Below are 115,343 nucleotides of genomic sequence, written 5' to 3'. Positions count from 1 at the left end.
GCCCGACGCGGCATCAAATCGTCGCGCCTCGCGATGCGGCGCGTGCACATGAAAGGGAGAGTGTAATGATCAATAGACGGAGTTTCATAACGACGGCCGCCGCTGGCGCGCTACTGGCGGCGCGACCAGGATTTGCCCAAACGAAACAGCTTACCATCCTGTCGCACCGGGTACATGAAAATGTAAGCCGGGGCCGCGGCAGTGGTACAACCGGCGGCGACATCGCCGGAGAATGGGCCCAGGCCAACGGTGTCGAGTTAAACTGGATCACAGCAGACATCGACCCTCTGCATGACCGATTGCAGCGCGAAATGTCGCTCAGAAGCTCGGCCATCGACGTGGCGTTCATCATCAACAAGTACGCAACGCCGAGAATTAGCCGCCTGCTGGCATCGCTCAACGACTATAGGGAATCCGCGCCGATCGAGGATGCAAGCGGTATCCCTGACAAGCTGATCTCCGGCCTGACTATCGAATCCAAGACATTCGCGATACCGTTCCGCCACGCCACCACCGGCATGCATTACGACCTGGTGAATCTGCGCGGCGCCGGCTATGAGGATGCGCCCAAAACGATTGAAGGCGTTCTTGAAGCGGCCCGCAAGGTCACCGGCAAGAACAAGGAAGGCCACGATGTCTACGGCATGTTAATGCCTGCGGGATCGGGTCCCTTCGCCATCCTTTGCTTCTTCGCAGCTTTCGGCGCGCAACTCATTGACGACGACCTGAACGTGAAGGCCAATTCGCCGGAAATGGTGCTCGCGCTTTCGACCGTTCGTGATCTCTACAAGGAAGGTGTCCTGCCGCCGAATGTGACGACGCTCAGCATCGACGAGATCATCACGCTGGTCCAACAGGGCCGGGCGGGCTTCATCTTCGATCCGTTCGCGCGCTACAGCACCTTCAACGATTCCGCCGCCGCGCGGCACGCCGGCGAAGTGAAAGTTGTGCCAATCCCCGCGTCGGAAAATATCAACGCAGACGTGGTCGCCATGACCGAGATCTGGGCGATGGGCATCCCCGGCAATAGCGAGAACAAAGACCTGGCTTGGGATTTCATCCGGCACATGTCCTCTCCGGACGCAGCACGTCGCGCAGCGCTCAACGGCAATGGCCCGATCCGGCCCGCCACTTACGACGATCCAGGTGTGCAGAAGCTTCTTCCGTACTGGGAGGCGGAGGCATCGGCCATCGCGCACGCGACCATGCTACCCTCGTCCTACGATCAGGCCGCACAGGTAGGTGACCTGTTCCTTGAAGAGTTCCAGGCCGCTGTTCTGGGCTTCAAGTCGCCCGAAGAAGCCGCTGTAGCAATGCAGGAGCGAATCGAGGCCGCTATAACACGTTAAGTAGAGAGAGTTCTCCGGGACCCTCGGTGATGAACTCGTAGCGCCCCGGCTCTCGTCTACTGGAGCATAGAATCTTGCCTGAGTTTGACTATATCGTGGCCGGGGCGGGGTCAGCCGGCTGCGTGCTGGCTGCCCGTCTGGCCGCGCGACCCGGAACGCGCGTGGCGCTGATCGAAGCAGGCAAGCGTCTGCGCTCCCCGTGGCTTCGCATTCCGCTCGGCTTCGGCAGGCTCGTGCGCAACGAAAGGGTGCTCTGGCCCTATCGAACAGCGCCAGAACCGGCACTGGGCGGCAGGCAGGTCGCTTTTCCGCGCGGAAAGCTTCTCGGCGGCTCGGGCAGTATTAACGGCCTGGTTTTTCTCCGGGGTGCTCCAAGCGACTATGACGCCTGGGAAGTGGCTGGAGCGACGGGGTGGTCCTACAGAGATGTGCTGCCTTGGTTCCGCAAGCTAGAGCACCATCTTGTCGCCGGCGCAGACCCTGAATTTCACGGAGAAGACGGGCCGGTTTCCGTCTCGCAGATCACGCCTTCGCCGGCGGCGCGGGCTTTCGTGGCGGCCGCGATGGAGGCTGGCTATCCGCGCAATGACGATTTCAACGGGGCCTCGCCCTATGGCGTCGGTTTTGCCCCGGCGAACGTGAAAGGCGGGCAACGCATTTCACCAGCCGACGCTTATCTGCTGCCCACCTTGAAATCCGGTGCGGACATAACGCTGTTCCTCTCGACAACGGTCGAACGGCTGGAGATCGCAGATAAACGCGTCACCGGTGTCCTTGTGCGCCGACCGGATGGCTCGACGATGGAGCTTTCGGCGCGGAGAGAGACGATCCTCGCCACAGGCGTGGTCAATACGCCGCAAATTCTCATGCTTTCCGGCATCGGCCCAGCCGCGCATCTCAGCGATTTCGGGATACCGGTGGTGCAGCATCTTCCTGTTGGCGAAGGGCTGCAGGACCATGCTCTTGCGCGGCTCTCGTTCCGCAGCCGGAATGTCGTGACGCTCAATCGCGTGGTCGCCAATCCGCTCCGCGGAAGCATGGCCGGGCTTCAATATCTGCTTCGCCGCAGCGGACCTCTTTCCGTCGCCGCGTCGGAGGCCGTCCTGATGGCCGATCTTCCGGGTTCGGTGAAGAAGCACGCTGGACCAGACGTCCTGATCCAGTTCGCCAATTTCCTTATTGAGAATTATCAGCGCGGTCTCGGCCCTGAAGACGGTTTCGTCTACAGCGTATGTCTCTGCCGTCCCGAAAGCCGGGGCAGAGTGCTGCTGGGAGGCCACTCGATAGCAGATGCGCCGATCATAGAAGCCAACTATTTCGGCGTGGAAGAAGATATGGAACGCACCGTCGCGGGTCTGCGGCTTCTAGAGAATCTGGCGCATCAGCCCTCGCTGGCCCGGATCATCGAGCGCAGGGTTCTGCCTGTCCAGATGGAAAGCGACGACGATCTTCGCGCCCATATCCGCGAAACCGCAACCACCGTCTTCCATCCCTGCGGGACCTGCCCGATAGGAACCGATTCCAAAGCGGTTGTCACGCCCGACTTGCGCCTGCGCGGCTTTGAAGGGTTGCGCATCGCGGATGCCTCGGTCATGCCCTCGGTTCCGTCGACCAACATCCATGCCGCGACAATAATGATAGCAGAACGCGCCGCCAACATGATACAGGCCGGCTCGGCCCTAGCCAGTTCTGGTCTTGTCATAGGGGCAGCATAATGGCAACCGGCAGCTTCCCTACCCTATTGAGTGCTGTCTATTGGGGCACTTCGAGGTTCCGGCTGTAGCAGATAATACGTCCAGGATCCGAAACTCTCATGTGCGGCTAACCGCGACGAAGCTGATCGCCGACAGCAATGCGGCCGCGTTGCGAAGGGCGGCGCCGGTTGCGACGGCCATCTGAGGCAACAGCATCCATTCGAGCGTCCACGCGGAGCCCGAACGCTCGTTTTCGTGCACCAGCGCTTGATGCATGCCGGCGAGCAGCGTCGCGTTGAAACGGGCCAGAGACACCAACACTTCCGCGCCGACGGGATTGACCTTGTGTGGCATGGCTGAGGAGCCGCCCCCGGAGGCAAGGCGGATTTCGCCCACCTCGTTCTGCGCCATCAAGGCGATGTCCTGACCGATCTTGCCGAGGCTTCCCGTGAGCAGCGACAGGAAGGAAGCCAGCTCCGCGAAACCGTCGCGTTCGGAATGGCGGGCGCGCGGCAGCGTGCGCAGGCCGAGCCATACCGACGCTTCCTCGGCGACATCGCTGCCCTTGTCGTCGAGCTTTTCCAGCGTACCGGCGGCGCCGCCGAAATGGAGGACGGCGACCTGGTCCCGGATGGCGGTCAGCCGGCTGCGATGGCGGACAAGCGGATCGCGCCAGCTTGCGATCTTGCGCGACGCCGTGACGGGGATCGCCGCCTGCATGCGCGTATGAGCCATGACGGACAGCTGGCCTTGCCTGTCGTCGAGGTCGGTCAGCATGTCGACCAGGGCATCCAGCCGATCGGCGAAGATGTCCAGCACCGGTACGAGCCGCAACACGAGGCCGGTATCTATGACATCCTGGCTGGTCGCGCCGAAATGAACATATCGGCCGTGCGGCTCGCCCACCGCCACGCGCATCTGCCGCACCAGTTCCGGCACGACCACGCCGTCGCGCGCCGTTTCCGCTCTCAGACGTGCGACATCCGGTCTGAAGGCGCCCAGCGCCTGGGCGATGGCCTGGCCGGCCTCGGCGGGGATGACGCCTTCCGCTGCCTCGGCTTCGGCGAGAGCACTCTCGAAACGGATGAAGGCGGCGATCTCCGCCTCGGTCGAGAAATGCGCCGCGACCTCCCCGTCACCGAGGAGGCCCGACAGGATCGGATGGTCGAAGGGCGAGACCGTCATAACTGGCTACACGTCGAAGAACACCGTTTCCTTTTCACCCTGCAGATGGACGTCGAAGATATAGGCGCCATCCCGGAACGGCGCGATGAGCGTCGGCACCCTAACCTTGTGCTCGATGCGCTGGAGCACCGGATCCTCGGCATTGGCCTTCTCCTCGTCGCCGAAATACATGCGCGTGTGGAGGCCGAGATTGATGCCGCGGGCGACGATCCAGAAGGTGATGTGCGGCGCCATCAGACGTCCATCACGGAACGGCACCCTGCCCGGCTTGATCGTCTGGAAGACGAACTCGCCGGTCTCCATGTCGGAAGCGCAACGTCCCCAGCCCGTGAAATTCGGATCCGCCGTGCCGCGCATTTCCGAAGGGCTGTTGTAGAGCCCGTTGGCATCGGCCTGCCAGATCTCCACGAGCGCGTCCTTGAGCGGCGTACCCGTACCGTCGAGCACGCGCGACTTCACGGTGATCCGTTCGCCCTTGGTCTTGTCGTTCACAAGGCTGCTGCCGAGGTCGGTCTCGTAGACGCCCCCGATGCCGCAGAAATTCGGCGTGAGGCCGATATGGACGTAAGGGCCGGCGGTCTGCGAGGCGGTTTCCTTGAGCCTTCCCAGCGATTGCACCATGACCTAGTTCCCCTCCAGCCTGTTCTCGAACATGGTCGAGCGGCGCCCGCGCAGCACAATGTCGAACTTGTAGGCGCGCGCGTCCATCGGAATCGTCGCCTCCATGTCGAGCGGGGCGATCAGCGCCTCGATCGCCTCGCGGCTCGGGACGGTGCGAAGGATCGGACACTTCCAGATCAGCGGGTCGCCCTCGAAATACATCTGCGTGATCAGCCGTTGCGCGAAGCCGTGGCCGAAGATCGAAAAATGGATATGCGCCGGGCGCCAATCGTTGACCCCGTTCGGCCAGGGATAGGGGCCGGGCTTGATCGTACGGAAGCAGTAGGACCCATCCTCGCCGGTGATGGTTCGGCCGCAGCCGCCGAAATTGGGATCGAGCGGTGCGAAATACTGATCCTTCTTGTGGCGATAGCGGCCGCCGGCATTGGCCTGCCAGAATTCGAGCAGCGCACCGGGCACGCCCTTGCCGCGCTCGTCGAGCACCCGTCCGTAAACGATGATGCGTTCGCCGATCGCGCTTTCGCCCGGCTTGGCGAAATTGTGGATCAGGTCGTCGTCGAGCTCGCCGAGCATGTTGTGGCCGAAAACGGGCCCGGTGATCTCGCTGATCGTGTTGTCGAGCGACAGCAGGGCCTTCTGCGGAGAGCGCAGGACTGACGTCTTGTACCACGGCGTGAAAGCCGGCGGATGCCAGTCTCTGTCACGTTGAAAGAACGAGCCCGTTTCGGGCCTTTGGTTCGACATGCTCTCTTCTCCCTCAGACCTTGCCGGCCTCGATGTCGGCAAGCGCCTGCTTCGCGATCTTGATCGCGTGGTTGGCGGCCGGAACGCCGGCGTAGATTGCCACATGCAGCAGCGCTTCGCGAATGTCGTCCGGTGTCGCACCGGTGTTGGCGGTCGCCCGCACATGCATGGCCACCTCTTCGTCATGGCCGAGCGCTGCAAGAAGAGCGATCGTCACCATCGAACGCTCGCGTTTGGTCCAGTTCGGCCGCGACCAGACATGACCCCACGCCGCCTCCGTGATGAGCTCCTGGAAGGGCTCGTCAAATGCGCTGCTGTTGGCCTGGGCGCGGTCGACATGGGCCTCGCCGAGAACCGCACGGCGGGTCTTCATGCCCTGCCGGTATCGTTCGGATTCTTGTGGCTCGTCCATGATGCTGCTCCCTGCGATCCGTCGGAGTCAAACACATCGCGTCCGTTAAGAAAAATGCTATTTCTCGCGTATTTCATAACTTTTCTGATATGAAACATTGATGCAGATCAAACTCCGGCACCTCTCCACTTTCATCGAAGTCGCGCGCAACGTCAGCATCGGAAAAGCTGCCAATATCCTCAACGTATCGCAGCCGGCGATCACGCGCACCATCCGGGAACTGGAGGAGGCCTTGGGTATCCCGCTCCTGGAGAAGGACGGGCGCGGGATCAGGCTGACAAGCGCCGGCGAAGAATTCAAGCGCCATGCCGGCGCGAGCATCGCGGCACTCCGCCAGGGCATCGATTCGGTGAGGCTGGGCCAATCGCAGACCGCCGCTCCCCTGCGCATTGGAGCGCTGCCAACTGTCTCGGCGCGGATCATGCCCGCGGCTGTGCGCTCCTTCCTTGCGGAGTCGCAAGGCGGCAGGCTCAAGATCGTGACCGGCGAGAACGCCGTGCTTCTCGAGCAGCTGGCTGCGGGCGAACTGGACCTCGTCGTCGGCCGGCTTGCCGCGCCCGAGAGAATGCTCGGCCTGACCTTCGAACACCTTTACTCCGAGCAGGTGCTGTTCGTCGTCCGCTCCGGCCATCCCTTGCTTTCCGAGAGGCCCTTCGACCTTTCCCGTATTGCCGGTTTCACCGTGTTGATGCCGACGGGGACGGCGATCATTCGCCCCTTCGTGGATCGCTTCCTGATCGCGCACGGCCTGCCGGACACCGGTGCCCGGATCGAAAGCGTATCGGATTCCTTCGGCCGCGCCTTCGTTCGCGACAGCGACGCTATCTGGATCATCAGCGAGGGCGTGGTCGCCAACGACGTGGCGGCCAGGCATCTGGCGATCCTGCCGGTCGACACGTCGGAAACACGTGGCGCGGTCGGCCTCACCATGCGCGCCGACGCCGAACGGTCACCGCCACTCACAATTCTGATGAATGCGATCCGCTCGGCCGCCGCCGCTGTCAGAAGCGGTCAATAGGGAAGACCGACATAATTCTCGGCAAGAGCGACCGAAGCCGCATGCGAATGGAAGAGGTAGTCGAGCTCGGCTTCCTGGATCTTCTGGCCGAATGCGCCAGTCTCCGGGAACTTGTGCAGCGTACTCGTCATCCACCAGGAAAAGCGTTCGGCCTTCCAGACGCGGGAAAGCGCCTTCTGCGAATAGGCATCGATGCCGGCCGTCGAACGCTCCGCATAATATTCACGCAGGCCATCGAAGAGGTAGCGTACGTCGCTCGCGGCGAGGTTCAGGCCCTTGGCGCCGGTCGGCGGCACGATATGTCCGGCATCGCCGACGAGGAAGAGCCGGCCGAAACGTAAAGGTTCGGCCACGAAGGAACGCAGCGGCGCGATGGACTTTTCGATCGAGGGGCCGGTGATCATCTGCTCTGCCGTGGCAGCCGGCAGCCTGGCGCGGATCTCGTCCCAGAAGCGCTCGTCCGACCAGTCTTCGATCTTGTCATCGAGGGGGCACTGGACGTAGTAGCGGCTGCGCGTGTGCGAGCGCATGGAGCAGAGCGCGAAGCCGCGCGGATGATTGGCATAGATCAGTTCTTCGCCGACCGGCGGCACCTCGGCGATGATTCCGAGCCAGCCGAACGGATAGGCCTTTTCGTAGAGGGTGATCGCGGCTTCCGGCACCGACTTGCGGGAAACGCCGTGATAGCCGTCGCAGCCGGCGATGAAATCGCAATCGATGCGATGGGTTACGCCATCTTTGCGATATGTCGCATAAGGCTTGTCGCCGTCGAAACCGGCCGGTGTGACATCGGCGGCTTCGTAGACGGATGCGCCACCGGTCGAGGCGCGTTTGTCCATGAGATCATGCGTCACTTCGGTCTGCCCATAGATCATCACGCGCTTGCCACCGCTGAGGCCGAAGAGGTCGACGCGGTGCCGGCGGCCGTCGAAGGCGATGTCGACGCCGTCATGCGGCAGCCCTTCGCGGCGCATGCGCTCGCCCGCGCCGGCCTCGTCGAGCATACCGGTCATGCCTTCTTCGAGGACACCGGCCCGGATGCGAGAGAGCACATGCTCCTTGGTAGAGCGCTCCAGAATGATGTTCTCGATGCCGGCATTGGTCAGCAATTGACCGAGCAGCAGCCCCGACGGGCCCGAACCGATGATGACGACTTGTGTCCGCATGCCTTCCTCCTGCGCCTCGAACCGCGCAACATTGGCCCGAACATGGCCGCGCAGGATAAGGCCAGCAATAGACATTCCCGGCACATTCTTGCACAAATCGATCACCGCAGCGGAAGAGAGCAATGAGCATACAGATCCCGACTTTTCGTCTCTATGGCGAAAAACGCGACGATCCTACGGGTTTCTGGCTTCATTGCGAGACAATTCCCGAACGCAGCCGTGTCCACGACTGGGAGATCGGACCGCACCGCCATGAGAGTTTCTTCCAGGTTTTGCACATTTCGAACGGCTCCGGCGAGGCCCTGATAGACGGCCGCTATCAGCCCTTCGATGGCCCCACGGCGATCTTCGTTGCACCGCAAGAGGCGCACGGCTTCCGTTTTTCCAGGGACGTGGAGGGTTTGGTGCTCACCGCCCTGGCCGACCGGCTGACGGCGCCAGCACGCTCCAATGCGGCAATCGCCTTCTTCGCGGGCAGTTCACGCCTGGTGAATCTGTCGCCTCAGGCGGGGCCCGCCCGGGAGTTGACCCAGACGATGAATAGCATCCACGCCGAGCTTTCCGGGCACGAAGCGGGCCGCATGGTGCTGCTCGAGGCACTGGTTGCCACGATGATCGTTCATCTCGCCCGCGCCGGCGAGCTGGCCGGCGGGCGCGAGCAAGCGACGGGCCGCGACGCGCAACGCATCGCCATGCTGTTCGACCTGATCGGCGCGCATTTCCGCGAACATCGGCCCGTAACTTTCTACGCCGAGATGCTCGGCCTATCGGAAGCCCATCTCAACCGCGTGTGCCGTGCCGGCACCGGGCGAAGCGTGCAGGCATTGCTCAATGCCCGTCTCGTCGAGGCGGCCACGCGGGATCTGATCTTCACGCCGTCTTCGGTGCAGGCGATCGCGTATGCGCTCGGCTTTTCCGATCCTGCCTATTTCAACCGCTTCTTCCGCAAACAGACAGGCAAGACGCCCGGAATGTTCCGGGCGTCGCAACGAGATCACATGGCCTTTTCGACCTGACCTCGGATCTCGCCGTCCTTATGTGCGGCAGTATGCAGGTTGATGTAATACCTGCCGCCGAGGAGGTCCGCTGCCTGCGCCTCCGTCAAGGTCGCCGATCCCTTGATCGGGCTTGCAAGTTCGCCCTCGAATGGAACCGCCACCCCAGCACTTTTGCCCTTTTCGGCCGGGCCGTGGAAATGCCCCGCAACCGCCGGTCCGCTCAGCCCGGAATACTCCACCGTCCAGTCGAGTTCCCTGCTCTCGGTGTCGAAGGTGAGCTGAGCCGTACCCTTGCCGTCGGTTTCGACGGGCGGCGATTGCTGTGCGCCGTCGAGCGTGGCTGCAAGTTTCACCGTTTCGGCGAGGAGCGGCGACGTAAAGGCCAGTGCCGCCGCTGCCGCGAAGCCGACCAACGCCGGTATACGTGTGAAGGAGTGCATGAGATAACCTCCAAGTTGCCGCCGGAGACCCGCCTCCGGCGTAGCCCGGCCGCGACCGGAACCCGACATCGTCAACGATGCCGCACCCGAAATGTTTCCCGCGCCTTATGCCATGGCCTGAAAAAGGGGCGATCGCTCGCCCCTTCTCTCAAGTTCCGCTCGTCGCGCTTCTACTTCAGCGCCTTGTCCGTGATCTCATGCGTGAAGGCGCCCTCCGGCTCCTTGCTGATGACCGGGTCAGAACCGCCCTTGAGGAGCGTGGCGACGGTGCGCTTGTAGTCCGCCTCGTCGAGCTTTCCGTTCGAGCCGGCCGTGAGCTTGGCGATTTCCGACATCATGCGCTTCTGGTGCTTTTCGGTCTGGGCGCCGGTGGCGTCATTGTCGAGCACGATCATCGCGGCCTCGTCGCTGTTCTCCTCGGCGTATTTCCAACCCTTCATGGACGCACGCACGAAGCGCACCATCTTGTCCGCGAATGCGGGGTCCTTGAGCTTGTCCTCGAGCACATAGATGCCGTCTTCCAGCGTTGCGACGCCCTGGTCTTCATATTTGAAGTTGATGAGTTCCTCCGGCTTGATGCCAGCGTCGATCACCTGCCAATACTCGTTGTAGGTCATCGTCGAGATGCAGTCGGCCTGCTTCTGCAGGAGCGGATCGACATTGAAGCCCTGCTTCAGCACTGTAACACCATCAGGACCGCCTTCGGTCTTGATGCCGAGCGTGCTCATCCAGGACAGGAACGGATATTCGTTGCCGAAGAACCAGACGCCGAGGGTTCTGCCCTTGAAGTCGTCGGGCTTCGTGATGCCGGTATCCTTGCGGCAGGTCAGCATCATTCCGGATGATTTGAACGGCTGGGCGATGTTGACGAGCGGCACGCCCTTCTCGCGCGTCGCCAGGGCCGACGGCATCCAGTCGATGATCACGTCGGCGCCGCCGCCGGCCAGCACCTGCGCCGGGGCAATATCGGGGCCGCCCGGCTTGATTTCGACGTCGAGGTTCTCCTCCTCGTAAAACCCCTTGTCCTTGGCCACGTAGTAGCCCCCGAATTGGGCCTGGGTAACCCATTTGAGCTGCAGCGTGACCTTGTCGGCGGCCATCGCCTGGAAAGCCGCCAGCGACATCGCGCCGGCCAGCAGTGAAACCATCAATGCCTTCATTTTTGTTTCCCTCTGAAGTTAGCCTGTCCCTCCACGGACAGACGGGTGCCAGAACGTGGCCGCTCTTTCGACAAGCGCGACGACGCCGTAGAAGACGGAACCCGCAAGTGCCGCCACCGCGATTTCCGCCCAGACCATGTCGACATTCATCCGGCCCACCTCCGTCGAGATCCGGAAGCCCATGCCGACAATAGGAGTGCCGAAGAACTCCGCCACGATGGCGCCGATGAGGGCCAGCGTCGAGTTGATCTTCAGCGCATTGAAGATGAAGGGCGCCGCTGCCGGCAGCCTGAGCTTGAACAGCGTCTGCCAATAGCCGGCGGCATAGGTGTGCATCAGGTCGCGCTCCATGGCGCTCGCCGAGGCGAGCCCCTGTACCGTGTTCACCAGCATCGGGAAAAAGGTCATCACCACGACCACCGCTGCCTTGGACGGCCAGTCGAAGCCGAACCACATCACGAGGATGGGGGCGATGCCGATCACCGGCAGGGCCGAGATGAAGTTGCCGAGCGGCAGCAGACCGCGCTGGAGGAAAGGCGAGCGGTCGATGAGGATCGCAACGCCGAAACCGGCGCCGCAGCCGATCGCGTAGCCGATCAGCACCGCCTTCAAGAAGGTCTGCTTGAAGTCTGCAACCAGGGTCGGCACGGAGGTGACGATCCGGAACCAGATCAGCGACGGTGGCGGCAGCAGCACGCTGGGTATGTTGAAACCTCGCACGATGCCTTCCCAGAGCACCAGTATGGTGACGCCGAACAGCGCCGGCACCATGAGACCGACAAGTCTCGCCGCCAGCCAGCCTGCGGGCTTCTGGCGCACGAGCCATTCATTGGCCGCCCAGGCAACGATCCAGAACGCCAGCGCGCCGATCAGGATGCCCGCATTCATGGCTTCGCCCCCATGCGCTTCAGCACCAGGCGGTGGAAGATGCCGACGATCATGACGAGCACCGCGGCAATCGCCGCGGCAGCGAAAAGCGCCGCCCAGATCTGCACGGTCTGGCCATAATAGGACCCAGCGAGCAGCCTTGCGCCGAGCCCGGCCACGGCGCCCGTCGGCAGTTCGCCGACGATCGCGCCGACGAGGCTGATCGCAACCGCCACCTTCATCGACGTGAACAGATAGGGCATGGAGCTTGGCCAGCGCAGCTTCCAAAAGATCTGGCTACGGCTCGCATTATAAGTGTGCATGAGGTCGAGTTGGATCGGCTCGGGGCTCCGCAACCCTGTCACCATGCCGACCACGATCGGGAAGAAGGACAGGTAAGTCGAGATCAGCGCCTTCGGGACGAGGCCGGAAAGTCCGACCGCGTTGAGCACGACGATGATCATCGGCGCAATCGCCAGGATCGGGATGGTCTGGCTCGCCACGATCCACGGCATGACCGAGCGGTCCATGGCGCGGTTGTGGACGATGAACACGGCGAGCAGGATGCCGAGCAGCGTCCCCATGGCGAAGCCGAGCAGCGTCGACGACAGCGTCACCCAGCCATGGAAGACAAGGCTGCGCTTGGACGTCGGCGCAACCTGCACCGTCGTCTTCCACAGTTCCTCGACGACTTGTAGCGGCGACGGCAGCACCGGCCGCTCCTGGTGCAGCGTATCGCGCACGAGGTCGCCATAGGTCCAGGCCGCGCCTGCCTTCTGATAAACGTCGAGCTGCCAGGGCGTGTTGAGGTAGATCGCGAAACCATACCAGACCGCCACAATGGCCGCGACCACGATCAGGACAGGAATGGCATTGCCGGCCATGAGGCGTGAAAAGACGCCTAGCTGGCGGACTGCAAGCGCTTCCATGGAGAGGGCTGTCATCCGAAAACACCCCCCTCTGGCCTGCCGGCCATCTCCCCCTCAAGGGGGGAGATTGGCAGCTTAGCCGTGAGCGATTTTCCTACAACATCGGTGGTTGGCGAAAGCGGTCGTGACAGCCAATCTCCCCCCTTGAGGGGGAGATGGCCGGCAGGCCAGAGGGGGGTGCCTCCCGTAGAGCGTCCCCACGGCTCCAATGCCCTACACCTCATAACTATGCCCTGCCCTCAGCCCGTCGCGGACCCGTGCGGCGATGGCCAGGAATTCCGGCGACTCCCGGATGTCGAGCGGCCGTTCCTGAGGCAAGGTCGACTCGATCACGCCGGTCACCCGCCCCGGCCGCGGCGACATCACCACGATGCGCGTCGACAGGTAGACGGCCTCGGGGATCGAGTGGGTGACGAAACAGATGGTTTTGTTGGTTCTCGCCCACAATTGCAGGAGTTGCTCGTTCAGGTGATCGCGCACGATCTCGTCGAGCGCCCCGAACGGCTCGTCCATGAGCAGAAGATCGGCGTCGAAGGCCAGCGCCCGGGCGATCGAGGCGCGCTGTTGCATCCCGCCGGACAATTGCCAGGGATATTTCTTCTCGAAACCGCCGAGATTGACGAGTTCCAGTGTTCTCCTGATGCGCTCCTTCCGCTCGTCCGGCGCGACCCCCATGATCTCGAGCGGCAGCGCGACGTTGCGTTCGATCGTTCGCCAGGGATAGAGGGCCGGGGCTTGGAACACGTAACCGTAGGCACGCGCCTTGCGCGCCTGTTCCGGCGTTTGGCCGTTGACCGAGATGGTGCCGGCGGTCGGCTTCTCCAGATCCGCGATCACCCGCAGGAACGTCGTCTTGCCGCATCCCGAAGGACCGATAAAGGACACGAACTCGCCCTTGCCTATTGCCAGGTCGACATCCGATAGAGCCTGGACCGGACCGTCATTGGTCTGGAAGGCGAGACCGAGCTTTCTGGCTTCGACGACGGTGGCCTTGGCGCCGGTCGTGGCTTGATTGACGGTCATGAGCAAGGCTCGACCTCTTTTCCCGGCGTCCCCTCGCCGTCGAATATGGCAAACACCGACAGCTCGGCGCAATGCCCGGCCGCGACATACGACTTCACACTTATCATCCCGCCCTCGTGTTACGCTGGGAACATCCATAAGCCGCGCCGCCGAGGCGCGGCGACCGCCCGCGTCAGACGCCGCTGGCAGGGATGCCGGTGCGCTCCACCTTGCGCGGCGCCACGACCTCCTTCCAGGTCGACAGCGCCCGGTTCACAGCGCCATGTGGCTCGCGCGCGACGAACTCGCCATGGCCGGGCTTGGTCTTGACGTCGCTTTCCTGGATCGCGAGCTCGCCGCGTGTGAAGACGAAGCGCGGCAGGCCCGTCACCTCGAAGCCCTCGAAGACGTTGTAGTCGATGACCGACTGCTGCTTGGCGGCGCTGATCGTCTTCTTGCGCTTGGGATCCCAGACGATGATGTCGGCATCGGCGCCTTCGACGATCGCGCCCTTCCTCGGATACATGTTGAGGATCTTGGCGATGTTGGTCGAGGTCACCGCGACGAACTCGTTCATCGTCAGCCGGCCCGTATTGACGCCCGCGGTCCACAGCACCGGCAGCCGGTCTTCCAGGCCGCCCGTGCCATTGGGGATCTTGGTGAAGTCGCCGACCCCGAAGCGCTTCTGCTCGGTCGTGAAGGCGCAATGATCGGTGGCCACGACCTGCAATGAACCCGCCTGAAGGCCTGCCCACAGAGAATCCTGATGCAGCTTGTTGCGGAACGGAGGGCTCATGACGCGTCGCGCCGCATGATCCCAGTCCTTGTCGAAATATTCGGTCTCGTCGAGCGTCAGGTGCTGTATGAGGGGTTCGCCATACACCCGCATGCCCTTATGGCGGGCGCGGCGGATGGCCTCGTGCGACTGCTCGCAGGAGACATGAACGACATAAAGCGGCGTGCCCGCCATGTCGGCGATCATGATCGCGCGGTTCGTCGCCTCGCCCTCGACCTCGGGCGGCCGCGAATAGGCATGCGCCTCCGGCCCGTCATTGCCCTCCGCCAGCAGCTTCTGCTGGAGCTGGGCGACGACGTCGCCATTCTCGGCATGGACGAGCGGCAGCGCACCCAGCGCCGCGCAGCGCTGGAACGACGAGTACATCTCGTCGTCATTGACCATCAGCGCGCCCTTATAGGCCATGAAATGCTTGAAGGACGTGATGCCCTTGTCGACGACCTCGGCCATCTCGTTGAAGACCTGCTCGCTCCACCAGGTGATGGCCATGTGGAAGGAGTAGTCGCAGGACGCCTTCGATGTCTTGTTGTCCCACATCTGCAGCGCTTCGAGCAGCGACTGGCCGGGCGACGGAAGGCAGAAATCGACGACGGTCGTGGTGCCGCCGGCCAGCGAGGCGCGCGTGCCGCTCTCGAAATCGTCGGCCGAGTAGGTGCCCATGAAGGGCATCTCGAGATGTGTGTGCGGGTCGATACCGCCCGGCATGACGTAGCAGCCGGTGGCGTCGAACTCGTGGTCGCCATGAAGACCCGGCCCGATGGCGACGATCTTCCCATGGCTGAACAGCACGTCGGCCTTCCACGTACGGTCGGCGGTGACGATCGTGCCGTTCCTGATAACTCTCGTCATTTCTGGTTCCCCTTGTTTTCCCGCGTTTTTTGCATCGCGTTGAAAGTGTGAGCGGATATTACCTCATTCGACGATCTCCGCCGTCTCGACCACGGCATGGAACAGCACGTCGGCGCCCGCCGCCGCCCATTCCTTGGAGATGTCCTCGGCCTCGTTGTGCGACAGGCCGTCGACGCATGGGCAGAAGACCATGGCGGTCGGCGTGACGCGGTTGATCCAGCAGGCGTCGTGACCGGCGCCGGCAATGATGTTGCGATGCGTGTAGCCGAGCCGCTCGGCCGCATCACGAACGGCCTTCACGCAGTTCTTGTCGAAAGCAACGGGATCGAAATGGCCGACCTGCTCGATCTCGTAGCCGATGTCGAGCGCCTCGCAGATCGTGTGGATGCCCTCCCGGATGCGCGCATCCATGGTATCGAGCACTTCCTTCTCGGGGGAGCGGATGTCGATGGTGAAGACGGTCTTGCCCGCGATGATGTTGCGCGAGTTCGGATAGACCTCCACGTGGCCGACCGCGCCGACGGCATCGGGCTGGTAGTCCATCGCGATCTCATGCACGAGTTCGGTGACGCGGGCCATGCCGAGGCCTGCATTCCGCCGCTTCGGCATCGGCGTCGAACCGGTATGGCTCTCCTTGCCGATAAGCGTGACCTGCAGCCATTTCAGCCCTTGGCCATGGGTGACCACGCCGATGTCGATGCCTTCATCCTCGAGGATCGGCCCTTGCTCGATATGGAGCTCGAAGAAGGCCTTCATCTTGCGCGAGCCCACGGGCTCGTCGCCCTTCCAGCCGATGCGCTCCAGCTCGTCGCCGAAGCGCTTGCCCTTCGCATCCCTACGGTCATAGGCCCATTCGAGCTCGTGAACCCCGGCGAAGACGCCGGACGCGATCATGGGCGGGGCGAAACGAGTGCCCTCCTCGTTGGTCCAGTTGGTGACAACGATCGGGTGCTTGGTCTTGATGCCGAGATCGTTGAGCGTGCGCACGACTTCCAGGCCGCCCAGCACTCCGAGCACGCCGTCGAACTTGCCGCCGGTCGGCTGCGTGTCGAGATGGCTGCCGACATAGACGGGCAAGGCCTCGGGGTCGGTGCCCTCCCGGCGGGCGAACATGGAGCCCATCTGGTCGACGGCCATCTCCAGGCCGGCCTCGTCGCACCACTTCTTGAAAAGCCGCCGCCCCTCGCCGTCCTCGTCGGTCAGCGTCTGGCGGTTATTGCCGCCCGCGACGCCCGGGCCGATCTTCGCCATTTCCATCAGCGAATCCCACAAACGGTCTGAATTGATTCGCAGATTTTCGCCGGGGGCGGCCATTCCTGTAGTCCTTGTCCTTCAAGCGGTTGAAGAGGTCGGCGGCTGCCCGCCGACCTCCGACAGGCCGAAGCCTCAGTCGATCAGTCTCAGCACTTCCCGTACATGGTCGATCAGTTCGTTGATCTGTCCCTTGCTGATGATCAGCGGAGGCGACAAGGCGATGATATCGCCGGTCGTGCGGATCAGCGCTCCTCGCTCGAATGCCTTCACGAAGGCGGAGAAGGCGCGTTTCGACGGCTGACCGGCAATCGGCTCCAGCTCGATTGCGCCGATCAGGCCGATGTTGCGGATGTCGATGACATGCGGCTCGCCCTTCAGCGAATGCAGCGCGTCGGCCCAATAGTCTTCCAGCTCGGCGCCCCGCGTGAGCAGGCCTTCCTCCTTGTAGGTGTCGAGCGCACCGAGAGCCGCCGCGCAGGCGATCGGATTGCCCGAATAGGTGTAGCCATGGAAGAACTCGATGAGATGCTCAGGCCCGGTCATGAAGACGTCGTGGATCTCCTTCTTCACGAACACCGCGCCCATCGGGATGACGCCGTTGGACACGCCTTTCGCCGTGGTGATGATATCAGGCGTCACGCCGAAATAGTCGGCGGCGAACGGAGTGCCCAGACGACCGAAACCGGTGATCACCTCGTCGAAAATGAGAAGGATGCCGTGTTTGTCGCAGATCTCGCGCAGGCGCTTGAGATAGCCTTTCGGCGGGATCAGCACGCCGGTGGAGCCTGCCACCGGCTCGACGATGACGGCGGCGATAGTCGAGGCGTCGTGGAGCGCGACGATGCGCTCAAGCTCGTTGGCGAGTTCTACGCCGTGTTCCGGCTCGCCGCGGGTGAAGGCGTTCTTCTCCGGCAGATGGGTGTGCGGCAGATGATCGACCCCTGTGAGCAGCGAGCCGAACATCTTGCGATTGCTGACGATGCCGCCGACCGAAATACCGCCGAAATTCACGCCGTGATAGCCGCGCTCGCGGCCGATCAGCCTGGTCCGCGATCCGTCGCCCTTAGCCCGATGATATGCGATCGCCATCTTGAGTGCGGTATCGACCGATTCCGAGCCGGAATTGGTGAAGAACACATGGTTCATTCCGGCGGGCGCGATGTCGACCAACCGGTTGGCCAGTTCGAAAACGATCGGATGGCCCATCTGGAAAGCCGGCGCATAGTCGAGCTCGCCTGCCTGAGCACGGATCGCCTCGGTGATCTTCGGCCGGCAATGGCCGGCATTGACGCACCACAGACCAGCAGTACCGTCCAGGATCTGACGACCGTCGCTGGCGGTATAGTGCATGTCTTTCGCGGCAACCAGCATCCGCGGCGCCTGCTTGAACTGCCGGTTTGCCGTAAAAGGCATCCAGAATGCGCTGAGATCGTTCGGCGTGACTTTCAGCCGGTTCGACATGACCAAGCTTTCCTTTCAGTCTCTCGTTTCGCTACGGCCAACGCTTGGTCTTCGTCATAATTTCGTGCTACGCAAATTTTTGACCGATTGGACAAACGTTAGCACCGCTGCTTTGGCGGTCAAGGAAATAGTACCGGAAATGTCCGACCGAAGGCGCGTTCCACAGTCCGGGATAAACTGGTCCAGTCTATTGGGCCACAGCACCCGTCTTTCGGCGGCGGGAAGGACATGACGGTGGACACAGTCACGCCGCGGCGGCGCACGCGCATCCAGCAGGAAAAGCGCGAAGTCATTCTGGAGGCGGCGCTGGAAGTCTTTTCCGCGCATGGGTTCCGCGGCTCCACCATCGACCAGATCGCCGAAGCCGCCGGCATGTCGAAACCCAACCTTCTCTATTACTTCCGCAGCAAGGAAGACATCCACCGGACCTTGCTCCAGCGCCTGCTCGACACCTGGCTGGCGCCGCTTCGCGAGCTCGACGACATCGGCGACCCCATGACGGAGCTGCGCAGCTACATCCGCCGCAAGCTCGAGATGGCCCGCGACTATCCAAGGGAGAGCAGGCTGTTCGCCAATGAGATCATCCAGGGCGCGCCGCGCATCATGCCGATGCTGGAAGGCGAGCTGAAGACGTTGGTCGATGAAAAGGCGGAGGTGATGAAGGGCTGGATGCACGCCGGCAAGATCGCCCCCACCGATCCCTGGCATCTCATCTTCTCGATCTGGGCGACCACGCAGCACTACGCCGATTTCGACGTCCAGGTCCGCGCAGTGCTCGGGCCGGACCGCGGCGGCGAAGGCCGCTTCGAGGACGCGGCCCGTTTCCTCGAGCAGCTTTATCTGGAAGGTTTGAGGCCGAAGGGGTGATGCCGGGAGTCGGTGATCGACCGTCGTGTCCGTCGCGCCCCCCTCTGTCCTGCCGGACATCTCCCCCACAAGGGGGGAGATTGGCTTTCATGCATGGTTTCGCTAATCGTGGACGTGACAGAAGAGGCGCCGACATCAAAGCTGCCAATCTCCCCCCTTGTGGGGGAGATGTCCGGCAGGACAGAGGGGGGTGCGCCAGCCGCGACCGACGCGATCACGGGTTCAGCTCCGGAAGCGCGGGAAGGCGCACCGCTCGGGTCGGCTTCCTTGCCAGCCAGGCGGCGCGCGCCCGGGCGATGGCTGCGTTGAGCGCGCGCAGGTCCGCAGCGCCGCCTTGCCCGGCACCGAACGTCGCTTTCTCGAAGCGCTTGAACTCCTGCTGCACAGCGGCGTCGCCTGTCCCCTGCAGCCAGCTTCCCACCGGAGCGATACCGGCGCGCCGGGCCCAGGCGTCTAGCGCCGCGTAAGCCGAAAGGGGGTCGCCGGCCCGGCAAGCTTTTTCGAACCGGGCGAAATAGGCCGTTTCGGTATGTTCCTCTTCGCCGCGGCGCCTGGCCCGCCATGCCAGAAAATGCGGCCACAACCACCGGGCAAGCCAGCCGATCAGCACGAGCGCCACCAGCACCCCCGTACCCCACAACGCATAACTCGGCCAGTCCCGCGGGACGGCATCGGTCGGCTCGGCCTGTGAGGGCGGCGCGATGGCAGGATGGAACGCGGGGCTTGCGGCGACGGTCGCAGTGAAGCCCGGCGCGGTCGCGACGTCGTTCTTGTTCGCCGCCGGGTCGAACCACGAGATCTCCACGGCGGGCAAGGCGTAGGTTCCAGCCTTTTCGAAACCGTAGGTGACCTTGTCGACCCGCCTGCCGATCGAGAGGCCGCCGGAGGAATCGTCGGTGAGGACGGGGTCGTGCGGATAGATGCGCACTCCCTCCGGCGCCGTGAACTCCGGCGTGGGGATCATCATTGCCGGCATTCCCGTGGCCGTGACCGTCACCGTGCGGACAAGCGTGTCGCCGGCCCTGAGGCTTGCCGGATCGGGGTCGAGCGCCTGCTCGACGGTCAGCCCGCTCGCCGCGACCGCATCGGGCGCGGCACCCGCGGGAGCTGTCACGGTGAATACCGTGGGAGGGAGCGTAACCGAGCCGGGGGTCGATTGGCCGGGGACCGCGGCATAATTGAAGGTGATGCGGGCCGGCGGCAGCGTAAATGTTCCCGCCAGCTGTGGCGTGACGAGATAGATGCGGCGAATACCGGCATAGGTTTCGCCGTCGACGGTTTCGGTCATGTTCTGCGCTCGCGCGTCCGAGAGCGTGACCACGGCGTTTGGCAGATCGAAGAGCGGGAACTGCGGCGGCGACAAGAAGAAATTCGGGGCGAGGACATCCACCTGGATCTGGATCTGCTGTCCGGCGACGATCGGCTGCTGCGTGACGACCTGCGCCCGGATGATGGGATCGGCCGCCCAGAGCGCAGTCGGCACCACAAGCAGAATAGTGAGGGCCAGCACGCGAAGAAGGCCGGACATCATCGGCTCCCCTGCGCTTCGATGGCAAATTTCCTGGCAAGCAGGTCGGTCGGTGTGACTTGGATATTCTTCATCCACATCTCCGCCGTCTGTTGGCCAAGCTCGATCTGCGCCTCCTTGCCTTTCTCGCCCTTTTTGTCGAATTGCACCGCGTCGGGCTTGAGGTTAGGCGCCTCCTCCTGCTCATCGTCGTCCTTCTTGCGGTCGGCGATGAGCTTCTCGACTATCGCGAGGTTTTCTTCGGCTTCCCCCCAGCCTGATCTCAGCTTCAGGGCCTCCTTGTAGCTCGCGGCAGCCTCGTCGAGCTTGCCGAGCCGCGCCAGTGCGTCGCCTTGGTTAAAGTAACTTTCGGCGCTCCTCACCTGGGCGAAGGCATCGACCGCCTCGCCGAACTTGCCGGCCCGATAGAGCGCCACGCCGCGCCACATCGGATCGGAAAACAGCGTCGCCGCGCGCTCATAATCCCGATTCTCGAAGGCACGCCGCCCTTGCTGATCAGGCGTCAGCCACATGCTCGCGAAATCGAACTCCAACGCCTCGGCGCGGACGGGCGCGGCGAGCACGGCGGCGGCCAGCATTATGCCGGCCCAATGGACCGACCAGCCGCGGCGGAACCAGAAGGCGCAGAGCAGGGCGACCGGAATGGTGAGCCACCAGCCGAAATCGCGCCAATGCGTGGCGCCCTCCGCAAGCCGTGCCTCCAGATGGGTGCGCGTGCGCGCCGCGATCCATTTCACGTCGCTGTCGTCGAGGGTGACCGTGGCGACCCGGACGCCCGCTTCGCGCTCCAGGGCCTGCAACTGGCCGACATCGAGCTTGACCGTCATCCGTCCGCCGGTCGCATCGGTCAGAAACGTTCCCTCCCCCGTCTTGATCGGTCCGCCCTCCGCGGTCCCGACGCCAAGCACCATGATCTCCTTGTCGCCGGCATGCTTTTTGAAAGCATCGAAAGCCGCCGGTTCGATGCCGTCGGTCAGGAAGAGGATCGTGCCGGGCACGTCTTCCCCGGCAAGGCTCGCGTCGACCAGTTGCAGCGCCTTGGCCGTGTCCTTGCCTGGGACCGGCATGATGCGTGTTTCCAGCGAGGCGACATACGTCTGCACCAGCTTGGCGTCCTCGGTCAGCGGCAGGACCATATGCGCCGATCCGGCATAGGCGAAGACGGCGGTGCGGGCTCCTGGGCGCAGCTTCAGGAGATCCTGCACCTTGAGCTTGACCCGCTCCAGTCGGGTCGGGGTGATGTCGATGGCATCCATGCCTTGCGACAGGTCGATGACCAAAGCGAGCGGCGCCTTGTCCTCCACGAACGGCGGCTGCTCGCGCTGCCATGTCGGCCCGGCCGCAGCGATGGCTCCGAGTGCGATGCACAGGGCTATGTAATGCGGCGGCCGTATCCTCCTGCTTGCATGCCTGTCGATCAGCAGGTGGTCGAGCAGGTGCGGGACAATGATGTCGCGCCAGCGGGACCGAACGTCGCTGCGACGCGCGACAAGCCAGACCAAGGCGAATGCGGCGACAAGGGCGAGAAGCCACCACGGCCGAAGGAAATGGAAATCGCCGATCATGCCCCGCCCTCGCCCGGCTGCGCCGGCCTGCGCCTCCAACCGGTCCAAAGCCAGGTGATCAGGTGATAGGCGATGAGCAACAGCAGCGCCGCGCCGAGCGGATAATGGAAAAGCTCGATCCTCGGCCGCCATGAAAGGGTGGTCTGTTTCGTGGGCGTGATCCTGTCGAGCGTCGCATAGACCTCGGCAAGCTGGTTCTGGTCCTCGCCGAAGAAGTAGCGCCCGCCGGTTGCAGCGGCGATCCCTTGCAGCGCCGCCACGTCGAGCTTGTCCTCACCCGTGGCATCGGGATCGCCGATGCCGACGGTGTGGACCACGATTCCGTTCTGCTTGGCGATATCGGCAGCGCGGTCCGGCGGCATCTTGCTCGCCGTGTCGTTGCCGTCGGTCAGCACGACCAGCACTTTTTCGGGCGCCTTGCTCTCGGCGAACATCTTGATGGCGAGGCCGATCGAGTCGCCGAGCGCCGTCCGAGGTCCCGCCATTTCCGGCAGGGTCCCCTCGATCATGGTCTCGACAGTGGCATGATCCAAGGTGAAAGGCACGAGCGGATAGGGTGCGTCTCCAAAGGCGATCAGTCCGATCCGGTCACCCCGCCGGCGCTTGACGAAGTCGGCGACCACCTGCCGCACAGCCGCGACGCGGGTTTCCATCTGCCCGTCGGGAGAACGGAAGTCCCTGGTGTCCATCGATTGGGAGAGGTCGAGCGAAAGCATGAGATCGCGCTGCGGCTCGGTCTTTTCGATCGGCGGCTCGACATATTGCGGCCTCGCCAGCGCCAGCACGACAAGCACCCAGCAGATCGGCGCGAGGAGTATCTGGGCCCAGGTCTTGCGCGGCACGACCGAACCTTGCGTGGGCACAAGGCCCGCGGCCTCAGCCACCTCGTCGAAGAACGGGATGCGCACCGAGGCGGTTTCCTCGCGATAGGCCGGCACCAGCCACCAGACGAGCAGCGGCAAGGGCAGGACGGCGAGCAGCCATGGATAGTCAAGCTGGTACAACGTGTCCCTCGATCCATTGGCGGACGGAACGGGCGAACATTCTGGCTTCGTCGTCGCTGACGGCCACCAACGTCGCCGGCGGCCGGTATTCCAAATCGTCGAGCAGGCGAGCGGCCTTCCCTGCAAAGAACTCTTGTCCTCCATGTCCGCGCATGAACTCGATCCATGCAACGCCGCTGAGCGAGGCGACAGCCTCGCGTGGCCATGCCGCCAGCGCGACGCGCTTGAGCAGTTCCGGCATCGCCGCCAGCGCACTCCCGCGCGTCGCGGTATTGTGGAGATCGGCTTCGATCGCAGCGAGATCGGCGAGCGCCTCGCGGCGGTAGCGGTTCGCCTCGTAACGGCGCCGCCATCTTATGAAGCCCATCGCTGCCGCGCCGAGAAGGATAAGCGCCAGGACGACCCAACCCCATGTCTGAGGCCACCACGAGACGGGCGGCGGCATGACGATGTCGGCCAGTTGCTCCAGCGCCAGACGCGTTGTCGGGTCAAGTTGCTGGCTGGCCGGTTCCACCGCTACCGCCTTCTCTGCCGCCATGCGAGCTGCGCAAGCAGGCGCCGCAGTTGCGGCGCCGTCTCTTCGGCCGCCGAGAGCAGCAGCATGGGCAGGCCGAGCTCCTGTTGCCAGGCGTTGAACTCCTCGCCGCGGCGGCGCGCGAATTCGGCTATGCCGCTGCGTGTCGGCCCATGGCCGAGCGGCAGCTCGACCTGGAGACCACCGCCGCTGACGACGACATTGGCGTTGCCGGGCAGCTCGAGCAGGAATGGATCATACACCAGGATCGCCACCACATCGTTGCTGATCGTCAGCCGCAGCAGAAGATCACGCGTGCGCGCGCCGTGGCCTTCGAAGTCGCTGATGACGATGACCAGATGATCGTGCACGGCAACGTTGGCTACCTTCTCCAGCGCGAGGTCGAGCTGGCCGGAGCCTCGCGGCGCGGTCGAATCCGCGCGCAGCTCAGCATTCTGCCGCGCGATCGCGCCTGCCAGTTCGATCACCGCCTCGCGGCTGCGATGCGGACGAAGCTCGTCAATCCGGCTGTCGTTGAAGACGAAACCGCCGACCCGGTCCCCTAGGTCCATAATCCGCCAAGCCGAAAGCGCGGCGGCCTCCGCGGCCGTGACCGACTTCATCCGCTGGCGAGTGCCGAAGAACATGTTCATGCGCTGGTCGACGACGATCAGGGCCGGCCGGTCCTTCTCTTCGTCGAACACGCGGACGAAGGGTTTTCCCGCGCGGGCGGTTACGCGCCAGTCGATGGTGCGGATGTCGTCGCCCGGCAGATATTCACGCAATTCCTCGAAGGCGAGCCCCCTGCCGCGCACCTGCGAGGCATGCCGGCCGGCCAGGATGCGATGGACAGCCTGTTTGCGCGCGAAGTTGAAGTCGCGCGCGGAGGCTTCGAGAGCGACGAGGTTCTCGACGGAGGCATAGACGCCGGCCGTAGGAGCGTCCGGAGAGAGCTGCGGCCGAGCGATGCCTGTGGACCTTCCCAATGCTGCGAAGGACAGGCCCATCGCCACCTCCTCACGCCACCGCCACGAGCTCGACGACGCGGTCGATCACCTTGTTGGCCGTCACCCCCGCGGCATGGGCCTCGTAGGACAGGATCAGACGGTGACGGAACACGTCGTGGACGATGGCCTTGACGTCGTCCGGCGTGACGTAGTCGCGCCCGTGCATCCAGGCATGGGAACGCGAAACCTTGTCGAGCGCAAGCGACCCGCGCGGGCTGGCCCCGACTTGCAGCCAGGTGCCGAGATCCTTGTCCAGCTTGCCGGGTTCGCGTGTCGCATAGACCAAGGCAACGATATATTTTTCGACCGGCTCGGAAACGGCGATGCCCGTGATCTCCTTCCGGGCTTCGAAGATTGCCTTCGGATCGAGCTTCTGCTCGGCTTTGCCGGCGGCCTTGTTCTGCGTCTCCTCGCTGCGGTTGAGGCGCATGATCTCGGCCTCGGCCGAGCGGTCCGGGTAATCCACCTGAACATGCATGAGGAAACGGTCGAGCTGTGCCTCGGGCAGCGGATAGGTCCCTTCCTGCTCGATGGGATTCTGCGTGGCCATCACCAGGAAAAGCTCGGGCAAGACGTGGCTTTTGCCGCCGATCGTCACCTGCCGCTCCTCCATCGCTTCGAGCAGCGCCGACTGCACCTTGGCCGGTGCACGGTTGATCTCGTCGGCCAGGATGAGATTGGCGAAGACCGGTCCTTGCTGGAACTGGAATGTACCCTTGCCGCCTTCGGAGAAATAGACCTCGGAGCCAGTGATGTCGGACGGCAGGAGGTCGGGCGTGAACTGGATGCGTGACAGCTCGGCATCGAGGTTCTTCGCAAGGCTCTTGATGGCCCGTGTCTTGGCCAACCCTGGCAGACCTTCCACCAACAGATGGCCGTTGCTCAGCAGGCCAAGCAGCAGCCGCTCGATCATCGCCTCCTGGCCGATGATCGACTGGCCGATACGCTTCCCCAACGCGTCGATCTCTTCACGGGCGCCCATTCGTCTCTCTCCCACCGGGACATGCAGTCCCGCGCTACGGATCCTGACCGGTCGAGAACCAATCGTAGTAAGCATTGCCGCCGCCGGCCGCGGTAAGCTTGTCCATCTGGCTGTTCCAGCCGCGCCGATCGCCGATATAGGCATAGACGCCGGCCTGATAGAAAGTATCGAGCAGGTCGCGCTCGCGACGCAATTCCGTCTGGAAGCCGGTACCGGCTCCGATCACGGGCACGTCGCCACGCAGGGCGAACAATTCGACAAGGACGGGGGTGAATTCGTCGCGCCGGACCCAGGTCGCGTATTCGATCGTCGGCCGGTCGTCGGTGACGGGCGGCGCGTCCGCCGCAAAGCGGGCAAGGCCTTCCCTGTCGGTGATCCAGGTCGCGAGCAATGCGGCCGGCGACGTGATGCCCACCTCCTCCAGAGAAGCGCGAACAGCCTGCTCGCCGAAGCGGCGGGAGATGGTGGCGAGGTCGAGCGGCATCGGCTGCTGCGACCCGATCAACAGCATCTCGTGAAGCTCGGTGGTCCATAGGCTCGCATGAGGGAAGACATCGATGAAGCTCTTCACCAGCGAGCGCGTGTCCTCGGCATTCTGGGTCGGGAGCGGCAGCCATTGCGCTACCATGCCACCGGGCTTTAGCCGCGAGGCGGCCAGGCGATAGAAGTCCGTCGAGTAGAGATTGGCCACGCCCGCCGCCGACGGCGGCGGCGGCTCCAGTGTGACCAGGTCGTAGGTCTCCTCGCTGCCGAGCAGTTCTCGCCGGCCGTCGCGCAGGCGGATGTCGACGCGCGGATCGTTCTGGATGTGATAATTGCCGCTGAAAACAGCGGACGCGTCGAGCACGCCAGGCAACAGTTCGGCCACGACACGTCGTTCGAGCGATGGGATGGTCAAGGTCGCTCCGGCGGTGATGCCCGTGCCAAGCCCCACCACAAGCACCGACTCCGGGTCGTTCTTTCCAGTGATCAGCGGCAGCAGCGCCTGGAGACGCATGTAGCGTAGAGAAGGCAGGGAGTCGCCGGTATTGGAGACACCCTGGATATAGAGGCGCCGAAAGCGCTTTCCCTCCTGGCCCTGCTCGACCACGGCCACTGTCGCGCCCCTGCCCTCCCGATAGAAGACGAGTTCTTTCGCGCGAGCGCCGGGCAGCAGCGTTGCCAGGCGGTCGGCGGGTATGGCCAAGCCGATGACGCATGCGGCGACGCCGATCGCGATCGCGCCGAGAAGCGGGCGCCGGCCTGCGCCGCGCATCGCCGCGATCACACCGACGAGCGCGGCTGCGAAAGCCAGCAGGCCGAGTGTGCGGACAATACCGAGTTGCGGCACGAGCACGAATCCGGTCAGGACGGTTCCGGCAATGCCGCCCAGCGTGTTGAGCGCCGTCACCGTGCCCACTCCCTGCCCGACATGGCCTTCGCCGACGGCGAGGCGCAGTGCCGCCGGGAAAGCGGCGCCGAGCAGCAGCGTCGGAAGGAACACGATCGTGATCGCCGCCGCTGCAAAGCGCGCGCACATGCCGGCGAGTTCGTTGCCGGTCAGCCTCAGCGCGAGCCCGTCGGCCGCGGCCTGGAACCGGATCAGCCAATCACCGAGAAAGGCGATCTCGGCCAGGGCGACCAGGCCGGCAAGAGCGATGAGCAGGCCGAAAACACCCCAGGGATTACGCACCCTGTCAGCCCAACGAGCGTAAAGCGCTGCGCCGAGCGCAAGGCCGGCGAGATAAGTCGCGAGCACCACCGAGAAGGCGAAGGCGCGGGTGCTCATGAATTGGACGATCGATTGCGACCAGACGACTTCGTAGCCGAGCGCGATGCCGCCGGCGACTGCATAAAGGCCGATTGCAAGACGCGCGTCGTTGGAGAATGGAGCGGCGGTCTGCGCGGCTCGTCGCGCTAAGGCAACCGGCGCGCGTCGATCCAGGAAAAATGCACCCAGCGCCGCGGCAAGCCCGATCGTCGCGGCTGCGAAGCCGGTGCCTGTCAGCCCGAGGCTCGGAATGAACAGAAAGGACGAAAGGATCGCGCCGCCGATCGCGCCGAGCGTATTGGCGGCGTAGAGACGGCCCCCATTCCAGCCGATCGTTTTGGTCGTGCTGGTCAGCGAACGGACCAGCGCCGGCAGCGTGCCGCCCATCAGGCAGGCGGGGATGCCGACGAGCAGGAAAACCATGGACCAGGCTAACGGTGCTGCGATGGTTTCGAGTGTCACGAACACGGGAGCAGCTCGGGCCAGCGCGAGCGTGGCGGCAATACCCAGCAGGGCGACCCCTGCTTCCAGCATGGCATAAAGGAGGAAGGGTCGGGCCGTACGGTCGGCGACGCGCCCCAATAGAAGCCCGCCTATGGCGAGTCCTGCGAAGAAAGCGGCGACGACCGCCGTGACGGCGTGGATATCTACACCCACGACGACGGAAAGCTGCTTGATCCAGAGCACCTGGAAAATCAGGGCAGTCAGCCCCGAACCGAACAGCAGCAAGGCGGGCAGCACGAAGCTCATAGCCGCGGCGCGAGTCGTCGCCTGTGGCTGCCCCATCTTCATCCGTCGGCTTGCTGCTTTCATTCGGGGACGCAATCGCTCTTCGACGTCCGCCGGCACGCCAAAGGCGCACCGGCGGATATATCATGTTAGGATTACTGTGCCGGAGCCGCTTCCTTCATCTTCTCGGCGATCTTTGCCCTGACATCAGTCACGATCTGGTCCACCGAGAAGCTCGCCGGCGGCTGGCTCGGCGGATACTCGACGAACGTCTCGAGGAACGCCGCAGACCTCGCAACTGCGTCCGCGAAGAGATAGGCATTCTCCACCCGCCACTGATCGTAGCCGCTGCCGGAGATGTCGGCGTGCTCGTAAGGGTCCATCCTGAGATTGTACATCTTGGGCACCCGCAAGCAGGTAAACGGATTAGCCCAGATATCGAACTGGCCCGGCTGCTTCTGCTCGCAGAAGACGAACTTCCAATTGTCGAAGCGCATGGCAACCAGTTCGGAGTCGTCGTTGAAATAATAGAACTCCGTGCGTTCGCCCTTGGGCTGATCGCCGGTCAGGTAGGGCAACTGGTTGTAGCCGTCCAGATGGACCTTGAAGTCCTTGTCCCCGACTTTCGTACCCTTCAACAGTCGATCCTTGATGTCCGTATCGCCCGCGGCCGCAAGAAGCGTCGGGAACCAGTCGAGCCCGGAAAACATCTCGTTGGATACAGAACCAGGTTCGATCTTGCCTGGCCAACGGATCATGGCCGGCACGCGGAACGCACCTTCCCAGTTGGAGTCCTTTTCACTGCGGAACGGCGTGGTCGCCGCGTCCGGCCAGGTGAAGGCGTTCGGCCCGTTGTCGGTCGTGAAGACGACGATCGTATTGTCGGCGATCTTCAGGTCCTCGAGCGTCTGCAGCAATTTTCCGACGTTCTGGTCCATTTCCCACATGCCGTCGGCATAGAAATAGCCCTTGCCCAGCCCTGCTTTGCCCTCATATTCCGGGCGAACATGGGTGAAGATGTGCATTCGCGTAAAGTTCATCCAGGTGAAGAAGGGTTCTCCAGCCTCGGCCTGCTTCTTGATGTAGTCGATCGCCGCGCCCGTGGTCTCGTCGTCGATCGTCTCCATGCGCTTGACGGTGAGGGGGCCGGTGTCCTCGACCTTGCCGTCGGCAGTGGCCTTCAAGACACCCCGCGGGTTGTAGAGTTTGAGGAAGGCCTGGTCGTTCGCCGGCCAATAGGGCCGCTCCGGCTCCTCCTCGGCATTGAGGTGATAGAGATTGCCGAAGAACTCGTCGAAACCGTGCGCGGTAGGTAGATACTCGTCACGATCACCCAGGTGGTTCTTGCCGAATTGAGCCGTGCCGTAGCCAAGCGGCTTGAGCGCCTGGGCTATGGTGATATCCCGATCCTGCAGGCCGACCGGTGCTCCGGGAACACCGACCTTCGAGAGCCCCGTCCGCCAAGGCGTCTGCCCTGTGATGAAAGACGAGCGTCCGGCAGTACAACTGTTCTCGGCATAGTAGTCCGTGAACATCATGCCTTCATTGGCTATACGGTCGATGTTGGGTGTCTTGTAACCCATCAAGCCGTGCGTGTAGGCGCTGATGTTGGACTGGCCGACATCGTCGCCGAAGATGACCAGGATATTGGGTTTTTGAGCAGCTTGGTCCTGGGCGTATGACGTCGCCCCCACGACCAGGGCGCTTGCCGCCGCAAGCAGCATCGCCCCTAGTTTCGTTCTCTTCCGCATTTCGAACCTCCTGAAAACAAGCGTTCCGAGGACCGTGCCCGGAGGGCATGTTCCGAGACGTGGGCAGCCTAGTGTCGCCAAGCTGCACGCGAAAGTTTGTTACTGTAACAATGGGGTATGCGTGGCATTGTACGGCCAAGATGCGTGTCGGGTCAGGAGTTGCCCTCCTCTGTTACTGTTAAGCTCTGGCCCTCGATACAATCAGCGACGTACAATTCCTTTTGATGACTGCGGATGCCGCGATAACCAGCACAAGGGAGAGAGTTCGATGGCCGAACGGATCGTGAGATTTCTGAAGGGCTGGTCGGTCGTCCCTCTGCTGCTTCTGATCCTGATCTGCGCGGCACAGGCGCAATCCGATCCGCTGCCCTCCTGGAAGGACGGCCAGGTGAAATCCGCAATTACCGACTTTGTGGAGCGCGTTACCACGGAGGGCGGCGCCGATTTCGTCAAGCCCGAAGAGCGCATCGCCGTCTTCGACAATGACGGGACGCTATGGGCGGAGCAGCCGGTCTATTTTCAGTTGGCTTTCGCGCTGGATCGCATCAAGGCGATGGCGCCCGACCATCCGGAATGGAAGACCACGGAGCCATTCAAATCGGCCATCGCCGGTGATCCGAAAGGGCTCGCTGCCGCGGGCGAGAAGGGATTGGTCGAAATCGTGGCGGCGACCCATAGCGGGATCACCACCACGGAGTTTTCGAAACTGGTGGCAGGCTGGGTCGAGACCGCCCGGCACCCACGTTTCGATCGTCCCTATACCGAGCTGGTATACCAGCCGATGCTGGAGTTGCTCGGCTATCTGCGCGACAACGGCTTCAAGACCTTCATCGTGTCTGGTGGCGGCGTCGAATTCATGCGGGTTTTCGCGGAGCGTGTCTACGGAATACCGCCCGAGCAGGTAGTCGGCTCATCCGGCATCGTGAAGTTCGAACTCGGCCCCGACGGCAAGCCCGCGCTGGTCAAGGAGCCCAAGGTCGAATTTGTCGACGACGGTCCCGGCAAGCCGGTCGGCATCAATCGCTTCATCGGGCGCCGCCCGATCTTCGCCTTCGGCAATTCGGACGGCGACCAACAGATGCTGGAATGGACGGCGGCCGGCGACGGCGCCCGCTTCATGGGCATCGTCCATCACACGGACGCCGATCGAGAATGGGCCTATGATCGGCAATCGCATATCGGTAAGCTCGACAAGGCGCTCGACGAGGGCATGGCCAAGGGCTGGACGATCGTCGACATGAAGTCCGACTGGCTCAACGTTTTCCCGGCGGCGAAATAGAGACGCACCATGAACAAAAACGTCCAGCCTCCCGCAGACCTCCATGCCGACATGGTGTGGATCGAGGGCGGCACGTTCCGGATGGGATCTGACAAGCACTATCCCGAGGAAAAGCCCGTGCACCGCGCCGAGGTGGATGGTTTCTTCATGGACAAGACCCCTGTCACCAACCGGCAATTTCGGCGCTTCGTCGAGGCGACCGGGCATGTGACCTTCGCCGAGATACCGCCCAACCCCGCCGACTATCCGGGCGCCCTGCCCCACATGCTCAAGGCCGGATCGCTGGTCTTCACGCCGCCGCGGGGACCGGTCGATCTTCGCAACTGGGGCCAGTGGTGGGATTTCAAGTTCCGCGCCAACTGGCGCAGGCCCTACGGGCCGGGCAGCAGCATCAAAGGTCTCGACGACCACCCCGTTGTCCACGTCGCCTATTCGGACGCCCTTGCCTATGCGCAATGGGCGGGTAAGGATCTGCCGACCGAGGCCGAATGGGAATTCGCCGCACGCGCCGGGCTGGAGGGTGCCGAATTCGCCTGGGGCGACGAGTTCACACCGGGCGGCCGCCACATGGCGAACACCTGGCAGGGAATGTTCCCGCATGAAAACCTCAGGAGCGACGGCTTCGAACGGACCTCTCCCGTCACGACCTTTCCCCCGAACGCCTACGGGCTTTACGACATGATCGGCAATGTCTGGGAATGGACGAGCGATTTCTGGTCGAGCCGCCATCCCGAAGACGCGCCGAAGGCCTGCTGCGTGCCGGTCAATCCTCGCGGCGGCCCGATCGAGAACAGCTACGACCCCCAACAGCCGCACGTAAGGATACCGCGCAAGGTCCTGAAAGGCGGCTCACATCTGTGCGCCCCCAACTACTGCCGCCGCTATCGGCCTGCAGCCCGCCACGCGGAACCGATCGACACTTCCACCAGCCATGTCGGCTTCCGCTGCGTCGTGAGGAAAGCAGGCGCGGGTGCGTAGAGCCTTCGCCGGCTTGATTTAGTGGCGAGCAGGTCGCTGACCGCTCGCGCCGCGCCTAGCCACCCCCCTCTGTCCTGCCGGACATCTCCCCCACACGGGGGAGATTGGCAGCTTTGACATCGGCGCGTCTTCTGCCACGTCGACGATTGGCGAAACCATGCGTGACAGCCAATCTCCAAACTTGTGGGGAGATGCCCGGCAGGGCAGAAAGGGGGTGTTGCGCGAACGGTCGATCACCGACACCCTCGTCTTTCAATCTTCCGCCAGCAGCTTCAGATCGATCGCCTCCGCCATCGCCTTGTAGCCGGCGTCGTTGGGGTGAAGATTGTCACCCTTGTCATAGGCCTTCTGGATCTGTTTCGGATTTGCCGGATCGCGCACCACGGCGTCGAAATCGATAACGCCGTCGAACGCCTTGCTGTTGCGGATCCATTCGTTGATTGCCACCCGCTTGGCCTCCTTCTCCTCACTGTAATAACCTTCGAGCGGGGTTCCTTTAAAAGCGACAGCGAAGGGCGTGAGCGTGGCTCCGATGATGCGGATGTCGTGATCATGCGCACGAGCAATGAGTTGCTTGTAGCCATTGATGACATCTTCGGCCGACGGTGCAGGGCCGCTGTCGAGCGGCGAGTCCGGCCAGCCTATGTCGTTGATCCCCATCATCAGGATAACGGTGTCGACTTGCGGATGGCTTAGGACATCCTCGTCGAACCTCGCAAGAGCGTTCACGCCCATCCGGTCGCTGAGCACGCGCGCGCCCGATATGCCTTCGTTGAGCACCGCGACGGGCGGGCCACCTGCTTCCTTCAGACGCTCGGCCAAGAGATCGGGCCAGCGATGATTGGCATCGGCGGTCGAACCATCGCCATCGGTGATCGAGTCCCCGAAGGTGACTATGGCACGCGCATCGTCCGCCGCATCGACGAGAATGCCGTTCAGGAACAGCCGGGAAAGGGTGGTGGCATCCGGCTTGAAGTCGGCATCGGCCGTCTTGTCGCCTGCAACGATATAAGCGGTCTGTCGGCCGTCCCAGTGCATCGTGGTGGTCGGTGCCACCTTCGGCAGGAAGAGGCTGATCGCAAGGCTCTCCAAAGGCTCTACCTTGAGATCGATCGGGTCACTCACGACCGGCGCGCCCGGCGGGATGGTCACGGTCTCCTCGCCGCCGAAGGTCACCGCCTTATTGGACCCTGCCTTGACAGTCGCCTCGCCATCGGAAAGCCCGACACGCACCGGCCCGATGGTCAGCGGCATGTCGCCATATTCGTTCGACAGGACGATGCGAACCTTGTCGCCGCCGATGGACACGCGCGCCACCTGCCTGATCGTCTGGTTCCAGAGATTGCGGGGAAACTCGAGAGGGGCGAAAAAGTCGGGGCCCCACACCGGTTGCGGACTTGCCGTCCAAGTGCCGATCCACTCGTTGTCGGCCGCCGCAGGCGAAGCGGGAACGGCTGCAAACGCGATGGTCAACGCGATGGAAGCACCGCCCAGCCAAGAAGCGTTCCGCCTCGACTGGAAATGTTCTAGCTGATTTCCGGACGCCACTGATCTTCCTCCTCCGAAGCATCAGCCCGCCGCCCGCGAGGATTGATCCCGAAAAACATGGAGCGCGCAAGACTCCAACCGCTCTTCTCTTTGCCTTGTACCCCGACTTTAGTTCTGTTGTGCCGGTCACAAAGGAAAAGCATTGTTCCTCAATTCAGAACAGGAGGAAGGCCATGGCCAGATTAGTAGCGCTTTACAAGACCCCGAAGGACAAGGATGCATTCGATCGGTACTACCACGCAACCCACGTGCCGCTAGCCAAGAAGATACCTGGACTGAGGGAATACGACATCAGTCAGGGCGCCATCCAAACGCCATCCGGCCCAGCCGATGTCCATCTGGTGGCGACGCTGGCCTTCGATTCCCTGCAGGCGATCACCAGCGCGCTCGAGTCCCCTGAAGGCAAAGCCGTTGCGGCCGATCTCGGTAATTTTGCCGATGGAGGCGTCGAGCTTTACATGTTCGACATCAGGGAAATCTAGGATATCCGCCCCCGGGTCCGATTGAGCGTTCTTGCGGTTTCACGAGGGACACCGAGATGCACCAATTTGCCGAAAATTTTCAGGAGAATCCGGCAAGAAGCTTAAATCGTGCGCCCTATATGGTTCTCCAAGGCAGAAATATTGGAGGCCAACAGATGACGCTCAACAAGTTCTTTTCGAACGCGCAACATAATGGCCTGAAATGGATGACGACAGCGGCAACTCTGGTTGCGGCGTCTGCAATGCTTTCCTCGAACGCGCAAGCGGGAGAAATTCGGAAGCCGAAACAAGAAATGCGATCGGTTTATCTTGTCAAATACCGGGCCCATGACGGCGTTCGTTATGCCAAGAATCCTGACGGCAGGATCGTGAAGATTTCGGCTTCGCAATATCGCGCCAGCAATCCCTACGTCTGCACGCCTAGCGGATTCGGTCAAAAAGCACGCTGCTATACTCGGAGCAGGCTCAATCGACCAGATATTTGAGAATGACCCGGCGATGAAACAGAGCTGCCGCAGCCTGAGCGGCTGGGCAGCTCTGTTCGTTATCGGCGAGTGGCTTTGATACGTGAGACGTCGTTGCTCACCCGATCGCCCTTGACCAGTTTGCGCGCCTCGTCGTCGCTTTTACCCGGGTTGTTCCGGAAAACGTACCATTTCCCGCCGAGCGAAGGCTTCTGGTAGATGACGCCATTCTTTTCGCGGTGCAGGAAACACTTGGTCGCAGCGCCACTACCATCGAGGCCAGACCAGATGGCCTGGAGGCATAGCTTTCCGGCATCCGTCGCGTACCAGCGGCCCTCTCCGTAGGATCGCCCGACCCCTCTGCCCGCCCAGCCGACGAAGCGTTTCCGGTCGGTGGAAAAGAACCCGCCGCCGGTTTTCCATTTCCAGGTGCGGTCAGCATAGAGCTTTTCAAGCGCGACGGCCTTCATCGGAGACGCTGCCATTGCGAGTTTCGTCATCGCGGCGTCTGCGTTTAGTCTCGGAGCGGCGCTGGCATTGCCGGCCACCAAGAGCGCGGAAAGTGCTGCGGTCACGAGAGCGGAACGAATTGAATACATTTTTACTTCCTGTCGAACGAGGCAATTCCGGTGCGAACGCACGTTCGGAATCGCGTGGAAACAAGTGGGGGTGAACAGATCGGGAGCGTGGTGACACGCCCAACCGCTCTGTCGAGGTTCATGGATCAGTCGAGCGGGTGGTTTGCAACGCGCCAGTCGGGCAGGCCAACGTTCCTTGGCCACGGATAGACTTCACGATCGTTGAAGTAGACAACCGCGGTCAATGCAGGGAATTCGGCATGTGGCTTGTTGGCTTCCGCAGCCCAATTCCGCACGTAGTCGTCGTTGCCTTCATAGCCGAGCTCCGCAATGGCGATCGGCTTGCCGAAGCTTGTCACGCGATCATAGCCGGGCTTGGTACGCTCGACGAACGTCGTATCGCGACCGACCTCCAGCTTGTCGTAGGGCTGATAGCCGAAAACCGACAAACCGATGATGTCGACATAGTTGTCTCCCGGATAATAAGCTTCCAGGCCCTCCTCCCCTTTCGGAGACCACATGTATTTCGCCGACGGCAGATGCTTGCGGCAGATGTCGACCACATGTTGGTAGGCTTTCACATAACCTTCGGCCTTCCAGAATGACCACGTGAACTGCCCTTCCTTGTCATCCATTTCCTGAGCCCAACGGATCGTAACGGGGCTTTTCAGGTTCCCAGCGGCGGAACAGACGGCCGACATATTGCCATCGTAGCGGCCGCTCAGAATGCCGCTCAGAAGGTCATCCGGGCTGACCCGCCAGTCACGCGCCCATGACCATGGTTCTATGGTAATCATCAGCGAACGCCCACGCTCAAGCGCATAGGCGTCCGCGGCACTGAGGCTGGCCAGATCCACGTCCTCCCATGGGAGGAACAGGTGTTCGATCCTGGAATTGGGATCGTTCGTAAAGTCGCCATGCGGATCATAGGCGCCGGGCGTCAGTGATTGCGGCGTGATGACCGGGCGTTTGTCATGAAATGTGTCGAGCGGATCGGCGCCCGTACTTTCGCCGGACGGATCGCGGGTGTCGACGCTCGCGCCCGAAACCCCTCTGGCGGCAAGAACACCACCGGAAATCAACACGCAGCCAAGCAAAGCCGCGGTTATCTTAAAGAGACTTTTCATCGCCCCTACTTCCTTATTGTGCGGATGGCTGGACCGCCTCAAGAGCGGCCTTCAGGCTGTCGCGTTGTCGAGAAACCAAGTCTTGTGAGACCAGTTTGCTGGCCTCGTCGTCTTCGCGAGGCCGGACATGGCGGAATACATACCAGGCACCATCGGGCTCACGTTTTTGATAGATCGCGCTTTTGCCCACGCGGTGCGAAAAACAGGTCTTAGCCGGAAATGCGCCCTGTTCGGTATGCCATGTCGCATCGAAACACATCCGACCCGTCTCGGTGACGAGCCAGCGACCTTCCGCCCAGGATTTACCGTTCTCGCCGTCGGCCCATGCGCTAAACTGCCGGGGTGATGCCTTCATCTGGCCGGCGCCATCTTCCCACCGCCAGCTCTTGTCTCGATAGATCTCGTAGATCTCGCCCGCCGTCATGGGACGTGTTCCTTCCGGCAGAACAGTATCCTGCACAGAAGCGGCAACGGCCGGAGCAATACTCGATAGAGCCCATGCGGCTGCCGCAAGCATCCGGACACTCGGCAGGACTCGGGCCATTTCGAACCTAGAGATCGCCATTGACCCCTCCCACCATTTCGAAATGAGCACCTTCCGTTTCGCGCACTCGATGAACGTGGCCCGCCGCATACGGCAGCGCGTCTGCCGCAGCAGCTTCGTGCCGGACCGTGGTTGAGCGGCCGATGGCCGATACACGAAAGCCGACTGCTTCCGCGACACCTGGTTCAAATGCATTTCTAAGATCGATCAAGATCGGCTGGCGCATGGCCTTCTTCAAGCGGGCCAGATCGAGTTTGCGGATGCTGTCCCATTCCGTGATAACGACAACGGCATCCGAGCCCTGCGCGCATTCATAGGCGTCGTCAAAGAACTCGACGTCCGAGAGTATGCGGTCGGCATTCTCCATACCCACCGGGTCATGGGCCCGGATATTGGCGCCGAAACGCTGAAGGGTTTCGATGAGGGGAACGGATGGCGCGTCACGCATGTCGTCCGTATCGGGCTTGAAGGTAAGCCCCAGAACCGCGATGGTCCGGCCTTCGACATCGCCGCCCAGAGCGTCTGTCACCTTCAAAGCCATGCGGCGCTTGCGCGCTTCGTTGGCGGTGACCGTTTCTTCGACGATCCGCAGGATCACGCCGTGATCCTGGGCGGTCCGCAGAAGCGCCATCGTATCTTTCGGAAAACAGGACCCGCCATAGCCGGGACCTGCATTGAGGAAGCTTGCCCCGATGCGCTTGTCGAGCCCGATACCTAGCGCCAGTTGGCTGACGTCGCTGCCGACATGCTCGCAAAGATCGGCCAGTTCATTGATGAAGGTGATCTTCGTGGCGAGGAACGCATTCGCTGCATATTTTATCAGCTCCGAAGTGCGGCGCTGCGTGACAATGATCGGCGTCTTTCGCGCCTCGAGCGGTGCTCCATACAGATCCAGGAGAGCCTTGCGCGCACGCTCGTCCTCGACACCGATCACGACCCGGTCCGGTTCCAGGAAGTCACCGATGGCGACACCTTCGCGAAGGAATTCGGGATTGGAGGCCACGGAGAACGTCCCTGGCTTTCGCACCGACCCGACGATCTTCTGCACGACATCGCCCGTGCCCACCGGAACGGTGGATTTCACGACCACAACGGCATTGTCGTCGATGAGGGGGGCCAGTTCACGTGCAGCCATATAGACGAACGACAGATCGGCATCGCCGTGACCGGCACGCGGCGGCGTACCGACCGCGATGAACACGACTGCCGCGCCTTTCACCGCTTCGGCGAGATTGCAGGTAAAGCGCAACCGGCCGGCAGCAGAATTGCGTTCCACCAGTTCGTCCAGACCTGGTTCGTAAATCGGCACGACACCCCGCTCGAGACCGGCGATCTTGCCGACGTTTTTGTCCACGCATACGACTTCGTGGCCCCAGGCGGCGAAGCAGGTCCCGCTGACCAGTCCGACATAACCCGTTCCAATGACTGCGATTTTCATGTGCGTCCTTTGCCTCCTATTGCTGAATTTGAACCGCTGGCTCCATTCGTACGCCAGCGCGGATTGAAAACGGTCTTGTGAACGTCGCGGCCGCCAATGCCTGCCCCGGCAACCGAAAAGCGATCATCGAACAGAGTGAAACTCGTCGTACCCCAGGCGAGCGCCTCGATCCCGTCACGGCCTCGTTCGAGCGAGGCGAAGCTGGGCAGCGCCGCAAGAGCAAGCAGGCTCGTCGCGAGTGCCGGCCGATAGACCCGCGATCGGTAGCGAACCGTATTCTCGCGTGCATGCTGGAATACGATGACGAAAAGGAGGACCGCGTAGATCAGGGCATTGATGATGGCGAAGACATAGAAGCCGCGGCTGCTCTCGCTGGCATCCGGGATGAGCAATACCGGCAGGATCGAGCAAATCGCCAGGAACCCGTAGGGTGCAAGCACACGGACCGGCAAGGGATCCACGTCGGAAGCACCTTTCGGCGTCACACGGAAATCCACGAAGGAACCCGTCGACCAGTCGCGCAACGCCGCAAGCGTTCCAGCTACCGCCCAAGGCCAGCGCGCGAACAGAAACAGCGTCATTTCGAGGCTGAGCACTTTCGCGTCGTAGGGACGGAACGTGCCGGAAGCGCGCCAGCGAAGGGCAAGCCCGATCAGGATGATAGCCTGAGGCAGGAAATGCTGCAGGAAATCCGGATAGGTGACGCCGACGAAATTTTCCCCGAGCACGAGCGCGACGGTCGGCAAGATAAACATCAGCGCCATGAACAGAGAGAACAAGGGATACCAGAACTGCGAAAACACGAACTGGAATTTCAGCCGCGGCGGCAGGGTACGCACGAGCCTCGGCGAATATTGCAGTAGGATCGTCACAAGGCTGCGCGACCATTGAAATTCCTGCGTCACCAGATCCGCGAAGGTGCGCGGACCATCGCCATGGGCTATGGCGTCGACTGCATGAACCCCGCGCCAGCCGTAGGAATTCATCATGAGTGTCGTAGAATGGTCTTCTGCCAGTTCCGGGCCAAGACCGCCGATTTCCCTCAGCGCCTGTGTGCGGACCGCATAATGCGAACCGATGCAAAGCGGAGCGAGGCCATTGTTGTAACCGGCCTGCAATGACCCATGCATGCTGGCTTCGGCGTAGAGACGCCCCCGGGCCGACCAGCTTTCCGCAGCGTTGCGATCGCAAATGCTGGGCGCCGAGACATAACCCACCGCAGGATCGGCGAAGGGACGCAGCATCTGGAACAGATAGCCCGGTTCCGGCACATGATCTGCGTCGAGCTGCACCACGAAATCATAGCGCTCATAGCCGTAGTGGTCGTAGAAAAAGGCGAGATTGCCTTCCTTGCAGCGCGTGCGGCGCGGCCACGTGTGGCGGTGATAATCCTCGCGTCCCTTGCGCGTGGAAACGAAGACGCCATGTTCGCGGCACCAGGCGAGCGTGGCTGGCGAAGGATCCTCGTCGGCTAGCCATGTGTCGTGCGGCACATCCTGCGCCAGCATGGCTCGCAAGGTTTCGGCCACCACCTCGAACGGCTCGGAGGGAGCCTTGGTCACGACCATGGCGATGCGACTGCCTGCGGGCAGATTCAGCGGGCCGTCGGGCCGGCGAGCGCGAAAGAACAGCACGATGAAATAAGCGGGCAGCAACGTGACCCAGGCCAGGATCGCCGTCACAAGGATGGAGCCCCAAAGCCGCACGTGGTTGGCGGGCTCCAGCCACCAGTGCCAGAAATAGACGAGCGCCGCGGCCCAAAGTGCCGCACCGGCCAGGTACTCCGCGCGTCGCCATCCGGAAAAGACCGGCACCATCAAGGGCGCGCTCCGGGAAACGCCGTCGTTTGCCCGACGCGTTTTCATGCCCGCAGCTCCAGGCCGAAAAAGGGAGCAGCAGTGCGAATGATGGTATCAAGGTCGGAATAGACAGCCCGAAAACCGAGCTTTTCAGCAGCGAACGTTGGATCCGCATAGAGAACCGGCGGGTCGCCTGCCCGGCGCGCACGCATCTCGACCGGCACATTGCGGCCGGTCAGCCGGCTGATCGATTCGAGGATTTCGCGGATGGACGTGCCGCGTCCGGTCCCGAGATTGGCAGCCAGACAGGCGCCCCCGCCGATCAGATGTTCAACGGCCAGCACATGCGCGCGCGCCAGGTCGGCGACATGGATGTAATCGCGGATGCAGGTGCCGTCCGGCGTATCGTAATCGTCGCCATAGACTTCCAGGAAGTCGATGCTGCCCGCCGCCGCCATCATCGCCCGCGGGATAAGATGCGTTTCCGGACTATGGGACTCGCCCAGTTCGCCATCGATATCGGCGCCGGAGGCGTTGAAATAACGCAGCGCCACATAGCGCAGCCCATAGGCGGCCGAATAATCGGCCAGCATCTGCTCGGCGATCAGCTTGGTGCGGCCGTATGGGTTGATCGGGTGCTGGGCCTCCCCTTCACGGATCGGGAGACGATCGGGAATGCCATAGGTCGCGCAACTCGACGAGAAAATGAGATTGCGCACGCCCGTCAGCCGGCATGCTTCCAACAGGGACTGCGTGCCGTTGACGTTATTCCGATAGTATTTCGCCGGATTCTCGACGGACTCTCCCACATAGGCCGATGCGGCGAAATGGATCACCGCGATCGGATCGTGTTCCTCGATCGCCGCGACCAGCCGCTGCGTGTCGAGAATGTCACCTTCGAGGAAACACCCCCAGCGAACGGCCGCGCGATGCCCCGTCGAGAGATTGTCGTAGACGACAGGCTCATAGCCTTGCCTGGACAAGAGCTTGGCGGTGTGGCTGCCGATGAAGCCTGCGCCCCCGACGACGAGTGCTTTCTGCTTGGTCATCACGCAACCTCGGCGAGTTCCTCGGCGGGCCGCGCCAGTTGACGTTCGAAGTAAGCGATCGTCGATTTCAGGCCATCGTCCAAGACGACGGCAGGCTGCCATCCCAGTTCGCGCTTGGCCACGGCGATGTCGGGCCGCCGCTGGCGCGGATCGTCAACAGGCAACGGACGATAGACGATCCTGGAAGACGAGCCCGTCACCTCGACGATCTTCTCCGCCAGCTCGCGCACGGTGAACTCGCCGGGATTACCGAGATTGACCGGCGTTTGGATGGCCGGTTCGCTGTTCATGAGACGGAAGAAGCCCTCGATCAGGTCATCGACGTAACAGAAGGAGCGCGTCTGCGAACCGTCGCCATAGACGGTGATGTCCTCCCCCTTGAGTGCCTGCACGATGAAATTCGAGACGACCCGGCCGTCATCGGGACGCATACGCGGTCCGTAGGTGTTGAAGATGCGCACGATACGAATGTCGACGCCGTACTGCTTATGGAAATCATGGAACAGCGTTTCGGCAGAGCGCTTGCCTTCGTCGTAGCAAGAGCGCGGCCCGAAGCAATTGACGTTGCCCCAATAGCCTTCGGGCTGAGGATGTACATGCGGATCGCCATAGACCTCCGAAGTGGACGCCTGGAAAATCCGCGCCTGATAATGTGCAGCCAATTCGAGAAGGTTGAGCGAACCGATCACGCTGGTCTTCATCGTGTGGATCGGATCGGCCTGATAGTGCGGCGGCGACGCCGGACAGGCAAGATTGTAGATTTCATCCACCGGCACATCGATCGGATCGACGATGTCGTGACGGACATAGCTGAACGTGTCGAAGCGCAACAGATGGCGCAGATTTTCCATCCGTCCCGTAGAAAAATTATCCACGCAGATGACGGACCGACCCTCGCGCAAAAGACGCTCGCAAAGATGAGATCCAAGAAACCCCGCGCCGCCCGCGACAAGTACCCGAGGCCCAGAAGAATACACACGGCTTCTTCTTGGAGAATTGAACACAATCTCCATAACAATCTCCAGAATGTTTGATCAATTCCCTCGAAGAAGCCAATGACAATCAATTGTGCCAATCCGGCTTGCTTCAGCGATTAATTTGACTTGTTCCTGACGTGAATTTGACGGTTGCTGATATCGCTCCGCCTACTTGGTTGCGATATCAGGGAATCCGGAAACTTCTCAAAACGTCCATTTTTGCGGATGGCGACCGGCCAAGCTGTTTGCGACCGAGACGCTGCAGGTCCAGACGGTCCGGCTCGCGGGAGCGAACTAACGACAGGACCTCAATCCTGAACGGGGAGAACCATTCATCGATGGTTCAGGGTCGGTTGGATAGCGGTGGAGCAATCGTCAGTTGGCGGCGACATATGGACAAATTCATAAGTTGCGCTCTTAATGCCAACGAACGCTGACGCCGTACTCGCATTGAGGTTCAGTCTAAGCTCAATTGACTGGGAATTATAAAATTTGATTTTATTGGAAGAAACTAACAAAATACAACACAGTCTCTTGTCATCTCAGATTGTTGCTGATCAAGTATTAAAAAAATTTCTTCGTGTAATTCAGAGCAAGGGAAGGGCCTTCTGGCCTACCGTTATCGGTAACGCCATCGTAATCTATTCTTTCTGCCTACCTTGGATCGGCGCGCGCTACTTTCATGGCGATAAATGGGGCTGGAAAAACGGCCTGATCGTCTCGGCCGCAAGTTTTGCTTTTATGTCGCTCTCCTGCTCGAGTTGGCAGGGCAGGACTGTCGCCTATGCCGCCGAACAGTCCATTCCCATGGCAATGACAACGGCCCATCCCCTGAAACAGCACCGCGTCGACGGCCATGCCACGTTGACGCCGACCCTTGTGGGGCAGGACGTGGCCGCATTCCGGGCGGGCGCATGATTGGATACGCGATGATGCATGATGAAGACAAAGATACCCATCTCGCGTCGGAGTTTGTCGAACGTCGGCGCTGGCCGCGCGTGTCGCAGGCTCCACTTGTTCAAGAGGCGGTCCTTGGACCTTGCTTGGTCCCGCTGCGCTTTGAAACGGAAGGGTTCCCACTTGACCGGCAGTTTCCTGCCTGGCGGGAGCACATGTCCGCACTGCTAAATACGCGCTTGCCGGACAATATCGATCCCAAGGATGGATTTGCCGCCCGGCAAGCCGTGTGGAATTTGGGCGGTATGCTGTTCGTGCAACAGACCGCTCCGGCTTTCCGCTATGAACGTTCGGCAGACATGGTGCGCTTCAGCCCGATTGACCATTGGCAGATCACTTTTCTCCGCACCGGTCGCACTTGGACGGGAGTTGACGGACGTGTTGCTCAAAATGAACCGGGCATGCTGGAAATTCGCTCTCTGGGCCAACCGTTCAGCGGCCGAGCGCTGGCAACCGAATCGCTCAGTTTAATCGTTCCGGTCGATTTGTTTGCCGATGGTGGTGGCTTGCCTGCGGCATGCAACAACGTTGTCCTGGGCGGCCACCGAGTCAGACTGCTGATCGATCATCTGTCGAGTGTCGAAGCCAATCTCGATCGCTTCACGCAAGCCGACCTTCCGGGAATCAGAAACCGCATACTGGCAATGGTGGTCGACACGGTCACACCGTTGGTGGATCATAACGACGATAACGATCAGATCTCGCAAATCGGTCTTATGACGCGCGCGAGGCGCTTCATTCTGAGCAATCTGGCTTCACCCGATCTTACGCCGGACGCGCTAGCCAGGGAACTGGCGATCTCGCGAACACGGCTCTATGAGCTTTTTGAAACGTCTGGCGGCGTTGCGAACTATATCCGCCGACGGCGTCTTGCCGCAGCTCATGCGATGCTGGCAGATCCTTCCGACGCCCAAAAAGTCGGCACGGTCGCTCTGGCGGTCGGTTTCGATTCAGCCGCAAACTTCAGTCGCGCCTTCACGCAGCAGTTCGGATATAGCCCCAGCAACATACGCAAGCGCATATCCGGAGACGGTGCGCACCCGGTCGGACAGGCCGACAAGGCGCCGCAGGTAACATTTGAAAGCCTGCTGCGAACGCTCGATCTCTTTTGACCTAAAGCGTATCGCAGACAATCGGATTCAGGTGACACGCTTTAGGTCTTTGTTTTTGCCGCATTCTCGCGACGCCGACCGCCCGCCGTCGCGACTGGCGAAACCCGAGCGGCCGACTTCTCTTCCCGCGTATGGGCAAGGACAGATGTCCGGCAGGACAGTAAGGGGAACTCGCGACCGGTCAAAGATCCCCATCGGTCTCACCAAACCGCCCCGCTATCCATCGACGGCAGGGCGGTTTGGTCTCGGCTCGGCAGCCTTGCGAGCCCTGTGAGGCGAAGCGGCAGCCTATTCGGCGGCCACCTTCGCCATCGGGTTGTTGGGATGCGTCGTCCAATTGGCGTAGCTCGGCGACACGGTCTTGCCCGTCCGCTTGTCGAGCACACCCGCCGGCAGCGGCTCCATGGTGATGCAGCTTTCGACCGGGCATACATTCACGCAGAGATTGCAGCCGACGCATTCCTCTTCCATCACCTCGAAATGGCGCTGGCCGTTGACGAAGCTTGTGATCGCCTGGTGCGAGGTGTCCTCGCAGGCGATATGGCACCGGCCGCACTTGATGCAGAGATCCTGGTCGATCCGCGCCTTGGCGATGTAGTTGAGGTTCAGATACTGCCAATCTGTCACGTTCGGTGTGGCACGGCCGACAATGTCGTCGAGCGAGGTATGGCCTTTGACATCCATCCAGTTCTTCAGCCCGTCGATCATCTCCTGGACGATCTTGAAGCCGTAAGTCATGGCCGCCGTGCAGACCTGCACGTTGCCCGCGCCGAGCGCCAGGAATTCCGCCGCGTCGCGCCAGGTCGTCACCCCGCCGATGCCGGAGATCGGCAGGCCGTACGTCTCGGGATCCCGGGCGATCTCCGCCACCATGTTGAGCGCGATCGGCTTGACCGCCGGCCCGCAATATCCTCCATGGCTGCCCTTGCCGTCGATCGACGGCTCCGGCGAGAAGTTGTCGAGATCGACCGCGGTGATCGAATTGATCGTGTTGATCAGCGACACGGCGTCGGTGCCACCGGCCTTGGCGGCGCGCGCCGGGCGGCGAATGTCGGTGATGTTGGGCGTAAGCTTGGTGATCACCGGCATGCGGGTATTGGCCTTGCACCAGCGCACCACCATCTCGATATATTCGGGTACCTGTCCGACCGCCGAGCCCATGCCCCGCTCGGACATGCCGTGCGGGCAGCCGAAATTGAGCTCGATGCCGTCTGCCCCCGTCTCCTCGACCACCGGCAGGATCGCCTTCCAGGCCTCCTCGACGCAGGGCACCATGAGGGACACGACCAGCGCACGGTCCGGCCAATCCATCTTCACCTGCTTGATCTCGCGCAGATTGGTCTGCAATTCGCGATCGGTGATGAGCTCGATGTTGTTGAGGCCAAGCAGCCGCCGGTCCGCTCCCCAGATCGCGCCGTAGCGAGGGCCATTGACGTTGACGACGGGCGGTCCCTCCTCCCCGAGCGTCTTCCAGACCACTCCGCCCCAGCCCGCCTTGAAGGCGCGCACGACGTTGTAGGCCTTGTCGGTCGGCGGCGCCGAAGCGAGCCAGAAGGGGTTCGGCGATTTGATGCCGACGAAATTGTTTCTGATATCCGCCATGCTCATGCCCTCCCGTTCGTGCCGAGCGTGCGATGGATCGATTCCGCCGCATCACGGCCTTGGGCGACCGCCAAGACAGTGAGGTCGTCGCCGCCGGCGATGCAGTCCCCCCCGGCCCAAACCTTGGGCAGCGACGTGCGCCCCTCCTCGTCGACCTTGATGCGGCCGCCCTCGAGGATGACCGACGCGCCGCTTCCATTGAGTGCCACGGGCTCGAAACTCTGGCCGATCGCCTTGAATACCTGATCTGCCTGAAGCACGACGGTCTCGCCGGTTCCAGTCAGCTTGCCGTCCATCAGCGCCGTGTATTCGAGCTCGATCGCCGAGACTTTTCCAGCGTCCGCGATCACGCGCCTGGGCTGCAACCAATGACGGATGGAAACGCCATTGGCAGCCGCCAGATCCTGTTCGAATTCCGACGCGTTCATATGTTCCCTGCCGCGCCGGTAGCAGATCGTGACCTCTTCCGCGCCGAGGAGCTTCGACTGCACCGCCGCGTCCACTGCTGTCATGCCGCCGCCGATCACCACCACGCGGCGACCGACGGGAAGCGCGCCGAGATCGGTCGCCTGACGCAACGCGCCGATGAACTCGACCGCGTTTTCGACACCGTCCGCATCCTCGCCATCGGCGCGCAAGGCGTTGACCCCGGCGAGGCCGAGGCCGAGAAAGACCGCGTCATAAGTCGCGACGAGATCGGACAGGTGGAAGTCGCGGCCGAGCGCCTTGCCGTTCTCGATATTGATACCGCCGATCGCCGTCACGTAGTCGATCTCGGCTTGGGCGAAATCGTCGGTGCTCTTGTAGGCGGCGATGCCGTATTCGTTGAGGCCGCCCGACTTGGGACGTGTCTCGAAGATCGTCACGTCGTGACCGTAGCGTGCAAGGCGATGCGCCGCCGCGAGCCCGGCCGGCCCGGCGCCGACCACGGCGATCCTGCGTCCCGTCGGAGCGGCGCGCTCGTAGAACTGTTTGTGCTGGCGCATCGCCGTGTCGGTCGCGTAGCGCTGCAAACGGCCGATCTGCACCGGCTTGCCTTCCGCCGTCTCGCGCACGCAGGCTTCCTCGCACAGCGTTTCGGTCGGGCATACCCGGGCACACATTCCGCCAAGGATGTTCTGGTCGAAGATCGTCTTGGCTGAGCCGATCGGATTGCCGGTCGCGATCTGCCGAATGAACATGGGAATGTCGATCGAGGTCGGACATGCCTGCATGCAAGGTGCGTCGTAGCAGAAATAGCAACGATCGGCTTCGACCAGCGCTTCATGTGCGTCGAGCGGCGGATGCAGGTCGGCGAAGTTCTCGACATATTGGGCGGGCGCGAGCCGGCCAGCCGCAATACCATGCTTGAACAGACCCTCTGCCATTCTCACGGTTCCCCATTATTGTTTTGGTTTTGAGGTGAGGCTAGCACATTCTGTTTTTTTATCAATCGGTCAAATTTTTGGATGAAAGACTAAGCCATGGAAATAGTTGAACTATTCTGTCATCTTATAAAATTCTGGAAATAAAGAGTTTTGTGGCGCGACCCTATGGCTCCTGGTCACCGATCTCCATCTTCCGCCCTCTCACATAAGCGATGAGCTCTTCGCGGATAGCTGGATCCAGCGGCGGTTGCCGGTATTCATCGAGCGCCTTTTTCCAAAGTGCTGTCGCACGATGGGTAGCGTCGTGCCCGCCCGCCTCCGACCAGGCCTCGTAGTTCTGCCAGTTGGACAGGAGCGGCTGATAGAACGCGGTCGCGTAGCGCTCCAGCGTGTGCGGGTCCCCGAAGAAATGGCCGCCGGTGGGGACGCGGCCGAGCGCGTCGAGAGCAAGCTCTTTGTTGTCGACCTCGATCGGCCTCAAAAGCTCCATCACGTGCTGGATCATCTCGACATCGATGATCAACTTCTCGAACGATACGGTGAGACCTCCCTCCTGCCAGCCGGCCGCGTGGTAGACGAGATTGGCGTGACCGAGCACGGCGCCCCACAGGGCCATCATCGTCTCGTAGGCGCCTTGGGCGTCCGCGGCGGTGGATGCCGAGCCGGGCGTCGACCGGTAAGGCAGGCGATAGCGACGCGCCAACTGGCCGGAGGCGATGTTGGCCTTGGCGTTCTCCGGAGTGCCGAAAGCCGGCGCACCGGATCTCATGTCAACATTCGAGGTGAACGCCCCGTAAATGACCGGCGCTCCCGGTCTTACCATCTGCGCGAGCACAATGCCGAACAGCGCCTCGGCATTTTGTTGGGCAAGCGCACCTGCGAGCGTGACCGGGCTCATGGCGCCCATGAGCGTGAAAGGCGTGACGCAAACCGGCTGACCGAACTCGCTCATCGTCATCAGGCCCTCGGCCATCGCCTCGTCCAGGCGGCGCGGTGAATTGACCGAGATGATGGTTGCGACCGACGGGTCGTCGATGATCGCATCGAAGGTCAGGCCCCGGGCGATGGCAGCCATGGCGATCCCATCAAGTGCCCTGCCCCGGCCGATCGCCGAAACATGGAATGCCTTGTCGGTCAGCGTCAGGTTCGCAAGATAAGTGTCGAGATGGCGCGTGTTCGCCGGCAGCTCGACCGGCGCGCAGACCTGATTTCCGAGCATGGTTATGCAGTTGAAATGATGAGCCAGACGAACCAGATCCTGGTAATCTTGCAGGTTGCCGGCGCGCCTTCCTCTCTCCATGTCGTGAACATTCGGCGGCCCGGCGACCAGCGTGAAATTGATCACGTCGCCACCCAGATGAACCTCCCGCTGGGGATTGCGTGTCCTGAGGGCGAAACCGGCCGGCACTCTCGCCAAAGCCTCGTCGACGAGATCGCGGTCGAGCCGGACCGTTTTGTTCGAATGGTCGACCGAGGCTCCACCCGCCTGCAACAGGTCGAGCGCCCGCGAGCTCATCACCTCGATACCGAGGTTCTCCAGAATGTACATCGATGCTTCATGGATCGCCTCGACTTGGTCCGCTGACAGAAGCGCCAGCGGCGCCAAGAGATTTTCCACCCGGCGGGGTGGCAGTTGCGGGATAACCGCGCCTGTCCTCGAGTGAGCTCGTTGGGTACTTCGTCTCCGGCGGTCCATGCCGGCAATCAAACCATCGCGAGGCCTGCCTCCCTGTCGGGAATTCGTCATTTCCCGCCGGAATCGCCCTGATCCGCGGGAGTTGCGGGCCGCGTTAACGGAGCTCTAAACACTCCCTTTATTTTTCCCGCCTAACGCTCCCTCTATGCGTGTATCGAGTTTTAGTCGAATTGTTCCTGTCGCCTTCGTGCTGGCGCTGTCGGCCTGTGCCACGCCGCCACGCCACATCAACAATGTCTGCACGGTATTCGAGCAGCGGGACGGCCTCTTCAACAACTGGCAGCGGGCGGCCGAGCGCACCGAGCGCAAATACGGCATCCCCACGCATGTGCTGATGGCGACGATCCGCAAGGAATCCGGCTTCAAGAGCAACGCCAGGCCGCCGCGCACCAAGCTGTTCGGCTTCATACCGTGGAAACGCGTCTCGAGCGCCTACGGATATTCGCAGGCGCTGGACGGCACATGGGCCCAATACAAGCGCGAGACCGGTAGTTTCGGCGCCCGGCGCGGCAACTTCGCCGACGCCGTCGACTTCGTCGGCTGGTATCACTCCAAGACGGTGGACAACCACGGCGTCTCCCGCAACGATACCTACCGTCTCTATCTCGCCTACTATCTCGGCTGGTCGGGCTACAAGCGCGGCAACTGGGGGGCCGGCGTGCAGCGCTATGCCCGCGATACGCAGAAGATGGCCGACAAGTACCAGGCGCAAATGCGCCAATGCCGATAGTACCGCTCCCGGCAAAAAGGATTGGGGCAAGCCCCTGATCGGCCTGCCGGCCACTTCTCGCCGCCTGCGTCCGCCTGCGGGGAGAAGACCGCTGTCGTCTATGCTTTCGCCAATCGCCCGCCATTGGCGACTGGCGAAACCCAAGCGGCCGTCGTCTCTCACCCCGCAATGCGGGGAGAGATGTCCGGCAGGACAGTGCGGGGCAACTCGCGACCGGACCGTAGGTACAAGGCACCCTGGATGTGTCAACATCCAGGTCATTGAAATCCGGTAAGCCTATCGCGGCTTCTTTCCGAACACGCGCAGATATTCGGCTTCGCCGCCTTTGGCGAGCGCCTTGGCCTGGCGCACCCAGCTCTCGCGCTCGATGCGGCCGCGCAAGCCGAGATGGCTGTCCACCCACTCCCGCTCCGTTTTCTTCCATGCGGCGATCTGGACATAGCTGTAGATGCCGAGGCCGTGGAGCTTCGCCTCTATCCTGGGGCCGATCCCGGCGATCAGCTTCAGGTCGTCAGGCCTGTCCGGCCGAGCCGTGCCCGCCGGGCGGTTGCCGTCGTCGCGGGGCGCGATATCCGAAGACGCTCCTTCTTCGAAGGCGGACGGAACGTCGAAGTCCTCGGCCTGGCGTCCATCGCCGACCTGAAGCGGAGTGGCCGGCATCATTGCGGAGGGTTCAGTGAGCGGCGCGCCGCCGCGATCCCCGGCGGCGTCCTGCCTTTCCTCCTGACGGACGCGAACCGAGGCGGCCCTCTCCTCCACCGCTTCCTCTTCCGCGGACGCTCCGGCGTTCGCCCTCTTGCCATGCGGCCTGAGCGGCGGTCGGCCGGCAAAGCCCGGACCCGACCGGCGGCTGGAATCGTCCGGCACGATGTCGTGGGCCCCGGCGTCTGCAGGTTTGTCGAAGCTGATCACCGGTCCCATTTTCGCCAGCACCTCGTCGGTCAGCCAGCACAGGCTGCGATGGCCATTGCCGAGGTCGCGCAACGGCGGCAGCTCCGTTTCGCATCGATTGCCCGGCACGAGATGCTTGTAGCCGCAGCGCGTCTGGAAAGGACAGCCGGTTGGCGGATTCATCGCCGATGGTATGTCACCCTCCAGCACGACGTGCTTCTTGACAACGCTGGTATCTGCAATGGGGATCGCCGAAAGCAACGCCTCCGTATACGGATGATAGGGCGGCGAAAAAATCTGGTCGGTCGTTCCCTGCTCCACGATATGGCCGAGATACATGACCACCACGCGATCGGCGATGTAGCGCACCACCGACAGATCGTGGCTGATGAACAGCATGGTCGTCTTGTTGCGCCTCTGGATGTCCATCAACAGTTCGGTCACGGCTGCCTGTACCGAGACGTCGAGCGCCGAGACCGGCTCATCGGCCACCACGACCTTGGCCGCCCCCGCAAAGGCGCGGGCGACGCCGATGCGCTGTTTCTGGCCGCCCGACAATTGGCGTGGCATGCGTTCGGCGAAGGCGCGGGGAAGCTTCACGAGATCGAGCAACTCGAACATGCGCTGCTTGCGCTCCGCCGGGGTCCTGCCGACCTTGAACTTCTCGAGCGTCCGGATGATCTGCGAGCCCACCGAATGGCTCGGGTTGAGCGTGTCGAACGGGTTCTGGAACACCATCTGGATCGACGAGATCGTCTCCACGTCACGATTCTCGATGGCGGTCGACTGGATTTCGTCATTCCCGAGCGAGACCTTGCCGGCGCTCGCCGTCTCCAGGCCGAGCAGCACCTTGGCGAGCGTCGACTTCCCGCAGCCGGACTCTCCGACGATCGCCACCGTCTCGGATTCCCGTGCCTCGAAGCTGATCGCCTCGTTGGCCTTCACGACACGCCCTTCGCCGCCGCCGAAGATCTCGTTGACTGCGACCTTGTAGTATTTCTTGAGGTCGTCGATCTTGAGCACCGGCGCTCCCGGCTCGATCGGTTCGCTCTCCTTCCTCGCTCCGGCCGGCAGCTTGTTCCAGTCGATCTCGTTGAAGCGCACGCAACGGCTGAAATGGCTGTCATGCCCTTCGACCGGAATCATCGGGATCTCGTCGGCGTTGCAGACGCCCTCCACGAAGTGCTGGCAGCGCGGACCGAAGTTGCAGCCTTTCGGCCGCTCATGCGGCAGCGGCAATTGCCCGGGGATTGCGACCAGCGGCCGGGAATTCTTGTCGGCTCCCGGAAGCGGGATGGAGCGGAACAGCCCCTGCGTGTAGGGATGGCGCATGCGATCGAACACGTCCTTGACCGTGCCGGTCTCTACCGCCTCGCCGGAATACATGACAGTGATGCGGTCGCAGGTCTCCAGGATCAGGCCGAGATTGTGCGACACGAAGATCATCGACGTTCCGAACTGCTTGCCGAGACCCTTCACCAGTTCCACGATGCCAGCCTCGACAGTCACGTCGAGCGCCGTCGTCGGCTCGTCCAGCAGCAGCAGCGCCGGCTTGGAGAGAAGCGCCATGGCGATGACGATACGTTGCTGCTGGCCGCCCGAGAGCTGGTGCGGGTAGGACCGCATCATCCGCTCGGGATCGGGCAGGCGCACCGCGCGCACCATGTCGAGGGCCCGGCGGTAGGCCTCGTCCTTCGACACCTTGTCGTGAAGTATCGGGACTTCCATCAACTGCTTGCCGATCTTCATGGCCGGGTTCAGGCTCGCCATAGGCTCCTGGTAGATCATGGCGATCTCATTGCCGCGGATGGAGCGCAGCTCCTCCTCGGTCAAATCGCCCATGTCCTTGCCCTTGAAGCGGATCCGGCCGCCGACGATCTTCCCGACATTGGAGAGATCGCGCATGATGCCCAGCGACACAGTCGATTTCCCACAGCCGGATTCCCCAACGATGCCCATGGCCTCGCCGGGCATCACCGTGCAGGAAAAATCCATCACCGCCGGGATTTCGCCACGCCGCGTGAAAAACGAGATGGACAGGTTTTCGATTTCCAGGATCGGTTGGGTTGGGGTACGCACCGCCTCGTTCATCGCGGTCTCCTTTCCACGCTGCGGAAGGGTGGATTGGCGAGGTGGCCCTCCGTCACTGCCCCCCTTCTGGACCACCCCTCATCCGACCGCGCTTCGCGCGGCCACCTTCTCCCACAAGGGGAGAAGGAGGAGCTTGGCACATTCGCCCCGGCCAGTCGCAGCCGCTGGCGGCTGCCATCAACGTTGCCGCCCTCTTCCGCGCGAGGCGCGGTCGGATGAGGGGTGGTCCAGACAGCGCCGCCGATCCGTAATATGTGTGAACTTCGCAGCCTTGAGGGATGTCGGGCGACACGGATTCTGGTCAGCATCGCATCAATCCTTCAGTGATTGCTCGCGCAGCGCATCGGCCAGCAGGTTCAGCCCCAGTACGAAGGACATCAGGGCGATCGTGGGCGGCAGCGCCGGGTGGATGAAGGAACGCAGCAGGCGGCTGGCATCCTTGATCGCGGTCCCCCAGTCCGGGCTTTCCGGAGCCAGTCCGAGGCCGAAATAGCCGAGCGTGCCAAGCAGGATCGTGGTGTAGCCGATGCGCAGGCAGGCATCCACGATCAGCGGGCCGCGAGCGTTGGGCAGGACCTCCCACAGCATGATGTACCAGGGCGTCTCGCCGCGCGTCTGGGCGGCCGCCACATAGTCGCGCGTCTTGATGTCCATCGTCAACCCACGCACGATACGGAACACGCCGGGGCTCGAGGCGAACACGACGGCCACGAAGATATTGAGTTCGTTCGGATCGATCGAGATGATGCCGAGCGGGTCCTTGTCGAACACCAGCCCGAGATAGACCCACGCCCCGAATACGAAGGTCAGGACGAGTTGGATCGCGAGAAGCTGCGGCCGGTTCCTGAACCGGGTGTAGAACAGCGTGGCGAAGAAGATGATCGGGAACAGGAAGAAAAAGGCGGCGAGGCCGCGCGGAATGGACCACCCGATGCCGAGGCTTCGACCGAGCCAGGTGTCGAAGCTGAGCTCCCGGATCTCAGGGGTCACCAGCAGATAGAACAGCAGGATGACCGGGAAGGCGAGGACCAGATTGGCCAGGAACGAAAGAACCGTGTCGATGCGCCCGCCGTAATAGCCGGCGGGCAGGCCGAGCACGATGCCGACCATCAGCGCGAAGGCGGTCGCCGCAGGCGCGATGATCAGCACGATGCGGCTGCCGAACACCATGCGGCTGAACACGTCGCGGGCTAGCTTGTCTCCACCGAACAGATAGACCTGCTTCGAAGCGGGCTCGATCGCGCCGGGCAGCGCATCCTTCATGATCGGAATCTGGGTTAGGGGGTCGAAGGGCGCGATGCGTGCCGAGAAGATCGCCGTGAACAGCCAGAACAGGCAGATCGCGACGCCGGCGATCCCGACGCCGCTGTCGAAAAGCTGGCCGTAAAGCCCGAGCTTTTTTCGGAAACGGAAGCTTGTCCCCAGGACGATCGCAAGAGCCAGCCAGACCGGCCAGAACCGCGCGAGAACTCCGAAGAAGATCTGAAGCCCACCGATATACTCGATCTGCATCCCCGCCTCCCCTACTGAACTCTGATGCGTGGATTGAGATAGGCGTAGCCAATGTCGGAGATGAGCTGGGTGAGCAGCACGACGAAGACCGACACCAGCGCGCAGCCGAGCAGCAGGTCGATATCGTTGTTGCCGGCCGCCTCGACCAGAGTGAAGCCGAAGCCCTGGTAACGGAACATCGTCTCGACGATCACGACACCGGTGAGCAGCCACGGGAACTGCAGCATGATCACGGTGAAGGGGGCGATGAGGGCATTGCGCAGCGCGTGCTTGATGACCACGCCAGAAAAGCTCAGCCCTTTCAGCCTGGCGGTGCGGATATACTGCTGCGTCATCACCTCGACCATCGAGGCGCGCGTCATACGGGCAATGTAGCCGATGCCGTAGATCGCCATGGTCATCACTGGCAGCGTGAAATTGTAGAAATTGACGCCCTGCGATGTCGCGGACGCGGCCGAACCGTTCAGCCAGCCGAGCCAGGAAGCGAAGATGACGGTGAAAATGACGCCTGAGACATATTCGGGCGTCGCCGTGGTCGTTATCGACGCGACCGACAAGGTGCGATCCGTACGCGAGCCCTCGCGCATGCCGGCCAGGATGCCGATCAGCAGCGCGATCGGCACCATCGTCACCATCACCCAGAACATCAATATGCCCGTCGCGCCGAGCGCCGGGAAAAGCTTGGCGGCGACAGTCGTTTTGAACTTGGTCGAGCAGCCGAAGTCGCCTTGCAGGATGCCGGAATAGGCAGGAACGGACGGTTCGGAGCAGAAGCGGAAGCGCGGCACCGCCTCGCCTGTCGCCGGATCGATATTCGGCTGCTTCGGGACCACACCGACCCACTGACCGTAACGAACGAAGAAATTCTGCCGGTAGCCGTTGCGCTGCAGCCAGCGTTCCAGATCCTCCGCCGTCGTGCGCATTTCGGTCTGGCTGATCGCGAGCTTCTTGAGGTTCGGCTCCAGGTTGATCAGGAAGAAGACGACGAAGGTCAGGCACAGCATCGTCAATGCCATCGTGCCGAGCCGGCGCAAGATGAATGCGAGCATCAATCCCCCTGCCGCTGAGGTTGGGGCAATCCCGACGGGCAGTCGAAAGGCCGGCGGCCCGACGGAACGCGAGCGAAACCGCGAGGGCGGACTCTCTGTCCGTCCTCGCGACGCGAAGGCGTCAAGCGTCGAGCCAGACCCTGCCGTAATCGTGCTCGAACGTCGGATGCATGCCGTGGTTCTTCACGGCCTCGACACTGTGGTTGTAGAGCTTACGCCAATAAGGCTGGATGATGATGCCGGCATCCTGAAGGATCTGCTCGATATCCTTCATCATTTCCTTGCGCTTGGCGACATCGGCCACTGCAAGCGCGGCATTGAGTTTCTTATCCCATTCGGGATCGGACCAGGCGCTTTCGTTCCAGGCTTCCCCGGTCCGATAGCCGAGCGCGAGCACCTGGACGCCGAGCGGGCGCATGTTCCAGTTGGTCATCGAGAACGGGTACTTCGTCCAGTCGTTCCAGAAGGTCGAACCGGGCAGCACCGTACGCTTCACCTTGATGCCCGCCTCTCGAAGCTGCGCGGCGATGGCGTCGCCCGTGTTCTTGTGCCAGTCCTCGTCGACGGTGATGAGCTCGTGCTCGAAATCGGCCTGACCGGCCTCGTCCATCATCGCCTTGGCCTTGGCCGGATCGGCGGCGATCTTCGGCAACGGATAATATTCCGGGTGGATCGGCGCGACATGGTGGTTCTCGGCCACCTCGCCGGCGTTGCCGTAGCCGAGCTGCAGCACGATGGCGTTGTCCACGGCGAGTTGAAGCGCCTTGCGGACCTTCTGGTCCTCATAGGGCTTGTTGGCCACGTTGGTGCGCGCCACGATGGTCGAGGCCGTCACCGTCTCCGACGTCGCAAGGCCGATCCCCTCCAGGATCGACACGTAATCCGCCGACGTTTCGTGGTTGGTATGCACCTCACCGGCCTCGAAGGCGCTGACCATCGCCGCCGGGTCGGTGCCGTAATCGATGAACTCGACGCCGTCGAGATATACGTCGCCGCCCCACCACTTGCCGTCCTCGCGGCGCTTGTAGACCACCTTCTGGCCGACATCGTAGGAAACGAGTTCGAAAGGACCGGTGCCGATCGGGCAGGAAACGAAGTCACCGCCCTTCTCGTCGAAGGTCTTGTGAACCACCAGGCCGGGATAGTCGCAAAGGTTCGGAATGATGGAGATGTCGGACTGCGTCAGCTTGAGCTTGACCGTCATGTCATCGACCTTCTCGACAGCCCCCTCGCGCATCTTGCCGCTCGCCTCGTCGACAAGCGTCCCCATCCGCGCCGTCATCGAGTTGCCTTCCGCCGATTTGTCGCACCAGCGGGCGAAGTTGAAGACGACATCGTCCGCATTGAAGGCGTCGCCATTGCTCCAGGTCACGCCGGGGCGGACCTTCAGCACATATTCAGTGGCGTCGTCATTGACCTCCCACCCTTCGAGCAAATAGGGCTCGAAAGTGAATTCGCGCGTATACTTCACCAACGGCTCGATCGCTTGTCGCTCGGCGTTGGCGATTTCCGACCAGTCGGCCTTGCGTGGGTCCTTGGGATCCTTGATCCACATCGCGACCTTCAGGATTCCACCCTTCTTGGGCGTTTCCTGTGCAATGGCCGGCGACGGCGCCGCCAATCCGAGGAGTCCGTAAGCGAAAGCAGTGGAAGCGCCGAAAGCACTGGCGAGCGCCAAGAATTCGCGACGGTCCACTCCCCCTTTCCTTGCCTCTTCAGCAAGCTCCAGAATGTGATCTGGAACCTGGTCCCCATTGCTCTTGTAGAAGTTCATGACTTGCTCCCATTTTTTTGACTTGTTGCCTTACCTTCCCGCATCGCGACCATCATGTCAAAACAGCCGGACGTGGAACCCGGCCATAAATCTGCCACCATTGGGAGGATTGCGGTTGGCGCGAATGCGACCAGATTGGCGCAAAAACGTCATTGCGCCACGAATTCATGGAATCCGGGGAGAGCCAGAGCTTGGTGCTTCGGCCCAGCTCCGGACAGCACCAGCGCAGCTTCGTCGGTCGGGCCAGGCACCGGCTACGTTTGACTAATACTCCCGTTCGAAGAAGATGCCGCCCCTGGCCTCGCCATCCTCTGCCGCCGAGCCACGCAGCTTGACCCCGCGGCCGACATCGAGATCGATGGTGGCCCTTCCGGAGCCCGCGCGGTCACCCTTCTCGATCGACAGGTAAGTGCGGTCGTTCAGATATTTGCCCGCCGACACGGCAGTGTTGCCTTCGGCATCGGTCGTGATGTCCAGATCGTCCACACCGATGCTGTTGCGCAGGTTGTTGAGCAGCGAGGTCGGTCCCGAGACGCCGGCGAGTTGCGCGGCCGCCTCCGCGAGTTGGGCGATCTGCAGCGGCGACAGGTTGGACATCGAACGCCCGAAGATCAGCCGTGCCAGCACCTCGTCCTCCGGCAAAGCCGGACTCGAGGAAAAGACGAACTTCGGATCGGTGGCCGGGCCGGTGACCTGAACGGTGACGGTCGTCGTGTCGACTGTCGAATCCGCCGCAAGGTCGATATTGGGGATCAGCGAACCAGCGAAATCGAGCGTACCGCGACTGAAAGTCAGCCGGCGACCGAGGATCTGCAAGCGGCCGCGTCGCATGGTGAACTCGCCGATGGCCTGGGGTGCGGTCGCGGGCCCTGTGAGCCTCAGCGATCCGCCGAGCTCGGCGTCGAGGCCCCGTCCCTGGACAAAGATCTGCTGCGGTGCATTCACCTGGAGGTCGAGGCTCAGCCCGCCACCTCCGCCACCTCCGCTGGCCTCCCGCGGCTGGATCGCCTTCTGCTGCGCTATCACCGCCTTGGGCGCATTCCTGTGCTGGACGTTCAGAGACGCAAGCGAACCTGGCAGTCGCTCCGGAATGGTAATCACAGTCCGGCCGAGATTGAGCGTCCCACCGAGCGTTGACGTGCCGACGAGCGGCCCCTTCAGCGTAAGATCGCCGTTCATCGTCGTTGTGACAATACGCCCGTCCGTATAGCGGCCTTCGACGATCCTGACCGCGAGGTCCGCCGGGAAGCCCCTGGCCGGATCGATGCCGACAGTGCCGCTTCCCGAAAGCGAACCGCCGGTGGAAAGCTTTCCGGTGAGGCTGCGCAGCGTCGCGACGCCGCTGCCGACAGAAACATCCGCCGCGATGTCGTTGATCGCGATGCCCGACGCGGCATCCACGAGGCGGGCACCCGACGTCCGCACCGTGCCGCTGATCAACGGTGCCGTGGCCGGTCCGCGCACCTGAATGTTGACGTCGGCGGCGCCGGTCAGCGACATGCCTTGCGCGGCAAGTTGCCGGGTCAAAAAGGCAAAGGGAACCCTGCCCGTGAAATCGAGATCGAGCGTCGGCGTCCCGGCCGTGCCGACCGTCCCGCCGCCCCTGATGGCCAGCCCCGAAGCGTCTCCGACATCGGCCTGGAACTCGAGCCTGTTGCCGGAGAAGGTTCCGTTGGAATTGATCGTCATCGAGCCGAGGCCGGCTGCTGCCGTTTGCGCCGTACCGGCATTTGTCCACCGGGCCTGATAGCCTATTTGCGGTTTAGAGGCGGCGCCCGACACTCGGGCGGTGCCGGAGATGGTGCCCGTCGCGTTGAGTCCGGGCGAGAAGGCGTTCGCGGCGGCGGCCGGCAGCGACGCCAACTGGATGTCGAGCGCGAGCGTTTCGCCGGCCGTTCCGGACACCACGACGTTGCCGCCCGAGATGGCAAGCGGCAGCTTGTCCAACACGGCTTGGCCATCCCTGATGACGACGGTCGTTGCCCTGGCGATCCCGACCTTCATGCCGTTGACCGTCGCCTCGCCTGAAGCAAGCTCGATGGTCGTCTCGCCACTGGCGATCTTGATGCGTCCGGCAGCACGCGCCGGCATGGCGTTGACGGTCGCTCCGCCGGAAAAGCCGGTCCAATCGCCGTCGCGGGTCAGCGTTACGTCCACGCCGTTGATGGCCGTCGCGCCCGACGTTACCGAGGCGGCCCTTATCTTGCCGGAAATCGCCGGCGACGCGAGATAGTTGCTGACGGTCGCGGCGACCGCGACATCCTTGGCCGTGAGCTCAGCGCGCGACAGGGACGCTGTGGCGGCATCCAGCACGATCTCGGGCACGCCGTTCGCCCGGTGGAACCGGATTGTTCCGTTCACATCGCCGCTCGCTTCCTCGAAAGCGAGTGCGGCGAGCGGTCCGATGTCCGGCACCGTGAAGTCCACCGCGCCTTCCGGTACGAACTGATCGTCGAGAACGAGATCGCCGGTGATGCGGTTCTGACCGAGCAGGATCGAGAGACCATTGATCTCCCGCCGTCCATCGGTGGTCTTCAGCTCGGCCGAGCCGGTGAGCGCTTCGCCGGCGACATTGCCCCTCAGCGAGACCTTCGCCGCCGGATTAGCGACGTCAGCGACGCCCGAGGCCGTCAAGCTGAGACCGGTGATTGCTCTACCAGCCGCCTCGATCCTTTCGCTCTCCACCGACAGCGAGAGGTCCGGAGTATTTCGATTGCCGGTCGCGCCCAGCGAGAAAGTTATGGCTCCGGTCGCCCCCTGCGCCAGACGGCCAACATCGGCGAACGCGCCTTTGATCGCCGCCTCGATCGTGTCGCCGCTCAATGAGGCACTTCCGTCCGCGCTCAAGCCTCCGGATACGAGCTTGAGGGCTTCGACGAAAATAGCGCCGGCGCCATCGCGCTTGACGGTTCCCGACAGCGTCACACGCTCGCCAAGCGCTCCGCGCGCTCCCGCGGGCATGGCCGAAGCCGCAGCATCCGCTTCGAGCGCTAGCGAAAGACCGAAATCGGGCCGGGTGATCTCGCCCGATAATCTCGCCGTCAGCGCGTCGCTGGAAACCGAGCCCGACTGAATGGTGATCGCCGTATCCGAGACAATCGTCGCCGCCGCCGCACGGATTTGACCTGCCAACAGCGGAGCAAGCGTCTGGTTTTCCGTCGCCAGGGCATTGGCAGACACCTCGAGTGCCAGCGGCCCGCTTTGGGCGGCCACATCGAAGGCCTGCGATGAGAGCTTCGCCTCGACGCCCTGCAGCGTACTGCCCTGGATCGCGATCTGGGCGAGCGACGCATTAAGGTCAATTGCGCTCGCGTTGCGCGGGCCGGCAAGACGGGCGCTCACATTGTTCAGCATCAAAGAGAGTGGAGCGGCGGGATCGCCCAGGGACAACGCGACCGGGCCGGCGACCGCCTGTCCCCGGACCGTGAAGTCGCTCGCACCCTGGGCATCGAGGTTGCCTTGCGCCACCAGGTTGAACGCCGGCGACAGCACATCGGCCTTTTCGATCTCGAAGCCGCCTGACGTGCCAAGCAGAGCAGCGATATCGAAATTCGTCTCGCCGGCGAGCAGAGGCTTCAGGCCATCGGGCAGGAACCGGTCGAATGCGCCGTCGCCCTGGACAGTGAGCCGGCTGCCGCCGCCAACCGCCGCATGGGTCGCGACAAGCGTGCTGACCAGTGCGCCGTCCATCGAAATGGTGCCATTCCCGTTCCATGCCGCCGGAGGCCCCTCACCCGAAACGGCGACTTCGACCAACCGGCTGCCGGACAGGCCGAGCAGCCTGGACAGGGTCCCGCCCTCCGGCTCGTTGGCGCGGAGCTTGAGGTCGACCCTTTCCCCTTGTTGTCCGATGGTCGCGTCGACATTTTCCGCCGCGACGGCTCCCGCCACGAGCGAAGCCGCCCGAACCGTCCCAGCGACAGAACGCGCGCCGAGATAATCGGCAATGGTCGCGGCGACGGCGACATTGCTGGCCGACACGCCGGTTCGCGACAAGGTGGGGGCGGTCGCGTCGATGGCAATCTGCGGCACACCGTCGGCTCTGGCGAAAGTGATCTTGCCGGACAATTGGCCCTGAGCTTCCTGCTGTGCAAGCGCGGCGAGAGCGCCGATGTCCGGAACGGAAAGATCCAGGGTGCCTTCCGGCAGGAAATCCGCGCCCAGCAGCAGATCGCCGGTCACGCGGCTCTGGCCGAGGGCGACGGACAGGCCCGTCACCTCCCGGCGGCCATCCGTCGTCTTCAGGGACGCCGCCGCGTTCAGCGCCTGCCCGCGGTAGCTGCCCTTCAGCGAAACGTCCCCCGCCGGATTGGCGGGGTCGGCGATACCTTTCGCCGTAAGCTCGACGCCGGTGAGTTCCTGGCCGGACAGGCGTACTGCCTCGCTGGTGGCGGTGAGTGTCACGTCGGGCGCGAAGAGCTTGCCGGCCGCGTCGAGCGTGAACGCGATGGCCCCCGACGCGTCGGGGGCAAGGCGGCCCAGATCGGCGAAGGTGCCCTTCAACGCGGCAGTGATCGTGTCGCCGTCCTGCGCGAGACTGCCGCCCAGGGTGAGGTCGCCTGAATTGAACTGCATCGCCTCGACCGACACCGCGCCTTCCGCATTGCGCTTGATCGTTCCGGAGAAGGCGACATTATCGCCGAGCGCGGTCCGCGCCTCTATCGGCAGGGCTGACGAGACGATGTCGGTGGCGACCGCGAGCGACAAGGACGGATCGCGGCGGCTGATCTCTCCACCCAGCTTCAACCTCAGAGCGTTGGTGCGCACGTTGGCCTCGGCAACGCCGATCGCGTCATTGCCTATGTCCGCGGCAAGATCGGCTTCGATCCGGCCTGCCAGGAGTTGGCCGAGCGTAGGGTTGGCCGACGCGTAGGCTCCAGCCGAGAGATCGACCTTCAGCGGTCCAGTTCTGTTCAACAGGTCGAAGCCGTCGGAATGGACGGTGACGGAGATATCCCGTGCCTCTTCGGCTTGTGTTGTGACGTAGTCCAGTGTGGCCGTAGCATCCACCATCGGCGTGTTGCCGGCCCCGAAGACGCGTATGGTCGCGTTCCGGAGCGCGGCCTGCCCCGCTCCGAACGAAACGGGGACCGCTCCGTCGATCGCCTCGGCCTCCAGCGCGAAATCGCTCGCGCCTTGAGGATCGATCGTGCCTTTCGCACTGGCGCGCAGGGCGTTCGATTGCAGGTTGGCGCGCTCGACATCGATGCGGCCCTGGCTGCCCAGCAACCCGGCGATGTCGAAATCCGCCTTGCCTGCGAGCAGCGGTCGCAATCCTTCCGGCAGGAACCGCTCGAACGCACCATCGCCCTTGAGTTCGATCCGGCTGCCGCCTTCGACCGCGCTGTATGCGCCGGAGACAGTCGTCACCACCGAACCGTCGACGGAGAAAACGCCCTGCCCTCTCCAGTTCTCCGCGGGGCCGCTTCCCGAAATCACGATCCCGACGGGTGGCGCACCGGGCAGTTGCAGCAGGTTCGCCACGATCCCACCCGCTGGCTCGGAGCCATTGACAGCCACGTCCAGGCGTTTCTCCGAGGGCACGAAATGGATCGAAGCATCGAGCTTGCCGCCGACCCCATCGATTCGCGCGATCTTGAGGCTGGTCTGGATGTTCAGCGGATTGGCCAGGGCGTCGAGCGAACCTTGCGCCGAGAGCTTTGCAACGGTGCCGGCGAGGGCTTCGCCAAGCGCAATGTCCGGCAGTTCGATCCGGTCGATTGCAAGCGAGATCGGCAGACCGCCGCCACCGCCGCTCGTCCCGCTCGATATCGGCTGCCTAGCTACCTCGAGCCTCCGGACGAAGATACGTTCGGCCTTGAAGGTCGAAGACAGCAAGGGAAGTAGCGACCAGTCGACTTCGACGCCGCGGGCCACAAGCCAGGCCCCTTCGGTGTCCTCCACGACGAGGTGATCGAGGGTCAGCGGCCCGGCCCATATTCCGTTCAGCCCGCCTATCCTGATCTTGGTGGCATCGCTCGAAGCCATCGACGAGATCAGCGATGCGAGATTCTCGCGGCCGCGTTCGGTCAACGTGAAGACGGCGATCGCTCCGATGGCGAGCGCCAGCACCGCGAGGAACGTGTAGAGGAAATAACGCAGCAGCCGCTTCACGATCGCCATCAGAATGCCTGCCCGATACCTGCATAGAGCGCGAAGGTCGGGTCGTCCGGGTCGGGATTGAGTGGCACCGCCACATCGACCCGCAATGGACCGAAGGGAGTAATATATCTGAGACCCAGGCCAGCGCCCGCCTTAAAATCCGAGAAATCGGGGAACTCGGCTTCCGATACCGTTCCGGCATCGATGAACGGCACGATGCCGATCGTATCCGTCACGCCGATGCGCATTTCCAGCGATGCTTCCGCGAGAGAGCGCCCGCCAATCGGGTCACCGAACGCGTCCTTGGGTCCGATGCCCTGATAGGCATAGCCACGAACCGAGCCGCCGCCGCCGGCATAGAAGCGGCGATCAGCCGGTATGTCGGCGAGTTCGGCTCCCACGATCGATCCCAGCACTGCACGCCCCGCCAGCACGAACCTCCCGGCCTCGTCGACCGCCCTGTATGTGGAGCCTTCGGCCTTCACCTTTACGAAGCTGGTGCTGTTGAGAAAATCATAAGTCGGCTCGGCGAAGGCGAGCGCCCGGAAACCACGCTTCGGATTGAGCTTGTCGTCCCTGTTATCGAAGACGTATTGCAGCGGCGTACTGACCAGGAGGTAATCCTTCCCCTCCGGATTGAGCGCGTCCGTCACCTTCTCCCAGTCGACCGCAAGTTCCGCCGACAGTGTCTGTGTGGGAGAAAGTTCGTATTGAATGCCCACGCCGCCCCCGGTGGAAAAGCGGTCGTAGGCATCGGGATGTTCGTACACGGTTCCCAGTTTCGCGAAGAACTTCGAGTCCGGCCCGATCACGCCGGGCTTCTCGAACAGGATGCTGGCATTGTAATTCAGCTGGCCGAGATCTCCCCTGTCGCCGATGCCAGAAATCGAGCCGCCGATGCGCAGCTTCTCGGCGCGACCGAACAGGTTGCGATGACCCCAATAGCCTTCCAGGCCGAGACCATCCGTCGTGGAATAGCTCGCGCCGGCGCCATAATAGCGGAACTTGCGCTCGCTGACACGCAGATGGATCGGGATCGAACCGTCGGGATTGAGCGCTTCGGCCTCGCGCAGATTGATGCTGGAGAACACCTCCAGCGCGGCGAGCCGGTCGCGCGCCTCCCTCATCTCCTTCGGTGAATAGATACGGCCGGGCTCGAGCCCGGTCATGTAGCGGGTGAACTCCCGGTCGACCTGCTCCGTCCCCTCCACCGTCGTCTCGCCATAGGGCGCGATTGGTCCGGCCGCGACGGTGAGCGACACGTCGAGCGTGCGGGTCGCATGGTCGGCCACGATCTCGCGCCCGGTCACCTGAGCGAGTGGCCGCCCCTCCTGCCGCAGCGCCCTGACGATATCGCTTTCAGCCTTGAGGATGGCCTCGGAGCCGGCAGGCCCGCCCGAAATCAAGCCGAATCGCCCCGGCATCAGGTCGGCCGCATCCCCTTTCAGCGCAATGTCGCCCAACGTGAAAACCGCGCCGGGATCGACGGTGATCGTCACCGGGACGGGCTCTCCGGTGAATTCGGCGTCGGGAGGAATGTCGTCGAGCAGGCGCCCGCCGATGGCGATGTTCACGACGCCATCATATCGAGCGGCGCGAAAAAGCGCCGCGATCAACAATTCCCGATCGGCACGAGCCCTGGACAGTAGCCCGAGGGATCCCGAGACCGGTCGCTCCTGCTCGGCCATCAATTCGGAGGCATCCTCCAGCGTGTCCTGGAGATCCTCGTCGCCGTCGGTCACGGTGAGCGTCGCCGAGTAGCGCAAGGGATCGACGATGTCGGTATCCTCGTCGGAAGAGCCCCAGAGCCGGAATCCGAAGAGTTCGAACGCGGTCGCGGGCAGGACGGCGGCCGGCACCGCAGCGCCTGCCAACAGGGCCAAGGCAATTGCGCGCCCCAGGCCCCTTCCTTTTGCCACACCGAACCTCATACGCTTACCTACGCCACTCCATTATGTCCCATATAGACGCAGAAGCCTAAAATTGTTTTGACCCGCAATTCTGCAAGGAATTCAACGCACAAGTCGAGTCACACTCTCAGCTCTCGGGTATATGCGGCTCCGAGGTGGCCTGATTTCCAGCGCTTCCGCAGGGATTCGGAACGCATCGACGGCTTATGAAATATTCGATGCCTACCGACAATCCCGCAGATCAATTGGGATTGAAGGCTTCGAACACACATGCTTGCAGCAACTGAAAGAAAGTGTGATCAAAGCAGGGCTGCCGTTCCGTTCCGCGTTGACAACTTTTGGGCGAACTTGCGGGCCTGCCTTCCAGGAGCGGCTGCGAGGAGGACTGACAATGCGTGCGGCACTTGGTTTCTCGGCAATTCTCTCGACCTTCCTAGCGTTCGTCGCGCCTACCGTGGCGGTCGGTCAGGAGCGTTCGGTCGTTACCAGCGAGGGTGGCGACTATTTTGGTTTCGACCTGAGAACTGAACGGGATGTCACGCTCGACCAGTGTGAAGTCGTCTGCCTGGCCGATTCGGCCTGCAGGGCTTTCACATACAATGCCAAGGCCAAGTGGTGTTTTCTCAAATCGGACTACAGCCAGCTGAAGCCCGCCCCCGGTGCCGTGGCCGGCAAGATCGTCGATCTCTCGGGCGACCCCGACATCGGCGCTCCGGCCGAACTCGGCTTCATGCCCGCCTGGGTGGTCGACGAGGCCCGCTATTATCGCCAGTCGGTCGAAAGTGCGGGTCCCGGCACCGAAGGCCTTGCGGCGCTTGAAGAAGCCGCCGAGCAGGCTCTGAGAAACGGCGATCCCCGCGAAGCCGCCACGAAGCTGCGGGCCGCGGTGGCAATCTCCCCGGACGATGCGGCCTTGTGGAACCGGCTCGCCCGCGCCGCGCTCGATGTCTCGCCGTCCAGCGAGGCCGAGAAATCCGAGTTGCAGCGCGACGCGACCGCAGCCGCCTATACCGCCTATCTCCTTTCACGCACCACGGCCGTACGCGCCGAAGCGCTCGCCACGCTTGCCGCCGGGCTCGACCGGCGCGATCTGACGCGCCCCTCCCTGCAGGCTTATGAAGCCAGTCTTTCCCTCCTCAACGCGCCGGCGATCCGCGCCGAATACGAGGACCTTAAGGCGCGCAAGGGGTTCCGCGTCGTCGAGCATTCGATCGATTCCGATAGCGCATCGCCCCGCGTTTGCGCCCAGTTCTCGGAGGAGCTGGTCAAGGCCGGCATCGACTATTCGAGCTTTGTCACGGTGGATGACGGCGCGCCCAAGGGGATCGAGGCCAAGGAACGCCAGATCTGCATCGAAGGGCTCAAGCATGGCCAGCATTACCGGGTCACCTTCAGGCAGGGCCTGCCGGCCGCAATCGGCGAGGTCCTGGAAGCACCGGTCGTTCTCAGCATCTATGTGCAGGACCGCCCGCCCTCCGCCCGCTTCACGGGCGACAGCTTCGTGCTGCCGGCAAGCGCGCGCCGAGGCATCCCCGTCGTGACGGTGAACATGGACGTCGCCGACATGAAACTCTACCGGATCGGCGATCGCTCCCTTGCCCAGCTTTTGTCCGGCTACCAGTTTCTTCGCCAACTCGACGGCTACGACCTCAGCACCATCAACGACCAGATCGGAGCGCCCGTCTGGGAGGGCAAGCTGGAAATCGCCAACGAACTCAACAAGGAAGTGGTCACCAGCTTTCCGGTCGACGAGGCGTTGCCGGAGCGCAAGCCCGGCGTCTATGTGCTGACCGCCGCACCCGTTGACGACCGCCGCGACACCTGGGAATCGCGGGCCACGCAGTGGTTCGTCGTCTCGGATATCGGGCTTTCCACCTATACCGGGCAGGACGGCTTGAACGTCTTCGCGCGATCGCTCGGCACCGCCAAGCCGATTGCCGACGTCGAGCTGACGCTGCTCGCCAGGAACAACGAGATCCTGGGGAAGGCCCGAACCGACAGCGAAGGCCGGGCGATCTTCACTCCGGGTCTCGTACGCGGCGAAGGCGGCATGGTCCCCGCCGTGCTGATGGCCGACAAGGGCGGCTCCGACTTCGTCTTCCTGGACATGGCGCGGGCCGGTTTCGATCTTTCCGATCGCGGTGTCGCCGGGCGGCCCGCCCCCGGAGCGCTCGACGTCTACGCCTGGACCGAACGCGGCATCTACCGCGCCGGCGAGACCGTGCATGCGGCAGCACTTGCCCGAGACGATGCGGCGAAGGCGGTAGAAAATCTGCCGCTGACCTTCATCTTCACCCGCCCCGATGGCGTCGAGGACCGGCGCATCGTCAGCGACGGCGCCGCGATCGGCGGCCATGCGGTGGATCTGCCCCTCGCGGAAAACGCTATGCGCGGCACATGGCAGGCGAGCATTCATACCGATCCGAAGCAGCCGGCAGTGGCGCAGATGATGTTCCTTGTCGAGGATTTCGTTCCCGACAGGATCGAATTCGACCTCTCGGCCGACCGCAGCGGGATCGCCGCCGGCGAACCCGCCAACCTCACGGTGGACGGCCGCTTCCTCTATGGCGCCCCGGCGGCCGGCCTGGCGCTGGAAGGTGAGGTGACGCTCTCCACCAAGCGCGATTGGGATCGCTTCAAGGGTTATTCCTTCGGGCTCGCGGACGAGCAGGAAGGCGACGCGACCCGCATCCCCCTCACCGACCTGCCTGTCGTCGGAGACGACGGCAAGGCCGCCTTCCCCGTGGTGATCGACCAGTTACCGTCGACGACCCGGCTGCTCAATGCCGCCGTTGCCGTGCGCATGCGCGAAAGCGGCGGTCGCGCCGTCGAACGCAAGATCGACCTCGCGATCAAGCCGCAAGGCGCCATGATCGGTATCGCTCCGCAATTCGACGGCTCGGTGCCGCAAGGCGGCACGGCCGGTTTCAAGGTCATCGCGGTCGATGCCGATGGTAACCGCAAGGACGAGCCGAGCCTGGCCTGGTCGCTGGTCAAGATCGAGCGGAACTATCAATGGTACCGAAGCGGCAACGCCTGGAACTATGAGCCGGTCACCTTCACCAGGGCGGTGGCCGACGGGACCATCGACGCTTCCGCAACGGCCGAAGCCGATCTCAGGCTGCCGGTCGACTGGGGTCGCTACCGGCTCGAAGTCGAATCCGCCGATCCGACCGGCCCGGCCACGAGCTACGAGTTCGAGGCCGGCTGGTATGTCGAGGCGACCTCCACCGAAACCCCCGACGGCCTGGAGATCGCGCTCGACAGGGATGTCTATGCCGCGGGCGACGTCGCGAAGCTCCAGGTTTCTCCGCGTTTCGCCGGCGAACTGCTCGTCACTGTCGGCGCGGAGAAGCTGCTGACGACCATCTCGGCCAGCGTGCCGGAAGGTGGCGCGACCATCGACATACCGGTCGGCGCGGACTGGGGTGCCGGCGCTTATGTCACGGCGACGCTCTACCGCCCCGGCGAGGCCCAGGAGACACGCATGCCGGCCCGCGCCATCGGCGTGAAATGGCTGAAGGTCGATCCGGCGGCCAAGAAACTGGACGTCGCGCTAGGCACGGTGGAGAAGACCGAACCACGCAAGCCTTTATCCATCCCGATCACCGTCACCGGTGCGCAGGCGGCAGGCGACGCCTATGTGATGGTGGCGGCCGTTGATGTCGGCATCCTCAACCTCACCAACTACAAGGCGCCGGATCCCGTTGCCTGGTTCTTCGGCCAGCGCATGCTCGGCATCGAACTGCGCGATCTCTATGGGCGGCTCATCGACGGTTCGCTCGGGATCACGGGCAGGCTGCGCACCGGCGGCGATGGCGCCAGAATGGAGACTGAAGGCAGCCCTCCCACCGAGAAGCTGGTCGCCTTCTTCTCCGGGCCGATAAAACTGGGCGACGGGGGTAAGGCCACCGTCGAATTCGACATTCCGCAATTCAACGGCACAGTCCGCGTCATGGCCGTTGCCTGGACAAAGGAAGCCGTCGGCCACGCCTCCTCCGACGTGATCGTGCGTGATCCCTTGGTCATCACGGCGGGCCTGCCCCGCTTCATGGCTCCCGGCGACCAGGCCAGGATGACGCTTGACATCACCAATACCGACGCTCCCGCAGGTGACTATGCGCTGGCGGTAGAAGGTGGCGGCGAGATCGATGTCGACGCCGGCGTCCTGCCGGAGAGGCTTACGCTCGAACCCGGCAAGCGCCAGTCGCTCACCGTGCCGCTCACGGCCAGGCAATCGGGCGAGGCAGGCCTCGCCATTCGTCTCGCCAATGCCGAGGGGCATACCATCGAGCAGGTCCTTTCCTTGCCGGTTCGTCCGGCGGCCATGCCCATCGCCAGCCGGTCGATCGTCGGCATTCCCGGCAATGGCGGCAGCTTGACCCTCGACCGCGAGCTTCTGGCCTCCAGCCTGCTCGACGGGGCGACCGTCAGCGTCGGCGTCTCTCCGACATCGGCCTTCGATGTCGCGTCCCTGCTGATGAAGCTCGATCGTTACCCCTATGGCTGCGCCGAGCAGACGACCAGCCGGGCCCTTCCGCTGCTTTACGTCAATGAGCTGTCGGCAGGATACGGTATGGCCGGAGACCCTGAACTGAAGGGGCGCGTGCAGGAAGCCGTCTATCAGGTGCTCAACTACCAATCCAGCACCGGCAGCTTCGGCCTATGGTCCCCGGGCTCGGGCGATCTTTGGCTCGACGCCTACGTTACCGACTTCCTGACCAGGGCGCGCGAAAAGGGCTTCAACGTCCCGTCCCAAGCGATGCAACAGGCGCTCAGCAATTTACAGAACTCGTTGGCTTACGACCTCGACCTGCAGAGCCGCGGCAACGAAATCGCCTATGCTCTTTACGTGCTGGCACGCAACAAGAAAGCCTCGATCGGCGACCTTCGCTATTACGCCGACACGCAGATCGAAGCTTTCTCGAGCCCGCTCGCCATTGCCCATCTTGCGGCGAGCCTCGCTCTCTATGGGGACGCGGAACGCTCCGAACGGACGTTCCGGACCGCCCTGGAGCTCGCCAAGGGCGTGGAGAACGACTACACGCGCACGGATTACGGCTCGAAGCTGCGCGACGGCGCTGCCATGCTGGCGCTCGCCGCCGAAAGCAATCCGATGCCGCCTTCCGTGCCAGAGATGGTCACCTATGTCTCCGCGGAACGGTCTGCCCAGCGCTGGACGAGCACGCAGGACGAGGCCTGGATGCTGCTCGCCGCCCGTGCTCTCCGCGAAGGAAATGCTTCCCTCAGCCTCACGGTGAATGGAACGCCTCATATCGGCCCCTACTCCGCCCAGGTGACCGGCGAGGAACTGATTGCCCGGCCGATAACGATCGGCAATCCGGGCAAGGATGCCCTGGAGGCAGCCGTCACCACGGTGGCGATCCCAAGCCAGCCGCTGCCGGCCGGCGGCAATGGCTTCACCATCGAGCGCACTTATTATCGCCTGGATGGATCCGAGGTGAACGTGACTGAGACCACGCAGAACGAGCGTTACGTCGCCGTACTCCGCATGACACAACTCAACGACTGGGGAGCGCGCGTCTTGGTCAACGACCTCCTGCCGGCCGGCTTCGAGATCGACAATCCCGGACTGGTCTCCAGCGCGGACCTGTCGAATTTCGGCTGGCTGCCGCAGACGAAGGCCGCTCATCTGGAGTTCCGCGACGATCGTTTCATCGCGGCGTTCGACCGCGCCCAGGGTGACGCATCCGAAGTGACGGTTGCCTATGTGGTGCGGGCGGTGACGCCGGGCGTCTATGCCCACCCCGGGGCAACGGTCGAGGACATGTACCGTCCGGAGTTCTCGGCGCGCACGGCAAGCGGCATGATGGAGGTGAAGGCTCCGTAGGATCGAGCAATGGGCGCCCTGCGCAAAGCGGCATTCGCACTCGCTTCGGCCGCCGCCGCGGCGGTGCTGGCCGTCGCCGGCTTCGTTTGGGCGGACACCGCCTATCCGCCACCGCTTCCGACGCGGATGACGGTCTCCGCCGAGGTGGTCGATCGCGACGGCGCTCTGCTCAGGGCTTTCGCCACGCCGGACGGCCGCTGGCGCCTTGCCGTCGACCTCGACCAGGTCGACACTCGGTTCATCGACATGCTCATCGCCTATGAAGACAAGCGCTTCTGGGATCATAAGGGTATCGATCCGCTGGCGCTGCTGCGCGCGGCGGGGCAATTCGCGGGGAACGGCCGCATCGTCTCGGGCGGCTCGACCCTCTCCATGCAGCTTGCCCGGCTGATCGAGCCGCGCCAAAGCCGCTCGTTCGGGGCAAAGTTCAGGCAGATCTTCCGCGCCGTTCAGATCGAACGGCGTCTCTCCAAGGACGAGATCCTGGAACGCTATCTGACGTTGGCCCCTTATGGCGGGAACCTGGAGGGCATCCGAGCAGCGTCGCTCGCCTATTTCGGTAAGGAGCCGCGCCGGCTCAGCCTTTCCGAATCCGCCCTGCTCGTCGCGCTGCCGCAGTTGCCCGAGCGGCGGCGCCCGGACCGCAGCCCGCAAGGGGCAGAGAAGGCGCGGGCTCGCGTGCTGGCGCGCATGGCGAGCGCCGGAATCGTCGACCATCTGGAGGCGGAACGAGCCGCGGCGGAAGAACCGGCCGCTCTGCGGCGGCCTCTTCCGGCCCTGGCCGCACACGCTGCCTACGCGGCGCTGCGCAACACGCCGTCGAAGATGCGGCATCGGCTCACCATCCGCAAAAGGGTCCAGGAAGGGCTGGAAACCGTTGCCCGGGAGGCAGCCGCAAGGCTCGGCCCGCGGCTTTCGGTGGCGATGGTTCTGGCGGATTCGCGCACCGGAGAAATTCTTGGCGCGGTCGGCTCCGCCGATTTCTTCGATGCCGGCCGATCGGGCTGGATCGACATGACCCGCATCGTGCGCTCGCCGGGATCGACGCTGAAGCCCTTCATCTATGGCCTGGCGATCGAAGAAGGGCTCGTCGCCCAGGAAACGATCATCGCGGACCGGCCGGCGGATTTCGCCGGATACCGGCCGAGGAATTTCGACATGAGCTACCAGGGCGACGTCACCGTGCGTCAGGCCCTGCAATTGTCGCTCAACGTGCCGGCCATCAGCCTGCTCGACGCGGTCGGCCCGGCGCGCCTTACCGCGCGCTTCAGACAGGCCGGCGTCGACCTCCAATTGCCTCGGGGAGAAGCGCCCGGCCTGGCCATCGGTCTTGGCGGCGCCGGCGTCTCGCTGCGAGATCTCGTGCAACTCTATACCGGGCTCGCCAATGGCGGCCGGGCGCGTGCACTCCGGGATGGCAGCGAGCCGGACGGCGCGGTGCGCCCCGACGGTGTGGGTACCGTGCTCAGCGAGGCGGCGACCTGGCAGGTGGCCGACATGCTGGCGGGAGTGAAGCCGCCGGAAGGCGTCGCTCCCCGCGGCATCGCCTACAAGACCGGCACGAGCTACGGCTACCGCGACGCCTGGTCGGTGGGCTTCGACGGACGCTATGTGCTCGGCGTCTGGGTCGGGCGGCCCGATGCGGGCACAGCACCCGGCCTTTCCGGCTATGTCTCCGCCGCGCCGATCCTCTTCGCCGCCTTCGCCAAATCCGGTCTCGCGGCGGTCGCCTTGCCTGGCGCTCCGCCCGGCACATTCAAGCCGACGCGAGACCAGTTGCCCGTCACCATGCATCGTTTCGCCAGAGGCAGCGACGGGCTGATCGCGATCAAACCGACGGAACCGGCGCCTCGAATCGTGTTCCCGCCTGAAGGGGCCCACATCGATCTCGGAGCAGCCACGGCCTCTGGCGCCTCCCCGCTCGTCCTCAAACTGCAAGGTGGCCGCGCGCCCTTCCGTTGGCTCGCCAACGGCAAGCCGCTGGCCGAACTGGTTCGCCGCCGCACCGCTACCTGGATGCCCGACGGCGCCGGCACGTCGACCTTGACCGTTATCGACGCCGCCGGGCGGGCGGCGAGCGTGAAGGTCTTCGTCGAATAAACGTCGTTGCTCCGGCTAACGCGTATCAAGCTGCGAGCCTTACGTAAGCCCGAGAACCACCGCGGAAAGAGCGGCGTAACGCCCGATCTTGGCGATGGCGACGAGCAGCAGAAAGCTCCAGAAGGGTTCGCGCAAAACGCCGGCGACGACGGTCAGTGGATCGCCTATCACCGGCACCCAGCTCAGGAGCAGGGTCCAGCGCCCGTAGCGGCCATACCATCGCGAGGCGCGGTCGAGGCTGGCCTGGCCGGCGGGAAACCACGCTTTGTCCTTGAAATGCTGGATGCCGCGTCCAAGAAGCCAATTGACGATGGATCCGAGAATATTGCCGAAGCTCGCGACCGCCAGCAGCAATGTCACGGGATAGGCACCGGACAGAAGCAGTCCGCTCAGCAGCGCCTCGGATTGCGCCGGCAGCACGGTTGCCGCCAGGAAAGCGGCAGCGAACAACCCGCCATAAACGGCAATATCGCTCAAGCTCAGTGTTCGCCGTCACAGAGATCGTGGTTGGCGAGCGCCCTGATCACATAGCAGTCCTTGACCTGGCCCGAGCCGCAATGGGTGGAAATGCGTTCGAGTTCGTGCTCCAGGCGCCTCAGCTTCTCGATGCGGGCGCGCACGGCCTTCAACTGCTCCGCCGCTATACGATCCGCCTGTTCGCAGGGGCGGTCCGGATGCGCGCTCAGGTCCAGCAATTCCCGGATCGAATCGATCGTGAGGCCGAGGTCGCGGGCATGCTTGATGAAGGAAAGGCGGTCGCGCTCGGCGCGGCCGTAACGGCGCTGGTTGCCTTCCGACCGTTCAGGCTCGCTCATCAGACCCATCTGCTCATAGTAGCGGATGGTCGGAACCTTGACGCCGGTCCTCCTCGACAAATCGCCGATCGTGAACATCCCGAAGCTCCATGTAGCTATAGAGACTAGAGGATTAGTCGCCCCCCAGAAAAACCACAATCGAGTGAATTTGACGCAGCAACGGAAGCCAACGGACCAAAGGAAGGACGGCCTTCACAAGCGTCGAAGCCGTCAACCTGACCTTAACCATGGTGACCCAGGATGAGGGGAATGCTATGAGCGTCACTACGCTCCGTGCGGCGCCCATAGTCTCCAATCGGATCAGACGAGGTTCTGCATTGTTCCGAAATCCACTTCGACCGGCATTTCTGCTTGCCCTGGGCCTGTTGGCGACCGGCTGCATGTCATCGGGGCTGAGCGAGAAGAGGGCCATGCAACCCATTCCCGCGCGGCTCGTCGCGACGATGAAGGCGAAATCGATGTCGCCTGCGGCGCCGATCCTGGTGCGCGTCTTCAAGCAGGAAAGCGAGCTAGAGGTCTGGAAGCGCGACACCAGTGGACGTTTTGCATTGCTGAAGACCTATCCGATGTGCCGTTGGTCCGGGCAGCTTGGCCCCAAGACGCGGGAGGGCGACCGCCAGGCGCCAGAGGGTTTCTATCACGTGACGGCGAGGATGCTTAATCCGCGTTCCGAATATTACCTCGCTTTCAACCTCGGCTATCCGAACAAGCTTGAAGCGGCGCTCGGCTACACCGGTGATGCGCTGATGATCCATGGCGCCTGCTCCTCTTCGGGCTGCTATGCGATGACCGACGACGGTGTCGCGGAAATCTACGCGGTGGGGCGCGAAGCGCTGCGCGGCGGCCAGACCACGTTCCAGGTTCAAGCCTATCCCTTCCGGATGACGCCCGAAAACATGGCGAAGCATCGCAACGACCCGAACTATGCGTTCTGGACGAACCTCAAACAGGGCTACGACGCATTCGAAGTGACACGCCGGCAACCCAAGGTTTCCTATTGCGGCGGCCAATATGTCTTCAACGCGGAGTTCGAAGGCGGTGAGCCGTCCGACCCGCTTGCCGCCTGCCCGCCCAACAACGCTGCCGCAGACCCGGCCCTCGTGGCCCGCAGCCAGGCCGATCAACGCACGATCGACACGCTGCTGGCGGGCGGCGTCTCGCCGACGGCCCACGCCTATACCGATGGCGGCATGCATCCGTCTTTCCGCAAGCTCCTCGAGCAGAACGGAGCAAAGAGCCTGGCGCGCAGCACCTCCAAGACGTCTGTGCCGATCAGCCGTCCCGAAGCGGCATTGGCCGACCCGCACATGGTTCCCCAAACTCAATGAGCGACGCCGTCGACTTCCCCTGCTCGTCGCCCGCGCGGGCGCTCGCAAGTGGCCCCTCACTGTCCTGCCGGACATCTCTCCCCGCAAGCGGGGAGAGAGACGACGGCCGCTTGGATTTCGCCAATCGCCAACGGCAACGATTGGCGAAAGTGGAGACGAAAGCGGTCTTCTCCCCGCAGGCGGGGAGAAGGTGCCGGCAGGCGGATGAGGGGCTTGCCCAAACGGTTAAGCCTTGTCAGCGCTGACATGAGCCGATGAGGCCAGCCTGGCGATCAACCGCGCCAGGCGAGAAGCCGCATGGCGTTGGCGGTGACGAGCACCGTCGCGCCCGTATCGGCGAGGATCGCAGGCCAGAGGCCGGTGAGTCCGATCACGGTGGTCACCAGGAACACGGCCTTCAGGCCGAGAGCGATGGTGATGTTCTGCCAGATATTCACCATCGTCGCTCGCGACAGCGCGACCATGCCGGCGACATCGGCAACCCGGCCGTGAAGCACGGCAGCATCGGCCGTCTCCAGCGCGACATCCGTTCCACCGCCCATCGCAATGCCGACATCGGCCGCGGCCAGGGCCGGCGCATCGTTGATCCCGTCGCCGACTTTGGCGACGATCTCGCCCGCCGAGCGCAACTCGCCGACGATGCGCTGCTTGTCTTGCGGCATGAGCTCTGCCCTGGGCTCCAGGCCAAGATCGGCTGCAATCGCTTCCGCGGTAAGGCGGTTGTCGCCCGTCAGCATGACGGCGCCGATACCGAGTTGCCTGAGCGCCTCGATGCCCGCCCTGGCATCCTCGCGCGGCTCGTCGCGCATGGCAATGAGACCGGCAACCCGATCGTTCGCGAGCAGCACCGATACCGTCTTGCCCTCGCCGTTCAAGGCCGCGATCCTCGATCGAAGTTCAACCGGCAACGGCACGCGCTTCTCCGCCGCCTGAGGCGAACCCAGGAAAAGCGACGTGCCGTCCACATTCCCCACGACACCCTCGCCGCCGATTGCCCCGGCACCGACCGCCGGTGTCGGCTCGATTCCGATCCGGCCCGCCTTCTCCAGGATCGCCATGGCCAGCGGATGCGACGAGCCTACCTCCAGGTCGGCCGCGAGCCTCAGCACGTCCGCTGAGGAATGACCCGCACCGACGATGTCCGTGACATCAGGCCGGCCCGCCGTCAGCGTGCCGGTCTTGTCGAAGGCCACCTTGGTGACCTTGCCCAGGGTTTCGAGAACCGCCCCGCCCTTCATGAGCATGCCGCGCCGGGCGCCGGCCGAAAGGCTGGCGGCGATCGCCGCTGGAGTCGAGATGACCAGCGCGCAAGGGCAGCCGATCAGGAGGATGGCGAGCCCCTTGTAGATCCATTCGTTCCAGGTGCCGGCGAAGGCAAGAGGCGGGATCACGGCCACAAGCAATGCAACCGCCATGACGCCCGGCGTATAGTATTTCGAGAAACTGTCGATGAACCGCTCCGTCGGCGCCTTGGACTCCTGAGCCTCTTCGACGAGCTTGATAATGCGGGAGATCGTGTTGTCGTCGGCGACGGCCGTGACGCGCACACGAATGGCCGCGTCCTGATTGATCGTGCCGGCATAGACCAGGTCGCCCGGGCACTTCTCCTTCGGCACTGACTCGCCCGTCACCGGAGACTCGTCGATGAAGGTCTCGCCCGAAAGGATCGTGCCGTCCGCGGGCACGCGGTCGCCCGGTCGCACCAGTATGGTGACGCCGAGGGCCAGGCTTTCGGCCGGAACTTCGGTGAGCTTGCCCTCCCCTTCAAGAAACGCTGTTTTCGGCACCAGCGAAGCCAGGGCCTTGATGCTGGCGCGCGCGCGACCGGCCGCCACCCCTTCCAGAAGTTCGCCGACCAGGAACAGGAACACGACCGCTGCGGCTTCTTCTCCCGCGTCGATGACGACAGCGCCGACCGCCGCCACCGTCATCAGCGTCTCGATGGTGAAGGGCATGCCGTTCGCGGCAGCCATGATGGCACGGCGCGCGATCGGAACGAGCCCCACGGCCATGGCGGCCAGATAGGCTGACGAAGCGGCGGCCGGATAGAGCTTCGCCAGCACGAAGGCCGCGGCGAGCGCAAGGCCGCAAGCGAGCGTCAATCGCGCCTTGGCCGACGCCCACCAGGGTCCCTCCCCCGCGCGATGCTCGTGTCCATGAAGACCGGCCGTCGCGGGCCGAACGGTGTCCGCGGAATGGTGTTCGTGGTCATGCCCGCTGCAACATTCATGGTCCCCGTCATGGTGATGCACATGTTCGTGATCGTGAGCGGCGACGGGCTTGGCATCCCGAGATTTGGCACCCGGAACGATCCCGTAGCCCAGACTGGCCACGCGCCTCGTCAGCTCGACGAGATCGGCCTCGGCCTCATGCTCGACGACCATGGTCCCCGCCGCCACGGAGACGGACACGTTGTGGATACCCGTTGCCCGGCGCGCGGCCTTGTCGATCTTGGCGGCGCAGCTTGCGCAATCCATGCCTTCGATTCGGAAACGGGTTTTAACGGCATGAGCCATAGCGGCTGATCCTTCGGTGCAGGTTCGATTTCCCGCACCGTAATTCCTCTAGCGGCTAGAGCTTCAAGAGGGAAAATCACCTGACTTTATCGGGTATCCGAGGCGAAGCTTCAGCTTGGAAAGGTGCGGCCGATTAGGCTACGGACATACCGTCCGACTCGCATGGGATGACCGTTTGCCATGAGCAGAGCCTTTACCGCGTTCGCCTTCGTCGCCGTGCTTTCCGGGCTGCTGATGGCCCTCAGCCTGGCGGTGGCGCGGCATGGCTACCCCTTCGGGGCAATCGGCGCCCGACGACTCAACGAGCTCGCCGATCCCGCGACTTTGCTGCCGCTTGCGGCCATCTATTTCGCCGCGGCGCTGCTCATCATGATCCTGCCCATACGTGCAGCGGGCGCGGTCCTGCTCAACACCTCCGAGGTGATATTCTGGACGGTGATCGCCCTCTTCGCGACCATCGTTGGAGGCTTGCTGGCCCGCTGGGCCTTTGGACAGACCGACGCGCTTTGGGCGCTATGGAACTGGCGTTTCCTCTTCGTCGCAGCGGTCGTCGGATGTCACTTCGCGATGGACAGCTTCCGGCGCAACCTCCTGCTTCGCAGCCTGTTTTTCGTCGTCTTCTCCGCAGCGACGCTCGCCTGCCTGTTCTGGTCCTTTACGCTGTAGTTCAGGCCGCTTGAAATCAGCCGCTCATTCAGCTTCCGGGCTCGGCTTGAGCGAGAGTTCGCGACAGCTCCGCTACGCCTTTACAGCCTCCGATTGACTGAGAGTATATGAACCATATATGCTTCGTATATTCGCTAGTTTGAAAGAGATATCCATGGGCATCGTAAAAATCGACGACGACCTGCATGAGGAAGTCCGTCGGGCCAGCACAGTGATGTGCCGGTCCATCAATGCGCAGGCCGAGTTCTGGATGAAGGTCGGTATGCTGGCTGAAGCCAATCCGACCCTGTCTTTCAACGAGATCATGAAGATGCAGTTTGCGGCGGCGCAGGTGCGTCTCGCAGATCTAACGGTCGCCTGACATGGTGAAAACCCCGGACGAACTGGCGCTCATGCGCGTGTCGGGCAAGATGCTGGCGTCCGTCTTCGAGATGCTGGACAGGCAGGAACTCACCGGCATGTCGACATTGCAGGTCAACGACCTGGTCGACCGTTTCATCACCGTGGATCTTGCCGCACGTCCAGCCAGCAAGGGGCAATATGGCTTCGAATACGTCCTGAACTGCTCGATCAATCATGTCGTTTGCCACGGCGTACCCGGTCCGGACGAGATCATCCGCGACGGCGACATCATCAACTTCGACATCACGCTCGAAAAGGACGGCTTCATCGCCGATTCGAGCAAGACCTACCTGGTCGGCAATGCCCCGCCCGCCGCGAAGCGGCTCGTGCGGATCGCCCAGGAGGCGATGTGGAAAGGCATAAAGCAAGTCCGGCCCGGAGCACATCTGGGAGATATCGGCTTCGCGATCGAGCGGCATGCCAAAAGGAACGGCTATTCGATCGTGCGGGAATATTGCGGGCATGGCATCGGCCGCGAGATGCACGAGGAGCCGCAGGTGCTCAATTTCGGACGGCCGGGAACGGGCTTGAAGCTGCGCGAGGGCATGGTCTTCACCATCGAGCCTATGGTCAACCAGGGCACCCGCAAGGTCTCGACCGAAAGCGACGGCTGGACGGTCGTGACCAACGACCGGAAGCTCTCCGCCCAATTCGAGCATACGGTCGCCGTCACAAGAACCGGCGTCGAAGTCCTGACCCTCCGCCGCGACGAGACGCCGATGCTGGAACGCAGATTGTGATCATCGGTCCGCATCTGCCTTGAGTGAGGCGAAGCCGCGAGAGTACGGACCTCCAGGCACAGCCGTCATGACTGCTCCAATGGCGGCCCAGACCGAAACCGGGGCCGCCATCGGTCTCCCCCAAGAGGATTGCGAACCTGAGCCAGTTCGGTGCAACAGCCGCGATCCAAATCCGACGCTGCGCAGGTGCAGGAATTCGCAGTGCGGAAGGAATGCGGATCAGGCGCCGGATTGTCTCAGTTCTCCGAGGATGGCCTGCGCTCGATCGAGGCGGACGTGGCCTCCATCTCGCAGACGCGACACCACTGCATCGATTTCGGCACCTTGGGCTCCAGCCGCTACGGCAATGTTGCGAGCATGAAGTGACATGTGCCCTTTCTGAATGCCCTCGGCCGCGAGCGCACGAAGCGCGCCGGTGTTCTGGGCAAGACCAACCGCAACGATGATCTCCGCCAGTTCCTGGGCGCCCTTGACGCCGAGCAGCTTGACGGCGGCCTGCGCGACCGGATGGGTCTTGGTGGCGCCGCCGACGAGGCCGACCGCCATCGGCAACTCCATCGTGCCGACGAGATTGCCCGCCGCGTCTTTTTCGTAATGCGACAGCGAGGTGTAGCGACCGCTCGCGGCGGCGTGCGAATGCGCGCCCGCTTCCACGGCGCGCGTGTCGTTGCCGGTCGCCAGCACCACGGCGGTAATACCGTTCATGATGCCTTTGTTGTGAGTTGCCGCCCGGTAGGGATCGGCGGCGGCGAAGGCATAGGCGTCGATGATGCCGTCGACCACGTCCGGGCCGCCGAGGGCCTGGCAGTCATAGGTGGCACGCACGCGCGCCAGCCGCAGGTCCGCCTTGTTGGAAAGAATGCGCAAGCGCACGCGGGCGCCGGCGATCTCCGAGACGAGCGGAGCCAGCGCTTCGGCCATCGTGTTGACTGCATTCGCCCCCATCGCGTCGCGCACGTCGACGATTAGGTGGAGCACGACATAAGTCCGGCCGTCGGCCTCGACGAGGCGAATCTCGATGTCCTTCGCGCCGCCACCGAGCTTCACCAACAGCGGATCCTGCTCGTTGGCGAGCGCGATGATATCGCTACGCCGCTCGTAGAGCCTGAGGCGCGCACCATGCGGGTCCTTGGCGCCGACGAGTTGGATCTGCGCAATCATGATCGGCTGGTCGCTCGACGTGTGGAAGCCGCCGTGGATCCGCGCGACGGAGGCCATGTTGCTCGCCGCCGCGACCACGGAGGGCTCCTCCGTCGCCATAGGGATCAGATAATCGCGTCCGTTGATGGTGAAATTCGCCGCGACGCCGAGCGGAATGGACAAGGTGCCGACCACGTTCTCGATCATGCGATCGGCGATCGACAGCATGCTGCCTTCCGTCGCCGCCAGGCTCGCGAGTTCGCTAGCGGGTAGCCCGGTGCGCTCGACGATGGCCTTGAAGCGATCCGGGGGCGAAAGTTTGTAGAACCCCGGAATGCGGCTGTTGACGGACATGAAGCGTATCTCCCTGCAATTCACTTTTGCGGGAAGCTAGGCGGCACTCTGCTTGGAGGACAATGTGCAGGGACCACACCCTCGGGGTACGTGCCTGTGGCTTCGCCACACGAGGTGGCGCCCGTTCGCCAGAGCCATTCCAGCAAAGATGCGTAGCGGAATTGCGTCAAACAAATAGATAGAGCGTTTTCGCGTTTCGAAGAAAAACGGAAAAGCTCTAGACCGCCTGTCCGAGGACATGGAGGCGCAATGCGACATGGACTTCCAAGGTCTTGGAGGGATCGCCCCAGTCCGGATTGATCTGCGAGATCGTGTCCAGGCGCTGTCGCATCGTGTTGACATGGATGCCCAGCATCTCGGCTGCCTTCTGGACGCTTCGTCCCGTATCCAGGTATGTAAGGAGCGTGATGCAGAGTTGGCTCTTGCGCTTCTCGTCCTGCTCCACGAGCGGACCGATCGCACTGCGCAGGAACGAGGCGATCGCATCCTCACCCTTGTTCTGGAACAAGAGCCCATAGATCGAAAGGCTCCGTTCAAAGGTCACCCGGCCCTGTTGATTGAGGCCGCGGATCAGGCTGAGGCATCGACGCAGCCCTTCGTATTCAGCGGGCACCTTGTCGAAGCTGGCCACCGGATCGGAGATCACGATCGTGAACCGCTGACCGAAGGCTTCCTCGAGCTTTTCGGATATGCGCTTCGCCAGCCGCTCAGGGTCGGACGTATTCGTGACGATGGCAAGATCGCCGTTGAATTCGGCGGAAATCGTGTCCCGACCAGCAAGCGTGGAGCGCAGCGCCGAGGAAGCCTGCGCCGAGGTTATGGAAAGCAGTTCCACCAGGATCACGGTCACCGGCCATGACAGGCTGATGCCCGGCGGCAGCCGCCGGGCGCTTTCGGGCGAGAATGGATCGGTGATTCCGCGCAACAGCGCCGAAACCGTATCCACGACGTTGCGATGGGCGATCTGGGCGATGCGATCGAGCGACAAAAGCACGATGCCGGTCGCGATTGCGCTGCGCTCCACCGTCCGAGTTTCCGGCGGCGAGAGCGGCCGACTGCGCGTGAAGACGAGCGCCCCCAACCGCGCCGAGCCACCGATGACCGCGGCAACCAGGATAGTCTTGCCGTCCGCTGTCATCAGCGCGACGGAGCGGCCCAGGCGGTCGCTTTCCCGCACGGCCTTCGCGAGTTCGTCGTCGGTCAGCGAATCGGGAACGCTGCCGGAGATGAGCGTCCTGCTCTCATCGATGACGCCGGCCTGCCCCTTGAGGAGGTTGGAGACGCGGTTGACGAGATCGTCGAGCGTGCCGCCGCGAGCGATCAGTTCGGTGAGCTGCTCGTGCGCCACTGCGGCCTGCTCGATATCGTCCGCCTTGGCCCTCAAGGCCGAGTTTGCGTCCTTGGCCAGGAGGAGCGCACGCTGCGCCTCTTCGAGGAGCCTTGCGTTGTCGATGGCAAGGGCAGCGAAAGTGCCGAGCGACGAAAGAACGGCCATCTCTTGCGGCGTGTAGGACCGGACGTAACGATCGCCAACGAAGAGCACGCCCATGACATAGGCTTCGAGTTCGAGGGGAATGCCGAGAATGGAGACGATGCCCTCGCCGCTGATCGCTCGGTCGATGCCCATGTCGTGGTCGAAATTGCGGTCGGCGGAGTAGTTGTTCGAGTAGAAGGGGCGGCGTGTCCGGGCTACGCTCCCGCAGACGCCGATATTGCGCGGAACGCGGATGCGACCGAAATCCCGGGACATGACGCCTTCCGTCACGCGCACATAGAAGTCGCCGTGTTCCTCGTCCGCGGCCGACAGATAGGCGATGTCGCTGCCGACGAGCTGTCGGGCGCGCCGCACGATCGCCTGCAGGATCTGGTCGGTATCGCGAAGCGCCGACAGGTCTCGCGCCGTCTCATAGAGCGCAGAGAGCTCGACCTCGCGCTTGCGTTTCAGTTCGAAATTCTCCCGCAGCCGTAGCGCGGTGGCCATGGCGTCGCCCATGGAATCCGCTGCTGCCTCGTCGCGCGCCATGCCCTTTGCCGCGTTGGCCAGCTGTTCGAAGCTGGAGAGCGGCGCATTGCCGTCGAGGAGCTCCAGCAGACGCCGGTAGTAGACCGCGGTCTCCAGGCTTCCGTTCGCCTTGTGACCGATCGGCACGACATCGGCTTGGCGCGACATGGATTCTCCTACACTGGCAGCCCAGCATCGTGTTCTGACCCTGGCCGGACTGACACAGTTGCGTCCCCGCGGGAATGTAATAATGACACATAAATTCGCGCAACTCATGTGATGGCGCAACATCTGTAGGAGGCAAGCATCCGGTTATGTGTCGCCTCAAAGGGAGGCGTGAGATGCCGGACAGCGTGCGTATCGTCGAAGTGGGGCCACGGGACGGTCTCCAGAACGAGAAGGTCGCTGTATCCGCCGCGACAAAGCTCGAACTGATCGCACGCCTGGCCGATGCCGGGCTTACCGCGATCGAGGTTGGGAGCTTCGTCTCGCCTAAGCGTGTTCCGCAGATGGCCGATACCGACCAGGTTGTCAGACATTTGTCGCTGGACGGAGCTATCCGCTACCCCGTCCTGGTGCCCAACCAGCAGGGCATGACGGCCGCGCTCGCCGCCGGCGTCAGGGAAATCGCCGTCTTCGCTTCGGCTTCCGAGACATTCTCGCACAAGAACATCAACTGCTCGATCGCCGACAGCATCGAGCGGTTCCGCCCGGTCGTCGACATGGCGAAGGCCGAGGACATCGCCGTGCGCGGCTATGTCTCCTGCGTGCTCGGCTGTCCATACGAAGGGGCGGTCGCGGTCGATTCCGTCGTTTCGGTCTCGCGCAGGCTTGCGGACCTCGGCTGCTACGAGATCTCGCTGGGCGACACGGTCGGCATAGGCACACCGCGGCAGGCGCAGGCAGTCGTGCGTGCAGTCTCCGGCGAACTCGACGTCGCCATGCTGGCCGCTCATTTCCACGACACGCGCGGCCAGGCTCTGGCGAATATCCTCGCCTGTCTCGAGGAAGGGATCTCGGTCATCGACAGCGCCGTGGCCGGGCTCGGCGGCTGCCCCTATGCGCCGGGTGCAGCCGGGAACGTCTCGACCGAAGACCTTCTCTTCATGCTGCACGGAATGGGAATAAGCACCGGCGTCGATCTCGACCGGGTTGTCGCGGCTGGCAATTTCATCGCGGCGGCCCTCGGCAGGCCATCGGGTTCGAAGGTGGCGCAGTCGATGGGCGCTGATCCGGCGTCTCGCGCCCTGTGTGCCTGACCCACACCACCACACGAAGCGATATGGCAAAGGCACACTGCCAGCGTCACGACGATCGCGAGAAATTTCCCGAGGAGCGACAGAATGACCGAACAAGCTGCAGCATCCGAGACCGACAACGGCTCCGGCCCGCTTAGCGGCGTAACCGTGCTCGACATCACGCGCGTGGTGGCGGGGCCGTTCTGCTCGATGCTGCTCGCCGAACTCGGCGCGACCGTCATCAAGGTCGAGCACCCGGATGATCCGGACTATGCCCGCACCTTCCCGCCGATGGTGTCGAATGACGACGAGGAGTTCAGCGCCTTCTTCGCCCAGTTCAACCGCAACAAGCTGGGCATAACGCTCAACATGAAGACCGATGAGGGCAAGGCGCTGCTGCGCAAGCTCGTGCGCCGGGCGGACGTGTTGGTCGAGAACTTCCGGCCGGGCACGATGGACAAGCTCGGCGTTGGATACGATGTCCTCCGGAACGAGAACCCGCGCCTCGTCTACACCTGCATCAGCGGCTTCGGGCGGACGGGGCCGAACGCCTCGCGCCCGGCCTATGATAATACCGGCCAGGCAGCCGGCGGCCTATGGTCGATGAATGGCTATGCGGACCGGCCGCCGGTGCGCGTCGGCACCATCATCGGCGACCTCGCGGCCTCTCTCTATGCCGCGATCGGCACGCTCGCAGCGCTTCGCAAGGTCGAGCGCGGTGGCGAAGGCCAGGTGGTCGACATCTCGCAGCAGGACTCGGTCCTGACGCTGACTGAGAACGCCGTCGTCCGCTACACGACGAAGGGCGAAGTGGCCTCGCCGCTGGGCAACGACCATCCCTTCGTGCGTCCCTACGGCTCGTTCCCCTGTAAGGACGGCTATGTTTTCTTCGGCGGCTACACGGACAAATTCTGGAAAATCACCTGCGAGATGTTCGGCGAGCCGGAGATCGCCAGCGATCCAGAGATCGACACGATGGAGAAGCGTTTCGATCCGCAGGTGGCGGAACGTCGGGTGAAGCCGATCCTGGCGCGCTGGTTCGGCCAGTATACCAAGGCGGAGCTCGAGGAAATGGCAGGCGATCGCGTACCGCTCAGCGCCATCAAGACCATCGCCGAGGTGGTGGAGGATCCTCACATCGCCGCGCGCGAGATGATCGTGAATGTACCGGTGGCGGGCAAGCTGGTGCGCATGTTCGGGTTTCCCATCAAGCTTTCCCAGGCGACGAGCCATGCCCATGTCAAGGCGCCCGATCCGGGCGAGCACAATGCAGATATCTATATGCGCCTCGCGGACCTGTCCGCCGAAGAGGTCGCCAGCCTGGCCGAGCGGGGAGTGATCTGAGATGGCGATCGACCTGCAGCGTTCCGGCCATGTGGCAACGATCCGCATTAGCCGCCCCGAGAAGTTGAATGCGCTGTCGCTGGCGATGTACGAGGACCTCGGCAAGGCCTTCGTCGAGGTCCGCGACGACGATTCCGTGCGAGCAGTCGTGCTGACCGGTGCCGGCCAGCGCGCCTTCTGCGTCGGCGCGGACCTGATGGAATCCATCCCGGCCCTCGCCAGCGACCGCTTCGATATCAGCGCCTGGGACCCTGCGCATCTGAAGGGGCTCGACTTCTACAAGCCGATCGTCTGCGCGGTGCGCGGCCTGTGCATCGGCGGCGGTTTCGAGATCATGCTGGCAACCGACATCCGCATCGCCTCGACCGACGCGGTGTTCCAACTGCCCGAGCCTTCGCACGGTTTCGTGCCGGCCGGCGGCACGCTGGTCAGGCTGGTGCGCCAGATCGGCTATGCGCATGCGATGGAGATCCTGCTCTCGGCACGCCGCTTCGGCCCGGAGGAAATGCGCGCAAAGGGCGTGGTCAACCAGGTCGTCCCGCCCGACAAGGTCGAGGCCGTGGCCCATGACATCGCCTCTCATATCGCGACGCTCAGCCCGGTCGCCATCCAGACGATCAAGGAAGCCGTGCTGAGGCTGCAGGACCTGCCGCTTGAGGAGGCCTTCGCGCAGGAGGCGCGGCTCGGCCAGCGCACCTTCACGAGCACCGACGCCAAGCGCGGACTGCAGGCCTTTGCCGACCGCGCGGCCGGTGCGGGCTCCAGCAGGAATAACCCCGCGGCGTGATAACCGCGGGCCTTCCCGCGGCGGTTTGGCGGCAGGCTCATCTTTGCGCCGGCTCGCGAACCCGGACGGTCATGCCGGACTATTCGCACCGCCGGACTCGGAAGGCGATTTGTCGAAGACAGACATTGCTGGTCCCGACGAGTGTATGTCCGAGACATTGAACGCCGGAGCACTGCGTACCTAAGCTCTCGGCACACCGATCGGCGGCATCCAAGCGGGCTCGTCAGAACGGAAGAGGGAGGAGCAAATGAACAAGGCTGGAAGACTGGCGCGACTCTGTTTCCTGGCTGCCACGGCGTCGGCCTTGGCAGCAACGGCCGCGATGGCACAGGAAGGTCGGCTCAGCGACGACGTGCTGCGCATCGGCCTGATCGAGGACATGTCCGGGGTCTATGCCGACATCACCGGCAAGGGCGCGGTGACGGCCGCCGAGATGGCGGTGCAGGAGTTCGGCGGGAAGGTTCTGGGCAAGCCTGTCGAGGTGCTTTCGGCCGACCACCAGAACAAGCCGGACATCGCCGCGGCGATCGCACGAAAGTGGTTCGACGAGGACAAGCTCGATGCCGTGCTCGACGTGGCCTCCTCGTCGCCGGCGCTCGCCGTGCTCGAGATCGCCAAGCAAAAGGAAAAGATAATCACACTGAGCTCGCCGGGCTCGCTTCGCATCACGAACGAGGTGTGCGGCCCCTATGTCGTCCACTGGGCCTATGACAGCTACGCGATCGCCCACGGCACAGGCCAAGCGTTGGTCGGCGCTGGCTTCGACAGCTGGTACTTCGTCACCGCCGATTATGCCTTCGGCCACAGCCTGGAGAAGGACACCAGCGACGTCGTGACGGCGCATGGCGGCAAGGTGCTCGGCAACACGCGGCTTCCAGTCGGTACAAGCGATTTCGGCTCCGCTCTGCTCAGCGCGCAGTCCTCGGGTGCCAAGGTGGTGGCGCTGGCCAATGCCGGGTCGGACACGATCAACTCGATCAAGCAGGCGGCGCAGTTCGGCCTCACCCAGGCCGGCCAGAAGCTTGCGACGCTCGCAGGCTTCATCAACGATGTCCACGGGCTCGGCCTGCAGGAGGCGCAAGGCCTCACCGTCACCGAGGCGTCCTACTGGGACATGAACGACGAGACCCGCGCTTGGTCGAAGAAGTTCTTCGACAAGGTGGGTGCGATGCCGAACATGCTGCAGACCGGTACCTATTCCTCGGTGCTGCACTACCTGCGAGCGGTCGAGGCGGCCGGCACCGACGAGACCGAGGCGGTGATGGCCAAGATGCGCGAGATGCCCGTCGAGGACATCTTCTACAAGGGCACGATCCGCCAGGACGGCCGGATGGTGCACGACATGTACCTGTTCGAGGTCAAGAAGCCCGACGAGTCCAAGGCCCCCTGGGACTACTACAAGCTGATCTCGAAAATTGACGCGGACAAGGCCTTCCAGCCGCTCGAAAAGTCCACGTGCTCACTGGTGACCAAGAAATAAGCGGTCGGGGAACCGCAGCGCGGCGGGATACGGCAGACGCACGCATCTCGCCGGCATCCCATCAAAAAGGAGAAATGAAATGAATCGGCGGGAATTCAATTTGATGCTGGCGGCCACTCTCGGCTCGACGGCTTTCATGGGAAAATCGGCAATCGGCCAGGAGGCGGGCGAGACTCTGACCGCGATCATCCAGCCGGAGCCGCCGATCCTCAATCTGGGAATCAACCAGCAGACGCCGACCGGCGTCGTCGGCGGCAAGATGTACGAAGGCCTGCTGTCCTACGCCCGCGATCTCACCCCGCAGCCGCTGCTCGCCGATTCCTGGGATATTTCCGAGGACGGCCTGACCTACACGTTCAAGCTCGTCCAGAACGCGAAGTGGCACGACGGCCAGCCTTTCACTTCGGCGGACGTGCTCTTTTCCTGCAAGTCGCTGCTGCCGGAGACGCATCCGCGCGCCCGCGCCGTCTTCGAACGCTGCGAGAGCATCGAGGCGCCGGACGACCACACCGTCGTCTTTAAGCTGAAGTCGCCTTTCCCGGCCTTCATCATGGCCTTCGAGACCGCCTCGGCGCCGATTCTGCCGCGCCATCAGCTCGAGGGGAAGGACTACCGCAAGGAAGGCGCCGAATTGCCGCCGATCGGCACCGGCCCGTTCCGCCTCAAGGAATGGGTGAAGGGCTCGCACATCCACCTGACCGCGGTCGAGGACTATTACCGCCCGGACCAGCCGAAGCTGAAGGAGATCTTCTACCGCGTGATTCCGGATGCGGCCTCGCGCGCCGTCTCGCTCGAGCAGGGCGAGGCGCAGCTCGCGCAGTGGCAAGACATCGAGCCCTTCGACGTCGAGCGCCTGTCGGCGCTAGAGCATCTCGATATGACGACAGAGGGCTATGAGTACTTCTCGCCGATGGTGTGGATCGAGCTCAACTGTTGCCGGCCCCCGATGAACGACAAACGCTTCCGTCAGGCGCTGATGCATCTGATCGACCGCGATTTCGTGCGCGACCGCATCTTCTTCGGCCTCGCCAACGCGGCGACCGGCCCGATCTCGTCCTCGATGCGCTTCTACGACGCGAACGTGAAGACCTACGAGCACTCGGTCGAGAAGGCGTCCGCGCTGCTCGACGAGATGGGCCTGAAGCCGGGCGCCGACGGCGTGCGCGTCAGCTTGAAGTTCACGATGGTGCCGGCAGGAGAGGTCTGGACCCGCATCGCCGAATATGTCCGTCAGTCCTTCGGCGCGGCAGGGATCAATGTCGAGCTGCAGAGCAACGATCTCGCCGGCTGGGTCTCGGCCGTCAGCAACGGCGACTTCGACATCAGCGGCAACCAGCTCTACCAGAACGGCGACCCGGCGCTGGGCGTGGCCCGCACCTACATCTCGTCCAACATCCGCAAGGGCGTGATGTTCTCCAACACCGCCGGCTATTCCAACCCCAAGGTGGACGAGCTCTTCGAGGCGGCCGCCGTGGAACTCGACCAGGCGAAGCGCCAGGCCCTCTATACGGAGGTCCAGCAGCTGCTGGTCGAGGAAATGCCGGTGCTGTGGCTCTGCGAGCAGAAGTACCCGACGATCTACGACAACCGGCTGAAGGATGTCGTGACCTCGTCGACAGGCGTCAACGCCAATTTCGGCACGACGCACTTCGCAGCCTGAGTGAGCCTCAAATGCGCCGGCGCCTATGGCGCCGGCGCTTCGTTCGCAAAGTGGCCTTGGGCCGGACCGATGACTGCAAGCGGCCGGCGGCCGCAACCAAGGAAGTATAGAACCGACATGACTTCGTATTTCGACGACGCCGAGATTGCCGTTCTGCAGGCGTGGCGCCACAAGCTGCACCAGTTTCCGGAAATCTCGGGCGAAGAGGTCGAGACCGCGCGCGAGGTGGTCGCCTTCCTGGCCGACACCAATCCCGACAAAGTCGTCACGGAGCTTGGCGGTCACGGCGTGGCGTTGGTCTATGGTGGCGCCGAGGCGGGGCCGACCGTGATGCTGCGCTGCGAGCTCGATGCGCTGCAGATCCATGAAATCTCGGACCTCCCATACCGCTCGCGCATCGACGGCAAGGCGCATATGTGCGGCCATGACGGCCACATGACCATGATGGCGGCCGTCGCCCGACACCTCGCCAGCAACAGGCCCACGCGCGGACGCGCCATCCTGCTTTTCCAACCTGCTGAGGAGACGGCCCACGGCGCCGAAGCCGTGCTCGCCGATCCGAAGTTCGGCGAAATCACGCCGGACCATTCCTTCGCGATCCACAACATGCCCGGACTGCCGCTCGCCCATGTCGCGGTGGCCGCCGGACAGATCACCTGCGCCTCGATGGGCCTGCGCGTCGAACTCACCGGTAAGACCGCGCATGCGTCCATGCCCGAGTCCGGCGTTTCGCCGGCAAACGCGGTCGCGCGCATCATCTCGGGGCTGGAGAAGTTCCAGACCGGCGAGGTCGTCGCACAAGGTTTTCAGCGCGTGACTCTGACCAGCGTCCAAATGGGCAAGCCAGTCTTTGGCATCACGCCGGGATCGGCGGAGATCCGCATGACGCTCCGACGGCCAGAGAGCGACAGAATGCCGGCGCTGCTCGAAGACGTGCTGTCCATGATCTGCGCGATCGCCGCGGAGGAAGGCCTGGGCCTGACGCATTCGACGCACAACTTCTTCCGCGCCTGCATCAACGATCCCGAAGCCGCCGCGGCCTTCGAGGCTGCCGCGGAGCGGATGGATTTGGCGCGCGTGACGGACTACGTGCCGATCCGTGGCGCGGAAGACTTCGGCCTCTTCGGCTCGTGCTCGAAGTCGGCGCTGCTCTTCATCGGCTCGGGGATGGACAAGCCGATGGTCCACAATCCCGACTACGATTTCCCCGACGAGTTGATCCCTGTCGGCGCCGGGCTTTTCCTCGGCGTCCTCGACCAGTTGCTGGGATTCGTGCAGCCGGCCGAACGCTAGAGCAATTCCAGGAAAAGTGGGAACAGGTTTTCCGTCCGGAATTGCGTAAAAACAAACAGATAGAGCATTTTCGTGATTCGAAGAAAAACGGAAATGCTCTAGTCACGAAACCCGCAGCAAGCTGATGTCGATCATTACCCGCCTTTCGGCAAAGATCGTCGGGATCGTGTTCACGATCCTCGTCATTGCCACGATCAACTTCATCCTCATCCACGCGACGCCGGGCGATCCGGCGCTGGTCATCGCGGGCCAGTCGGGCGCCGCGGACCCGAAATTCATCGCCGACATCCGTGCCGCCTATGGTCTCGACCAGCCGTTCCTGGTGCAGCTAGGCACTTATATCGGCAAGGTCCTGCAGTTCGACCTCGGCTATTCCTATCGGCAGCGCGCCGACGTCAGCACTCTCATCCTCGAGCGGCTGGGCCCTACCCTTCTGCTGACGCTCTCGGCCTTTTTCGTCTCGCTGATCGGCGGGGTCCTGTTCGGCGCCTTCGCCGGCAAGCGGCAGGGCACGTGGTCGGACCTCGCGATCTCGCTGGTCTCGCTGCTGCTCTATGCGACGCCGGTCTTCTGGCTCGGCCTCATGCTGGTGCTGATCTTCTCGATCCAGCTCGGCTGGCTGCCGGCCTTCGGCTATGCCAGCGTCCGCGCCTCGAGCTTCGAAGCGCTCGACTATGCCCTCGACGTCGCGCGCCACCTGATCCTGCCGGTGCTCACCCTGGCCGCGATCTACATGGCCGTCTACACCCGCCTCATGCGCTCCTCGCTTATCGAGGTCTCGCACGAGGACCATGTGCGCACTGCGAGAGCCAAGGGTCTGAACGAGCGTCAGATCCTGTCCCATCACATGCTGCGCAACGCCGCAGTGCCGGTGGTGACCTTCGCCGGCATGCAGGCAGGCGCGCTGATCGGCGGCGCGGTGGTCGTGGAGACGGTGTTCTCCTGGCCTGGCCTCGGGCGCCTTACCTACGATGCCGTGACGGCCCGCGACTATCCCGTCCTCCTCGGCCTCTTCCTCATCATGTCGGTCCTGGTCATCGCGACCAACCTTTTGACCGACTTCCTGCATCGGCTGATCGATCCCCGCGTCAAGGGCCGATAGGAGAACTGCAATGCGTGAATTCCTGCGCACCTTCTTGAGGCGCCCAGCAGGCATCGTCGGGCTCCTGCTCCTGACGCTGGTCTGCCTTCTTGCGATCCTGGCGCCGCTGCTCTACCCGGCCTCTCCCTGGGACATGGCCGGCGCCCCGTTCAGCCGGCCGGGCGAAGGCGGCATGCTGCTCGGCAGCGACACGCTCGGGCGCGACGTCGCGGCCGGCATCGCCCACGGAGCCCGGGTTTCCATTCTGATCGGCCTGGCATCGACGCTGACCGCGCTCTTTATCGGCGTTACGCTCGGATGCATCGCCGGCTATGCCGGCGGCGTGATCGACGGGACGATCGTTCGCTTCACCGAGATCTTCCAGACCATCCCGAGCTTCGTGCTGGCGATCCTCTTCGTTGCCATCCTGACGCCCTCGATCGGCACGATCATCCTGGCGATCGGGCTGGTAAGCTGGCCGCCCTTGTCGCGCCTCACCCGCGCGCAGGTGAAGACGGTGTCGCAACGCGAGTTCGTGCAGGCAGCGCGCTGCCAGGGCCAGTCGACGCTTTCGATCGTGCTGCGCCACGTCCTGCCCAACGCGGTATCGCCCATCATCGTGGCCGGCTCGCTGACGGTCGCGGCGGCGATCCTGATCGAGGCCGCACTTTCTTTCATGGGGCTCGGCGATCCGAACTTCATGAGCTGGGGTTATATGATCGGCGCCGGCCGCACCGTCATCCGTCAGGCCTGGTGGATGAGCGTCTTTCCCGGCATCGCTATCCTGCTCACGGTGGTCGCGATCAACCTCGTCGGCGAAGCCCTGAACGATACCCTCAATCCCAGGATTTCCCGAGCATGACCACGCCTCTGCTAGCCATCGAGAGCCTCGTTCTCGGCCTGCCCGAGGGCGCGGACCGCACGCGTGCCGTGGACGGGATCAGCGTGAACGTCGACCGCAACGAGATCGTCTGCCTGGTGGGAGAGAGTGGCTCGGGCAAATCGATGACCGCGCATGCGATCCTCGGTCTCCTCCCTTCGAAGGTGAAGGCGCTTCAGGGCGCGATCAGGTTCGGCGATCGCGATCTCCTGCAGCTTTCGCCGCGCGAGATGCGCGCGTTGCGCGGCCGCCGTATCGCCATGATCTTCCAGGAGCCGCTGACCGCGCTCAACCCGCTGGCCAAGGTCGGTCATCAGGTCGCCGAGGCGATCCGCATCCATGGCCGCTCGGAGGGCGACGTCGACGCGCGCGTCGTCGAGCTGTTCGGCCAGGTCGGCTTACCCGATCCGGCCTCGATCGTCTCGGCCTATCCGTTTCAGCTGTCGGGCGGCCAACGCCAGCGGGTGATGATCGCGATGGCGCTCGCCAACGATCCGGAACTGCTGATCGCCGACGAGCCGACGACGGCCCTAGATGTCACCACGCAGCGGCAGATCCTCGACCTGATCCTCAGCCTCCAGCAGAAGCGCGACATGGGCGTACTCTTCATCACGCATGACATCGGCGTCGTCGCCGATATCGCCGATCGCGTCGTCGTGCTGCGTCACGGCAAGGTGGTGGAACAGGGGCCGGCGGATGCGGTCCTCCACGCGCCGCAGACCGAATACACCCGCGATCTGCTGGACGCCGTCCCCGGTCGCGGCGCCATCCGCTCGAGCCGCGACGAAAACGCGCCGCTGCTCGACATCAAGGGGTTGCAGAAGGTCTTCGTCACGCGCCAGAACTTCTTCTCCAAGCCCCGTCGGGTCGTCGCCGCCGAAGGGCTCGACCTTGTCCTCAAGCGCGGCGAGACTCTTGCCGTCGTGGGCGAGAGCGGCTCGGGCAAGTCGACGCTGGCGCGCATGGTGCTGCGCCTGATCGAGCCGGACGACGGCGTGATCACCTTCGACGGAGCCTCGGTCCGCGGGATGAAGGGCGAGCCGCTGCGCCAATTCCGGCGCAGGATGCAGATCGTGTTCCAGGATCCGTATGCCTCGCTCGACCCGCGCCTCAAGATCGGCGAGAGCATCGTGCGCGGGCCGATGGCCTTCGGCGCCTCCCGTGCCGAGGCCACAGCCACGGCCACGCGCTGGCTGGAGAAGGTGGGGCTCGGCGCGCAGGCACTGAACCGGTTTCCGCACGAATTCTCCGGCGGCCAGCGGCAGCGCATTTGCATTGCCCGCGCTCTCGCTCTCGATCCGGTCTGCCTGATCGCCGACGAGGCGGTCTCGGCGCTCGACGTGTCGGTGCAGGCGCAGGTGCTCAAGCTTCTGTCGGATTTGAAATCCGAGATGGGGCTGAGCATGCTCTTCATCACCCACGACCTGCGGGTGGCGCGGGAGATCGCCGACCGCATTGTGGTGATGCAGAGCGGCAGGATCGTCGAGCAGGCGCCCGCCGCCGATCTCTTCGACAAACCCCGGGCCGACTATACGAGGCGGCTGCTCGCCGCGGTTCCCGGCCGTGATTTCTTCGAGCGCCGGGCGCTGGCGGGCGCTGCCCTCTAGGGTAACGAAAAGAAAGCAGGAAAGGCCGACGACCATGGATAACCGCACCCGCGCCTTCATCGAGAAATCCACGCTGCTCTTCATTGCATCGCGCAATGAGCGGGGCTCGATGGACGTCTCGCCGCGCGGCGGCCAGCCTTCGGTGTTGAGGCTGCGCGAAGACGGGGCCCTGCTGCTGCCCGACTATGTCGGCAACAAGCGGCTGGACACGATCGGCAACGTGCTGACCGATCCGGACGTTGTGCTCGTCCTGCTCAACCGGCGTCGCGACGAATATCTGCGCATCTCCGCCCGTGCGACCGTGTCGCGCAGCGAGGACGACATCGCGGCTTTTCCCGCCGACGAGAACCGGCCGCTGAGCGTCATCGTGCTTGAGCCGAACAGGATGGAGTTCGTGTCGAGCAAGGCCTTCGATGGAAGCGGCTTCTGGGTCGACCCGGCCGGCCGGAAGCCGACGCTCGACGTGCTCGACATCTATGCCAGGGATATCAAATGGCAGACGGAAGGCGGGCGGCAGCCCGTTCTCTATGACGCCGACGCCGAGGGCCGCCTCGGCGAAGCCGGCCTGCGCGCGTTCTACGGTACGCCCAGCCCGCTTGTGCAGAAGAAAGCCTACGAAACGGCCGGCCCGGGCTTCATGGGCTTCATCGACGACGCCCGCTTCATCGTCTTCGCGCATGAGAGCAAGTCGGGCGAAATCCTTGTCGATCTCTTGGGGGGATCGCCGCTGCGGCGCGACCCGGGCACGAATGCGCAATCGCTGCTGCTCGAGCTCGGACACGAAAGCCCGACCATATCCGACATGCCGCATTCGGCCGAGTTCGCGATCCTGGCGATGGAGCCCGGACGCTGCGACAACATCCGCATCAATGGCACCTATCGCGAGATCGTTGCTACGCCGGAAGGACGGCGCCAGCTCAGCATACGGCCTGAGGAGATCTACTTCCACTGTTCGGCTGCGCTGACGCGATCGCGGATATGGATGGATTCGCGCCCCGCCGCCTGGGCCGGAAGACGCAGCTTCACCTGCGTGGGGCGCCGGCAGGAAAGCCCCGACGTGGTCTCCTTCGTTTTCAAACCGCGCGACCGCGCACCCATTGGAGACGCCGCGCCCGGCCAGTTCGTCACGATCTCGCTGCCGCATGACGATCAGACGATGCCGCGGCGGCGCTGCTATTCGATCTCAGCCGTCCCCGACGCCCACACCTTGCGCATCTCCGTTCGGCGCGTCGGCGATGGCGGGGTGTCGGCGCTGCTTCACGACAAGGTCGCCGTCGGCGACGAAGTCTTCCTCGGACCGCCGGGCGGACATTTCGTGCTCGACAGCGCGCCGCTTCGCCCAGTCGTGCTCGTCAGTGCCGGCGTCGGCATCACGCCGCTGCTGCCGATGGCCGAGCATCTGGCGCGCGAGGAAGCCGGACGGGAGATCTGGTTTGCTCATGCCGCGCGCAACGCCAGACATCACCTGTTCGAGGCTGAGGCGCGGCGTTTCGCCGAGGCCAATCCCGGGATCAGGCTGCTCACCGCCTATTCCCAGCCGGAGCCGGGCGACGCCTGCCACCACGAGGGCCGCCTGGATGCAGCAGCGCTCGCCAGGCACGTGCCCGTCACTCAAGCCGATTTCTACATCTGCGGCCCGGCCGCGTTCATGTCCTCCCTGAGCCAGGGGCTGATCGACTTAGGCGCCGCGCCCGAGAGCATCCGCATCGAGGCATTCGAGCAGAAGGGCGGAGGCGGTTTCGCCCTGGCGGAGACGCTCGCCGGCCGTCCGCCCTGCACGGTGACCTTCGCCCGCTCTGACAAGCAAGCGACGTGGAAGCCGGAATGCGGATCGTTGCTCGACCTCGCGCTGGCGAACGACATCGAGGTCCAGTATTCCTGCCGCAGCGGCGAATGCCAGTCCTGTACCCAGAAGGTCGTCAGCGGCGGCGTGACCTATCCGTCAGGCGAGGAGCCGCTGATCGCCCGCGGCCAAGTGCTACTCTGCCAAGCGATTCCGCGCGGCGACATCGTCCTCGACTGCTGATAGGGTACGCGGTCTCCACCTCCATGACGTGTTGAAGGTGCTGCCCAAAAATGCATGGCGGCCCAGGCACGAGGCTCTCTTTGGCACAACGAGGACTCGAGCTCTCCGCAATCGATGTCTGCTCTTGTGAAACAGCAGGGGGCATCATGAGCGCAGGCGTTCTACTCCTATGGTCAGGAAAGGAGGTCATCAACTCAGCTGGGGGCCACTCTGCCATTTGAAGTGCATTTCCCCCCAAACCTCTGAAACGCACGCTGGCGACAGGAAAAGACGATGATCTGCTGGTTGCCAGCCTGGCGCTGCAGCCCCTCGAACATCCTCTCGGTGGCGCATCTCGGCAAGCGCCTAGCGTCGCACATCCCCTCCCGGTGTTTCGGTGTCAAAGGTGTCGCCGGCCAGCAGCACCGTGGTGACGCCGAGCTTGCGCGCGTGATCTGCAAGCTTTCCGATTGTCTGACGGGGTGCCTCGCGCAGCCGCTCCGGCAGGTCGCCGAAATGCTTTCCAAAATGCAGGTCACTCGAATGGATAAAGCGGGACATCATGTGGTGCTTTCTTGCGCAGCGGCCATATGGAGCCGAGCCCGGGCGATAGCATCGTCAAGTCGTGCGCGCGAGGTGGCGGCGAGTCGCTCAACTCCAAGGAGCCGCGCCATGTCGCGGGCCGGATCCGGCATGTCGAGCAGATCGGGATTGTCGATAACTACGGATGCCAGCTCAGCGAGCGGGATGTCCGAGATCGCCCGGCGAGACTCCTCGTTGGCCGGCGACCGGTATGCCAGTGTCTCGGCTATGGTCCCCTTCTTCCAAAGGAAGACGCCGCTGGATTCGTTCGTTGTGTCGTAGCCGCGCAGGTGTAGATTGATCCTCTCACGAATCCGCCCACCGGTCCTCAGCCAGCCATGAGCGCGCGCTATCCGTTGCGCCAATACGTCGGCAAGCAGCGGGCCTTCCGTCTCGATCACAGCCTCGATCATTCCCCTGAGCGTGTCGCGGTAAGTGAACGCATAAAAGAGTTCCGGGTTTGCCGTGAATCCCGAGAGATCGGTGAGGCGGTATCCGGAGCGTTCTACCGGCCCCCGCGCGGGAGCCGCCGACCTTGCGTCCTCTGCCAGCTTCTTCGGAGCCGGTATAGCAGGGGATGAAACGAGTTCGGCCTCTTCTACGCTCGACGGCGCAGGATGCGCCGCGTCGCTGGACGCTCCGGCGTCTTCGTCCCGAATCTCCTCTATCCCTTCGACCTCATGCCCCATGTCCCAATGCGCCAAGACGTCGGCTTGCGCTTCCGAGCGCCGCTCGCGGCTCTCCTTGAGGATAACTTCAAGGCTCTCATGCAGTCGCTCGGCGCAGCCCTTTGTGTCGAACCACCAGTCCGTCGACCAGACCCGCACAATATTCCAGCCAAGTCCCCTCAGAACCTGCTCGCGGACCTTGTCCCGGTCGCGGGCGGTGGCTGAACCGTGGTAGGTCGCCCCGTCGCATTCGATTCCTGCCAGATAGGCGCCCGCGAGGTCAGGATGCCGGATGCCCAGATCAATGCGGAAACCCGAGATTCCAACTTGAGGCACGACCATCCAACCGCGCTGTTCCAATTGCGCGGCAACGGCTTCCTCGAAGGGTGAATCGAAGCCGCCCACCGATCCGCGCTCCTCCGCGGCCAGAGCTGTCGACCCGCGTTCGGCATAGTCGAGGAAGGTCTTGAGGTGCTGCACCGCCAGCGCCTTTGTTCGGCTGGGATCGATCTGGTCAGCGGTGAAGCCCGAGAAGACGACCAGTTCCTGCCGAGCGCGGGTCACCGCCACATTGAGTCGGCGTTCGCCGCCGTCGCGGTTCAACGCGCCGAAATCCATGGTTAGCTTTCCCGCTATGTCCTTCCAGAACGTGATCGAGAACAGGATCACGTCGCGCTCGTCTCCTTGAACGTTTTCCAGATTCTTCACGATCGTCGGCTCGACCCTGTCTTCCGCGAAGAACCATTCGAGATCGGACTCGGCGCGTCGGGCCGCGTCGAGCAAGTCGAGGATGAGCGACTGCTGCTGTGCGTTGAAGGTGATCACGCCGAGCGTCGGGCGCTCGCGCTCCGGCAGCTTCAGCCAGCGCTTCATGCGCGACACTGCCTCGGCGGCGACTGCCACGGCCTCGATGCGGTTGGTGCGGCTCTTACCACGATCGTAGACGCCGTCCGGGACCTTGCGCAGGCTTACCGCCCGGTCCTCCACGGCGGGCGACGGGAAGGTCACTAGACGGTTTTGGTAGTAGTGATGGTTCGAAAAGGCGATCAAGGACTCGCTGCGGCTGCGATAGTGCCATCTCAGGTCGCGGACCGGGATGCCGGATGCCCGCGCCTCGTCGAGAATGCTCTCTAGATCCTTCTCGTGGTCCGCGACATCCTCGTCGTCCTCGTTGCGGCCAAAGAAGTTGGTTGGCGGCAGCTGTTTCGGGTCGCCGACGATGATCGTCTGGCGGGCGCGGGCGATGGCACCGACGGCATCCCACGTCGTGATCTGCGAGGCCTCGTCGAAGATCACGACATCAAACAGCGCCTGGTTCGGCGGCAAGTACTGGGCGATCGAAAGGGGCGACATCAGCATGCACGGCGCGAGCTTCGGAAAAGCCTGCGGCATCTTACCGATCATGTCGCGGATCGACTGGCTCGGCCGTTGCAACTCCATCTGGTGACGAAGAAGGCCCAGTTCGGAGTTGCGCGGCACGCCTGTCACGGAAGGCAATCCGTGCGCGACCGCGCTGATGACGCGCCGTGTGGCGTGGGTCCGCACCAGATCGTCGATTTCGCGGAACTCCTTGATTGCGTTCTCGTGCTGGAAGCGCCTGAAGTTCCTCAGCACCGGGTCGCCGTCAACGACTTTCGGCAGCCACCATCGGGCATAAGCGAGGCGAAAAGCGGCCCGGGCTTCGCCGGGCAGGATCGCCTGCGCCTCCAGTCCTTCAACGAATGGCTCGAGACCATTGAACACGGCCCGACGCCTCACGCCGCACCACGCGGCCCAGTTACGCAACAGATGCCGGGCATCCACGAGACCGGCGAGCCGCTCGACGAGATCTCGAAGCTCCAGTTTGGCCAAGCTTCCCGTCCCGCCGACTTCCGCGAATCGCGTTCCGGCAGTTTCCACTCCCTGCGACGCTGCGAGCAGACGCGCACCGATCTGCCGCACCCGATCGCCCGGGTTTCCGCCCAGGCAAGGCGCGATGGCCCGAATGGCGGATCGGATCTCGTCCGAGCTTCGCCCGGGCAGCCGTAGCGCCCCGCGAAGCCGGTTGGCGAGATCGAGAATCCGGGCAACGAGTCCTGTGTCGGTGGCGAGCCCGTCTATCGGCAGCGGCTTGCCGGAAAGCAAGTTTGCCTCGATTCTCGCGCGGCACTCTTTCATGCGCCGCAGGAGGGGAAGATCGCGGCGGGGATCTGCCGTTCCCTGGCTCGCATGGGCCTGGAGCCGCTTCTGGATTTTACGCTTGCCAAGCATTGAGCCCGGCCAGAATGACGCTTCGGCGTCCCGCCACTCGCGTTCCAATCCTTCCGGGTCGAGGTCGCGCACCGCGCTCTCCGGATAGGACGCGGCTGCGCCTTGTTCCGCGCTCCGGTAGGCTTCGATCGAACGGCCGAGATCTTCGAGAGCCGGGCTCAGCTGCGCGAAGTCGCAATCGAAGGCGATCGAAATGTCGACCCCCTGGCTTCGGTGGAGCTCGGTCGCGAGCCCCGACAGCGCCTGCAGTTCGTCATGGGATGTCCTATCCATCGGCGCCAAGCCGAGACATGAGAGATAGGCTGACGTTACGTCATGCAGGAGATTGGCGGCGTTGCGAAGCGATTGCGCCGCGGCGATCAACGAATCCTGCCACTCCGAGGTCCATTCCTGGGCATCGACGAGGCTCAGTGCCGGATGGCGTTCTACCGAGGCGAAAACCAGCCCGGTTTCTGCGGCGAGTTCCTCCAGCGCCCTGAGCGTCTCCGAGTCGTGGGCGTCACGTTCCGTCCACAATAGGTCTGGAGCCGGAGCATCGCCCGCCTTCAAGGCGATGCCGAGTGCGAGGTACGGCGTCCAACCGTTCGGATGCCGCTTGTGAAGAGCCTCGACATAGGCGTTGAGCTGGTCTCGATGGAGCTTGAGGCGTTCATTGACGGCGACCCATTCCGATGCGTCGATACTGCTGCCGTGCTCCCAGGCCGCCTTGAGCTGCCCCAGAAAATGCTTCCGGTCCGCCTTGTTGGAGTGAAGCTCGATACATTGGTTGCCGAGCCCATGCTCGCGCAGGCGCCGGTAGACGACGTCAAGCGCAGCGGTCTTCTCCGCCACAAACAGCACCGTCCGGCCTTTGGCGAGGCAGTTTGCGATCATGTTCGCGATGGTCTGGCTCTTGCCCGTCCCGGGCGGTCCGACGATGACGAAGTCCAGACCTTCGGCTGCGGCAAGGCTCGCGGCGGTCTGGGAAGAATCCGCGGGCAGGAGCGAGATGATGTCCGATGGCGCATAGGCCCGGTCGAGATCGCGCTCATCCCGGAAGGAAGATTGCCTGTCGTCCTGGTTGAAGGACTGCTCGGGCGTGCGATCAGGTGCCGCACGACGCGGTTCTGACGAAGCGCATCGGTCCGCTCGACCAGGTCCTTCCACATAAGGAACTTGGCGAAGGAGAAGGTGGACAGGGCGGTTTCGTCGATGACCTCCATGCCAGGAACGTCACGCACGGCTTTTCGCATGGCCGCCAGTACTTGGGGTACGTCGATCCCATTTTCGTCGCGCGGAAGGTCGCCCGAGAATTGCGGCAGTTTGAGATCGAAATCCCGCTCCAGGAACTGCAGAAGCGTCGCGTTGAAGCGCGGCTCGTCCTCGTGGAATCGTATCGTGAATTGCGAACTGGCGCTGCGGCGTTCGAGCCGGATCGGCACGAGCAGAAGGGGTGCCCGGTAGCTGCGCTCATCGTCCGGCTTCTTCTTCCAGCGCAGGAACCCCACCGCCAGGAAAAGCGTATTGGCGCCGCCCTCGGCAAAGTCGTTGCGAACCTGTCGATAGAGGTCGATCAGACGGGCTTCGAGCTGCTTGGCGTCGAGGGGCGAGGGCAACTCGTCCCGGAGCAGGGCCTCCGCCGCAAAGGTGCGTTGGAGGTCGCGACCGTGCAGGTCGCGATAGAGGGCTGCGTCGCGCTTGCCGAGCGGGTTCTGCTCCGGCAGCGAGATGACGCGGATCGCCGCGCCGGTGGCGAGTCTATCCTCAAGGTAGGCCACGTCGGTGCACAGGAACGGAATCGTCTTCTTCGACTCCGGAAAGTTGAGGAGACGGTTGCGGAGCGTCAGGTCGAGCAGCTTCTTCTGCCAGCGGTCGATCCGGCCCGCCGCGGTCGTGGGTTTTTCCTCCACCATATCGCTCGGCAAGGCGCCGAGCGAAGGCGGCTGGGGCAGCGGTAGGTCCGCCACCGGCGGGAGTTCCTCGTCCGGCGTCGAGCGCCGAAGGGGTTCATGAGAAGCCAGCGGCGTAATCCCGCCGCTTCGCGCGCGCCTCACGTCGATTGCCGCCACGAAGGCGTTCGTTTCCTCCTCGGCGAGGCGCCTGTCGAGGACGCGGTGGGCCGCCTCCATTGTCATGGCAGGTCGATGCGTAACGCCAGTCGTCTCGAAGACGATTAGTTCGCGGGCCGCCAACGCCTTGCGCACCTCCATCTGGTCGGTTTCGATGGCGTTGCCGAAGGTGCGCTTGGCGAGCCACACGCCTGCCGCAGCATGCCCGTCGAACATCAGGATGACGGGATGCAGCCCCGACGCCTCCAAGGCGGCGCAGAACAGAAGCGTCGTGTCCAGGCATGTCGCGAGCATCTCCTCCGCGATCGTGCCGGGGCGTCTGACCTTCTGGCCACGGCTCTCGAAACTGGCCGGCGGTTCGGCATAATGGAGCCCCATCGCGGCAATTGCGGAGTATATCGCCGCGGTCAGCATGTAGGCGCGCTGCGGGTCCTGCGACTGATAGCCGTCCAGTCCCGACGAATGGCCGTGCGCTGCAAGCCGGTCCGCCGCCTTTCGCAGGATTGCCGATGTTGCGGGGTCGTTCGGCATGACGAAGGCTGGCAGCAATTGCGCCATGTCGGCGACACCGCCCCACTCGTCACGCGCGAGAAGCCTGACGGATTGGCGGCGCTCGTCCAATACCTCCGTTCCCGCAAGCAGCCTAAGCGTGATCTCGCCACGCTCGGCCTCGTTGAGGCCTGCGAGGTACCCCGCGTCCAACTCCACCTTTCGATCGGCCAGTGGCAATCGATCCCCCGGAACGAGACGGTCGATCATCCAAGTCTTGGAATGCAAGAACGGCGGCGTCGATGACATTTCAACCCGCAGCTTCTCGAAGTGTCGCTGCGAAGAGTTCTCGATACTGATCGAACGAACGACGGGAACCGCGTTCTGATAAGACGCGTACGTGAAGGAGCAGGCTACATCTGCAAGGATGCTGACTACGCCATGCCCGCCCTCTGAAGCGCTCCCATTAAGCGCCGAATCGGAATCCGAACCCACTATTAAGTCCCCCAGTGGTGAGACTAGCGAGGTTTTCAATTTATGGAAGTGGCTTCTTTCATCGCGAGGACGCGATCGGCAGCTTCCAAGCTTCGGGAGAGAACCCTTTGAGCACAGCTATCTGATGCCGAATGTTGTGCGCCCTATTCTCGTTGCACTAAAGCTGCTTACGCAAGTTGAATCACACTCGAGGCAAACATGACGCTCTGATCTTTTTCTCATCGATGACGATAGAGGATACCCGATCTGCCGGGAGCGCGCTCGCCGTGATGATGATGGATCATGTGGATGCCCGCCATCTGAACACGCTGGCAGCGCGTTATGGTTGAACTTCCTTCTGATGGCCTCACCGACGTTAATGGCCGGTTGCGGGAGACGTGCAGTGCTACCTCATGACTGAATGAGGCGCAAAGCGGTCGTTCAGCAGGCATGGCTAGAGCAGCTGGAAAGGATCATATCTGGTCGAACCCGCCTAACCCGCTCCCGCGACCGGAAACAGCTTCCACTTCTTCGGCCGGAAAGCGAGGCGGCTTTTTTGTGCCGCCGGATGGTCCACCGGCAGTTCGATTTCGACGCGCTGCCGGGCGCCGCCGACCTCCAGCTCGACCCGCCGCGTCGCGGCGAAACGGTGGCTTGTGGCCACGGTGCCGGCAATGCAGCCGCTGCAGCCTTCAACCAATTCGATATCATGAGGGCGGAAGAAGAGCAGCGCTTCGCCGGCCGGAAGATCCGGTGCCGGGAGGCCGAGCGGGCGATCGGCGATCCACACCTCGCCGCCTTCGACCTTGACCGGCAGCGAACTGGAATCACCGATGAAGCCATAGACGAAGGGCGAATTGGGGGTGTCGTAGACCTCGTCGGCCGTGCCAACCTGCTCGATGGCGCCCTGGCTCATCACGACCACACGGTCGGCCAGTTCGAGCGCTTCCTCCTGATCGTGCGTCACGAAAACGGTCGTATGTCCTATGCGGTCATGAAGTTGGCGCAACCAACGGCGGAGCTCGCGCCGCACCTGGGCGTCGAGCGCGCCGAACGGCTCGTCGAGGAGCAGAACCCTCGGCTCGATCGCAAGTGCTCGCGCGAGCGCCACGCGTTGGCGCTGCCCGCCCGAAAGCTGGGCGGGGTACCGTTTCTCCAGGCCGGAAAGCTGGACGAGGTCGAGCAGCTCCGAAGCGCGTCGGCGGATCTCCGCATCGGAAGGACGCTCTCTCTTTCGCACTTTCAAGCCGAAGCCGATATTTTCCAGCACCGTCATGTGGCGGAACAGCGCGTAATGCTGGAAGACGAAACCGACATTGCGTTCCTGGACGGTTTTGTGCGAGGCGTCTTCCTCGCCGAAGAAGATTGCCCCGCTAGTCGGCCGCTCGAGTCCCGCGATCAGGCGCAGAAGCGTCGTCTTGCCGGAACCGGATGGTCCCAGCAAGGCGATGAGCTCGCCCGAGCGTATATCGAGCGAAACATCGTGGAGCGCTGCGAACCGCTCGAATTCCTTGCGCACGTTGACGACGCGTACTTCCATGCGGCGGAAATTCCTCTTCAGTGGCCGCGGTTGGCGGCGATTGCGTGGCCGTAGCGCATCTCGAGCAACGTCTTCAGAACGAGCGTGACCAGCGCCAGACCGGCAAGCAGCGAAGCGACGGCAAAGGCGCCGGCCGCATTATACTCGTTATAAAGTATCTCGACATGGAGAGGCATGGTGTTGGTCAGGCCGCGTATGTGGCCGGAGACAACCGAAACGGCTCCGAATTCGCCCATGGCCCGCGCATTGCACAGCAACACTCCGTAGAGCAGGCCCCATTTGATGTTCGGCAGGGTGACGTACCAGAAGGTCTGCCAGCCGCTGGCGCCGAGCGACAGCGCCGCCTCTTCGTCGCCTGTCCCCTGCTCCTGCATCAGCGGGATCAGTTCACGCGCGACGAAGGGAAAGGTGACGAAGATGGTGGCGAGCACGATGCCAGGGACCGCGAACAATATCTCGATGCCGTGTGCCTTCAGCCAAGGTCCAAGAAGGCTGCCGGCGCCGAAGAGAAGCACGTAGACGAGACCCGAGATCACCGGCGAGACGGAGAACGGCAGGTCGATCAATGTGATCAGGAAGGCCTTGCCCTTGAATTCGAACTTGGCGATCGCCCAGGCGGCGGCCACGCCGAACGCCATATTGAGCGGCACCGAAATCGCCGCCACCAACAGCGTCAGGCGGATCGCGGACACCGTGTCGCTATCGGCAAGCGCCGAGAAATAAGTTTCCGTGCCCTTGGCGAAGGCTTCGATGAAGACGACGATGAGGGGCAGGAGAAGGAAGATGCCGAGAAAGGCGAACGCCGTCAGCATCAATGCCAGCCGCGCAAACGGCCCTTCGGTTATAGGCGAGGCTGCCTCGGCGACTTCCGGATTGTCGTAATAGCCCCTGAGATCAGCCATAGCGCCGACGGCTCCACGATTGGAGAAGATTGATCACGAGAAGCATGACGAAGGCGATGATCAGCATGATCGCGGCGACCGCTGTCGCGCCGGCATAGTCGTACTCTTCAAGCCTGATGACGATGAGCAACGGCGCGATCTCGGATACGTAAGGCAGATTGCCAGCGATGAAGATGACGGAGCCGTATTCCCCGACGGCGCGCGCGAAGGCCAGGGCGAAACCGGTGATGACGGCCGGCATCAGACCGGGTGCCAGCACGCGCGTTACCGTCTGGAAGCGGTTTGCGCCGAGCGTGGCGGCGGCTTCCTCAACTTCCCTGTCGATCTCTTCCATGACCGGCTGAACCGTGCGCACGACGAAAGGCAGGCCGATGAAGATCAAGGCGATGACGATGCCGAGCGGAGTGTAGGCGACCTTGATGCCGAGCGGGTCGAGCAAGCTGCCGATCCATCCGTTAGGAGCGTAAAGCGTCGTGAGCGCGATGCCGGCAACGGCCGTGGGAAGCGCGAAGGGCAAATCCACCATGGCATCGACGACACGCCGGCCGGGGAATTCGTAACGGACCAGGACCCAAGCGACGATCGTCCCGAATACCACATTGACGGCCGCCGCGATCAGCGAGGCGCCGAAGCTGATCTTCAAGGCCGCCAACGTACGTGGGCCAGTCGCAATCGACCAGAACTCGGCCCAGCCGAGGGAGGCCGATCGCCAGGCGAGACCGGAAAGCGGGATCAGGATGATGAGGGCGAGGTAGGCAAGCGAGAAGCCGAGCGTCAATCCGAAACCCGGAATGACGCTCGGCGTTCTGAAGCCCTCCCCCGCCGCCGCGGGTGCTGTGGCCATCGGTGCCCGTACTTTTATCTTGCCGGCTTGTAGATCTGGTCGAACACGCCCCCTTCGCCGAAATGGTAGGGCTGGGCTTTCTTCCAACCGCCGAAGATCGGGTCGTCGATGGACACAAGCTTGATCTCCGGAAGCTTCTGCAGTTCCTCGGCCGGCACCAGTTCCGGTTTGGACGGGCGATAGTGGTGCTTCGCGGCGAGCCGCTGACCTTCTTCGGAATAGAGATACTCCAGATAGGCCTGCGCCACCTTGCGAGTGCCCTTCGCATCGACATTGCCGTCGACCACGGCCACGGGCGGCTCCGCCAGGATAGAGGTCGGCGGGATCACGATGTCGAACTTCTCGGCGCCGAACTCGTCGAGCGCCAGATAGGCCTCATTCTCCCAGGCCAGCAGCACATCGCCCAAGCCGCGTTCGGCGAAGGTCACCGTCGACCCGCGAGCGCCCGTATCCAGGACCGGAACATGCGCGAACAGATTGCCGATATATTCCCTGATCTTGGTTTCGTCGCCACCGTACTGCGTGTTGGCCCACGACCATGCGGCAAGATAGTTCCAGCGTGCGCCGCCCGACGTCTTCGGATTGGGCGTGATGACCTGCACGCCCTCCTTCACGAGATCGCCCCAATCCGCGATGCCTTTCGGATTACCTTTGCGCACGAGGAAAATGATCGTCGACGTATAGGGCGAGGAGTTGTTGGGCAGCCTGCCTCGCCAGTCCGGCGAGATCTTCTTCGCGTTTTCGACAATGGCATTGATGTCGCTTTCCAGCGCCAATGTCACGACATCCGCATCGAGCCCGTCGATCACGGCGCGCGCCTGCTTGCCAGACCCGCCATGCGAACTCCGGATGGTCACGGTCTCGCCTGTGTCGGCCTTCCACTTCCTGGCGAAGGCCTCGTTGAATTCCTTGTAGAGTTCGCGCGTGGGATCATAGGAAACGTTGAGCAGCGTCGTGTCGGCTAGGGCATATCCCAGGGCTCCTAGCTGGAACGCGCCGGCCAGGAAACCGGCGAGAAGCGTCCGCGGGTAATGGATCATGTCTGCCTCCGTGGATTTCTCCATACTCTATCGAAACGGTAGAGAAACGGATGCTACGGTCATTCCATTGTTGAAAGGTTGGACGCAAAATCCTTCCGTCAACCCCTTCCCCCCTCGGATTTGCGTTTCTGCAGGTTGATCGGCCCTGGCTCCTTCTGTTCCCCAGACGCAGCGTCCATCCGGCTGTGGCCCAATTCCCACCGTTGCAACAAGGCGACAGGAAGTGGCAATGATTTTCGCCGTTTCGGCGTGTCCAGGAATGCTATGCTTGGCTGGAACACATGCTGAAACGTAGCGTGCGTCCGCCATGGAGGAAGCAAGGAAATGAGTTCGAGTGGTGTTTCACGACGCGTGCTACTCCAAGGCGGTACGGCACTTCTGGCCTCGACGGCCCTGCCGAGGATCGCAAGCGCCGAAGAGCCGCAACGCGGCGGGCGCCTGGTCGTCGCGGCTGATTCCGAACCGCGCAACCTCAATCCGGCTATCGTCGCGTCGAACGGAGTATTCTTCGTCTCCAGCAAGGTGGTCGAGCCCTTGGCCGAAGCCTCCTTCGACGGCAAGGAGGGGCTGTCGCCACGCCTCGCCCTCGCATGGGAAGGCGCGCCTGACGGCCGCTCCGCGACCTTCAAGCTTCGCAGCGGCGTGAAATGGCACGATGCCAAGCCCTTCACGTCGGCCGATGTCGCCTTCTCGGCCCTCAACCTCTGGAAACCCCTGCAGAATCTCGGCCGCGTCGTGTTCAAGGATCTGGAGACGGTCGAGACGCCCGACGACCACACTGCTGTATTCCGGTTTGCCAGTCCGACGCCGTTCCAACTCATCCGGAACGCGTTGCCGGCGCTCACCAGCGTCGTACCGAAGCATGTTTACGACGGCACCGACATAGCAACCAACCCAGCCAACATCGCGCCCATCGGCACTGGACCTTACAGGTTTGCCGAGCACAGGGCTGGCGAGTTCTATCGGCTTGAGCGATACGCCGACTATTGGCAGGAGAGGGAGCCCTATCTCGACGAGATCATCTACAGGGTTCTGCCGGACCGCGCTGCCGCGGCCGGTGCGCTCGAGGCCGAAGAGATCCATCTTGCCGCCTTCTCGGCCGTACCCCTGGCCGACCTCGATCGCATCTCCAAAGTGCCCGGCATCGATGTCGTCACGCGCGGCTACGAAGCGCTGACCTACCAGCTCGTCGTCGAGATCAATCACCGCCGGAAGGAACTTGCCGATCTCAGGGTGCGCCAGGCGATCGCCCATGCGATCGACAAGGAATTCGTCGTCAAGACCATCTTCCTCGGCTACGCGGCCGCTGCGACCGGGCCGGTGCCGCGCAACGACAAGCAATTCTACACGCCGGACGTGCCGACCTATGCCTTCGATGTCGCCAAGGCGAACGCCCTTCTCGACGAAGCCGGCTATCCGCGCGGCGCCGACGGGACGCGATTCAGACTGAAGCTGCTGCCGGCTCCTTACTTTAACGAAACCAGGCAGTTCGGCGACTATCTTCGTCAAGCGCTGGCGCAGATCGGCATTGCCGCGGAACTCGTCAACAACGACTCGGCCGGGCACCAGAAGGCGGTCTACACCGACCACGCCTTCGACCTTGCCGTCGCTCCCCCTGTCTTCCGGGGCGACCCGGCGATCTCGACGACCATTCTTGTGGAAAGCGGTATTCCGGCAGGCGTCCCGTTTTCCAACCAGGGGGGCTATGCCAACCGCGAACTCGACGGCATCATCACCGAAGCTGCGCAGACGCTCGATCCGCAAGCGCGCATTGCGCTCTATCGCGACTTCCAGGCGAAAGTCGCCGCGGACCTTCCGCTCATCAACGTTGCCGAGTGGGGCTTCACGACGGTTGCCCGCAGCGTCGTCAGGAACGTTTCCAATAATCCGCGCTGGGCCGTTTCGAACTGGGCGGATACCTGGCTCGCAGCGTGAAACGCGCGCTTATCCTCCTGAGACGTCGCCTGCTCGGCGCCGTGCCGGTGCTCCTGATCGTTATCGCCGGCACGTTCCTGCTGCTCGAGGCAGCTCCCGGCGATGCAGTCGACGCCTATGCGGTCTCCGTCGGAGGCGATGCCGGGCTGATCGAGGAGCTGCGTCGCCAATGGGGACTCGACCAATCACCGACGACGCGTTTTGCAACTTACCTGTGGGCGCTCCTGCGCGGTGATCTCGGCTGGTCCGTCAGCTTTTCCCGTCCCATCCTGGACGTCATCGTCGAACGGTTGCCCACCACCTTTCTCCTGATGGGCTCGGCAACGGCGCTCTCCTTCGGGCTCGGTACGCTTCTCGGCATTGTCGCCGGCGCTCGCCCCGGCTCCTTGCGCGACCGGACCCTGTCCCTCGCTTCGCTCGCCCTTTATGCCGTGCCGGGTTTCTGGCTCGGGCTCGTTCTGATCGTTATCTTCTCGATCCAGCTCCGCTGGCTGCCGATCGGTGGTATCGAAACGATTGCTTCGGGCAAGACGGGGTTCGAGCGGGCCTTGGACATCGCCCGGCATCTGGTCCTTCCCGTCGCCGCCCTCGGCTTCATCTATCTCGCGCTTTATTTGCGGATGATGCGGTCGGGCATGGCGGAGATCTGGCGGATGGACTTCATCGCCGCCGCAAAGGCGCGCGGCATTTCGCGCCAGCGACTGATCCTGCGCCATGTCGCCCGCAACGCCCTCCTGCCGCTCGTCACCATGCTCGGCCTCCAATCGGCATCGATGCTGGGCGGCAGCGTGGTGATCGAGAGCGTGTTCGCCGTGCCCGGGATCGGAAGGCTCGCGCAGGAAGCCGTCGCGTCTCGCGATGCCCCGCTCCTGCTCGGCATCATCCTGATCAGCGCTGTCCTGGTGATCCTCGTCAATCTCGCCGTCGACATCGTCTATGCGCTTCTCGATCCGCGCGTCGGCGCCGACGAGGCGACGCCATGACCGTGCGGCTTCTCCGCACGCCTGAAGGCCTGGCGGGAACGCTGATCCTTCTTGTCCTGGCCGCCCTCGCCGTTGGCGCTCCTTACCTCTTTCCCCGCGACCCGCTGTCGATTGCGGGGCCCGCCCTGCTCGGCCCCTTCCAGGACGCCGCCCATCCCCTCGGCACGGACAGGCTCGGTCGGGATGTCCTCGCCGGTCTCGTCCACGGCGCCCGAACCTCCCTGGCCGTGAGCCTCGCCGCCGCGGCGGCGGCCATCGCCGTCGGCGCGGTGATCGGCACATTGGCCGGGTTCGCCGGAGGCCTTGTCGACGAACTGCTCATGCGCATCACCGACGCCTTTCAGACGGTGCCTGGCTTCCTTCTGGCTCTCGCCTTCGTCAGCGTCGCCGGTCCTTCGCTTGCGGTCGTGGTGGTCGCGATCGCGCTTGGCGCCTGGACCGGCCCTGCCCGGATTGCCCGCGCCGAGGTGCTGTCGATCCGCGAACGCGATTATGTCGCTGGCAACCGCGTCATCGGCATGCATCCGCTGACGATTGCCTTTCGCGAGATCCTGCCCAATGCACTACCGCCGGTGCTCGCCTTGTCCTCGATGATCGTGGCCGGGGCAATTCTCACCGAGGCCGCCCTCTCCTTCCTCGGGCTCGGCGATCCCAACCGGGTGACTTGGGGCAGCATGATCGCCGAAGGCCGCACGGTTCTGCGCTCCGCGCCCTATCTGTCGATCATCCCCGGCCTTGCCCTCGTCACCGCGGTGCTCGGCGTTTATCTCTTCGGCGAAGGCCTGGTCGAAGCGTCCGCCGCAAAGCGGAGATACGCCTGATGCCTCTTCTTGCCGTATCGGACCTGCAAGTCGCCTATCGCCGCGGCGACCGCGACGTGACGGCTCTGTCCCGGATCGATCTCGACGTCGAGGAGGGCGAATGCATCGCCGTCATCGGCGAAAGCGGTTCGGGCAAGAGCACGCTTGCCCGGGCGATCGCGGACCTGCTGCCGCCCGAAGCGCGCATGGGCGGCCGGCTTGCCTGGCCTCTGTTCGACAAAGGTCCGGTCCTTGGCAGGGACATCGGCTTCGTGTTCCAGGATCCCGCCGCGAGCCTCGATCCCGTGCTCACGGTCGGCGAGCAGGTCGCGGAAGTCGCGCGCGCCCATCTTGGGATGCGGTGGCGTGAGGCCTTCACCCATGCCGAGCGATTGCTGGCGCGGGTCAGCCTGCCGGATCCGGCATCTCTCGCGAAGGCCTATCCACACCAGCTCTCGGGGGGCCAGAAGCAGCGCGTCGCGATCGCCGCGGCCATTGCGGCGGGACCGAGGCTACTGATCACCGATGAAGCGACGAGCGCGCTCGACACCGTCGTCCAGGCCGGCATCGTCTCGCTGATCCGCGAGATCGTGGCGGTGGAAGGCATGTCGCTCCTCTTCATAACCCATGATATCGCCCTTGCGGCACAGCTCGCCCGGCGCATTCTGGTCTTGCGCAACGGTCATCTCGTCGAGGCCGGACCGACGGAAGACGTCATCGGCTCGCCGCGCGCCGCTTACACGCGACCGTTGGTCGAGGCATACGCGGACACGCCGTGGCGCAGCGCTCCGGAGACGGGTCGATGAGCGAACCACTGCTCGATATCGGGGGGCTGGCCAAGAGCTTCCGGCGCTCCGGGCGGACGATCACGGCGCTTGCCGGTGTCGACCTGACGATCCGGCCGGGTGAAACTCTCGCCCTGGTCGGGGCATCCGGCAGCGGCAAGTCGACGCTTGCCCGTATCGTTCTACGCCTGACCGAGCCCGACGGCGGAAGCGTGCGCTTCGAAGGCGCGGACCTGCTGGCGCTGCGCGGCACCGCCCTGCGCCGCACGCGCGCCCGGCTTCAGATGGTGTTCCAGGATCCGCACGCCGCCTTCAACCCGCGCGCCACTGTCGGCCGGGTACTTGCCGATCCGCTGCGCATCCACCGCATCGCCAGCCGCGCCGAGCGGCCCCGCGCCATCGCCGCGCTGCTCGATCGCGTCGGACTGCCCTACGATTTCGCTTCACGTCCGATCCATGAGATCTCCGGGGGACAGCGGCAGCGCGTGGCGATCGCGCGCGCCATCGCCTCCAAGCCTTCCCTGATCGTGCTGGACGAAGCCGTTTCGGCGCTCGACGTCGCCACGCGCCGGCAGATCCTCAATCTGCTCATCGGAATCCAGGAGCGGGACGGCACGAGCTATCTCTTCGTCACCCACGATCTCGCCGTGGTCCGAACCATCGCCCATCGGGTGGCCGTCATGGACCAAGGGCGTATCGTCGAAACCGGAACGGCGCACGACGTGATCACGGCTCCGCAGTCGGCTGCCGCGGCGGCACTGGTCGCGGCAATCCCGCGCCTGCCCGCATCCGCCGTCTCGGGAGGGACACCACCATGACCGACCAGCGCATCGAGATGCTGTCACGGGAGCTCGATGCGGCGTTCCGCAACCGAGCTGACCTCTATCGGCTTTTTCTCGATGAATTGGAGGCAGCGGTCGGCCTCGCGGAGGCCGAAGCCCTCATGACCCGTGCGATAGCGAAGCGTGGACGGGAGGTCGCCTCATCCGCCTTCGCCGGCTTCGGGGCGAACGACGCTCGCGCGATCGGCGAGGCTTTCCTGGCGGCCAGCCCCGATGGCGGTCGCATGTATCCGACGGAAGTGGAGCGCGGCGACACGCACATTGCTTTCCGCGTCAAGCGGTGCCCTTTGAAGGACGCCTGGGTGGAAGCCGGCGTCGGCGAGGAAAGGCTGACGGTTCTGTGCCGCATTGCCGGTGCGTTCGACCGGGGCCTGTTCGAGGCGACGGGCGTCCGTTTCGAGAATATCACCTGGCGGCCGGGACACGGATCCGGCTGCTGCCACATTCGACTGGCCGACCGGGACGTAGCGGAGGATTGATCTTGGTTAAGGCTTGTTGAGATTAGAATTGAACGAAGCCGCTGACGCGGCAGATGGTATGGAGGTTTGCGGGTGACGCTTCTGTTTTGAAGGATTGCTGCTGTTGAAGCGCAATCTTGAGAACAGGACCAATGAGATGGGCAAGTTGAGCCAGCTTCGCCGGCGGCACTTCGATCTGCGACCGGAGCACTCGGCGCACTCTCACCGCTTCGTCTCCTCCGTGAGAAAATGTTCATCAAGCCGGTCGGTGGAGTCACAGCCTATCGTTGCCATGATCAGATCGATCTCATGGGCAATGATGTCCAGCACCTTCTTCGCACCGGCCTGTCCCCCGATAGCGACCCCGTATAATGTCGGCCGCCCTGCGAAGACGAAGTCCGCCCCAAGACACAGGGCGATCACCACATCCGATCCTCGTCGTACTCCGCTGTCGAGCATCAGCGTCATACGGCCGCCTACCGCCTTTTTGATCGCTGGTAACGCGTCGAGCGAGGCGGGCGCGCGATCCAGCGCCTTGCCGCCATGGTTGGAAACGATCAAGCCGTCGCATCCGATGTCTGCCGCGCGCACTGCGTCGTCAGGGTGGAGAAAACCCTTCACGACGAGCGTGCCTTTCCAGAGGTTGCGATAGGTCTCCAGATCTCGCCAGCTCGGCGTACCGACATCACCGGGAACAAACGCCTGATTGAAGAAGAATGTGGCGCTTTCAGCTGCCGAAGCACCAGCAGACATATAGGCCGTCCAATTGGCCATGGCCGGCATGCCGCCACTGGCGAAGAAGCGTGCGAACCATGTCGGATGCATCAGCAACTCCCTCGTCATGCGTAGGACGATGCCGGGTGTAATTTCAAAGGGGACACTGATGCGGTTACGTAGGTGTCGTTCGCGCTTCGGCGTGACCGGCGTGTCGACGGTGACGACCAAAACGTCCATCCCGACGTCGGCGGCACGCCGAATCTGGTCATGGGAGATTTGCCGTTCGCGCGCTGTGTAGAGCTGAAACCAGTTGCGACCGGGAGCGACGGCGTGGATATCCTCCAGCGCTGCGCCAGCGGCGCCTGACAGAATGAAAGGCACGTTGGCGTCCGCCGCAGCGCGGGCAAGCAGCAGGTCGGCATCGGGGCGGAACAGCGCCGCCGGTCCGGTCGGCGAAATGCCGAAGGGCATGGCGTAACTGCGGCCGAACAACTTCGTTGCCGTGTTGCGTCGGGAAACGTCAATCAAATAGCGCGGCATCAGAGAATGTTGCGAAAAGGCCGATTCGTTTCGAGCGAGCCCTTCCTCGCCATCGACGCCGCCTTCTATGAAGTCGTAGAGGAACCCCGGCAGATAGCGCCGCGCCGCCAGCCTTACCTCGTCGACATTGACAACGTTCTTCAAGCGTCGCATCGCGTGCTCGTCTCAGCGCTCGGCGACCGTGATCATCAGTCCGAGCCCGCGCGCTACGGTTTCGTGCAGTTCGGGCGGAAGGCAGGCGGAGAGTTCACGCTCGACCGCAGCATGGTCGGCCATGCTGGCGTCGGCGGCGGCGATTCCCTTTTCGGTCAGTTCGACGATCACACCGCGACCGTCGCGTTTGTCAGCCATGCGCCGGATGAGGCCGTCCTCTTCCATACGGCGCAGCAGGTTCGATAGGCCGCCTGAGGACAGAAGCAGGGTGGAAAGCAGGTCGCTCGGTGACATGCGGTAGGGCGCGCCATAAGCGCGGATGGTCGCGAGCACGGCGTAGGTCGGATATTTCAGCCCGTGCGGCGCAAGTGCCCGATCAACCGCGCGCAGGATGATATCGTGCAAATGCAGAATGCGCCCGACCACCGCCTTGCCACTGCAATCGATGTCCGGCCTCTCCCGTTGCCAGAGCGCCATGCCGCGTCCGACGCGGTCCAGTTCCCAATACCGAATTTCGGCCTTGCTCAAAGATCGGCCTCCCTAACGGGCGTTTCCGTGTCCGGCAGCAGACGCGCCTTTCGCCGCTGCGTCAAAACTCTCATACGCAAGTTAGATTATCTTTAATATATCTTTCTTGAAAGATAAGATCCCTGATGCTAGCCTTTTTGGAATGATGCGTGACCGAAAGGGCGACCCGCATTCTTAATGGGAGCTTGTCTATGAGATCGTATTCCTACCTCGCAGCCGCAACGGCAGTCGCTGCCCTTGTCGCCGTATCGAGCGTCGCATCGGCGGCCGAACTCGTCGTGGGTTCGTTCGGCGGTTCCTTCGCGGACAATGTGAAAGCCTGCTATGTCGAGCCGTTCAAGAAGGCCACCGGGGCCGACGTCGTCATGAAGCTTGGCAGTTCGTCGCAGCATGCGGCTTCCGTGCGCGCGACCGCCGGCCAATCGGACATGGATGTCGTCTTCGCGGATGACGCCTTCGCCGTGCAGATGGCAAACGAAGACCTGCTGGTGCCGCTTGACCGTTCCAAGCTGAGCAATGCGCCGGAGATCATCGAGGGCGCATGGGGCGCGAATGACGCCTATGTCGCCGCCATGCTGGGCGCGACCACCATCATCTACAACAAGGACAAGATCACCACGCCGCCAACGTCGTGGAAAGACCTGTTCGACCCGAAATATGAAGGCCGCGTCACCATTGGCGACGTTTCCGGCACCAGCGGTTGGCAGTTCCTCGCCGCTGTCAACGAGATGGAAGGCGGCACGATCGACGACATCACGCCGGGTATCGAAAAGATCAA

87 protein-coding genes (1 of these 87 cut by a window edge) are annotated in these 115,343 nt (G+C 63.4%); 35 read left to right on the top strand and 52 right to left on the bottom strand.

The window, feature by feature from the left end; genetic code table 11:
- The first annotated feature begins 65 nt into the window (after positions 1–65).
- Both ACCO56_RS08945 and ACCO56_RS08940 read left to right on the top strand, forming a co-directional pair.
- Complete coding sequence (locus ACCO56_RS08945) at positions 66–1,349, top strand: extracellular solute-binding protein (protein ID WP_433639711.1); 1,284 nt, start codon at positions 66–68, stop codon at positions 1,347–1,349.
- Between the two features lie 74 nt (positions 1,350–1,423).
- Positions 1,424–3,064 (top strand): GMC family oxidoreductase, encoded by a 1,641-nt coding sequence (locus tag ACCO56_RS08940; protein ID WP_433639708.1) that lies wholly within the window; start codon positions 1,424–1,426, stop codon positions 3,062–3,064.
- Positions 3,065–3,160: 96 nt separating this feature from the next.
- On the opposite strand, the gene ACCO56_RS08935 is transcribed toward ACCO56_RS08940, so the two are convergent.
- From ACCO56_RS08935 to pcaC, 4 genes are read right to left on the bottom strand one after another with little or no spacing between them, the layout of a single operon-like run.
- A complete protein-coding gene (locus ACCO56_RS08935; RefSeq protein ID WP_433639707.1) occupies positions 3,161–4,228 on the bottom strand; it encodes a 3-carboxy-cis,cis-muconate cycloisomerase in 1,068 nt (355 codons plus the stop codon).
- 6 nt (positions 4,229–4,234) lie between these two features.
- The gene (gene pcaG, locus ACCO56_RS08930) at positions 4,235–4,849 is read right to left on the bottom strand and encodes a protocatechuate 3,4-dioxygenase subunit alpha (protein ID WP_433639705.1); all 615 of its coding nucleotides are present in this window, start codon (positions 4,847–4,849) and stop codon (positions 4,235–4,237) included.
- A 3-nt stretch (positions 4,850–4,852) separates the two neighbouring features.
- On the bottom strand, positions 4,853–5,593 hold the full coding sequence (pcaH, locus tag ACCO56_RS08925) for a protocatechuate 3,4-dioxygenase subunit beta (protein WP_433639703.1): 741 nt from the start codon (positions 5,591–5,593) through the stop codon (positions 4,853–4,855).
- A gap of 13 nt (positions 5,594–5,606) precedes the next feature.
- Positions 5,607–6,008 (bottom strand): 4-carboxymuconolactone decarboxylase, encoded by a 402-nt coding sequence (gene pcaC, locus ACCO56_RS08920; protein ID WP_433639855.1) that lies wholly within the window; start codon positions 6,006–6,008, stop codon positions 5,607–5,609.
- Positions 6,009–6,105: 97 nt separating this feature from the next.
- Here pcaC and pcaQ point away from each other — a divergent pair, with 97 nt between their 5' ends.
- Positions 6,106–7,023: a pca operon transcription factor PcaQ gene (gene pcaQ / locus ACCO56_RS08915; RefSeq protein WP_433639700.1), complete on the top strand. Its 918-nt coding sequence runs from the start codon at positions 6,106–6,108 to the stop codon at positions 7,021–7,023.
- Here the strand turns inward: pcaQ and pobA are convergent.
- On the bottom strand, positions 7,017–8,189 hold the full coding sequence (gene pobA, locus ACCO56_RS08910; RefSeq protein ID WP_433639853.1) for a 4-hydroxybenzoate 3-monooxygenase: 1,173 nt from the start codon (positions 8,187–8,189) through the stop codon (positions 7,017–7,019). The two genes, pcaQ and pobA, sit on opposite strands and share 7 nt — an antisense overlap.
- A 122-nt stretch (positions 8,190–8,311) precedes the next feature.
- Between pobA and ACCO56_RS08905 the strand changes: the two genes are divergently transcribed.
- Positions 8,312–9,205 carry a helix-turn-helix domain-containing protein gene (locus ACCO56_RS08905; protein WP_433639697.1) on the top strand — a complete coding sequence of 298 codons (894 nt, stop codon included), beginning with the start codon at positions 8,312–8,314 and terminating at the stop codon, positions 9,203–9,205.
- Here the strand turns inward: ACCO56_RS08905 and ACCO56_RS08900 are convergent.
- The 8 genes from ACCO56_RS08900 to ACCO56_RS08865 form a co-directional block, all read right to left on the bottom strand.
- Entirely contained in the window at positions 9,184–9,627 is a 444-nt protein-coding gene (locus tag ACCO56_RS08900) for a CHRD domain-containing protein (protein WP_433639695.1), read from the bottom strand. The genes ACCO56_RS08905 and ACCO56_RS08900 overlap by 22 nt on opposite strands.
- A 170-nt stretch (positions 9,628–9,797) precedes the next feature.
- Positions 9,798–10,787 carry an ABC transporter substrate-binding protein gene (locus ACCO56_RS08895; RefSeq protein WP_433639692.1) on the bottom strand — a complete coding sequence of 330 codons (990 nt, stop codon included), beginning with the start codon at positions 10,785–10,787 and terminating at the stop codon, positions 9,798–9,800.
- A gap of 18 nt (positions 10,788–10,805) precedes the next feature.
- A complete protein-coding gene (locus ACCO56_RS08890) occupies positions 10,806–11,675 on the bottom strand; it encodes an ABC transporter permease (RefSeq protein ID WP_433639689.1) in 870 nt (289 codons plus the stop codon).
- Positions 11,672–12,538, bottom strand: coding sequence for an ABC transporter permease (locus tag ACCO56_RS08885; protein ID WP_433639850.1), 867 nt, complete (start codon positions 12,536–12,538; stop codon positions 11,672–11,674). Before ACCO56_RS08885 ends, ACCO56_RS08890 begins: the two co-directional genes overlap by 4 nt.
- A 258-nt stretch (positions 12,539–12,796) precedes the next feature.
- Positions 12,797–13,606: an ABC transporter ATP-binding protein gene (locus tag ACCO56_RS08880; RefSeq protein WP_433639688.1), complete on the bottom strand. Its 810-nt coding sequence runs from the start codon at positions 13,604–13,606 to the stop codon at positions 12,797–12,799.
- 172 nt (positions 13,607–13,778) lie between these two features.
- Entirely contained in the window at positions 13,779–15,230 is a 1,452-nt protein-coding gene (gene hydA, locus ACCO56_RS08875; RefSeq protein WP_433639686.1) for a dihydropyrimidinase, read from the bottom strand.
- A 63-nt stretch (positions 15,231–15,293) separates the two neighbouring features.
- The gene (locus ACCO56_RS08870; RefSeq protein ID WP_433639685.1) at positions 15,294–16,544 is read right to left on the bottom strand and encodes a Zn-dependent hydrolase; all 1,251 of its coding nucleotides are present in this window, start codon (positions 16,542–16,544) and stop codon (positions 15,294–15,296) included.
- 72 nt (positions 16,545–16,616) lie between these two features.
- Entirely contained in the window at positions 16,617–17,945 is a 1,329-nt protein-coding gene (locus ACCO56_RS08865) for an aspartate aminotransferase family protein (protein ID WP_433639684.1), read from the bottom strand.
- Between the two features lie 228 nt (positions 17,946–18,173).
- Between ACCO56_RS08865 and ACCO56_RS08860 the strand changes: the two genes are divergently transcribed.
- Positions 18,174–18,812, top strand: a complete 639-nt coding sequence (locus tag ACCO56_RS08860; protein WP_433639683.1) for a TetR family transcriptional regulator C-terminal domain-containing protein — start codon at positions 18,174–18,176, stop codon at positions 18,810–18,812.
- Positions 18,813–19,026: 214 nt separating this feature from the next.
- Here the strand turns inward: ACCO56_RS08860 and ACCO56_RS08855 are convergent, their stop codons facing one another.
- The 8 genes from ACCO56_RS08855 to ACCO56_RS08820 all read right to left on the bottom strand — a co-directional run bounded on the left by ACCO56_RS08855 (position 19,027) and on the right by ACCO56_RS08820 (position 29,642).
- Positions 19,027–20,343 (bottom strand): BatD family protein, encoded by a 1,317-nt coding sequence (locus ACCO56_RS08855; protein WP_433639681.1) that lies wholly within the window; start codon positions 20,341–20,343, stop codon positions 19,027–19,029.
- On the bottom strand, positions 20,340–21,905 hold the full coding sequence (locus ACCO56_RS08850; RefSeq protein WP_433639678.1) for a vWA domain-containing protein: 1,566 nt from the start codon (positions 21,903–21,905) through the stop codon (positions 20,340–20,342). Before ACCO56_RS08850 ends, ACCO56_RS08855 begins: the two co-directional genes overlap by 4 nt.
- Complete coding sequence (locus ACCO56_RS08845; RefSeq protein ID WP_433639676.1) at positions 21,902–22,909, bottom strand: vWA domain-containing protein; 1,008 nt, start codon at positions 22,907–22,909, stop codon at positions 21,902–21,904. The genes ACCO56_RS08850 and ACCO56_RS08845 overlap by 4 nt, the downstream gene beginning before the upstream one ends.
- Positions 22,896–23,447 (bottom strand): DUF4381 domain-containing protein, encoded by a 552-nt coding sequence (locus tag ACCO56_RS08840; RefSeq protein WP_433639674.1) that lies wholly within the window; start codon positions 23,445–23,447, stop codon positions 22,896–22,898. Before ACCO56_RS08840 ends, ACCO56_RS08845 begins: the two co-directional genes overlap by 14 nt.
- Positions 23,426–24,430 carry a DUF58 domain-containing protein gene (locus ACCO56_RS08835; RefSeq protein WP_433639671.1) on the bottom strand — a complete coding sequence of 335 codons (1,005 nt, stop codon included), beginning with the start codon at positions 24,428–24,430 and terminating at the stop codon, positions 23,426–23,428. The genes ACCO56_RS08840 and ACCO56_RS08835 overlap by 22 nt, the downstream gene beginning before the upstream one ends.
- Positions 24,431–24,440: 10 nt before the next feature.
- Positions 24,441–25,412, bottom strand: coding sequence for an AAA family ATPase (locus tag ACCO56_RS08830; RefSeq protein ID WP_433639669.1), 972 nt, complete (start codon positions 25,410–25,412; stop codon positions 24,441–24,443).
- Between the two features lie 34 nt (positions 25,413–25,446).
- On the bottom strand, positions 25,447–27,954 hold the full coding sequence (locus ACCO56_RS08825; protein ID WP_433639667.1) for a fused MFS/spermidine synthase: 2,508 nt from the start codon (positions 27,952–27,954) through the stop codon (positions 25,447–25,449).
- A gap of 92 nt (positions 27,955–28,046) precedes the next feature.
- Complete coding sequence (locus tag ACCO56_RS08820) at positions 28,047–29,642, bottom strand: arylsulfatase (protein ID WP_433639666.1); 1,596 nt, start codon at positions 29,640–29,642, stop codon at positions 28,047–28,049.
- 268 nt (positions 29,643–29,910) lie between these two features.
- Between ACCO56_RS08820 and ACCO56_RS08815 the strand changes: the two genes are divergently transcribed.
- On the top strand, positions 29,911–30,921 hold the full coding sequence (locus ACCO56_RS08815) for an HAD family hydrolase (protein WP_433639664.1): 1,011 nt from the start codon (positions 29,911–29,913) through the stop codon (positions 30,919–30,921).
- 9 nt (positions 30,922–30,930) lie between these two features.
- A complete protein-coding gene (locus ACCO56_RS08810) occupies positions 30,931–31,899 on the top strand; it encodes a formylglycine-generating enzyme family protein (protein WP_433639661.1) in 969 nt (322 codons plus the stop codon).
- Positions 31,900–32,151: 252 nt separating this feature from the next.
- On the opposite strand, the gene ACCO56_RS08805 is transcribed toward ACCO56_RS08810, so the two are convergent.
- On the bottom strand, positions 32,152–33,447 hold the full coding sequence (locus ACCO56_RS08805) for an SGNH/GDSL hydrolase family protein (protein WP_433639658.1): 1,296 nt from the start codon (positions 33,445–33,447) through the stop codon (positions 32,152–32,154).
- Positions 33,448–33,620: 173 nt separating this feature from the next.
- Here ACCO56_RS08805 and ACCO56_RS08800 point away from each other — a divergent pair, with 173 nt between their 5' ends.
- A complete protein-coding gene (locus ACCO56_RS08800) occupies positions 33,621–33,929 on the top strand; it encodes an EthD family reductase (RefSeq protein ID WP_433639656.1) in 309 nt (102 codons plus the stop codon).
- Positions 33,930–33,985: 56 nt separating this feature from the next.
- A complete protein-coding gene (locus ACCO56_RS08795; protein WP_433639655.1) occupies positions 33,986–34,414 on the top strand; it encodes a hypothetical protein in 429 nt (142 codons plus the stop codon).
- 59 nt (positions 34,415–34,473) lie between these two features.
- On the opposite strand, the gene ACCO56_RS08790 is transcribed toward ACCO56_RS08795, so the two are convergent.
- The 7 genes from ACCO56_RS08790 to ACCO56_RS08760 all read right to left on the bottom strand — a co-directional run bounded on the left by ACCO56_RS08790 (position 34,474) and on the right by ACCO56_RS08760 (position 41,941).
- On the bottom strand, positions 34,474–34,992 hold the full coding sequence (locus tag ACCO56_RS08790; protein ID WP_433639653.1) for a DUF995 domain-containing protein: 519 nt from the start codon (positions 34,990–34,992) through the stop codon (positions 34,474–34,476).
- Positions 34,993–35,117: 125 nt separating this feature from the next.
- Positions 35,118–36,098, bottom strand: coding sequence for a glycoside hydrolase family 26 protein (locus tag ACCO56_RS08785; protein ID WP_433639847.1), 981 nt, complete (start codon positions 36,096–36,098; stop codon positions 35,118–35,120).
- A gap of 13 nt (positions 36,099–36,111) precedes the next feature.
- Complete coding sequence (locus tag ACCO56_RS08780; RefSeq protein WP_433639651.1) at positions 36,112–36,663, bottom strand: DUF995 domain-containing protein; 552 nt, start codon at positions 36,661–36,663, stop codon at positions 36,112–36,114.
- Positions 36,650–38,080: a UDP-glucose dehydrogenase family protein gene (locus tag ACCO56_RS08775; RefSeq protein WP_433639649.1), complete on the bottom strand. Its 1,431-nt coding sequence runs from the start codon at positions 38,078–38,080 to the stop codon at positions 36,650–36,652. The genes ACCO56_RS08780 and ACCO56_RS08775 overlap by 14 nt, the downstream gene beginning before the upstream one ends.
- The gene (locus tag ACCO56_RS08770; RefSeq protein ID WP_433639647.1) at positions 38,077–39,945 is read right to left on the bottom strand and encodes a glycosyltransferase family 2 protein; all 1,869 of its coding nucleotides are present in this window, start codon (positions 39,943–39,945) and stop codon (positions 38,077–38,079) included. The genes ACCO56_RS08775 and ACCO56_RS08770 overlap by 4 nt, the downstream gene beginning before the upstream one ends.
- Positions 39,942–40,928 carry a UDP-glucose 4-epimerase GalE gene (galE, locus tag ACCO56_RS08765; RefSeq protein WP_433639646.1) on the bottom strand — a complete coding sequence of 329 codons (987 nt, stop codon included), beginning with the start codon at positions 40,926–40,928 and terminating at the stop codon, positions 39,942–39,944. The genes ACCO56_RS08770 and galE overlap by 4 nt, the downstream gene beginning before the upstream one ends.
- Positions 40,928–41,941 carry a UDP-glucuronic acid decarboxylase family protein gene (locus tag ACCO56_RS08760; RefSeq protein ID WP_433639644.1) on the bottom strand — a complete coding sequence of 338 codons (1,014 nt, stop codon included), beginning with the start codon at positions 41,939–41,941 and terminating at the stop codon, positions 40,928–40,930. Before ACCO56_RS08760 ends, galE begins: the two co-directional genes overlap by 1 nt.
- Positions 41,942–42,397: 456 nt before the next feature.
- Here ACCO56_RS08760 and ACCO56_RS08755 point away from each other — a divergent pair, with 456 nt between their 5' ends.
- Together ACCO56_RS08755 and ACCO56_RS08750 are read left to right on the top strand one after the other, a co-directional pair.
- The gene (locus ACCO56_RS08755) at positions 42,398–42,823 is read left to right on the top strand and encodes a hypothetical protein (RefSeq protein ID WP_433639642.1); all 426 of its coding nucleotides are present in this window, start codon (positions 42,398–42,400) and stop codon (positions 42,821–42,823) included.
- An 11-nt stretch (positions 42,824–42,834) separates the two neighbouring features.
- Positions 42,835–43,974, top strand: coding sequence for a helix-turn-helix domain-containing protein (locus tag ACCO56_RS08750; protein ID WP_433639639.1), 1,140 nt, complete (start codon positions 42,835–42,837; stop codon positions 43,972–43,974).
- Positions 43,975–44,262: 288 nt separating this feature from the next.
- On the opposite strand, the gene preA is transcribed toward ACCO56_RS08750, so the two are convergent.
- The 3 genes from preA to ACCO56_RS08735 all read right to left on the bottom strand — a co-directional run bounded on the left by preA (position 44,263) and on the right by ACCO56_RS08735 (position 48,639).
- Positions 44,263–45,576 carry an NAD-dependent dihydropyrimidine dehydrogenase subunit PreA gene (gene preA, locus ACCO56_RS08745; RefSeq protein WP_433639638.1) on the bottom strand — a complete coding sequence of 438 codons (1,314 nt, stop codon included), beginning with the start codon at positions 45,574–45,576 and terminating at the stop codon, positions 44,263–44,265.
- Positions 45,577–45,578: 2 nt separating this feature from the next.
- Complete coding sequence (locus ACCO56_RS08740; protein ID WP_433639636.1) at positions 45,579–46,943, bottom strand: NAD(P)-dependent oxidoreductase; 1,365 nt, start codon at positions 46,941–46,943, stop codon at positions 45,579–45,581.
- 163 nt (positions 46,944–47,106) lie between these two features.
- Positions 47,107–48,639, bottom strand: a complete 1,533-nt coding sequence (locus tag ACCO56_RS08735; protein ID WP_433639635.1) for a trimethylamine methyltransferase family protein — start codon at positions 48,637–48,639, stop codon at positions 47,107–47,109.
- A 145-nt stretch (positions 48,640–48,784) separates the two neighbouring features.
- On the opposite strand from ACCO56_RS08735, the gene ACCO56_RS08730 reads away from it, so the two are divergent.
- Positions 48,785–49,369, top strand: coding sequence for a hypothetical protein (locus tag ACCO56_RS08730; protein ID WP_433639634.1), 585 nt, complete (start codon positions 48,785–48,787; stop codon positions 49,367–49,369).
- A gap of 276 nt (positions 49,370–49,645) precedes the next feature.
- Here the strand turns inward: ACCO56_RS08730 and ACCO56_RS08725 are convergent, their stop codons facing one another.
- The 6 genes from ACCO56_RS08725 to ACCO56_RS08700 all read right to left on the bottom strand — a co-directional run bounded on the left by ACCO56_RS08725 (position 49,646) and on the right by ACCO56_RS08700 (position 64,719).
- Positions 49,646–52,351 carry a dipeptide ABC transporter ATP-binding protein gene (locus ACCO56_RS08725; protein ID WP_433639632.1) on the bottom strand — a complete coding sequence of 902 codons (2,706 nt, stop codon included), beginning with the start codon at positions 52,349–52,351 and terminating at the stop codon, positions 49,646–49,648.
- Positions 52,352–52,663: 312 nt separating this feature from the next.
- A complete protein-coding gene (locus ACCO56_RS08720; protein WP_433639630.1) occupies positions 52,664–53,863 on the bottom strand; it encodes an ABC transporter permease in 1,200 nt (399 codons plus the stop codon).
- Between the two features lie 11 nt (positions 53,864–53,874).
- Entirely contained in the window at positions 53,875–54,912 is a 1,038-nt protein-coding gene (locus tag ACCO56_RS08715; protein ID WP_433639627.1) for an ABC transporter permease, read from the bottom strand.
- A 121-nt stretch (positions 54,913–55,033) separates the two neighbouring features.
- On the bottom strand, positions 55,034–56,686 hold the full coding sequence (locus tag ACCO56_RS08710) for an ABC transporter substrate-binding protein (RefSeq protein ID WP_433639624.1): 1,653 nt from the start codon (positions 56,684–56,686) through the stop codon (positions 55,034–55,036).
- Between the two features lie 264 nt (positions 56,687–56,950).
- Positions 56,951–62,809: a translocation/assembly module TamB domain-containing protein gene (locus ACCO56_RS08705; RefSeq protein WP_433639623.1), complete on the bottom strand. Its 5,859-nt coding sequence runs from the start codon at positions 62,807–62,809 to the stop codon at positions 56,951–56,953.
- Positions 62,809–64,719 carry an autotransporter assembly complex protein TamA gene (locus tag ACCO56_RS08700; RefSeq protein WP_433639621.1) on the bottom strand — a complete coding sequence of 637 codons (1,911 nt, stop codon included), beginning with the start codon at positions 64,717–64,719 and terminating at the stop codon, positions 62,809–62,811. Before ACCO56_RS08700 ends, ACCO56_RS08705 begins: the two co-directional genes overlap by 1 nt.
- Before the next feature lie 364 nt (positions 64,720–65,083).
- On the opposite strand from ACCO56_RS08700, the gene ACCO56_RS08695 reads away from it, so the two are divergent.
- Both ACCO56_RS08695 and pbpC read left to right on the top strand, forming a co-directional pair.
- A complete protein-coding gene (locus ACCO56_RS08695) occupies positions 65,084–70,549 on the top strand; it encodes an alpha-2-macroglobulin family protein (RefSeq protein WP_433639846.1) in 5,466 nt (1,821 codons plus the stop codon).
- Positions 70,550–70,558: 9 nt separating this feature from the next.
- The gene (gene pbpC / locus ACCO56_RS08690; protein ID WP_433639620.1) at positions 70,559–72,649 is read left to right on the top strand and encodes a penicillin-binding protein 1C; all 2,091 of its coding nucleotides are present in this window, start codon (positions 70,559–70,561) and stop codon (positions 72,647–72,649) included.
- Between the two features lie 39 nt (positions 72,650–72,688).
- On the opposite strand, the gene ACCO56_RS08685 is transcribed toward pbpC, so the two are convergent.
- Positions 72,689–73,126: a YqaA family protein gene (locus tag ACCO56_RS08685; RefSeq protein ID WP_433639618.1), complete on the bottom strand. Its 438-nt coding sequence runs from the start codon at positions 73,124–73,126 to the stop codon at positions 72,689–72,691.
- Positions 73,127–73,128: 2 nt separating this feature from the next.
- Positions 73,129–73,542: a MerR family transcriptional regulator gene (locus ACCO56_RS08680; RefSeq protein ID WP_433639616.1), complete on the bottom strand. Its 414-nt coding sequence runs from the start codon at positions 73,540–73,542 to the stop codon at positions 73,129–73,131.
- A gap of 302 nt (positions 73,543–73,844) precedes the next feature.
- Between ACCO56_RS08680 and ACCO56_RS08675 the strand changes: the two genes are divergently transcribed.
- The gene (locus ACCO56_RS08675) at positions 73,845–74,792 is read left to right on the top strand and encodes a L,D-transpeptidase family protein (protein ID WP_433639614.1); all 948 of its coding nucleotides are present in this window, start codon (positions 73,845–73,847) and stop codon (positions 74,790–74,792) included.
- A 272-nt stretch (positions 74,793–75,064) separates the two neighbouring features.
- Here ACCO56_RS08675 and ACCO56_RS08670 read toward each other — a convergent pair whose 3' ends face one another.
- Positions 75,065–77,308, bottom strand: a complete 2,244-nt coding sequence (locus ACCO56_RS08670) for a heavy metal translocating P-type ATPase (RefSeq protein WP_433639612.1) — start codon at positions 77,306–77,308, stop codon at positions 75,065–75,067.
- Positions 77,309–77,488: 180 nt separating this feature from the next.
- Between ACCO56_RS08670 and ACCO56_RS08665 the strand changes: the two genes are divergently transcribed.
- The 3 genes from ACCO56_RS08665 to map all read left to right on the top strand — a co-directional run bounded on the left by ACCO56_RS08665 (position 77,489) and on the right by map (position 79,116).
- A complete protein-coding gene (locus ACCO56_RS08665; protein WP_433639610.1) occupies positions 77,489–77,974 on the top strand; it encodes a hypothetical protein in 486 nt (161 codons plus the stop codon).
- A gap of 154 nt (positions 77,975–78,128) precedes the next feature.
- Entirely contained in the window at positions 78,129–78,335 is a 207-nt protein-coding gene (locus tag ACCO56_RS08660; RefSeq protein WP_433639608.1) for a ParD-like family protein, read from the top strand.
- Position 78,336: 1 nt separating this feature from the next.
- Entirely contained in the window at positions 78,337–79,116 is a 780-nt protein-coding gene (map, locus tag ACCO56_RS08655; protein WP_433639606.1) for a type I methionyl aminopeptidase, read from the top strand.
- A gap of 219 nt (positions 79,117–79,335) precedes the next feature.
- Here map and ACCO56_RS08650 read toward each other — a convergent pair whose 3' ends face one another.
- Together ACCO56_RS08650 and ACCO56_RS08645 are read right to left on the bottom strand one after the other, a co-directional pair.
- Positions 79,336–80,610: a hydroxymethylglutaryl-CoA reductase, degradative gene (locus ACCO56_RS08650; protein ID WP_433639605.1), complete on the bottom strand. Its 1,275-nt coding sequence runs from the start codon at positions 80,608–80,610 to the stop codon at positions 79,336–79,338.
- A gap of 217 nt (positions 80,611–80,827) precedes the next feature.
- On the bottom strand, positions 80,828–82,780 hold the full coding sequence (locus ACCO56_RS08645) for a helix-turn-helix domain-containing protein (RefSeq protein ID WP_433639603.1): 1,953 nt from the start codon (positions 82,778–82,780) through the stop codon (positions 80,828–80,830).
- A gap of 173 nt (positions 82,781–82,953) precedes the next feature.
- On the opposite strand from ACCO56_RS08645, the gene ACCO56_RS08640 reads away from it, so the two are divergent.
- From ACCO56_RS08640 to ACCO56_RS08595, 10 genes are all read left to right on the top strand, one after another.
- Complete coding sequence (locus ACCO56_RS08640; RefSeq protein ID WP_433639600.1) at positions 82,954–83,871, top strand: hydroxymethylglutaryl-CoA lyase; 918 nt, start codon at positions 82,954–82,956, stop codon at positions 83,869–83,871.
- Positions 83,872–83,955: 84 nt separating this feature from the next.
- Entirely contained in the window at positions 83,956–85,194 is a 1,239-nt protein-coding gene (locus ACCO56_RS08635; protein WP_433639598.1) for a CaiB/BaiF CoA transferase family protein, read from the top strand.
- A gap of 1 nt (position 85,195) precedes the next feature.
- Positions 85,196–85,981: an enoyl-CoA hydratase/isomerase family protein gene (locus tag ACCO56_RS08630; RefSeq protein WP_433639597.1), complete on the top strand. Its 786-nt coding sequence runs from the start codon at positions 85,196–85,198 to the stop codon at positions 85,979–85,981.
- A gap of 247 nt (positions 85,982–86,228) precedes the next feature.
- Positions 86,229–87,461: an ABC transporter substrate-binding protein gene (locus tag ACCO56_RS08625; protein WP_433639595.1), complete on the top strand. Its 1,233-nt coding sequence runs from the start codon at positions 86,229–86,231 to the stop codon at positions 87,459–87,461.
- 79 nt (positions 87,462–87,540) lie between these two features.
- Complete coding sequence (locus tag ACCO56_RS08620; protein WP_433639594.1) at positions 87,541–89,121, top strand: ABC transporter substrate-binding protein; 1,581 nt, start codon at positions 87,541–87,543, stop codon at positions 89,119–89,121.
- A 117-nt stretch (positions 89,122–89,238) separates the two neighbouring features.
- Positions 89,239–90,414 carry an amidohydrolase gene (locus ACCO56_RS08615; protein WP_433639592.1) on the top strand — a complete coding sequence of 392 codons (1,176 nt, stop codon included), beginning with the start codon at positions 89,239–89,241 and terminating at the stop codon, positions 90,412–90,414.
- A 124-nt stretch (positions 90,415–90,538) separates the two neighbouring features.
- On the top strand, positions 90,539–91,516 hold the full coding sequence (locus tag ACCO56_RS08610; protein ID WP_433639590.1) for an ABC transporter permease: 978 nt from the start codon (positions 90,539–90,541) through the stop codon (positions 91,514–91,516).
- A 10-nt stretch (positions 91,517–91,526) separates the two neighbouring features.
- Positions 91,527–92,357: an ABC transporter permease gene (locus ACCO56_RS08605; protein ID WP_433639588.1), complete on the top strand. Its 831-nt coding sequence runs from the start codon at positions 91,527–91,529 to the stop codon at positions 92,355–92,357.
- Positions 92,354–93,982, top strand: a complete 1,629-nt coding sequence (locus tag ACCO56_RS08600; RefSeq protein WP_433639586.1) for an ABC transporter ATP-binding protein — start codon at positions 92,354–92,356, stop codon at positions 93,980–93,982. Before ACCO56_RS08605 ends, ACCO56_RS08600 begins: the two co-directional genes overlap by 4 nt.
- A 34-nt stretch (positions 93,983–94,016) precedes the next feature.
- The gene (locus tag ACCO56_RS08595; protein ID WP_433639583.1) at positions 94,017–96,008 is read left to right on the top strand and encodes a pyridoxamine 5'-phosphate oxidase family protein; all 1,992 of its coding nucleotides are present in this window, start codon (positions 94,017–94,019) and stop codon (positions 96,006–96,008) included.
- A gap of 345 nt (positions 96,009–96,353) precedes the next feature.
- Here ACCO56_RS08595 and ACCO56_RS08590 read toward each other — a convergent pair whose 3' ends face one another.
- The 7 genes from ACCO56_RS08590 to ACCO56_RS08560 form a co-directional block, all read right to left on the bottom strand.
- Complete coding sequence (locus tag ACCO56_RS08590; protein ID WP_433639582.1) at positions 96,354–96,551, bottom strand: hypothetical protein; 198 nt, start codon at positions 96,549–96,551, stop codon at positions 96,354–96,356.
- Positions 96,548–100,405 (bottom strand): DUF3320 domain-containing protein, encoded by a 3,858-nt coding sequence (locus ACCO56_RS08585; RefSeq protein WP_433639844.1) that lies wholly within the window; start codon positions 100,403–100,405, stop codon positions 96,548–96,550. The genes ACCO56_RS08590 and ACCO56_RS08585 overlap by 4 nt, the downstream gene beginning before the upstream one ends.
- Positions 100,357–102,294: a DUF4011 domain-containing protein gene (locus ACCO56_RS08580; protein WP_433639579.1), complete on the bottom strand. Its 1,938-nt coding sequence runs from the start codon at positions 102,292–102,294 to the stop codon at positions 100,357–100,359. The genes ACCO56_RS08585 and ACCO56_RS08580 overlap by 49 nt, the downstream gene beginning before the upstream one ends.
- A gap of 697 nt (positions 102,295–102,991) precedes the next feature.
- On the bottom strand, positions 102,992–104,038 hold the full coding sequence (locus ACCO56_RS08575) for a sulfate/molybdate ABC transporter ATP-binding protein (RefSeq protein WP_433639576.1): 1,047 nt from the start codon (positions 104,036–104,038) through the stop codon (positions 102,992–102,994).
- 17 nt (positions 104,039–104,055) lie between these two features.
- A complete protein-coding gene (gene cysW / locus ACCO56_RS08570; RefSeq protein ID WP_433639574.1) occupies positions 104,056–104,940 on the bottom strand; it encodes a sulfate ABC transporter permease subunit CysW in 885 nt (294 codons plus the stop codon).
- On the bottom strand, positions 104,933–105,784 hold the full coding sequence (gene cysT / locus ACCO56_RS08565; protein ID WP_433639572.1) for a sulfate ABC transporter permease subunit CysT: 852 nt from the start codon (positions 105,782–105,784) through the stop codon (positions 104,933–104,935). The genes cysW and cysT overlap by 8 nt, the downstream gene beginning before the upstream one ends.
- 14 nt (positions 105,785–105,798) lie before the next feature.
- Positions 105,799–106,824, bottom strand: coding sequence for a sulfate ABC transporter substrate-binding protein (locus tag ACCO56_RS08560; protein WP_433639569.1), 1,026 nt, complete (start codon positions 106,822–106,824; stop codon positions 105,799–105,801).
- A 324-nt stretch (positions 106,825–107,148) separates the two neighbouring features.
- On the opposite strand from ACCO56_RS08560, the gene ACCO56_RS08555 reads away from it, so the two are divergent.
- Genes ACCO56_RS08555 through ACCO56_RS08530 form a run of 6 tightly spaced genes read left to right on the top strand, consistent with a single transcriptional unit; the run spans position 107,149 to position 112,648 of the window.
- On the top strand, positions 107,149–108,759 hold the full coding sequence (locus ACCO56_RS08555) for an ABC transporter substrate-binding protein (protein ID WP_433639567.1): 1,611 nt from the start codon (positions 107,149–107,151) through the stop codon (positions 108,757–108,759).
- The gene (locus tag ACCO56_RS08550) at positions 108,756–109,742 is read left to right on the top strand and encodes an ABC transporter permease (protein WP_433639565.1); all 987 of its coding nucleotides are present in this window, start codon (positions 108,756–108,758) and stop codon (positions 109,740–109,742) included. The genes ACCO56_RS08555 and ACCO56_RS08550 overlap by 4 nt, the downstream gene beginning before the upstream one ends.
- Positions 109,739–110,563, top strand: a complete 825-nt coding sequence (locus ACCO56_RS08545) for an ABC transporter permease (protein ID WP_433639563.1) — start codon at positions 109,739–109,741, stop codon at positions 110,561–110,563. The genes ACCO56_RS08550 and ACCO56_RS08545 overlap by 4 nt, the downstream gene beginning before the upstream one ends.
- Positions 110,563–111,348 (top strand): ABC transporter ATP-binding protein, encoded by a 786-nt coding sequence (locus tag ACCO56_RS08540; protein WP_433639562.1) that lies wholly within the window; start codon positions 110,563–110,565, stop codon positions 111,346–111,348. Before ACCO56_RS08545 ends, ACCO56_RS08540 begins: the two co-directional genes overlap by 1 nt.
- Positions 111,345–112,145 carry an ATP-binding cassette domain-containing protein gene (locus tag ACCO56_RS08535; RefSeq protein ID WP_433639561.1) on the top strand — a complete coding sequence of 267 codons (801 nt, stop codon included), beginning with the start codon at positions 111,345–111,347 and terminating at the stop codon, positions 112,143–112,145. Before ACCO56_RS08540 ends, ACCO56_RS08535 begins: the two co-directional genes overlap by 4 nt.
- Positions 112,142–112,648 carry an L-2-amino-thiazoline-4-carboxylic acid hydrolase gene (locus tag ACCO56_RS08530; RefSeq protein WP_433639559.1) on the top strand — a complete coding sequence of 169 codons (507 nt, stop codon included), beginning with the start codon at positions 112,142–112,144 and terminating at the stop codon, positions 112,646–112,648. Before ACCO56_RS08535 ends, ACCO56_RS08530 begins: the two co-directional genes overlap by 4 nt.
- A gap of 201 nt (positions 112,649–112,849) precedes the next feature.
- Here the strand turns inward: ACCO56_RS08530 and ACCO56_RS08525 are convergent, their stop codons facing one another.
- Positions 112,850–114,037 carry an alpha-hydroxy acid oxidase gene (locus tag ACCO56_RS08525; RefSeq protein WP_433639558.1) on the bottom strand — a complete coding sequence of 396 codons (1,188 nt, stop codon included), beginning with the start codon at positions 114,035–114,037 and terminating at the stop codon, positions 112,850–112,852.
- A gap of 12 nt (positions 114,038–114,049) precedes the next feature.
- Positions 114,050–114,565: a MarR family winged helix-turn-helix transcriptional regulator gene (locus ACCO56_RS08520; protein WP_433639557.1), complete on the bottom strand. Its 516-nt coding sequence runs from the start codon at positions 114,563–114,565 to the stop codon at positions 114,050–114,052.
- A 191-nt stretch (positions 114,566–114,756) separates the two neighbouring features.
- On the opposite strand from ACCO56_RS08520, the gene ACCO56_RS08515 reads away from it, so the two are divergent.
- Positions 114,757–115,343: the 5' portion of an ABC transporter substrate-binding protein gene (locus ACCO56_RS08515; protein ID WP_433639555.1), read on the top strand. 442 nt of this gene lie beyond the right edge of the window; the window shows 587 of its 1,029 coding nt (coding positions 1–587); it begins with the start codon at positions 114,757–114,759; its stop codon lies off the right edge, out of view.

The sequence above is a fragment of the Mesorhizobium sp. 1B3 genome (assembly GCF_050958605.1).
Classification (GTDB): domain Bacteria; phylum Pseudomonadota; class Alphaproteobacteria; order Rhizobiales; family Rhizobiaceae.
The sequence above is the reverse complement of the archived record's forward strand: the minus strand, read 5'-3'. Positions and strand labels throughout refer to the sequence as shown.

What these genes read in the sequence shown, in the direction of transcription:
- ACCO56_RS08680 (WP_433639616.1), bottom strand. Translation starts at nt 73,542, where the DNA reads ATGTTCACGATCGGCGATTTGTCGAGGAGGACCGGCGTCAAGGTTCCG.
- ACCO56_RS08670 (WP_433639612.1), bottom strand. Translation starts at nt 77,308, where the DNA reads ATGGCTCATGCCGTTAAAACCCGTTTCCGAATCGAAGGCATGGATTGC.
- ACCO56_RS08665 (WP_433639610.1), top strand. Translation starts at nt 77,489, where the DNA reads ATGAGCAGAGCCTTTACCGCGTTCGCCTTCGTCGCCGTGCTTTCCGGG.
- ACCO56_RS08775 (WP_433639649.1), bottom strand. Translation starts at nt 38,080, where the DNA reads ATGAAAATCGCAGTCATTGGAACGGGTTATGTCGGACTGGTCAGCGGG.
- ACCO56_RS08715 (WP_433639627.1), bottom strand. Translation starts at nt 54,912, where the DNA reads ATGCTCGCATTCATCTTGCGCCGGCTCGGCACGATGGCATTGACGATG.
- ACCO56_RS08905 (WP_433639697.1), top strand. Translation starts at nt 8,312, where the DNA reads ATGAGCATACAGATCCCGACTTTTCGTCTCTATGGCGAAAAACGCGAC.
- ACCO56_RS08785 (WP_433639847.1), bottom strand. Translation starts at nt 36,098, where the DNA reads ATGAAAAGTCTCTTTAAGATAACCGCGGCTTTGCTTGGCTGCGTGTTG.
- ACCO56_RS08835 (WP_433639671.1), bottom strand. Translation starts at nt 24,430, where the DNA reads ATGGGCCTGTCCTTCGCAGCATTGGGAAGGTCCACAGGCATCGCTCGG.
- pcaG (WP_433639705.1), bottom strand. Translation starts at nt 4,849, where the DNA reads ATGGTGCAATCGCTGGGAAGGCTCAAGGAAACCGCCTCGCAGACCGCC.
- ACCO56_RS08605 (WP_433639588.1), top strand. Translation starts at nt 91,527, where the DNA reads ATGCGTGAATTCCTGCGCACCTTCTTGAGGCGCCCAGCAGGCATCGTC.
- ACCO56_RS08900 (WP_433639695.1), bottom strand. Translation starts at nt 9,627, where the DNA reads ATGCACTCCTTCACACGTATACCGGCGTTGGTCGGCTTCGCGGCAGCG.
- ACCO56_RS08850 (WP_433639678.1), bottom strand. Translation starts at nt 21,905, where the DNA reads ATGATCGGCGATTTCCATTTCCTTCGGCCGTGGTGGCTTCTCGCCCTT.
- ACCO56_RS08645 (WP_433639603.1), bottom strand. Translation starts at nt 82,780, where the DNA reads ATGTCGCGCCAAGCCGATGTCGTGCCGATCGGTCACAAGGCGAACGGA.
- ACCO56_RS08840 (WP_433639674.1), bottom strand. Translation starts at nt 23,447, where the DNA reads ATGGCGGCAGAGAAGGCGGTAGCGGTGGAACCGGCCAGCCAGCAACTT.
- ACCO56_RS08535 (WP_433639561.1), top strand. Translation starts at nt 111,345, where the DNA reads ATGAGCGAACCACTGCTCGATATCGGGGGGCTGGCCAAGAGCTTCCGG.
- galE (WP_433639646.1), bottom strand. Translation starts at nt 40,928, where the DNA reads ATGACCAAGCAGAAAGCACTCGTCGTCGGGGGCGCAGGCTTCATCGGC.
- pbpC (WP_433639620.1), top strand. Translation starts at nt 70,559, where the DNA reads ATGGGCGCCCTGCGCAAAGCGGCATTCGCACTCGCTTCGGCCGCCGCC.
- ACCO56_RS08580 (WP_433639579.1), bottom strand. Translation starts at nt 102,294, where the DNA reads ATGATCGACCGTCTCGTTCCGGGGGATCGATTGCCACTGGCCGATCGA.
- ACCO56_RS08600 (WP_433639586.1), top strand. Translation starts at nt 92,354, where the DNA reads ATGACCACGCCTCTGCTAGCCATCGAGAGCCTCGTTCTCGGCCTGCCC.
- ACCO56_RS08870 (WP_433639685.1), bottom strand. Translation starts at nt 16,544, where the DNA reads ATGGCCGCCCCCGGCGAAAATCTGCGAATCAATTCAGACCGTTTGTGG.
- ACCO56_RS08710 (WP_433639624.1), bottom strand. Translation starts at nt 56,686, where the DNA reads ATGAACTTCTACAAGAGCAATGGGGACCAGGTTCCAGATCACATTCTG.
- ACCO56_RS08635 (WP_433639598.1), top strand. Translation starts at nt 83,956, where the DNA reads ATGACCGAACAAGCTGCAGCATCCGAGACCGACAACGGCTCCGGCCCG.
- ACCO56_RS08525 (WP_433639558.1), bottom strand. Translation starts at nt 114,037, where the DNA reads ATGCGACGCTTGAAGAACGTTGTCAATGTCGACGAGGTAAGGCTGGCG.
- ACCO56_RS08825 (WP_433639667.1), bottom strand. Translation starts at nt 27,954, where the DNA reads ATGAAGATGGGGCAGCCACAGGCGACGACTCGCGCCGCGGCTATGAGC.
- ACCO56_RS08720 (WP_433639630.1), bottom strand. Translation starts at nt 53,863, where the DNA reads ATGCAGATCGAGTATATCGGTGGGCTTCAGATCTTCTTCGGAGTTCTC.
- ACCO56_RS08830 (WP_433639669.1), bottom strand. Translation starts at nt 25,412, where the DNA reads ATGGGCGCCCGTGAAGAGATCGACGCGTTGGGGAAGCGTATCGGCCAG.
- ACCO56_RS08735 (WP_433639635.1), bottom strand. Translation starts at nt 48,639, where the DNA reads ATGGACCGCCGGAGACGAAGTACCCAACGAGCTCACTCGAGGACAGGC.
- ACCO56_RS08530 (WP_433639559.1), top strand. Translation starts at nt 112,142, where the DNA reads ATGACCGACCAGCGCATCGAGATGCTGTCACGGGAGCTCGATGCGGCG.
- pcaQ (WP_433639700.1), top strand. Translation starts at nt 6,106, where the DNA reads ATGCAGATCAAACTCCGGCACCTCTCCACTTTCATCGAAGTCGCGCGC.
- ACCO56_RS08790 (WP_433639653.1), bottom strand. Translation starts at nt 34,992, where the DNA reads ATGTATTCAATTCGTTCCGCTCTCGTGACCGCAGCACTTTCCGCGCTC.
- ACCO56_RS08725 (WP_433639632.1), bottom strand. Translation starts at nt 52,351, where the DNA reads ATGAACGAGGCGGTGCGTACCCCAACCCAACCGATCCTGGAAATCGAA.
- ACCO56_RS08650 (WP_433639605.1), bottom strand. Translation starts at nt 80,610, where the DNA reads ATGTCCGTCAACAGCCGCATTCCGGGGTTCTACAAACTTTCGCCCCCG.
- ACCO56_RS08740 (WP_433639636.1), bottom strand. Translation starts at nt 46,943, where the DNA reads ATGGCAGAGGGTCTGTTCAAGCATGGTATTGCGGCTGGCCGGCTCGCG.
- cysW (WP_433639574.1), bottom strand. Translation starts at nt 104,940, where the DNA reads ATGGCTGATCTCAGGGGCTATTACGACAATCCGGAAGTCGCCGAGGCA.
- ACCO56_RS08620 (WP_433639594.1), top strand. Translation starts at nt 87,541, where the DNA reads ATGAATCGGCGGGAATTCAATTTGATGCTGGCGGCCACTCTCGGCTCG.
- ACCO56_RS08865 (WP_433639684.1), bottom strand. Translation starts at nt 17,945, where the DNA reads ATGTCGAACCGGCTGAAAGTCACGCCGAACGATCTCAGCGCATTCTGG.
- ACCO56_RS08660 (WP_433639608.1), top strand. Translation starts at nt 78,129, where the DNA reads ATGGGCATCGTAAAAATCGACGACGACCTGCATGAGGAAGTCCGTCGG.
- cysT (WP_433639572.1), bottom strand. Translation starts at nt 105,784, where the DNA reads ATGGCCACAGCACCCGCGGCGGCGGGGGAGGGCTTCAGAACGCCGAGC.
- ACCO56_RS08700 (WP_433639621.1), bottom strand. Translation starts at nt 64,719, where the DNA reads ATGAGGTTCGGTGTGGCAAAAGGAAGGGGCCTGGGGCGCGCAATTGCC.
- ACCO56_RS08730 (WP_433639634.1), top strand. Translation starts at nt 48,785, where the DNA reads ATGCGTGTATCGAGTTTTAGTCGAATTGTTCCTGTCGCCTTCGTGCTG.
- ACCO56_RS08780 (WP_433639651.1), bottom strand. Translation starts at nt 36,663, where the DNA reads ATGGCGATCTCTAGGTTCGAAATGGCCCGAGTCCTGCCGAGTGTCCGG.
- ACCO56_RS08540 (WP_433639562.1), top strand. Translation starts at nt 110,563, where the DNA reads ATGCCTCTTCTTGCCGTATCGGACCTGCAAGTCGCCTATCGCCGCGGC.
- ACCO56_RS08890 (WP_433639689.1), bottom strand. Translation starts at nt 11,675, where the DNA reads ATGAATGCGGGCATCCTGATCGGCGCGCTGGCGTTCTGGATCGTTGCC.
- preA (WP_433639638.1), bottom strand. Translation starts at nt 45,576, where the DNA reads ATGGCGGATATCAGAAACAATTTCGTCGGCATCAAATCGCCGAACCCC.
- ACCO56_RS08855 (WP_433639681.1), bottom strand. Translation starts at nt 20,343, where the DNA reads ATGATGTCCGGCCTTCTTCGCGTGCTGGCCCTCACTATTCTGCTTGTG.
- pcaH (WP_433639703.1), bottom strand. Translation starts at nt 5,593, where the DNA reads ATGTCGAACCAAAGGCCCGAAACGGGCTCGTTCTTTCAACGTGACAGA.
- ACCO56_RS08610 (WP_433639590.1), top strand. Translation starts at nt 90,539, where the DNA reads ATGTCGATCATTACCCGCCTTTCGGCAAAGATCGTCGGGATCGTGTTC.
- ACCO56_RS08705 (WP_433639623.1), bottom strand. Translation starts at nt 62,809, where the DNA reads ATGGCGATCGTGAAGCGGCTGCTGCGTTATTTCCTCTACACGTTCCTC.
- ACCO56_RS08810 (WP_433639661.1), top strand. Translation starts at nt 30,931, where the DNA reads ATGAACAAAAACGTCCAGCCTCCCGCAGACCTCCATGCCGACATGGTG.
- ACCO56_RS08575 (WP_433639576.1), bottom strand. Translation starts at nt 104,038, where the DNA reads ATGGAAGTACGCGTCGTCAACGTGCGCAAGGAATTCGAGCGGTTCGCA.
- ACCO56_RS08770 (WP_433639647.1), bottom strand. Translation starts at nt 39,945, where the DNA reads ATGAAAACGCGTCGGGCAAACGACGGCGTTTCCCGGAGCGCGCCCTTG.
- ACCO56_RS08560 (WP_433639569.1), bottom strand. Translation starts at nt 106,824, where the DNA reads ATGATCCATTACCCGCGGACGCTTCTCGCCGGTTTCCTGGCCGGCGCG.
- ACCO56_RS08630 (WP_433639597.1), top strand. Translation starts at nt 85,196, where the DNA reads ATGGCGATCGACCTGCAGCGTTCCGGCCATGTGGCAACGATCCGCATT.
- ACCO56_RS08640 (WP_433639600.1), top strand. Translation starts at nt 82,954, where the DNA reads ATGCCGGACAGCGTGCGTATCGTCGAAGTGGGGCCACGGGACGGTCTC.
- ACCO56_RS08625 (WP_433639595.1), top strand. Translation starts at nt 86,229, where the DNA reads ATGAACAAGGCTGGAAGACTGGCGCGACTCTGTTTCCTGGCTGCCACG.
- ACCO56_RS08795 (WP_433639655.1), top strand. Translation starts at nt 33,986, where the DNA reads ATGCACCAATTTGCCGAAAATTTTCAGGAGAATCCGGCAAGAAGCTTA.
- map (WP_433639606.1), top strand. Translation starts at nt 78,337, where the DNA reads ATGGTGAAAACCCCGGACGAACTGGCGCTCATGCGCGTGTCGGGCAAG.
- ACCO56_RS08545 (WP_433639563.1), top strand. Translation starts at nt 109,739, where the DNA reads ATGACCGTGCGGCTTCTCCGCACGCCTGAAGGCCTGGCGGGAACGCTG.
- ACCO56_RS08885 (WP_433639850.1), bottom strand. Translation starts at nt 12,538, where the DNA reads ATGGCCGGCAATGCCATTCCTGTCCTGATCGTGGTCGCGGCCATTGTG.
- ACCO56_RS08935 (WP_433639707.1), bottom strand. Translation starts at nt 4,228, where the DNA reads ATGACGGTCTCGCCCTTCGACCATCCGATCCTGTCGGGCCTCCTCGGT.
- ACCO56_RS08760 (WP_433639644.1), bottom strand. Translation starts at nt 41,941, where the DNA reads ATGGAGATTGTGTTCAATTCTCCAAGAAGAAGCCGTGTGTATTCTTCT.
- ACCO56_RS08615 (WP_433639592.1), top strand. Translation starts at nt 89,239, where the DNA reads ATGACTTCGTATTTCGACGACGCCGAGATTGCCGTTCTGCAGGCGTGG.
- ACCO56_RS08590 (WP_433639582.1), bottom strand. Translation starts at nt 96,551, where the DNA reads ATGATGTCCCGCTTTATCCATTCGAGTGACCTGCATTTTGGAAAGCAT.
- ACCO56_RS08820 (WP_433639666.1), bottom strand. Translation starts at nt 29,642, where the DNA reads ATGCGGAAGAGAACGAAACTAGGGGCGATGCTGCTTGCGGCGGCAAGC.
- pobA (WP_433639853.1), bottom strand. Translation starts at nt 8,189, where the DNA reads ATGCGGACACAAGTCGTCATCATCGGTTCGGGCCCGTCGGGGCTGCTG.
- ACCO56_RS08675 (WP_433639614.1), top strand. Translation starts at nt 73,845, where the DNA reads ATGTCATCGGGGCTGAGCGAGAAGAGGGCCATGCAACCCATTCCCGCG.
- ACCO56_RS08555 (WP_433639567.1), top strand. Translation starts at nt 107,149, where the DNA reads ATGAGTTCGAGTGGTGTTTCACGACGCGTGCTACTCCAAGGCGGTACG.
- ACCO56_RS08815 (WP_433639664.1), top strand. Translation starts at nt 29,911, where the DNA reads ATGGCCGAACGGATCGTGAGATTTCTGAAGGGCTGGTCGGTCGTCCCT.
- ACCO56_RS08880 (WP_433639688.1), bottom strand. Translation starts at nt 13,606, where the DNA reads ATGACCGTCAATCAAGCCACGACCGGCGCCAAGGCCACCGTCGTCGAA.
- ACCO56_RS08860 (WP_433639683.1), top strand. Translation starts at nt 18,174, where the DNA reads ATGACGGTGGACACAGTCACGCCGCGGCGGCGCACGCGCATCCAGCAG.
- ACCO56_RS08595 (WP_433639583.1), top strand. Translation starts at nt 94,017, where the DNA reads ATGGATAACCGCACCCGCGCCTTCATCGAGAAATCCACGCTGCTCTTC.
- ACCO56_RS08895 (WP_433639692.1), bottom strand. Translation starts at nt 10,787, where the DNA reads ATGAAGGCATTGATGGTTTCACTGCTGGCCGGCGCGATGTCGCTGGCG.
- ACCO56_RS08750 (WP_433639639.1), top strand. Translation starts at nt 42,835, where the DNA reads ATGATGCATGATGAAGACAAAGATACCCATCTCGCGTCGGAGTTTGTC.
- ACCO56_RS08800 (WP_433639656.1), top strand. Translation starts at nt 33,621, where the DNA reads ATGGCCAGATTAGTAGCGCTTTACAAGACCCCGAAGGACAAGGATGCA.
- ACCO56_RS08945 (WP_433639711.1), top strand. Translation starts at nt 66, where the DNA reads ATGATCAATAGACGGAGTTTCATAACGACGGCCGCCGCTGGCGCGCTA.
- hydA (WP_433639686.1), bottom strand. Translation starts at nt 15,230, where the DNA reads ATGACGAGAGTTATCAGGAACGGCACGATCGTCACCGCCGACCGTACG.